Below are 115343 nucleotides of genomic sequence, written 5' to 3'. Positions count from 1 at the left end.
TGTGGGTAGAAAGAATGATGGTGGTTCCATTATTCTTAAGATCAATAATCTGGTCTTTAATTAGGTTGGCATTCACAGGATCGAAACCTGAGAAAGGTTCATCAAGGATTAAAAGATGGGGCCTGTGCAGTACGGTTACCACAAACTGGATCTTTTGTGCCATCCCCTTAGAAAGTTCAGAAAGCTTTTTCTTCCACCATTGGTCGATATTCAGCTTTTCAAACCATTTTTTCGCTTCATTCAGGGCGTCATTTTTACTCATCCCTTTCAGCTCTCCGAAATACAGGATCTGATCACCTACGCTCATATTCTTATACAGCCCTCTTTCTTCAGGCATATAACCAATATCTTTAATGTGGCTGGGGTTCAGCTTTTGTCCGTTGATTAAGATTTCTCCGGAGTCTGCCTGGGTAATTTGATTGATGATACGGATAAATGAGGTTTTTCCGGCTCCGTTGGGTCCTAAAAGTCCGTAAATACTTCCTTTGGGAACATGGATGCTGAAATCATCCAGTGCGACCTTTTTTCCGGCATTATAGGTCTTTTTAATATGTTCAGCTTTTAGCATTAAGTTATTTTTTTACAATTAGTAGAAAAAAGTGCTTAAAGTTACGGAAATATTAAAAGAGATTGTTATAAAAGAAAAAATCCTGATGATTATCAGGATATTAATTTATTGTTTCACGATTTGAGTAACTTTTTGTGTATTGTCGCTCAAAATATAACGGATCAGATATTTTCCGGGTTTTAATTTTTCAATATTAATCTCTCCGGAATTCATATTGACTGTATAATTGGCAACCTGCATACCCAAAATAGAATAAAAAGTCACACTTTTGATCCTTAAAGAAGAATCTTTTGCCTTAATAATAAGGAAATCCTTTGCAGGATTTGGATAGGCAAGCAAAACACCATCATCTGCTTTCTGAGTGATGGAACCCGGCTCTCTAAGCTGAGCTTGTAAATTGTTGGAAAAACCAACAAAAGTGCCTACAAATAGAAATAAAAGTAAAAGTTTTTTCATCAAATTTATAATTTCTCGAATATATATAACAAATATAACAAATCCTACAATTTCATACAATAGTTTTTTGTATAAGTTGTAGTAAATTTGTAAAAACTTATTCAAAAAGTATTCCAAAATGATACATTCAAGAAATAGAAGACTTAGAGTTAATGAATCTATCAGAAGTTTGGTAAGAGAAAATGTGCTTACAACTGATGATTTTGTAATGCCGATCTTCGTAATGGAGGGCGAAAACATGCAGGAACCGATCCCGTCGATGCCAGGGATTTTCAGGCGAAGCATAGATTTAACAGTGAAAGAATGTAAGGAATTATTTTCTTTAGGCGTAAAAGCTGTCAATTTATACATGAAGGTGTCTGAAAACCTGAAAGACAATACCGGAAAAGAAGCTTGGAACAAGAACGGATTAATGCAGAATACCATCAAAGCTATTAAAGACGCTGTTCCTGGAATGGTGGTCATGCCTGATGTTGCTTTAGACCCTTATTCAATCTACGGACATGACGGAATTATTGAAAACGGGAAAATATTAAATGATGCTACCAATGAGGCATTGGCAAAAATGTCAGTATCTCATGCGGAAGCAGGAGCAGATCTTGTAGCTCCAAGTGATATGATGGATGGCAGAGTGCAGGTAATCCGTGAAGCATTGGAAGAAAGCGGGTTTACAGATGTTGGTATCGTAAGTTATGCTGCAAAATACGCAAGTTCTTTCTATGGGCCTTTCAGAAGCGCTTTAGACAGTGCCCCGAAAGCAGATGTTGAAATTCCTAAAGATAAAAAGACTTACCAGATGGATTTCCACAATTCCCGCGAAGCTTTAAACGAAGTATTTAAAGATATTGATGAAGGGGCAGACGTTATTATGATTAAACCGGGACTTCCTTATCTGGATATTGTTTCTAAAGTACGTGAAGCAATTGATCTTCCGATTGCTGTTTATAATGTAAGTGGTGAATATGCGATGGTGAAAGCTGCGGTTCAGAACGGCTGGCTGGATAATGATAAGACGATCATTGAAAATCTTACCTGTTTCAAAAGAGCAGGGGCAGACATGATCTTCACTTATTTTGCCAAAGAAGCGGCAATGATTTTAAATAAATAAAAGAATTGTAAATAAAAAATAGACTGTTAGAAAGACAGTCTATTTTTTTATCAAAGCAAACAGAATCTTTTGGATTAATAGGGGATATTGCCTCCAGCATCAAAAAGGTAGCTATCGGCAAAATAAATATTGATTTACAGCCATGGCTTTCTTCCATAGACATAAGTATCATCAAACTGTCTGTCATCCATACAGAGATAGATGATGCCTTCAATAAAAGGGATAACAGAAGCAACGCCACAGGTAACAAGGTTTAGAACCAACTGGATAATTCCTTCTTTGGTATATCCGAGATAAAATTTGTTTAGAGCCAGCCATCCTACAAGAATACCCAATAAAGCTGCGGGAAGTTTTTTTTCTGAACGGTAAGGAATATTGTTCTGCTGTTGACTCCCGGTATTATCATTCTTTGTATAACCGTAATTTTCCATTTCTTAGTATTTGTAATTGATTGAATGTTTTTACAATAAGTAGTTTAAAATCAATAAAAGTTACATCAACTGAAAGTGGCCAGGGTTAGATTTTCATATAACAAATTTATATTGATGTAAAGAGAATTTATATTTTTGATATATTTGCCTTATGATTTTACGAGGAGAAAACTTAATCAAAGAATACGGTCCTAAAAAAGTTGTAAAAGGCGTTTCTGTACAGGTTCAGCAGGGAGAAATTGTAGGTTTGCTTGGTCCTAACGGAGCAGGAAAGACCACATCGTTTTATATGATCGTAGGGTTGGTTAAGCCTACTTCAGGAAAAATTTTCCTTGATAAACAGGAGATTACTACGGATGCCATGTACCGAAGAGCTCAAAAAGGAATCGGGTATCTGGCGCAGGAAGCCTCAGTTTTCAGAAAATTGTCTGTAGAGGAAAACATCATGGGAGTATTGCAGCTGACGAAACTTTCAAAACGGGAACAGCAGATCAAATGTGATGAACTGATTGAGGAATTTTCTTTACAGCACGTTCGTAAAAACAGAGGGGATCTTCTTTCCGGAGGAGAAAGACGTAGAACAGAAATTGCCCGTTGTCTGGCTACAAGCCCGAATTTTATCCTTCTGGATGAACCTTTTGCCGGGGTAGACCCTATTGCGGTGGAAGATATTCAAAAGATTGTAAGAAGTCTTGTAGATAAAAATATCGGAATTCTGATTACTGATCACAACGTACAGCAGACCCTCGCCATTACTAACAAAACTTATATTATGTTTGAAGGAAAGATCCTTAAAGAAGGTCTTCCGGAAGACTTAGCCAATGACCCGCAGGTAAGAGAAGCTTATCTTGGAGAAAACTTCGTATATCAGAGTATTTTAGACAAACCAAAGAAGAAAAAATATGCCTACAATATCTGGGCAGGTAATTTTGATTCAAAACCCCTGCTGCAGGGATTTGTAGATGAAAATTTTAAAGAATACGATGATCTGAGACTGATGTACGGTTTTGAAGATATCAGTTTTGCTTCATTGGCTAATTCTGAGATTGAACATATCTTTAACGAAGTAGTGGATAAGAATGCAAATAACTCATTTGTTTTCCAGAAAAAGGAGATCAATTCACAATATTCTCTGGAGCAGGCAGAGGCAGAATCTAAAAAAGTAAGCAAGCCTGAGCTTCATTATCTTACAACATATATGTATGAAGGATAAAAGTTAAAGAATTAATAGTTAAAAATAATAATAAAAACGTACCTTTTTCTTTTCGAAACGGTACGTTTTTTCAGTTTAAATAATTCCTATGGCAAAACCATTCAACAGAACAGTTACTTTATTTGGGATTTATAAACAGCTTGTTCCATTTATCAGACCTTACCGGTTAATGATCTACGGAACATTGTTTCTCACTTTTCTCGGAGCTCTGGCAGCGCAGGTTAACCCTATAGTTCTTAAATATACAGTAGATGAGGTTACAAAACTAACTCATCTTCCCCATCCGATGACAGAGGGAATTCATATCCTCATTATTATTTCCATTATTTTATTGGGAAAAGAGTTGCTGAATATTTTTATCAACTTCGGTCAGAAATTTTATGGGGAAAAAATAAGGATTAACGTAAGTTCCGTTCTGGCTCAATCTGCAATTGATAAAATCTTAACCTACCGTGTAGCTTACTTCAACGACGAAAACCATGAATCCGGAAAACTACAGATAAGGATTGACCGTGGAATTGAAAGCTTAACAAAACTTGTTCAGAATTTCTTTATTGATATTCTTCCGCTTTTTTCCAATGCCATCATTGCACTCATCATTATGTACATGCAGAATGTGTACGTGGGAATAGTTTCTACAATCATTGTTCCGATCTATTTTTATATAAGTTCACTACAGGCTAAAAAACTAAGCGGAGTGCGCCGGCAGCTCAGAAATCAGAGAGAAAAGAAAACTTCAGGTCTATTGAATCTTGTAAATTCCATTATGGTGATTAAAAGCTTTGTCCGTGAAAAATTTGAAGGCAAAAAACAATATGACCTCCAGATGGAGCTGATGGAAAGCCAGATGTTCACCAGAAGAACTAACTTTATCTATGACGGACTAAAAACTTTCATTGAACAGTTCGGGGTGGTACTGATTATTCTTCTCACAGTGTATCTGGTACTCGATCAGCAAATGACCATTGGGGCCATTATGCTTCATATTATGCTTTTCAATAACGTTTCAGCGCCCATCCGTCAATTGCACAGGATTTATGATGATATGAATGATGCCATGATCTATGCGGAAGGGTATTTTGATATTCTTAATGCCGATAATGAAACAGAACCGAGCGGAAGTTTTGTGGAGAAAAAAATCAAAGGAACTTTTGAACTTAAAAATGTAAACTTTACTTATCCTAACGGAACACAAGCATTGCATAATGTTTCTATGAAAATTGAAAATGGAAAAACAACAGCATTAGTAGGGTTAAGTGGAGCCGGGAAATCAACAATTATTAATCTTCTGTGTAAATTTTACCTGCCGGATTCAGGAGAAATTCTGCTGGATGGAGTGAATTTAAATGAATATGAGAATACATTTTTGAGAAGAGATCTTGGGCTGGTTCTTCAGAAAAATCATATTTTTCAGGGAAGTATTGAAGACAATATCCGCTATGGAGATATGAATGCAAGCTTTGATGAAATTCAGGAAGCCGCTAAAAAAGCATACCTTCATGATCAGATCTTGGATCTCCCTACCGGGTATCAGCATGATGCTACTCAGCTTTCAGGAGGACAGCAGCAGAGAATTGCCATTGCAAGGCTGTTTCTGAAGAATCCGCCAATTATATTTCTGGATGAGCCTACAGCAAGTTTGGATGCTATTGCTACGGAACAGATCAAAAACTCTCTGGATGCCATTAAGGAGGGGAGAACCGTTATCATTATTTCCCATTCCTTATCTCAGATTCTGGATTCTGATACCATTTATGTGATGAAGAAAGGAAGAGTAGTGGAAAATGGAACCCATGATGAGCTTTATAATAAAGAAGGTACCTACCGTGAAATTTTTGATGCTTCAGCACGAAGCTTAAATCTTGATAAACTGGTGAATACTCTTAAAGAAAATTAATAATTTTGTTGACTGATCTCTTCAGCAACTACAGCTAAAAATGAACGATCATTATCTTAAAAAACTTGACCGTGTAACAGCTATTCTCACCCAATTGCAGTCTAAACCTGTTGTAAGGGCTCAGGATCTGGCTGAGAAATTTGCTGTGAGTATAAGAACCATTTATCGGGATGTAAAAACGCTGGAAAATGCAGGGATACCAATCATAGGAGAAGCAGGAAACGGTTATTCCCTGATGGATGGTTATAAGCTTCCACCGGTGATGTTTACTAAAGAAGAGGTTCTGAGTTTTATTACAGCCGAAAAGCTGATGCAGAAGTTTTCCCATCAGAGTTTGGGGAACCATTATCAGACAGCTATGGAAAAAGTACGCTCTGTGTTGAGGTATTCGGATAAAAATCTGATCCAGAATATTGAAAAGCAGATTGATGTTTTTAATTTTCATACCCAGCAGAAAGAAGAAAGTACACTGAAGAATGTAATTCCCATAATTCTGGAAAGTATTGCTGAGAAAACACAGCTGAATATTGAATATCAAACGGTAGATTCAAGAGTCACCAACAGAACAATTGAAGCCGTTGGGATTTTCTTTGAATTCAATTTCTGGTATATTATGGCCTACTGTACACTGAGAAAAGATTTCAGGCAGTTTAGAGTAGACAGAATTCTGCAGATTTTCAAAACGCAGACTCCTTTTTTGCAGGAATACGGACAGATTAATGACTACAGAAAATCGAACGGAAATAAAGTCAAGGTCAAACTGCTGGTAGATAAAAAAATAATGGCACATCTCGTCAATTCTAAAAAATATTATGGCCTGGTTGAAGAAGTAGAAACCGATAAAGGAATGGAGCTTACTTTTGAAACAGAATGGATCAAGGATGGATTTCCTCGCTGGGTAATCACTTTTGCAGACTATGCTACCATTCTTGAGCCAGAGAGCCTTCGGGTAAGGATGAATGAAATTCTAGCCAAAATGATAGAAAGACATCAGTAAAAACCCCAGCAGAAAACTGCTGAGGTGAATGACTTTATTGGTAAATAGATGAAATGGTTTGTAAGGCAGTTTTATTAAAATCTTTCCCAGAAGAAAGGCGGCTCAATTCCTAAAGCTCTTAAATAAACATATCCCTGTGCGCGGTGGTGGATTTCATTATCAATGAAATAAAGGATATTTTCATATACCGGGAACTGATATTGTCCGAATAAATTAAATGTCTCCTGGAAGCGCTCTTCAGTAATCTGTCTGAAATAATGATTAATCACTTCAGTTTCTTCATCCCACTTTTTAAGGATTTCCTCTTTAGTTTTTGGATTCACTCCTTCCTCATTGTATGCTTCCATATTGTTTTCTATAATTCCCTTCAGGGCAACTCCGCCAATATTAAGAAGTTCTGTTGCCATTTTAGCGAAAGGTCTCATTCCGCCAATTGAAAATTCAAATAATTCTTTTTCAGGAAAAGCATCAATCACCCTTCTTGTCAGGTTTCTGTGGCCTTGCCAATCTTTTAATAATTGCTCGCTTGTCATGAATTGTTTTGTTGCAGTTGCTGTAGTTGTCATAATGTATCGTTTTTGTTTGTTATTGTTGATACAAAGGTAAGAGCAGGTTATGACAACAGTTTGTCAGTAGGATTTTTGATGATGAAAAATATTTTATTTCTTTGCTAAAATATTAAAGAGTACTTTTCCGTTTAAGGAAAGTATATTAATAAAAAGAAAAATGATTATTAGAATTATGAAGAAGTATATTTTGCCTGTAATGGCCACTCTTTTATTAGTATCATGCAATAAAATTGAAGAAAAAATAGATCAGACGGTTCAGGAAACCAAAGAAAAAGTGCAGCAGAAAGCCCAGCAGGCAGTAGAAGAAACTGTTAAGAAAACGGTGAACGAATCTATTAATTCATTCACTAATTCTGAGGATGTAAAGTTCAATACCGTTTTTCCAAATGCAGGAGCTGATATGATTTCAGAAGAAAAAGGGAAAAAAATAAAGCTTCCCACAGGTACAGAGGCATATATCTTTAAATACAAAGCAGATATCGCAGTAGTACTTCCTTTCTTAGAAAAACAGCCTACTCCCAATGAAGGAAAATCAGATAAAACAGCAAGAAAAATTGATGGACAGAGTATAATCAGTAAAATAAGCCTTCTTGCAAAATTTCTGCCAGATAATACCTTTGATACAAGCTTTTTAGAAGATATTAAAACAGACAAAAGTATCCAGTATTATAAACTGAAAAGATTCCCTAAAAGTAGTACTATTATCTACAACCCCAAAAATCAGACCATCATACAGTATGTAGAGGTAAATAAATAATTTGGATTGGCCGGCTTTTGCCGGCCGTTTTTGTACATAGCCATTGCGAGCCATATGAGAAGCCATCTCAATCTGTCAGAAAACTACTTGTCGGAAAAATGAAATTATGCTTATTCCTAATGTTGACTAATCATTTTTTTATATAGGAGTTTATTGCTGTATTTTTTTTTCAAATTATTAATAAAAACCTTTATATTTTAAATCAATCTTATTTTTTAAAGCAATAACGTTTATGTGATATTGAAGCGAATTTTTCATTATATATTTGATTTTTGTATTTAATATTTATTTTTTTACTAAATTTATTCAATTAATAACAATGGTATGAAAAAGGATTTATTAAATAAAAAAATCTATGCATTAGTATTAAGCGGAGCTGGTGCTATGGGATATGCTCAGGATAGCATAAAACAAAATAATATAGATGAAGTTGTGGTTACCACGGGTAGAACTAAGCCCAGAACCATCATTACCTCAGCAATTCCTATTGATAACATTTCTGCAGTACAATTGAAATCCACAGGGCAAATTACTTTTGATAAGGCTTTAACCTATGCTGTCCCATCTTTTAATTCATCACAACAAACTGTTTCTGATGCAACGGCTCATTTTGACCCGGCAGATTTAAGAGGATTGGGTCCATCCAGAACATTAGTTTTAGTAAATAATAAAAGAAAAAACCAAAGTGCCCTGATTTATGTAAATGATACACCGGGAAAAGGTGAAGTAGGTACAGATCTGAAAAGTATTCCGTCGGCCGCCTTACAGAATGTAGAGGTTTTGAGAGATGGCGCATCTGCACAATATGGCTCCGATGCTATTGCGGGAGTGATCAATATTATTCTTAAGAACAGTGTTGGAAAAAGCACGGTCAATCTTTTTTCAGGGATTACTTCAAAAGGAGACGGCTTTAATATCGGTGCAGATTTTAATACAGGAATCAGAGTTGCCAAAAATGGAAGTTTGAACCTTACATTGGGATATTCTTTGCAAAATAAAACTAACCGTGCAGGTTCTGCTACAAAAGATGAACTTTTTGGTGTGGATAATGCCTGGACGCAGGCTAATCCTGGTTTAGGAATGATCATAGGGCAACCGGAGACAAAAGTTGCTAATATGTTTGTCAATTTTGAGTTACCAACAGGTGAAACCGGTAAATTTTATGCTTTTGGCGGTACAACTTACAGAAACGGGACTAGTTATGCTTTGTATAGAACACCTTATTGGGTGCCTTCAGATTTTGGTTTGTTAACTCCAAAAGGACAGCCCTACAACGGGTTTCAGCCGGAATTTAAGACAGATGTTTATGATTATAATTTAACCTCCGGGTGGAAAGGTATGTTTGGAAAATGGAGTTTTGATGGGAGTGCCACCTTTGGCTCTAATGCAGTTGATTATGTTGTAGGAAATACCATTAATACCTCTTTAGGTGGAAATTCACCAACCCGCTTTAAAGCAGGAGGTCATCAGTTCAGTAATATTATAGGAAACATAGATATCAGCCGGGATTTTGGTGCGTTTGTCTTAGGTGCCGGAGCAGAAGTACGTAACGAAAACTATCAGGCGAAGGCAGGAGAAGAAGCATCTTATATAGGAAGTGGTGCAGAATCATTCCCGGGATTGCAGCCTCAAAATGAAGTTAATAAAAACCGACAGAATATCGGAGCTTATATGAATGCTGAATGGGATGTTACAAAAGACCTTTTACTTGGAGGAACTGTGAGATATGAAAACTTTAGTGATTTTGGAAATAATGTTTCCTGGAAAGGAAACGCAAGATATAAGTTGCTGGATGATAAATTAGTTTTCCGTGGTTCAGTTTCTACAGGATTTCGGGCACCTTCATTACACCAGATTTATTATTCCAATGTTCAAACCAAAATTACTGGGAATACTGTAGCTAATCAGGGTACTTTTAATAATGACTCTCAGATTGTAAGATCTGATCTTGGTGTACCAAAATTAAATGCTGAAAAAGCCTTTAATATTACCGGGGGACTGGCCGTAAAACCTTTTAAAAATCTGACTATTACGGCAGATTATTATAGAATAAAAATTAAGGACCGGGTACTTTTCTCAGGAGATATTGGTTATAAAACGGGTGCTCCGGGTAGTCCGGATACAACAAACCCTGTGGAAGTAATATTAAACAATAATAAAATAACCTCCTTGAAATTTTTCACCAATGCTGTAAATACAGTTACTGAGGGAGTAGATTTGGTAGCTAATTATTATACTTCCGCTATTGGCAAAGGAAGATTGGGAGTTATTGCTGCTTTCAATTATAACGAAACTAAAATAGTAGATAATATTGCCGTTCCGTCTATTTTAGCTAAAAATGGTTACTCAGAAAACTTTTTTGATAGAAAAGAACAATCCAGAATTACCTCTGCAAGACCAAAAACAAAAATGATTCTTAGTCTTTCCTATGACATTACAAAGTTTAATTTTAACTTAAATAATACTTACTTTGGTTCTGTTGCATGGCAACATGCAACTGATCCGGCTAAAGATCAGACATTTTCTGGTAAGGTAGTAACAGATATAGTTTTGACATATAAAATTACGAATGATCTTAAAGTTTCCGGAGTCGTAAATAATCTATTTAACATCTATCCGGATGTTATAGATAGCAAAGGAGATGTAGTAACTGATCTTGGAGGAAGGTTCAAATATCCTTGGGAAGTGAATCAGTTTGGATTTAACGGAACAACTTTTCAGTTAAATGTTAATTATACTTTTTAATCTATAAATAAAGGATTGGCACTTGTGTGATCATTCTTAATAGAAACAAAGTGGTCTCAAAAAATATAAAGCTGCGTATGCAAATATTAACTGGCATTATTTCTAATGTCAGTTAATTATTTTTTCACATAGGATAGGAAGTTATTGCTAAATTTTACTTTTCATATTGTCCAAAAAAAGGTATTTTAGTAGTATGAAAATTTATACAAAAACAGGAGATAAAGGCCAAACGGCACTATACGGCGGAACAAGAGTTTCCAAAGCCAGTGCAAGAGTGGACAGCTACGGAAATATAGATGAACTGAATTCTTTCATCGGGATTGTAAAAAGTCATATTGAAGATGAAGAAGTGTTGAGACAGCTGAAAAAAATTCAGTTTGATTTATTCACGGTAGGTTCAGAAGCCGCAACACCTGTAGATAAACTGATGCTGGCTAACGGAAAATCACGTCTTCCGATCATTATTTCGGAAACAGAAATTGAAGAACTGGAGCAATGGATGGATGCCTTTGATGAAAAGCTTGAACCTCTTCAGTATTTTATTCTTCCCGGCGGGGGAAAATCTGCAACATTCTTACATGCTGCAAGAACCATCTGCAGAAGAGCAGAACGTTCATTGGTATTTTTAAATGAATCTGAAGAAGTACGTCCGGAATTGATTAAATATTTAAACAGATTATCAGATTATCTTTTTGTATTGGCAAGATATATTTCAAAACTGAACAATGAACCGGAAGAATACTGGAACCCGAATGAGAGATAAAGTATTACTTTTCATCAACGGAGATGCTCCGAAATCTTTACCCAATCCTGAAACTTATGATTTGATTGCCTGCACAGACGGCGCTTTTCATTATTTAAAAAGAATGGGTTTTCCTTTAGATAAACTGGATTTTATTTCCGGTGATTTTGATTCCCATTCCGGATCAGATGAAAATATTTATCATGAAAAATTTATCCATACGCCAGACCAGAATCAGACAGATTTTTATAAAGCACTGGATATTATTATGGAGAAAGGAGGGAAAAATGTAGATGTTTTTGGCGGAAGCGGAGGTGAGCAGGATCACTTTTTAGGAAACCTGACGGTTGCGTATGCTTTTAAAAATAAATTGGAAGTGAAGTTTTATGATGAGTTTTCAGAATATTATTTCATTCCTAAACACTTTACGCTAAAAGGAATAAAAGATAAAATGGTTTCCCTGTATCCGTTTCCTACAGCTGAAAATATTACCACAAAGGGATTGAACTGGCCTTTGGATAGCGGAAGTTTGAATATTATTTCAAGAATCGGAACCCGTAATTTTGCGGTTGAAGATGAGGTTTCCATTACCTATGAAACAGGAGATCTGTTGATTTTTATCGGGAAAAATTATTTGTGATTGGGGCTTTAGTCTGTTCAATAAGTAACTAAACTCCATTGCTTTAGCCAAAACTTAAAATAAATCTTAAACCACAAAAGTTATAAAGGCTTATTTAGAAACACTGTAGTTCAGTTAAATAAGCTCAAAATATGCTTTAGAATAACACGTTAGTTTTTTTGAAAACCATAAATGTAGAATAGCTTTAAAAAAGAACTTAAGTGTTCAAAGACTTTTGTACCTTTTGTGGTTAAACAAAAAGCCATTGAGTAAATTAATCAAAATATCAGTTATTACGATTTCATTATGCTGTATGTTCTCATGCCAAACACAGCATTTTGAAGCCCCGGAATATGGTAAAAATGAAGTGGAAAAAGTGATTAGGATCAAAAAAGTTCATAATTTCCGGGCGGTAGGCAATATTAAAAATACAGAAGGACGAACTTTAAAAGAAGGAATGCTGTACAGAAGTGCCCATCTTCATCAATTTAAAAAGAAATCATTTGATGAATTGGGGAAACTGGGAATTTCTGAAATTATAGATTTAAGGAATTCAAAAGAGATTTCTGAAAAACCTGATCATCTTCCGAATGGGATCACCTATAAGAAATATTCAGCTTTTGAAGATGAAGGAGATCAGTTATCACAAGCCAGAAAACTGGTTCTGAAAGGAAAAGTAAATGCTTCTGATGCAGACCAAAGAATGATCGGTTTCTACCGTGAATATGTTACGGAAAATCCACAGACGATAAAAACAATCATTACAGAGATTCTTGATTCTGATAAACCTATTCTGTACCACTGTACTGCTGGAAAAGACAGGACCGGAATCGTTACGGCTTTAATCCTGACCATATTGAAGTTCGACAAAGAAACGATCTATAATGAATACCTTTTATCTAATAATTTCAGGAAACCTTTGGTAGAGAAAAGATTAAGGCTGGCAAACAATTTACATTTCTTATATCCAAACATGGATTTGCAGGTTTTGGAAAAGTTAAGTTGGGTAGAAAAAAGATATCTTGATGCGGCTTTTAGGGAGATCGATAAAAAATATGGTTCTACAGATGCCTATATTCAGCAGGTATTAGGCATTTCTGAGGCCCGGAGAACTCAATATATCCAAAAGTTTACCCATTGATTATCAGCTGTAAATTTTTATAAAACAGAATATTGGAGCATTATTTAAAATTATAATAATTTTAACATCTAAAAACCAAACTTTTTTAGCAATTTTGCATTTCTTAATTCACTTGTTTAGAAATGAAAATAAAGTACTCGGAACTTATTGATCAGACATTATATTTTCCTACAGAGGAATTTAATGTTTCTGAGAACAATTTGTTGTTTCACGACGTTCCATTGATGGAAGTAGTTGAACAATTTGGCACTCCGCTAAAGATTAGCTATCTGCCGAGAATTTCTCAAAATATCCAGAAAGCGAAAAGCTGGTTTAAAGAAGCTTTTGAAAAAACTGAATATAAAAAGAGTTATACTTACTGTTACTGTACAAAATCCAGTCATTTCAATTTCGTATTGGAAGAAGCATTGAAAAACGAAATTTCTATTGAAACTTCTTCTGCTTATGACATGGATATTGTAAAGTCTCTTTATGAAAAAGAGAAAGTAGATAAAAACATTGAAGTGATCTGTAATGGATTCAAAACAGATGATTATCTGACAAAAATTTCAGATATGATCAACAGTGGTTTTGAAAACATTACTCCGATTCTGGATAATTACCGTGAATTGGATAAACTTACAGAAAGTATAGATTCTACATTCAATATCGGGATCAGAATTGCTTCTGAAGAAGAACCGAAGTTCGAATTTTATACCTCAAGATTAGGAATCGGATATAAAGATATCATTCCATACTACAGCCAAAAGATTGCTGAACATCCGAATGCAAGATTGAAAATGCTTCATTTCTTCATTAATACAGGGATTAAGGATACATCATATTATTGGAACGAATTATACAAATGTCTTCGTGTATATGCCCGTCTGAAAAAAATTGCTCCTGAAGTAGATTCATTGAATATTGGTGGTGGATTCCCAATCAAAACTTCCCTGAATTTTGATTACGATTACCAGTATATGGTAGAAGAAATTGTTTCTCAGATCAAAAAATTCTGTGAAGAGGAAGGAGTAGAAGAGCCAAACATCTATACAGAATTCGGAAGTTTTACCGTTGGAGAAAGTGGAGCTAACCTTTATAAAATCATCTCTCAGAAACGTCAGAACGACAGAGAGAAGTGGAATATGATCGACTCTTCTTTCATGACCACTCTTCCTGATACATGGGCAATCTCAAGACACTTTATCATGCTTCCGCTAAACCGTTGGGAAGATACTTATGAGAGAGTATTCTTAGGTGGATTAACATGTGATTCAGATGACTACTACAACTCTGAGCAGCATACGAATGCTATTTATCTGCCGGTTTTCAGCGATACGAAACCTTTGTACATCGGATTCTTCCATACGGGTGCTTATCAGGAAACGATAGGTGGTTATGGTGGAGTACACCATTGCTTAATGCCTCAGCCAAGACACGTCTTGATCCAAAAAGATGAAAACGGCGAGTTACAGTACGAAATTTTCCGTGAAAAACAGGAACCGGAAGATGTATTGAGACTTCTTGGATACAAATAATTCGAACAGGCTTAGCTAAAACTTATACAAAACAAAAGCTCTCAGAATAGAATCTGAGAGCTTTTTTATTTAAAAGTATTTTGAAATTTTGTCAAGTTCAAGATCCTCATAATCGGAAACCACCGTGTCTGCCAATGTATAATCCTGGTTTTTTGAATGTGGGCTTCTGTAAGCAGCACAGAAGATCTTAGCTCTGTGGGCAGCCAGAATTCCATTTGTAGAATCTTCAATTACCATACAGTTTTCAACAGGTTCACCTGCCATTTCAGCAGCCAGAAGGAAAACTTCAGGATGAGGTTTGGATTCCTTCAAATCTGCGCCACTGATCTTTCCACTGAAATATTTTTCCAATGCGAACTTCTCAAATACCATATTGATGGTTGTCATGGTGGCTGAAGAAGCTAAAATAAGCTTGATTCCGTTTTCATGATAATGCTGAATAAGGTTTCTTACTCCGGGGATCAGATCAAATTTATCGTCATTATAAAAATAATCTTTAAAATGGGATCTTTTGATTCCTGCAATGGCCTCATGCGTCTGATTCAGATCAAACTGGCTGATTAATGTTTCACAAAACCTTTTGGTGGAGGCACCTGTAAAAGAAGTGTATAGATCTTCGGAAACTGCAATTTCCAATTCATCAAACGTTTTGAAATAGGCTTTTCTATGCAATGGCTCTGTGTCTACAATTACCCCATCCATATCGAAAAGAACAGCTTTTAAAGACATATTAAAAGTTTTGTACAAAAATAACTTTAAAATTTAAACATTGAAAGATTTAAGCATTTAAAAAATAGCAAGGAAGGTTAAAAATTCATAACAAACCGTTCATTATCTATAACTCAGGTACTATTTTGTATCTTTGCCGAATCTTTTAATTTTTCAATCATTTAATTTTTTAATTAATAATTATATATGAAAACATACGCAGGAATTCCCGAGGAAAACGCAACGTTAGAGAATTCGAAAGTAATGTTGGTAACAGTTCCTTACGATGGAACTTCAACATGGGGAAAAGGAGCTGATAAAGGTCCGGAATTATTCCTAGACGCTTCTGAAAATATGGAGCTTTATGACATTGAAACGCAAACTGAACCTTACCTTCAGGGAGTATATTTAGCTGGAGAAGTTTCTGAAAACTCTACTCCAGAAGCAATGACAGAAGCTGTTTATCAGAAAACAAAGGAGCTTTTGAACCATGAAGGAAAAGTATTCACGCTATTTGGGGGCGAGCACTCTGTTTCTATCGGTTCTATCCGTGCAGTAGGAGAGAAGTTTGAAAACCTTACTGTTCTTCAGCTGGATGCTCATACAGATTTACGTCCTGAGTTCCACGGTTCTACTTCTAACCACGCTTGTGCAGTGTTTGAAGCTAACCAGAAGCATAACCTGGTTCAGGTGGGAATCCGTTCTATGGATGCTGAAGAAGCTCAATATTTACCGGAAGGAAGAGTATTCTTTGCTCATGAAATCGCTAACAATGAGAACTGGGTGAATGATGTATTGGAAAAAGTTTCAGGGAATGTTTATATTACGATTGACCTTGATGCTTTTGATCCTGCAATTGCTCCATCTACGGGAACTCCTGAGCCAGGTGGATTACAATGGTATCCAACATTGGAACTATTAAGAAAAGTATTCGAAAAATGTAACGTAGTAGCATTTGATATTGTAGAATTGATGGATTCTCCAATGGCTAAGCCAACAGCTTTCCTTGCAGCTAAGTTATATTATAAAATGCTTGCTTATAACGATATTTATAATAACAACTAATATTCCGCAAGAATCGGATTTTTTCTGCCGGGTATTCTTTGGAAATTTGTGATATAAAAACATAGTTAGATGTCCACACAAAATCAAATAGATTACAACAGAATTGCCAAAGCGATAGAGTATATCCAGAGCAATTTCAGGCTTCAGCCAAGTTTGGAGGAAGTGGCAGAGAATATTCACTTGAGCCCGGCCCATTTTCAGAAGATTTTCACAGATTGGGCAGGAACAAGTCCGAAAAAATTTTTACAGTTCATAAGCCTTGAACATGCTAAAAATTTATTGAAGGAAGAAAAGGCAAGTATTTTTGATACCGCTTATGAAACGGGGCTTTCCAGTACAAGCAGGCTGCATGATATGTTTGTGAAAATAGAAGGAATGTCTCCTGCTGAATATAAAAACGGAGGAAAAAGCCTTGTCATTAATTATAGCTTTTCAGACAGCCCATTTGGGAATATCCTGGTAGCTTCCACAGAAAAAGGAATCTGCTATATGGCTTTTGAAAATGATAAAGTAACAGCATTAGGGAATTTACAGCATAAATTTCCTAATGCTTCTTTTTTCGAAAGACAGGATGCGCTTCAGAAAAATGCACTGTCTATATTTGATAAAGACTGGACCAAGCTCAGCACCATCAAACTTCATTTAAAAGGTACCGATTTTCAGTTAAAGGTTTGGGAAAGCTTACTGACTATTCCTATGGGAAAATTGTCTACTTATGGCAGCCTTGCCGAAAAAATAGGAAACCCTAAAGCCTCAAGGGCGGTAGGAACAGCCATAGGAAGTAATCCGGTGGCGTTTCTTATTCCTTGTCATCGTGTTATTCAATCTACCGGGCATCTTGGCGGTTACCGGTGGGGAAGTGACAGGAAGCAGATGATTGTGGGCTGGGAAAGTTCACAGCTTTACTCTTAAAGTGTTTTTAACCAAAAGGCACAAAAATTTTTGAGTACTTAGGTTCTTTTTAGTGGTTGCTAACTGTTTGAGAAGTACATTAAAGTTTTCCGAAAACATTACGTAATTTGTATTACCAAAATTAAAAACAATGCTCAGCCTGTTCGATGAAACACCGGATTATCCCTTAAACCTTCTTCCAAATAACGGAACCGTTCTGTATTATGGAAAGGTCTTCCCAAAAGAGGAGTCAGATACTTACTACGATTATCTTTTCAACCAGATTCCATGGCAGCATGATGAGGCTGTAGTCTTTGGAAAATTGATTCTTACCAAAAGAAAAGTAGCCTGGTTTGGGGAAAAAGCTTTTGAATATACTTACTCCAACAGAACAAAATATGCGAAACCCTGGACTCCCGAACTGCTGAAATTAAAAAAGAAATGTGAGGAAGTTTCAGGAGAAACCTATAATTCCTGTCTGCTTAATTTGTATCATGATGGTAGCGAAGGGATGGCTTATCACAGTGATGGTGAAACAGATCTGAAAAAACACGGTGCAATTGCTTCCCTAACTTTTGGAGCGGAAAGAAAGTTTTTATTCAAACATAAAACAACAAAAGAAAAAGTAGAAATATTTCTGGAAAACGGAAGCTTATTAATCATGAAAGGAACCACTCAGGATCATTGGCTCCACAGACTTCCACCCACAACAAAAGTGACTACTCCAAGAGTAAACCTTACCTTCAGAACTATTGAAGAATAAAAAACTTACAGGTTTTAGCATAATCATCTGTGTAAATCTAAAGGTAATCTGTGAGAAACAAACTTGCTCTTAGAGCAATGATCTGCAAAATCAGCTCAATCTGCGAGAGATAAAAAACGCTGTCCATCTGAACAGCGTTTTTTATTATTTTAAGATATCGGCCTCAATAGAACTGTCTCCGTATACTTTAATAAATGCTTTGGTATAATCTTCTTTGGATGCAAAGTTTGGATTATCCATAAACTTCTGTGGATTCACAGCAAAAAGCGGGAACCACGTACTGCTGATCTGGATCTGAATTTTATGGCCTTTTTTGAAGGTATGAACTACATCCTGAAGTCTGAAATTAACCGCTGTTTTCTGATCAGGAACCAAAGCTTCTCCCTTTTCTTTTGTATTTCTGAACCTTGCAGGCATAATTTCACTTCTTACCATCTGATGGTAGTTTCCGTAGATTACACCATCTTTCTTTTCTATTGGTTTGAAATCTTCAGGATAAACATCAATCAGTTTTACTGCAAAATCTGCATCTGTAGAAGATGAAGAAATATTCAGTTTAGCCATGATTTCTCCAGCGAAAGTAATATCTTCTGTCAGTTCGTCAGTTGTAAACGTCAGTACATCAGGTCTTCCGACTGCAAATCTCTGATCTTCGGACATATAATTTCTTGGTGTAAATCCGTTGAAATCTTTTAAATGATCAGAACTTAAAACAGGATTATTCGGATCACTGTAATATTCAGAATATCCTTGTCCTGAAGATTTTTTTAATGTTTTATCAGAAAGATAAAAATTTACTTTCTGTGCATTTTTAGGAGGATAAGATGCAAATTCTTTCCACTGTTTTGCACCAGTGTCATACATCAATGCTTCCGGCAGGCCGGCGTCTTCTTTTGTATTTCCTTTCAGGTAATGGCTGAAGAATTTTGTTTCTACATTTTTCTGATAGTAGGTAGCAATACTGTCCCCAAAATACGTTTCACTGTGGAAATGTTTACCCTGCTCCTGAGACCATCCGCCATGGGAGAAAGGCCCCATTACAATGGTATTTTTAGCTTTTGGACTTGTTTTCTCAATAGTTTTGTAGATATTTAAAGGTCCGGAAAGGTCTTCCGCATCAAACCAGCCGCCAACAGTCATTACAGCATGGCTGATATTCTTCAGATGAGGAAGCAGTCCTCTTTTCTGCCAGAATTCATCATAGTTGGTATGATTCATAATTTCCGTCATGAAGAAATTATCTTTATAATACTTCTCATAGCCGTCTTTCAGGGTTCCCATGTCTCTGTAGAACTTCAACCCATCCTCGGATGATTGTTTTACAAAAGAATCCATATACCACGCTTTCTGCTCAGGTTTTGTTTTTTGAACGCCAAAAACAGGAAGTGTTCTGAAATATCCAAGCATGAATCTTCCGTTGTGAAGAAAATCGTCATTCCAGAAATCAGAAATTGGTGCCTGCGGAGATGAGGCAACCAATGCCGGATGCTGTGCTAATGTTCCTACAGCTGTATAAAAACCAGGATAAGAAGTACCGAATTGTCCTACCTTACCGTTGTTATCTTTAATGTTTTTCAAAAGCCAGTCGATAGTGTCGTAGGTATCTGTACTTTCGTCAACATCTTTTTTAGTTTTTCGTTCTACCTGCGGAGTCATATTGGTAAAAGTTCCTTCACTCATATATCTTCCACGTACATCCTGATACACAAAAATATATTTGTCTTTCATCAGGTAAGAGTTAGGACCCACTTTGGTTTTATACTCATTTTCACCATAAGGAGCAATACTGTAACAGGTTCTTTGCATCAGAAACGGATATTTGTTCTTATTTGAAATATCCTTGGGAATATAAACAGCAGTGAAAAGCTTCACTCCATCACGCATCGGAATATAAAATTCCTTTTTGGTGAAATTGTCCTTAACGAAATTGTCTTTTTGTTCCGTATTCTGAGCCCTTCCAAGAATGAAAAGAAGAATGAATACAACTGAAATATGGGTCTTCATAAGTAAAATTTGTGGCTAATTTAGAAATAAAATTACTTTCAGCACATTTTCTCAGATGAATCTTCCTTTAAAAGTGGATTTTAAAACTTAAGTTTAAAAAAGCCGGAGAATTTCCGGCCATTGATTACAATATATAAAAGTATGGTGTTTATTTCTTTTTCGGTTTTTTACCGGCAAATTTATTCAGCTTCATACTAAGGGAAAACATAATGTATCGTTTCAGGATCAGATCTTCACGGTCTTCAAAATAAGAATCCGTAATCGTTCTTCTTACACTTTGGTTTTGATTCAGGACATCATAAACCTTTATTTTAGCAGTCAGCTGTTTATTGTAAAATGAATATCCCAGACTGGCATTCCAGAAGTAGAAATCTTTTTTAAATCCGGGAGCGATATTTGAATTGGTATTGTAAGAAAAATCATTTCCGATGAAAAAAGCTTTTTGGAACAGATAATTTGTCAGTTCAACCTTTAAAGACTGGTTGGAGGTATTTACTCTGTTGACGTTATAGTTCGTATAATCGGAAAAGCTGTACCCGAGGCTGTAAGATGGTTTTATGGTAAAAATATCTTTGATTTCATAATTCAGATTAAGCCCCGGATTGAAGTTGTAAGCTTTGCTTTTAAATGCTTCTCCATTGATAAATCCGTTATTGTAGGTATAGTTCATGCTGAATCTTGGTGAAATTCTTAGCTTATGGTCATTCCATTTAAATGTTTTGGTTAAACCCATATTGAAACTGAAGCTTTTATTTCCACTTATATTGCTGTAAGTGGTAATCTGCCTTCCTGAATTATCATATTTTGAATAATTGATAACATCATTATTTCTATAGGAAAACCCAGCTGTAACATGATAGTTTAAGTTCTTTACCATATTATAACTGTTGAAGGTAAGATTAGTTTCGTTGATCCAGGTATTTTTAAGTTCTGGATTTCCCGTATTGGTAATTAAAGGATTAGATTCATCCTTATAAGGAATCAGTTTTCCGGCATCAGGAATTGTGAAGCTGGAAGAGTTGGATAAGATCAAAGATTGGCGATCTGTAAAAGAATACCGGAAATTGGTTGAATATTTTGGAAGGACAAATTTTTTCTGAAGATGATAGAGCTGCCCATTAAAAACTGAATTGACATTCATATCCGAAATATCAGCATTCAAGGTAGCCCAAAGACCGAATTTCTTTTTATAAAGGTAATAAGACAGCTCAGGGGTAAACTGGTTGATCTTCTGATCCATACTATTTGAAAGACGGGTGTTGTATTGAGAATACTGTCCTGTAACGGGATCAAAATCATTGAAATCCCTTATATCTTTGGTTAATTTTGAGCTGTATTGCAGGCTGATACCAATGGTTGCAGAATCAGATACCGGTTCTGTATATCTCGCCATAAAGCTGTAATTGTTATCCTGCGAACGGGTTTTCTGCAACTGATTACGGTTATCGGTAGTTGTGCCGGAGTCTTTATAAAAAGTATTCAGTGACTGATTGATATTATCATTATTAGATTCTGTAATAGAAGTATTGGCCATAGCCATGAATGATCTGTTTTTCTTCTTAAAATTTCTGAAAAAATTAATATTGGGGCTGAAAGTATTGGTTTCCCCTTTAGTTTGAGAAATATTTTTACTATCATTTAAAAGCTTATCATCCCTTAATGTAGAAGATACGGACTGCCCTGAACCGAATGTTTCTGATTTCGAAAACGAAGGGGCAATGTAAATATTGGTCAATGAGTCCAATTTTATGCCTACTGAACTGTTGAAATTATATTGTCTTGATTCATTTTCATTACTGCTCTCCGAATCTGTTTTGAGGGTGAAATCCGGAAGAAGTGTTGTCTTTGAGGCTTTGGAACGGTTTTCATTGTTAGAATCTGTATACTGCAGGCTCAGATTGTCAAGATTGGCATTATTTCCAAGTTTGTCATTGTAATTCAGTCCAAAGCTGCTGAATTTTTGAATTCCACCCCCTTGTTGGCCGGCACTGCCGCGCCCCATTGTATCAAATATCTGATCTCCTGAACTGCTTTTTGAATTGATATTATTGGCAGATGCCAAAACACTGATCTTGGTATCTCCTTTAAAATAATTTAAGAATACATTCCCTTCATATCGTTTATCTGAACCATATCCGGCCAGTATTTTTGACATAAGCCCCTTGTTTTTCTTCTCATCAATATTGAAATTAATAGTAGTATTTTGGGATTTCGGAGGTCTTTTAGTTAATTCCTCTTCTTTGGTCTTTGTAGTGGTAAACTGGATATTTTTAATGATATCTGCGGGAAGATTTTGCAAAGCAGTCTTCCCTTCCTTATCAAAGAAAGGTTTTCCATTCACCATAATCTGATCTACAGATTTTCCGTTCACCGTAATTTTTCCGTCATTGCCTATTTCTACTCCGGGAATCTGTTTCAAAAGCTCATCAATCTGGCTGTCCGGTCTCACTTTAAGAGCCGAGGCATTGAATTCTATGGTGTCATTTTTTACTTTTACAGGAGAAACAGTGATCTTAACCTCATCAATGTCAATAACTTTTTTCTTTTCAAGCTCTACATCACCAAGGGATAATGATTGTAAAATTTTATCAAGTGCCTTTGAATACGATAGTTTTTCAGCATCAATTTTTAAAAAGGAAGGTTCTTTCACCTCATCAATCTGTAATGAGAACTTACCTTCTTTGTTAGTTGATGTATAATTGATAATGGTGGAGTCTTTTGCTTTCAGCAGATATATGGTCGCATTTTCTACAGGTTTTTTTTCCGGATCAGTTACTTTTCCATCAATATGAAGTCTTTGGGCATATGCAATCAGAAAATTGCATATCAAAAACACAAATAATAAGATTTTCTTCATTGAGCTTTCCAAAGCGTAAAAATAAAAAAACATCCCAATATTGGGACGTTTCTTATGAATATTTAATATTTCAAAAAATATTTTATGCTCTTAAATATCTTGAATAAGCATATCCTTCCTGGCCGTCAGCGGTTTTTACTTTCCACCAGTCATCAGAAGTCTGCTCAATTAAAGTTACAGCTGAACCTTTTGCCGCTTTTCCTACTACAGCAGCTTCTGTAGAAGGCTCCTGTCTGATATTCAGGTTAGATTCTTCTGTAGCCACAGTAAGAGAAGCACCTGAAGCAAGACCTGCAACCTGTACATCGATATTGATATCTGAAGCAGAATAAGTAGAATCAATGGCTCCTAAAGCATTCCATACTGCATCTTTTGCAGCCGTATTGGAAGCATCTCCGGAAACATATAGAATGCCGTCCTGCTCCTGAACCTGTAGGTTTGAAATCCCAGCAGACTGAGCTGCTGCAACTACGCTTGAATATTTATCTTGTAATGTACTCATCTTGATTTAATTATTTTACTGTGTAGTTAAATTTAACTTTCCCAACTTTTAAAGCGTCAACAGACTGCTTGATTTTCTTAGCTTGCTCCTGAGAAACATTTCCTGTAAGGGTAAGCTCGTCATTGATAACTTCTACTTTTACTGTAGGGAAATCTTTTACTGCATCCTGAACTTTTTTCTGAACAACAGGGTCTACAGCAGATTTAGTTTCAACAGGTGCAGGAGCCGGAGTAGCTTCTACTTTAGACATATCCATTACATCTTTTACTCCTTTAATTGCTTTTAACTGTGCAATCATAGCATCCTTAGACGCCTGGTCTGCGAAAGTTCCGCTTAGGTGAGCTACACCTTCTTTTACTTCAACAGAAGCATTGGGATTAGAAGTTACTATAGTTGTAGCCTGAGTCTGAAGATCTGCGTCAGAAACTTTTTTCTTACAAGAAACTGCCCCGAAAGATACAGCTACAGCTAATGCAGCCATTGCGATAGTTTTTTTCATATTGTATATTTATTAATGTTGTTACACAATCAAATGTAATAATAAAATTTGTACCAAAAGAATAAAAATTCAATAAATGTTTCTTAAATTTTTTACAATATTTTCTGAACCAGTGATTTAATTTTTATGTTTCAAAAACTTAATATGACTTTAAAGAGATTAGAATAAAATATTCTGCCAATTCAAAAACCATTATATTTGCGCAAATTGAACTATATATATGAAAGGACAGAATAAACTTTTTATAGCAATTATCATCGCACTTATCCTAGGAGTAGGAATAGGAGGTCTTGTACACGTGAAGTATCCGGAAAGTGCAGAACCCTTTTCAAAGAATATCAAATTATTGGGAACGGTTTTCATCAGACTGGTACAGATGATTATTGCACCTTTGGTTTTTACTACTCTTGTGGTGGGAATTGCCAAAATGAGTGATATCAAAATGATCGGAAGAGTAGGTACAAAAGCAATGCTTTGGTTTATTTCCGCTTCTTTGGTTTCTCTTTTTATCGGGTTAATGCTTGTGAACTGGCTGGAGCCGGGACATGTAACCAAGCTGCCTGTTCAGGACGTTGCTTCGGCAGAAGATCTTTTGAAAAGCAGTAAAAGCTTTTCTTTGGAGGATTTTGTAAAGCATATGATTCCTAAAAGTTTATTTGAAGCCTTTGCTACCAATGAGGTATTGCAGATTGTAGTATTTGCCATTATGTTTGGCGTTGCTTTAGCTAATTTAGGAGAAGAATATTCTAAACCGGTGGTGAAGCTTTTTGATATTATTGCTCATGGTATCCTTAAAATGGTAGGATATATTATGTGGTTTGCCCCTCTGGGTGTATTGGGAGCCATTGCAGCAGTGGTAGCAACCAACGGCTTTGAAATCTTTAAAGTATATGCCATCTATCTGAGAGACTTCTTCTTTGCATTGGGAGTACTTTGGCTGGTTCTTTTATTGGTAGGATATTTTATCTTAGGAAACAGACTGTTTGATTTATTAAAAAGGATTAAAGAGCCATTATTAATCGCATTCTCTACAACCAGTTCAGAAGCGGTATTCCCGAAACTGGTGGAAGAGCTTGAAAAATTCGGTTGTAACAGCAGAGTAGTATCTTTCATTCTTCCTTTGGGATATTCCTTTAACCTGGATGGAAGTATGATGTATATGACGTTTGCTTCTATTTTCATTGCTCAGATCTACGGAGTAGAAATGACAATCGGGCAGCAGATTACCATGCTTTTGGTATTGATGCTTACTTCAAAAGGGATTGCAGGAGTGCCGAGAGCTTCTTTGGTAATTATTGTAGCAACCTGTTCAATGTTTGGGATTCCACCGGAAGGAATTGCTTTAATCTTACCAATTGACCACTTCTGTGATATGGGAAGAAGTATGACAAACGTATTAGGAAATACGCTGGCTACTTCTGCAGTATCGAAGTGGGAAGGACAGTTAACCGAACCTTTAGACAAAATTTAAATAATGGGTTTAAAAAACTTATCATTATATAAAAGCCATATTGAAAAATATGGCTTTTCAGTTATTAATGAAGTGTTTTCTGACGAAGAAGTAGCTCAGATTACTCATGTTCTGGATAACATCGATACTTCAAAAGAAAATTTCAGGAAATCCCAAGATCTGTTTGCGATCAGACAGTTTTTAAAAGAAGTTCCGGAAATTAAAGATCTTATTTTTAATGACAATATCAGAACAATCATCAATGAAATCTTTGGAGACCAGTATTTTGTAGTAAAAAGTATCTATTTTGATAAACCGGAAACTTCCAATTGGTATGTAGCCTATCATCAGGATCTGACAATTTCCGTAGATAAAAAGCTGGAAATATCCGGTTTTGGGCCCTGGACAACAAAACAGAATCAGTTTGCTGTACAGCCACCATTGGATATTTTAGAGAATATTTATACCATAAGAATCCATCTGGATGAGACAGATGAGAATAACGGAGCATTAAAAGTTGTTCCGAAATCTCATGCCAAAGGAATTTACCGACCGGAAACCATTGACTGGATGGTAGAAACTGAAGAAATCTGTAAGGTTAAAAAGGGCGGAGTGATGCTTATGAAACCTCTTACTCTTCATGGATCAAACCGTACGACTAACGGAAAGAAAAGAAGAGTAATCCATATCGAATTTTCCGATAAGGAGCTTCCGGAAGCCCTGCAATGGGCAGAAAGGATGAATTAAAATATTTTTTGTCTGCAAGGGCGTTTCACTTAGCGATAACAATATTCATTGCTGAACGAAGTGCCTTTGCTCGCATTTTATAGTCCTGTTTTTAAAAATTCTCTGCGTCTTTAGCATTAAAATAATATAACAGTTGGCAATAATCAATGCTTACTCCGGGAATTAAAATATTTTACTGGCAAAACTATTTTTTATTTAACAGAAATTTCATCTACAAAGATAGAGGTTTCACCACCTGTTTTCTGATGCCATCCCGGAAGTTTTCCAAAATAATAAGCCTTTACTTTAAGGTATCTTGCTTCGGTAGGAAGAATTTCAGTGGTAAAATCCTTGGTTTGTACCTTTTCATCTTTAGGATCAATATCATTGTCTATTTTATCCAACAGAAAAAAATCTTTTCCATTCATAGAAGCATAGTATTCCACTTTTTTGGGCATCAGGATATAAGCTTTGCTGTCCTGAAGATAAGTGGTGGAGATCTGATGGATTTGAAGAGGAGATTGAAAATCGATCACAGCTTCAAAATTCTGTCCCAGATACCCCTGCCAGTCACCTTTTTTCCAATCTATATCACCTCTGATACCATCAATTAATGCAAATTTTCCGGTGGCTGTATATTGAGGGCTGACTTTTGAAAGGGTAGTGATCTCCCAATAATTAGGTCTTCTGTGAAAACTTGCTGTTACAACTGAGCTTTTTTCTCTTTTCCTCTCTGTATAGGCTTGAACCTGTGTAGTTCTGCTGATGGTAAACGGCTTTTTGTAAGCTGTGAATTTCTTTTTTTTGTTGGCATCACCGGCATCCAGCGTCATATAATAGATTTTATCACCTGGGTTCTGCGGAGTGATCTCAACTTTGGTAGAAAAATCAAAAATTCTGTCTGCTTTAATGAAAGGGGGATTAACAGTTTCCAGAACAGTAGCTGTATGATCTTTGATCCCTGCCAGGGAATCCACATATTGAGCATGGTTTTGAGCGTTAATAATCCGGATAATCAATAAAGACAATGCCAGCAGTCCTTTTTTCATGTTTGATAATATAATGCGATGATAAATCAAGTACAGTACCAAATATGAAGTAAAAGGGTATAAAATTGAGATGATGGGGTTGGTAGAGGAGGCTGGGAGGAGCTGTTCGGTTGTGGAGAAATTTAAGTTTACTGGTTACAATGAATTCATAAGTTGTGAAATTTGGCTAAAAAGTGTATTATTTGTTTACCAGCTGCAATAACTTCTGTCCTCCAATTTGTCTTTTCCCTTCACTTCAGATGTAATATCCTTCCTTTTTCAATTGTCTTATATAAAACTATGATTATCAAATTACATGAAGAAGATTTTACTTTCAGCAGTTATTCTGTTACCAGCAGCTCTTTTTTCTCAAACTATTACAGGAAAAATTATTCAGACAGGAAAGTATATTCCTTATGTTGAAGTAATAGCTGTTAAAGATCAGAAAAAACAGACAGCCATTTCTGATGAAAATGGAAATTACTCACTAAAACTTTCTGAAAATGGAAACTACAATATCAAACTGATACAGGATGGAACAGAAGTTTCTGATATGAATATTGCTGTACAGGGTAATGTGGAACATGATTTTTTTATTGAGGAGAAAAAGGAAAAACAAATTGAGGGAGTAACACTTACTGCCAGAAAAAAACTGATCGAAAGAAAAGCTGACAGGCTAGTTTTTAATGTTGCCAATTCTGTAGCTTCCCAGGGAATGGATGGGGTAGATGCTTTGGCTACAACACCGTTGGTAAAAGTGGATGAAAATACAGGAGTTTCTATTGCCGGAAAGAATAGTGTTTCTGTAATGATTAACGACAGAATACTCAACCTTTCTTCAACGGAGCTTGTGACTTATCTTAAGAGTCTGAGATCTGAAAATATTGAAAAAATTGAAGTGATTACTGCTCCGCCTTCAAAATATGAAGCTCAGGGAAATAGCGGACTCATTAATATTGTTTTGAAGAAAAATCAGAATCTCGGATGGAGTGGAAGCCTTACCACAAGTTTTCAGCAGCAGACTTATTCCGGGTTTTCCAATAGCGTTACCATCAATTATCAGAATGAAAAACTGCGTTCTTCTTTGAAGTTAAGACAAAGCAAATATGAAAAACATTCCTTTGAAAATTATAAAATTACAGGAATGGAAGGTCTTAAAAGTCATGATGACAGAAGAGACTTCGGAGATGGCCTTGGAGCCAATCTAAGTATTGATTATCAGTTAGGAAAGAAATCCAACATAGGGTTTATCTATGATTATGGATCCGGACATTCCAATATGGATATTGAAAATACTTCAGATTATTTTCAGAATGATAATTACACCAATACTTTGTCTACTTATGCAGCTCACAGAGGAAAATCTACACAGCAGACAATAAGTGCTTATTATGATGTTAAATTTGGAAAACAAGACAATAAGCTAAGTATTACAGGAAACTATTTTTCTAACCTACCTAAAACTACTATTGATTTTACGACTATAGAAAACTCAGGAGATCGGTTTATTGTAAAATCACCATCAGTAGTAGATTATAAAATTTATTCAGGGCAGGCAGATCTTACCTTACCTTATGAATTTGCTAAAACGGAAATGGGAGTGAAGTTTACCAATTTTGAGAATAATTCCAGTATTTTTTATCAAAATCTTGAAAATGGAAACTATATCACCGATGTTTTGAAGAGTAATGAGTTTAAATATGATGAGAAAAATTATGCAGCTTATTTCAGCCTTGAAAAATCATTTAATGAAAAATGGTCTGCAAAAGCTGGAATTCGTTATGAATATTCTACAGTTACCGGAAATTCTTTGACTGCCGGACAGCAGTCGGAAAGTTCTTATGGAAAATTTTTTCCAACTGCTTATGTGATGTATAAAAGTAATGAGAGCAATACCTTTAGTCTCAATTACTCCAAAAGAATCAACAGACCAGGCTTCCGGGCAATCAATCCGTACCGCTGGTACACCAATGTAAACTCTTATTTTACCGGCAATCCTTTTTTACAGCCGTCTGTCAACCATAATTTTGAATTCTCTCATGTCTATAAAGGGAAATTATCCACTTCTATTTATTTTCAGAGAACACTGGAAGGATTTGGTCAACTGGCAAGTTTATCAGGAGAGAGCAGAACAAGTACCTTTTTCAATTACTATAATCAAAACAGTATAGGAGCAACAATCAATTATTCGGATACTTTTTTTAAGCGTTGGGAAGCTAATTATTCTGCAGACATGTCTTATACGGATATGGATGTCTTTGCCACTGATGCTTCATCTAAAAAAGGATATGGTTATGATTTTGATCTTCAGAATAATATCTCGCTCAATACAAAGAAGACCATTCAGCTCATGGCCAATTACTGGTTTCGCCTGCCTTCCAATTCAGGAAATATACGCTGGAATTTTATAGGAAACTTCACAGCTGGTGTAAAGATGAGCCTTATGGATAAAAACTTACAGGTTAATGTTATTGTTTCGGATATTTTTAAGCAGTCAAGAAGCAAAGGAGAAAGATTTTATACCACAGGATCTCATTATTTTAATAACTATTATGATGCGAGAAGGCTTACTGTATCTGCAACTTATACTTTTGGGAATAAAAAAGTTAAAGGAGTGAATCGCAATATCAACTTTGATGAAAAAAACAGGGCAAATTAATGTGGGAAAGAAAGTGCTGCTAGGCCATAGATAGCTTCCGGCTTATTAATGATAATGAATTAAGAGTTCGGAAGGTTTTTAAAGGAATTTTTTTTGTAGCCGGACTTCAATAGCTCCCTCTTTCAGCTTCTTTACTTCTAAACCTCATCTTCAAACAAGTCATTAAGATATTCCACCTTATGGCTTACACGCCTTGCAGTTCCCAGGCACTTTTTCGATAGCTGTAACTCATGGTATACAATGCCCATTTCCCAGACGCAGTATATTGGGGAGATGGGTTTATCTCTATCCAAAGCTTTAAAATTTTCCGGTTCCGTCATAAAGAAAGTAATTTTCAATACATATTTTAGCATTTTCAATATCCTTTGAAGCTATTTCTTCAGGATCTTTGGCCAGATCTTACCACTTGAATCGGTTTTCCTACAACGAATATTTCTTTTAATAATGCATTTTTAGATGGGTAGGCCGTTGTTTCCATAGATTTTGTTTTGTTGGCGGGAGATACCTTATGATGAAAAAGAGAAGAAACAAAATTTTTAACGATCTGATTTATCACCTGATATTATAGATTTTATTGATTCTAAATTACCGAAAAAAAACGTAAATTTGTAAACAATTTATATTTATATGTTGACTAAAGAAAAGGTTCAGGAATTCCTTAAAGAAATAGAAGTAGATGACTTGGTGAATAATCTTCAGATTATGGGTAATGACGTTTATATTGACATGACCGCCCATTCACCTGCAATGCATGAAAAGAAAAAGCTGGAAGCGGCTATGAAGCAGGCTTTTGCCAGTGAGTTTGGAGAAGACATTCATTTAAAACTTAAAATTGTTTCTCCGGAACCTAGTGAAATTCAGCAAAGTCAGATCAAAGGAAAACAAATTCCCGGGATTCAAAATATTATTGCTATTGCTTCAGGTAAAGGAGGAGTAGGGAAATCTACAGTTTCTGCAAATATGGCAGTAACTTTAGCTAAAATGGGTTTTAAAGTAGGATTACTGGATGCAGATATCTACGGACCATCAGTTCCAACTATGTTCGATACAGAGGGGGCAAAACCAATTTCTGTAGAAGTGAACGGAAAGAGTATGATGAAACCTATTGAAAATTATGGAGTGAAAATGCTTTCTATCGGATATTTCTCAGGAGCTAACCAGGCGGTGGTATGGAGAGGCCCAATGGCTTCAAAAGCATTAAACCAAATGATCAGAGATGCTGCATGGGGAGAATTGGATTTCTTATTAATAGACCTTCCTCCGGGAACAGGTGACATTCACTTATCCATCATCCAGGAAGTACCTGTAACAGGAGCTGTGATTGTAAGTACACCTCAACATGTTGCTTTGGCAGACGTAAGAAAAGGGATTGCCATGTTCCAGATGGAAAGCATCAATATTCCGGTTCTTGGATTAATAGAAAACATGGCGTATTTTACACCGGAAGAACTTCCTGAGAATAAATATTATATCTTTGGAAACCAGGGAGCACAATATCTGGCTGAAGATCTTGGAATTCCGGTATTGGGAGAGATTCCACTGATTCAAAGCATCAGAGAAGCGGGAGACGTAGGAAGACCGGCTGCCCTTCAGGAAAATTCTAAAATTGCAGAAATTTATACTGAAACGGCAAGAAAAATGGTAGAAAGCTTGGTTGAAAGAAACAAAAATCTTCCACCAACTGAGGCTGTGAAGATCTCTACTATGGCAGGTTGTTCGCCAAAAGCAAAATAATAATAACTTTCAATCAAAATTTGAAAAAACCGAATTGAACTGAAAAAAATATGGAAACAAACATAACGCACGAAGATACAGTAACAAGAGTAATGGAAGCTCTGGAAAGCATCAGGCCGTTTTTGAATAAAGACGGTGGTGACATTGAGCTTATTGACGTGAAGGATAATCAGGTTTTTGTAAAACTTCTTGGTAACTGTTCCGGATGCTCGTTGAATTTTTCAACCTTGAAATTAGGGGTGGAAAACACAATCAAGCAACATGCACCGGAAATTGAGAAAGTAGTAAACGTAGAGTAAGACTATATCTGAGATATTAAAAAGACAGGCTTTTTGTATAAGGCCTGTCTTTTTATTTCATTTCTTTGGATTACATATTTTAAAGATAAAGCTCGATTAGTTTATTTATAAAAAAGCTAACAATTTGGCATGTGGTTATGTTCACTTAAAAAGAACCAATTTAAACCATTTAAAAAGACTCAAAAAATATTCTCTTGAGTCTTAATTGTTTGATTATAGTTAAGAATCTTTTATTGTTTTACCACCTTATTTCCCACTCCGGTAAGCGAAGCATTAGGCTTTCCTGATTTTGTTCCTGAAGCTCTGTAATATACTGTATTGCTGCCACCTTCTATAGCTACATTATCCACATTATCAATGTATACCTTGTTGCCAGTTCCGGAAACTGAAATCTTTTTTGCACTTCCTTTAACGGTTACTGTATTATCACCTCCGGCAACTTCTACATTTCCACCGTTAAGAGTATAATTAAGTTTATGTCCTACACCGTCTACCTGTATTGTTTTGCCATTTGTTTGTTCTACTCCTTTTGTAGATTCCGTTTTTCTGGATTGAGAAAATAGAGTTCCTGTGCCCAGTAGCAGAATAGCTATAATACCTACTTTTTTAATGCTTTTCATATTGAATTTGGTTTTTGTTGAGGATAAATATAAGTACAAAATAATTTTCTCATAGTTAATCAAAAGTTAAATGATTGCTTTTTTGAATCTCACGCGAGATCTATCTCAAAAAAGGTTGCAGAAACAGGCTCTTTTAAAGGTTGTATATTATTTCTGAATTCAATTAAATAAAATTCAAAATGAACTTTGGCAACTATTAATAGTTTGAAGAATATTAAAAAAAATAGGTGTGTTTCTTATAAAAGATAAAATTACGATTAACGCATGTATTTTTTAGATCCAGCTATTTTGAAGACTTGCCGGAAAAATTTAATATTGTTTTGGATTTAGCTCCTTCCATAGGATGTTTTTGCATATAAAAAAATCCTGAAACTGCAGTCAGCAGCAAGAGTACAAAAATAACCAGAACAATTCTTTTTAACATGTCTCTCATATTGCTAAATTTTTAATATCACGAATTTCTAAAGTTGAAGAAGGATACCCTTTTTTTACGGTATTGATCATAGCTTTTCCAACTTCATGTAAAGTTAATGATTTTGAAGGTAAAAAAGTAGGAAAAAACCAAATAAAAGGTTTGAAGAACCATTTTACATTGATCTGACCGTTAACAGGTTTCATAAATCCAGGTCTGAAATTGTAAATGCCTTTGAAGTTCACCTTCTTCAAAGTATTTTCAGTTCTGCCTTTTACCCTTGCCCACATTAGTTTTTCACTTTCTGTGCTGTCTGTACCTGCACCGGACACATAGCTGAATATTATTTCAGGATTTTGGTTTAAAACCGCTTTTGCAAAATGTAAAGTAGTGTCATGAGTGATTTTGGTATAATCTTCTTCATTCATGCCCACACTGCTTATTCCGGCACAAAAGAAACAGGCATCATAACCTTTCAGGTTTTCATCATTTATATCAAGGGATAAAAAGTCCGGAACAAGATATTCTTTAAGTTTTGGATGTTTTTTCCCTGAGGGTTTTCTGCTGATACTTAGTATTTCGGAAACATTAGGATTTTCAAGACATTCCATTAAAACGCCTTCACCTACCATCCCAGTAGCTCCGGTAAGGATTATTTTGATTGGATTCATTGTTTTGCTATTGATAGTTGCATGACGGATGAGAGGTAGAAATTACTTTATAAAAGATAAAAGATAAAAGATAAAAGATAAAAGATAAAAGATGTTGCTGTTAAACAACTATTATGCATGCAGATATCATTATCAATAGGGATGGGCTTAGCCTGGCCTGTTAAAATAAATTAAGATTCCATCGTCCCATGGATTTTGTGTGGAAAAAGAAAAACCGGACAAATTTTGTCCGGTTTTTGAATATAATTGTGCTTGAAACTATTTCTTGTGTTGTAACTGGCTGTAAATATTTTGGATCAAACCATCTGCTACAGAAATTTTCGGAACAAAAATTTTATTGATATCCGACCAGGCCATTACATTATTGAAAATACTTAAAGCATGAACCAATACATCGGCTCTGTCTTCTCTAAGGCTGTATTTTGTCATTCTTTCTTCCACAGAAAGCTCGCTGAACTCTTTGTGAGCCTTTTTCAGATGAGATAAAGACATTGGTTTCCCGTCTTTGGTTTTGCTCATAGAGAACACTTTGTTGATGTTTCCTCCCGATCCGATAGCCACAATTGGCTTTTTACTGACAATATTCTTTTTGATCTCTTCCTTCATTTCTTTCCAGTTATCCAAGGTAACAAGATTGTTGAGAAGACGGATTGTTCCGATATTGAAAGATCTTTCATACACCATTTTACCATTTTCGTAGAAGGTAAGCTCTGTAGAACCTCCGCCTACATCAATATACAAGTAGGCAAATTCTTTGTCAAGACCTTCAGCAACATGGTTTTCGTAAATTAAGGTAGCTTCTTCGTCTCCTGAAATAATTTCAATATTGATACCGGAAGCTTCCTGTACCTGCCTGATGATTTCATTACCATTGGCTGCATCACGCATGGCACTCGTTGCACAGGCTCTGTAATGATCCACTTTATAGATTTTCATCAGATCACTAAAGATCTTCATAGAATCTATGACCATTTTTTCTCTTTCAGGACCTATTTTTCCAACGGTAAATACATCCATACCCAATCTCAATGGGATCCTGAGAAGATTGAGCTTGATGAATTCCGGCTTTTTATTGTTTATCTTTACTTCATTGATGAGAAGTCTGGCTGCATTACTTCCTATGTCTATTGCTGCTATCTTCATTTTTCGCTTGTTTTAGCCTTTAAATACTTATAGGTTTCTATTTGTGATCTGCATTCTTTTTTATCATTCCTTATGTACTCATTGCTTAGTTTTTTATCTAAGATCCTTGCTTTTACATTATCTCTGAGTTGGATATCAAGAATGTCTTTTAATTCTTTTTTAAGGTTTTTGTCAGTTATTTTGGCTGCAGCTTCAATTCTGTAATCAAGGTTTCTGGTCATCCAGTCGGCAGAAGAAATATACATATCTTCTGAGCCTTTATTGTAGAAATACATTACTCTGGCATGTTCCAGATATTCGTCTACAATACTGATAGCCTTAATTTTCTCTTTAAATTCTTTTTGATTAACGGCACAGTAGATTCCTCTTACAATAAGCCTGATGGTTACACCCACTTTGGCAGCATCATACAGTTTTTCAATTAATGATCTGTCACTTAATGAATTAACTTTAACAATGATCTCGGCTTTTCTCCCGGCTTTAGCTTCTTCAATTTCCTTATCAATATGGTGAACAATCTTTTCACGCATAAATTGAGGGCAAACTAATAAATTTTTACAAGTTTTCAAAACCGGAAGGTAATCATCTTTTGGTTTTTTCAATACATTGAACACTTTATTGATGTCTGCCATAATACCCCGGTCAGAAGTGAGAAGCAAATGATCACCATAAATTCTTGCTGTTTTCTCATTGAAATTTCCTGTGCTTACAAATCCGTACTGAATGGTTTTGTTATGTGCTCTCTTTTTGATCACGCAAAGCTTGGCATGAACTTTTTTGCCCGGAAGGCCTACCAGAACAGTGATCCCTTCCGGCTCCAGCATATCTTTCCACTCCAGATTGGATTCTTCATCAAATCTTGCCTGAAGTTCGAGCATTACCGTTACTTCCTTACCGTTTCTGGCCGCATAGATCAGTGCATTGATGATCTTTGAGTTGCTGGCCAGCCTGTAAGCAGTAATCTGTATAGATTTTACATCCGGATCCATTGCTGCTTCACGCAGAAGATCAATCACCGGATTGTATTTATGATAAGGAAAAGTAAGCAGTACATCTTCCTTCATAATAACATCTGTCACCCGTTCTCCATGTTCAAAAGCCTGATGGGTAAAAGAAGTTCTTTCTACAGGTCTTTCATATTTTTCAAAAACATCAGGGAAGTCCATGAAATGTTTAAAGTTATGGATCTTTCCTCCCGGGATAATACTGTCTTTCTTGGTTAAGTTCAGTTTTCTGATAAGGAGTTCCAGCAAAGCCTTGTCCATATCTTTATCGAAAACAAACCGGGTGGGCTTCCCTTTTCTACGGTTTTTAAGTCCTTTTTCTATTTTTTCTGCAAAATTGGTACGGATGTCATTATCCAGATCCAGTTCTGCATCTTTAGTTACTTTAAATGCATTAGCCGCAAACTCATCATATCCGAAATATGAGAAAATATGTGGTAAATTGAAGGTAATTACATCTTCCAGAAGCATTACATTTTTTTCTTCCGGATCTTCAGTTGGAAGCAATACAAATCGTCCTACAAACCGGGACGGAATTTCAATGATGGCATAGTTGCTTGAATACTGCCAGTCTTTTTTCCTCATGGCTACTCCAAGATAAAGGCTTTTATCTCTCAGGTAGGGCATTGGAGTATTTTCGTGAAGAAGAATAGGGATCACATTAGATTCCACTACTTCGTCAAAGTATTTTCTGACAAAATCTTTTTGGGGAGCTGTCAGGTTTTTGGCATTCTTGATAAAAACTTTATGGTCAGCCATTTCAGACTGGATTTTTTTCCAGGTCTTATCAAAATTCAGCTGTTGTCTCATCACCACTTCATTAATTCGCTGAAGAATTTTGGAAGGTGGCTGATAAAAGGATTCGGCAATTACCTTTTCCTTAAAATCCATGGCGCGCTTTAATCCGGCAACACGTACCCGGAAGAACTCATCCAGATTGTTGGAGAAGATTCCCAGAAAACGTATTCTTAAATGCAGAGGAACTTTTTCATCCATGGCTTCCTGTAAAACCCTTTCATTAAAGGCTAACCATGTAATATCTCGTGGATTAAAGTGTAATGACATTCTAAATGTGTATATTTTATCAAAAATAATAATTCGTCCAGTTTCTGCCTCTATTTATTAGATTAAACTTTGATTAATTTTAATATCTCAGAACGGTGTTTTTTGCAATGCAGATCAAGCTTGTTTGATTATAGTACTATAATATTTTTTTTATTTCTTCAATTTTTTTATACATTTTGTTGAAAAAAATAAATCGAGCTTTATTATTGGCAGAAAGTAATTCCGAGTTTTTAAGAATCAATTCAAGGCTTTTTTCATAGTTTCTGCAAACCCTTTCGTCTAATGTGTAGTAATAACTCAGAATGTTATAAGGTAGAAAAAGCATTTTCTGATCTAGAAACTTTATAAAAACCGTATTATTCATAATCAGGAGATCATTCTGATACAGTTTAAAATATACTTGTTTTCCATCTTTTTTCTCATTTACGGCATCATTTTCTATCTGTTTCAGAACTTTCAGAACTTCATCACAAATTTTCATCACACTTTGTGTACTGATCATTTCTAACTGATGAAAATAGATAAGCTGTTCAAGCATGGCATAAATAGTAACATTACTCCATATTTCTGTAGAGCTTACATCATGGTATACTTGGGAGAGTAAAAGCCCTTTTTGTTTAATGTTTTCAGGCACTTCAAACTCTTCAAAACTTATCCTTTTTGAGAAAAAGTCAACGTCCATCAACTTCAGCCATGTATATATTTTGAACTTCTGCAAATTCTTAAACTTCATAAAATAAAAAAGAGGGATATCTTTTGCAGCATAGATAAGCTCAACATCGGGAGTTTCTTTTATTTTTTGTAAATTTTCAATAGAAGATTCAAAATATTTTTCCAAATCATCCATATTATAAATGTCATGCACTTTGCTAACCACAGCATTATTGACATCGGAATCATGGATTGAATCTAAGGAAATACCAAAATGTGAAGCTAAAGCAATACCCTCATTAAGGGTAATGTGGCTTTTTCCACTGATTCTCCTGTAGGCTGTATCGTTAGATAATGATAGTTTATCAATCATAATATCAACTAAGCCTTTTCTTCCTCCTGATTCTTTTAATAGTTTGTCAAAAAGATTTTTTTGATAATTCTTCATAGTCAATTGTGTTTTATTGGTAAATATATCTAAAATTCTCAAAAAAAATACGTCTTTTAGATAATTTGTCTATTAAATGCTATCCATTCAGACGCATTGTCCTTTCATACATTATTTGTTTTAGTGATTTTTGTTAATATATAAAAAAATCAATATTATGGGAAAAAAAGTACTTTTAGTTTTTCTCCTATTAGCATCAATAGGGGATTGAAATCACAGACGCTCATATTTGAGTATGAGACAGGAATAAAACCATATTTCTAATATCAAACAATAAATCCTTTTACATCATGGTAAGCAATAATACAATTAAGATGCTATTGGTACTTTCATTTATGATTTTTGGGAATGGTGCCATAAATGCACAAAAATTAAAAAATATTAAATATTTTAATAAATCAGAGCTAATAGCTTTTCCGTTTAATAGAACATTTATCTGTTCAACTATTTATGAAGCTAATAAAGACTTAAAAAAGATAAGACAGATAGAATTGAACTATGATATGTCCATCCTCTTCAAAGAGGATGGTTATATTGAAGCTACCAACTTTGGAACAAGTAATAAAGATGGACAAACAGGTATAATTTATTTAAAAAAAGGAAAAATAAAAGTGGATGTAATAACCCTGCTATCAGACAGAAGCCACGCAATTAGAACGTATAATTTAAAGATTATTGGTGGGAATATACATTTGATAGAAGATAGATGGATTGGAGGAGATAACCTTAGTTACTTAATTTTTAAAACTGATAAATAACTTCTGATAAATATGAACAAACAATTTTAAAATTAAATTATGAAAAAAACAATATTAATAGGCTTTCTGGCACTATCAACCTCAATCTCTGCCCAAATCAAATCTAAATATGGACTTTCTGCCGGATTGAACATCAGTGGTTTTTCTGGTTCAGATAAACCCGATGGATTTTCTTCTAAAGCCGGATTTCATATAGGAGGGTTTTTATGGAACTACCTGTCTGATAAAATCTCCATAGATGCCGAACTGTATTATTCTCAGATGGGAGCTAAGTTTGAAACTATTGTTCCAACTGTAGATAATACTACATTTACTCTTACAGGAAAAGTAAAATATGATTACATTAGACTTCCTGTTCTTTTTGATTACCATCCAACAGAAGAGTTTTCTATTGCATTAGGTCCTGAAATTGGAGTTTTATTAAAGAATAAAGTAGAATATAATAAGGTCATTAACGGATCCACTACAAGTAATCCTAAAAACGTACAGCAATTTGATGCAGGTTTGAAAGCAAAAATTCAATATATTTTTGCAAAACATTATCTGGCTTCTGTAGGTTATTATCTTGGAATGACAAGAGTGTATAAAAATACTGAGGTCTATCTGCAAAATTCAATCCTGATACAGGAAGCACCTAAGATTTATAACTCTAATTTTGGAATATCTATAGGTTATGTTTTCTAGTATTATATTTTGAATGGCATTCAGCCTGCCAATATTTGTTGTGAAAATATTTCCATATTGAATCATATGAAACCCCAGTTTTATCGGGGTTTTTATTTTTATTGTGTCATTTTGTCATAAAATAGGGTATGGTATAAATGTTGTGAAATAGTGAGTGTAAATTAAATATAAAAATTAGAAAAAAATAAAAATATTATGAGTAAAATAATTGGAATTGACTTAGGAACAACCAACTCTTGTGTTGCTGTAATGGAGGGTAAAGACCCTGTTGTTATTCCTAACGCAGAAGGAAAAAGAACTACTCCATCTATTGTGGCATTTACAGAAGACGGAGAAAGAAAAGTAGGAGATCCTGCAAAAAGACAGGCTGTAACGAATCCAACTAAAACAGTTTACTCTATCAAAAGATTCATCGGTACACACTTCAAAGAAGATGCTGCTGAGATCTCAAGAGTACCTTATAAAGTTGTTGCAGGTCCAAACGATACTGTAAAAGTAAAAATTGACGACAGAGAATATACACCACAGGAAATTTCTGCAATGACTCTTCAGAAAATGAAGAAAACTGCTGAAGATTACCTTGGCCAGGAAGTAACAAGAGCGGTAATTACTGTTCCTGCATACTTTAACGACGCACAAAGACAAGCTACTAAAGAGGCTGGAGAAATTGCTGGTCTTAAAGTAGAAAGAATTATCAACGAACCTACAGCTGCAGCGTTAGCTTACGGACTTGACAAGAACCACAAAGACCAAAAAATCGCAGTTTATGACCTTGGAGGTGGTACTTTTGATATTTCTATCCTTGATTTAGGTGATGGTGTATTTGAAGTGTTATCTACAAATGGTGATACCCACTTAGGAGGTGATGACTTTGATGATGTGATCATTAACTGGATGGCTGATGAGTTCAAAGCTGAAGAAGGTGTAGATTTAAAAGCTGACGCAATTGCTCTTCAAAGATTGAAAGAAGCTGCTGAAAAAGCAAAAATCGAGTTATCTTCTTCTCCACAAACTGAGATCAACTTACCTTATATCACAGCTACAGCTACAGGTCCTAAGCACTTAGTGAAGACTTTAACTAAAGCTAAATTCGAGCAACTATCTGCGGATCTGGTAAGAAGATCTATGGAACCGGTTGCTAAAGCATTAAAAGATGCTGGCTTATCAACTTCTGATATCGATGAGGTAATCTTGGTTGGAGGTTCTACAAGAATCCCGATTATCCAGGAGGAAGTAGAAAAATTCTTCGGTAAAAAACCATCTAAAGGAGTTAACCCGGATGAGGTTGTAGCTATTGGTGCAGCTATCCAGGGAGGTGTATTAACAGGAGACGTAAAAGACGTATTACTTCTTGACGTTACACCACTTTCTTTAGGTATTGAAACTATGGGGTCTGTATTCACTAAATTAATTGAAGCGAATACTACAATCCCAACTAAAAAATCTGAAGTATTCTCTACAGCTTCTGACAACCAGCCGGCTGTAAGCATCAGAGTAGGACAGGGTGAAAGACCAATGTTCAACGATAACAAGGAAATCGGTAGATTCGACCTTACAGATATTCCACCAGCACCAAGAGGAGTTCCTCAAATTGAAGTAACTTTCGATATTGATGCTAACGGTATCCTAAGTGTATCTGCTAAAGATAAAGGAACTGGTAAAGAACAATCTATCAAAATTCAGGCTTCTTCAGGTCTTTCTGACGAAGAAATCGAAAGAATGAAGAAAGAAGCTCAGGAAAACTCTGCAGCAGATGCTAAGAGAAAAGAAGAAGTTGAAATCTTCAACAAAGCTGACGGATTGATCTTCCAGACTGAAAAGCAATTAAAAGAATTCGGTGAGAAACTTTCTGCTGACAAAAAAGCAGCAATTGAAGCAGCTCATGCAGAATTAAAAACTGCTTTCGAAGCTAAAAATGCTGATGATGTTAAAGCTAAAACTGAAGCATTAGATGCAGCATGGATGGCCGCTTCTGAAGAATTATATGCAGCTGGTCAACAGCCGGGTGCAGATGCAGGTGCTCAAAACGCTGGCGCAAACAACGCCGGAGGTGATGATGTACAGGATGCAGACTTTGAAGAAGTCAAATAAGTAGCAATTATCATCGATTAAAATCGATTGAAATAAATTAGCAAATCGCTGTAAATATAATATTTACAGCGATTTTTTTTGTTTTTGTAATTTTTGGGAATAATTGATTTTAGTCATTTTTTATTGTATTTTTGTCTCTTATTTGTACCGCTCGTTATTTGGATAGTATGTGCGTCTTATGCGTCTTATTTTATTTTAGAAGCCAAAAAACAGAAAATGTGCAGGATGTTATTTCAGAATGGGATTTAGTAAATTAAAAATACCGAGGGTCTGTGAGCATTGCTCAAAACCTTTTGAAGCAAAGACAGTTACAAGTCGTTTTTGTTCTACTTCTTGTAACAATAAAGCATTAAAGGCAAAGAAGAAACTTGAAAAAGAAAAACTTGAAAAAGAAATTCTTTTACAAAAATATAAAAACAAGATTGCTGAGGTACAAACAAGGGAATTTATTTCTGTTGCTGAAGCTACAGTTATGTTTGGAATATCTAAAGATACCATTCACAGGTATATAAAAAGAGGAATAATTACTGGAACTAACTTAGGAACAAGACTGACTCGTGTGAAGCGATCAGATTTGGAAGCTTTGTTTTCAGCCGTTGAAATGCCAGAGAAAAAAGAAATAGTAGTTGAGAAACCCAATTTTGAAGTTGGTAATTGCTACACAATTTCCGAAATTAGTTCAAAATTCCATGCTGATCCAGGAACCGTAACAAACCTTATTAAAAGAAACAAAATTCCGACAAAAAAAGTTGGAAGTTTCGTATATGTGCCTAAAAATTTAATCGATAAAATTTTTGACGGAAAATGAAAGAATTATTGAAAACTAAAGTTACAGTAAGATTGCGAAAAGCCGAGTTCCGAAAAGAATGGTTCATTTATTTGGAAAGTTATCCTGTTATTGTGCCTGGTAAAGAGAAAGCACAACGAGTTCGGGAATATTTAAACCGAAGTGTCACAACTGTAGATTTTGACAAAAAAAGGCCTGCAAGAACTACGCAAGATTCAGTTTCATTTAAACCTAAAAGAGATGATAACGGTATCATCATTTGTAAAAGTGAAAATGACCGAGAAACAATGATCTACGCAGATTCTCTTCGCAAATTACGTCAAAGAGAATATGATAATATAGAACTATACAGTGAACTTGACGCAATTAAGGCTGAAGAAAAAGAAAAATCTCAGCAGGATTTTGTTAAATATTTTGATTTGTTAGTCACTAAGAGGCATAAAAACAGTTCAGAATCTATACAAATAAATTGGTATCGCTCCATCAAATTTCTAAAAGATTTTGGAGGTGAAAAAATTGCCTTTTCACAGATAAATACAAAATTCTGTGAAAAATTTAAATCATATCTTTTGACTGCAAAAAATGGAAATAATAAGGAGAATACTATTTCTCAGAATACCGCTTCAACATATTTTTCTGTTTTTAAAGCTGCGTTAAAAGAAGCTTTTATTGATGGTTACTTTACTTCTGATATTTCTGCTAAAGTAAAATCGATTCCACACGAGGAGTCAAGACGAGAATATCTAACTCTAGAAGAACTTAATACCTTGGTTGAAACACCTTGCGAACTTGATGTTCTTAAACGTGCAGCACTATTTTCAGCTTTAACCGGTCTACGGCATTCTGATATTCAAAAACTAACATGGGACGAAATAAGTATTGAAAATGAGCAAGCAAAAATCAATTTCACGCAGAAAAAAACAAAAGGTGTAGAATATATGCCGATTTCTAAACAAGCATTACAGCTTTGTGGTGAAGTAGGCCTTCCTACTGATTTGATTTTTAAAAATTTGACTAATCCAGCTTGGATTTCCCGACCACTTAAAAAGTGGATTGAAAGTGCAGGAATTACCAAAAAAATAACTTTTCATAATTTTAGACATACTTTTGCTACTCTTCAACTTTCAAGTGGAACAGATATTTACACAGTGAGTAAAATGCTTGGTCATACAAACGTAAAAACTACTCAAGTTTACGCAAAAGTTGTAGATGAAAAGAAAAATAAAGCTTCACAAGCCATTCATCTAAAGAATTTACAAAAATGAATTTGAAATATTTCGAATATATAGTTATTTATCTTTCGGTTCTGCTCGTATGTGTAGTTGCGGGGACATTGGCAAGACTTTCTTTTCTTCATAAAGGCGGAGATGAATATACTGCGAATATTGTTTTTTGGTCAATTACAGCTTTCAGTGTTTTGATTTATGGTATTATCATTTTATTTCTGGATGTAATTTTAATAGGTATCAAAAAATTTATACAGAAACGGAAGAATTCAAAAAACAACATGATAAAATCAGTTCCAGCTAATAATTTAGATGAAAAAATTGAGGAGCAAGAAACAATAATCAACGATAATTCATCAATTCTTTTCAACGAAGATTCACAGGAAAATAATTTAGCTCAAACTTCTGTATTGGTAAATTTGGAGTCTATAAGAAAAGTTCAACGTCAAGAAAAGCAACAGATTGAAAATCAAAAATTACAAATAGCTCTTGATTATACCCGCAATCAATTTGCTTTATATGTAACTGACGAAAGTCTTGATGAAATTTGTAAATCAATAAGCCTCTACTCAAAACAAGAAGAAATTCCACTTCACACTTCAGTCGTGACCAAAGAACTTTCAAATCTTGATCTCTATCATTTTGGCTGGAATATTTGGAATCATTTTAAGCCTATAAAACAAGAACAGGTTTCGAAATTATTAAAAACTGTGTTCGTTTCGCTTGATGACATTGATGTTGATACCATCAAATCACATTTAAAGGACGAGCCTAAAAAAGGCACAATCAAAATTCAAGAAAATTTGACATACTAATAAAACTTATAAAAAATTACAAAACATAGTGTTTGTAAAGTGATTCCTCTGTGATTGCGTGTTTACAGCTATCACAGAGGAATCACTTTTTTTCTTTGCACCATAACAATTAAAAACAATTAGTTATGGATAGTAACGAAATTTCATTTGAAAACCTGCCACGGGCAGTCGCACATTTAGTTAGCGAAATCGCAGAGATTAAGTTTCTTGTAGAAAGAAAAGAAGTTCCTATGATTTCTCAAAAGAGAGTTCCGATTGACATTGATGCAGCTTGCCAATTAATTGGCAAAGCAAAACCAACTGTCTACACATTGGTCAGAACCCGAAAAATTCCCTGTTATAAAAATGGGAAGAAACTTTATTTTTTTGAAGATGAACTTTTAGACTGGATTTCGAAAGGTAAAAAGAAAACTCTACAGGAAATTCAATCAGAAGCGGAAGCCAACTTTAGGAAAAATTCGCAAAAGCCAAATATAGGTTCTAATCAAAATCTATTAAGATGAGTAAGAAATCCCCTTATTTGAGAGTTGGAACCACTTACTATAAAAACATAGAAAAGCCTCTAATCTCTGGTGATACAACTTCAGTTTTGGTTCGTTGGAATCGGGAAACAATTATCAACGACCACGGAAAAAGTTTTGTTGGTGATATTCCGAAATATGATGGGTTTTGCTGTATTCCCGAACATTTAGATTATCAGCAAATCGTTAAAGGTTTTTATAATATTTATAATGAAATTCCTTTTGCTCCTTGTTGTGAAAAGGAAGATTTTAAAAACTTGATTCCTTTCTCGTTAAAGTTTGTCGACCATATTTTCGGCGAACAGCTGGAAATGGGTTTGGATTATTTGAAAATTCTTTTACAATTTCCAACTCAAATTCTACCAATTTTATGTTTGGTTTCTAAAGAAAGATCAACCGGAAAATCTACATTCATCAAATGGCTGAAAGAGATTTTCGGTTTGAACATGACCTACATTAAAGGTGATTCTTTTGGAAGTCAATTCAATTCCGATTGGGCAGCAATGTTAGTAGTGGCGATAGATGAAGTTTTCTTTGATAAAAAAGAAATTACCGAACGATTAAAGTATTTGTCGACAACCAATAAAGATAAATTAGAGGCAAAAGGAAAAGACAGAGAAGAAATCGACTTTTTCGCCAAGTTTATTTTGTGTTCCAATAACGAAGAAAATTTCATTCAGATTGATGAAAATGAAATCCGTTTCTGGATTCTAAAAATCAATCCTATTAAAACTGAAAATACCGAGTTTCTTAGCAATCTCATTTCAGAAATCCCCTATTTTCTTCGGTTTTAATTGATCGACCATTTTCAACTGAGAAGAAAACCAGAATGTGGTTTTCTGCCGATGAAATAAGAACTAAAGCACTTCAAAAGTTAGTTTTCAAAAATAATAATAAACTGGAATCTAAGATAATTGAGTTGCTGTATGAGTTTTTTGAAAGTAATAATGATGAGCAAATTAATGTTGTTCCACAGGATTTGCTGAATATGATGAATCGAATGTTCAGACCAACATATTGGACAAGAAATGATATTCGAAATCTACTCAAAGAAACTTGGAAATTAGTTCCACAAACTAATGGTTTGACTTATATCAGATACGATATTGATTTTGCTGGAACCTTTTACCAAAACAATTCAGTTGGTCGGTTTTTCACCATAAAAAAGGATTTTATCCTTGGTAAATATGTTGAACTGTTGAATTAACTGATAATGAAAATAAAATCAAATACTTAACAGTCAACAAAATCCTCAACAAACTTTAAGATCCAACTTTTTGTTGAATGTCTGTTGATTGCTGAAACTCTAGTTTGTTGAATCGTTGAGACTTTGTTGAATATCCAAATTGTATTTAATCAATAGGTTACAATGTTTACTCAACAATTCAACAAAAAATATCTCATTCACAATACGAAAATTTAATTCTATGAACTGCAAACAATTTAACAGCATATCGTTGGAAGAAGTCCTCCTTTCTCTCGGACACCTTCCCACGAAACAAAATGAAAAAGAAGCTTGGTATCTCAACCCCTTTGCCAGCGAATCCCAAGCCTCATTTAAATTAAATAAAAGACTTAATGCTTGGTATCTTCATTCAGAAGGAATAGGCGGTAATAACACCGATTTTATGAAGAAATATTTAAAGACCTCGGTAAATGAAGTTTTGGACTGGGCGAAAAAACAAAATTTTTCTTCTTTTCATCAGCAAGCACAGGTGAAAAAGTCAGAACCAAATTACAGAATTGATGAAATACTGGGTCTCCAAAATCCAAACCTAAAACAATATTTGCAGGGACGTGGATTAAGTCCTAAAATCTATGATTATATAAAAGAAGTACGATTTACAATCGGAGAAAAGAAACTCTACGCAATTGGCTTCGAGAATTTATCCGGAGGCTTTGAGCTTCGCAATTCTTTTTATAAAGGTTCATTGTTGAAAAAGGATATTTCAATATTTAATCTCAATAGTAATGTACAGAATATATTAAATTTTCAAGATAAAAATGTAAAAGGTGTAGCAGTTTTTGAAGGCTTTATGGATGCCTTATCTTTTATAGAAATGCAGAAATCTTTCTCAGGAGAAATTCTCGTAATGAATTCCATTGCTCTTTTAAACAAATCCATAGAACATTTGAAAAATTATTCTGATATCAATCTTTTTTTAGATAATGATAATGCAGGGATGAAATGTAAGTCTTTAATCATAAAATCTTTTCCAGAAGCAAAAGATCATTCGAGTGCCTATTCAAACCATAAAGATCTGAACGAATTTTTGATGCATCGGATAAACAATGATGTCTCGATTAACTTAGGTAAGAATTCTATAAAATTTTCTGAAGCTGATAAAACAGAAGAGAGAAAGCCGGAACCAGAAATTAGAAACTCAAATGGTTTTAAAATGAAACGTTGATAAATCGTGCTGTATGTTTTCACCAACTACCCGCAGAAGTTAGGAGCGCATTCGCAACTTTGAAGGTCGTTCCTCCCAACAAAGTTTCAAATACGCTCTGCGAGGCTTCTAACCTGAGTAAAATAGACTAAGATTGACTGGTAAAAACCTGTGTAAAAAGCACACAGGTCTTTATCAAAGGTGCGCAAAATATGCACAGGTAAATTGGAATTCTGCATAATATTTTACAGCAATTTTAATCAAAGAAATCTTTGATAAACTTTTAAAGATGAAAAATAATGAAGACTTCAATTAATTTTAAAGCTGTCAAATCGGATTCTGAAACTCATAATTTCAGAAAGAAGACTTTTGACTATATACGTAAAGATCTGACATCAAAGAATGAATATTGGATGGAGCAGAAAATAGCAAACCGAATCCAACAAATCGAGGCATACTGTAAAGAAAAGTCCGGAAGGAAATTGCAGAAGAATGCAATGCCAGTTCGGGAAGCTGTAGTTGTTATCAAAGAAAATACAACCATGCTGGAACTTCAAAACTTGGCGAAGAGACTAGAAGAAGAATTGAATATTCGTGTTTTTCAAATTGCTATTCATAAAGATGAAGGTCATACAGATAAAGACACGAAAGATTGGAAACCCAATTACCACGCTCATTTGGTGGCTGACTGGCAAGATTTGGAAACTGGTAAAACACTTAAACATCAATCTTACCACTATTCAAAAATGCAGGATCTGACCGCTGAATGCCTGAATATGGAAAGAGGAATTTCTGGATCGAAAGGAAGATTAGAGGCTATTCAATTTAAAATTCAGCAAAAAGAAGAAGATCTTAAAGTTTTGGAAGAAAGATTCAATACGATGAAATCTGAGATGAGTTCCAAAAAATCGGAAGAGCTGATAGTAAAGGAAAATGATTTTTTAGGTTTTAAAAAAATTAAGACTGACAAAACAATTGCGAATTATCAAAAAGCACTTCGAACTTATAAAAGCACAATTCTTAAAAATAAAACTGAGTTAGAGTCTAAGTCAAAACAAATTACTGAGCTCAATACAAGGGTTGATGATTTAAAAAAACAAGTATATCTATTCAAAAACACAAACGCCGTTCTATTGTCCAACCCGACCGTTTTTGCTTCTGAAAAGAAAAAATTTTTAGATTCTGTTACTAATATTCTTGAAAGAGAAATCAAATTTTCAAGATATAGAAGTCCAAACTTAGATAGAACAAATAATCAAAATTTGATATCGGAAATGGAAAAAATAGCACAGAAAATTTCGAAAGAAAATACGGTTCCATTTGCTGCCTTCAATGAGATTTTTAAAGATACTGAGATTACAAATCAGCTTTTCTCTTTGTTGCAATTCGGTAATAATAGTACAAATTATGAGATCGAGGATATTCCAATTCAAAATAAAAGAAAGATAAAAAGACTCTGATAACCGCAACTTATTGCAGAGTAATTTCTTTTGATTGATAGCAATCAAGGAAGCAAGAAGCCAGGAAGGCAAGAATGCAGGGAAGCAACCAATCAAGTAAACAATCTCGCTGGATTGATTGATGACACCTCTTGTGTTGTAGGATTCTCCTATTGCAATACTTTGCTTTTTGATAATGCTTTCTTCATTTTGAAAAAAAAGAAACCCACGCCGTTGTATACACCAGAAAAAGTATTTAGTTTCCAGTATTTAGTGAGTGTTCAAAACCTCACCCTATGGGTTTACAAGCACCCTCATTTTTTTAGCTATCCGATGATCAATTCGATACCGGCTTTTTCTGCTTTGTATTTTATTTTGGTCTGCAATTCATAATAGCTCCAGTTGCGAAGCACAAACTCCTGTTCTTTTGCAATCCCTATTTTGTTTTCCTGATCTTTAAGAATCAAGGTGCCTGCATGTTGCCGGATGCAGAAATCAATCAGCATCCTGCTGTAAAGATGAAGTCGATGACTGACAAAACGGTTTTCCAGATTCTCTGTTTTGTGCAGTGCCTTCTGTTTCCGTTTGGTTCCATGTCCTGAATGGGAGTAAGCGACTCCGGCTCGAATCCTTTTATTACTGGCTTGGATCGCCAGCCTGCGGTAGAGGAATTCTTCTTTCGAGCCTATATTCATTCGTACATTATTGGCTTTTACCACGATTGGATGTTCTAATGATAGAGTCGCTTCTGCAATGATTTCGGGTTTTAATCCGTGATTTTCCTTTTCAAATTCAAAGACCGCAAGCCAAAAGATCTTACCGTCTTTCAGCTGAACTTGTGAGTTGCACAGCTTGATTTCTTCTCTTAAAAGCCGTTCTAGGACTAAATGTTTATCCGAGAAATCTCTCCCTAAGTAAGTTTTGACAGGAATCGCAAACATATTAAAGCTAAACGCTTTCTTTTGAGTATCGTACTTTAGTTTACTGATGCATTTAACAGGAAGTGGAATGGGAATATCCTTTTTAAAGTTCCTCAGCGATTTTGATCCCTGCCAATAGTCGGCTTTGTTTTTAGAAAAGGTTGATTGGATCGTATTGTTCAGGCATCCCAGAATGTCTGTGGGAATTTCTCCTTTAAAACGATCAAAGACCATTCTTGCAGTAGTTCCTGTCTTTGAGCGGTTAAAGATGCCCATCTCATCCTTCTTTTCATCAGCTAACTTATATTGGATTTCTTCGGTGAGGTAAAAAAAATCCTTGATCATTTCCTGCACATAAAGATGGGAAACAATCAGATTAGCTGCACGGAAGCAGCGGTTCTGATAACGGTAAAGCTTTTCCCACATCTCGCTTTTATTATCAGATGGAACATCAATGACCAGCTGAATTTTTCGGGTCAGGGTTATAGTAGACTTTTCCATATTAAAGCGGTATTTTAGAACGGTTTTGATTTTGCAGGTGCTGATAGGCGTTCAGAAATTCCCGTTGGACTTCTTTTTCCGGCAGTTTGAGTTCTTTTGCAATCACTGCAAAAGAGGATTTCTGTTCAAACCGTTTTTTGATAATCTCGAGTTGCTGACTGCTGAGTTTTTCTGACTGCTCTTCTTCATTGAAAGTTTTTTCTTGTGGTGGCTCAAATGAAGTAACTTTAAGAATTTTACGAAGATCATTTATGGCTCTGCTCACCTCCGTGCTTATGCTTGTCACACTGCTTCCCATAGCTTCTGCGATAGGTTTGAACTGAAAACCATATTCTAGACAAAGTTCTATCAGGTGTTTTCTTTTAGGATTCAAAACGGGTAAGACCTTTATGATTTCATCGAATTTTTTTTGGTCGGATTCCTGGCTATATAAATATTCTTTATTCTTCAGAGGATCATAACCTGCAAGATAATCCTGATAATTCTCAAAACTGTCAAGAGAAGCCATTAAGCGCGTGAATTTATTTCTGGGAGCACTGAGATACGCTATACAATCCCTTTTCATCACAAAGCGTAAAAAGCCTGTAATATGATCAGGTGTTTCAATGCTGTCGCGGTGTAGCCACAATTTAAGGAACGTATCTTGAACAATAGTGTCCACTACAAAATCATCCTTAAGCACCTGAAATCCAACCCAGAAAAGAAGTCTCTTGTGGCGCAGATGGATGTGTTCGAGAGCGGTGGGATTGCCTTTTTTCATCAGTTCATATAACTGATGATCAGTCAACATTCGGGGCAGAAAGTGTTTTTTCTTCATAAGCGGTATATTTTCAGCTTAATTATTGCTAAAAGGAACTGCTTAGATTTCAGGACGAATTATCTGCACCATTTATACACTATCTCACTGCATCATGTCCGCAAATAAATGGCGTGAAACTCAACATATCCGAACTGGGGCACTGGTATACCTTATATGCAGATAAGTGAGCTCACGCCTAGGTCGTGAGCTACCTTACTTATCCTCTCGCATATTAAAAAGTACCAGTTTTCAGTTCGAGATTCTAAGCAATAGCTTCTATATTTCTTTGAAGTATCGCAAAGTTACATTTCAATAACTTATTTTACAAATATAAAGAAATTTTCTAAAATATGTACTATAGTACATAATATTTTTTGATGTTTTTTATTCACTTTGATTTATGAATGAATCATTAGACGAAATAGAAAGATATGTTATAAAACGTGTTAAAGAAATACGAGAATCAAAGAGCATTACCCAAGAGGAACTCTCTCTTTCTATTGGGAAGAATATTGGATTTATTTCACAGATAGAAGCTCCTTCTAAAAAAGCTAAGTATAATCTAATACATTTAAATTTAATTGCAATAGCTTTAGGATGCTCCATTAAGGATTTTCTTCCTGATGAACCGATCCGAGATAATAAATACGATATTAAAGCAATTAAAAGTAAAAAATCCTGACGATAGTTAGGATTTTCTTTTTTTAAAGATAAATCTTTGAAAATTCAGTGAAAATACTGAATTCTCATTTTGAAGTTATTTTTAAATTTGTGCATTTACGGATTTCATGCCAAGGCCGCCGAATCTTATCGTGTTAATTTATTTTTTGAATGCGATCAGATATTTCAAAGAATGAATTTTGGAGATAAAATGCCTGATAGTGTGAAAGAAGAAATTTTTAAAGCACTAGCTAACGATGAAAAGGTTTCTTTTGGTGATAAATTCTCTACCAAACATAGAGCAGAGAATATTTTTAAAGTACTACAGCAATATCTTAAAAAGTAGTGACTGAAAGATAGTAATTAATGATTTAATTTAAATCAGAAAAAAACAAAATAAAGTGATATAGATTTTAAGAAGAATAAATTCATGAAAAATATAATTTACCTTATTACGTCTTTCTTTAATGGGAAGCAGTGAAAAAGAAGAAATAACAAAATATCTATTGGATGTTCTTACTCGAATTAGATTCTTTTTCAGAATGTAAAATATTATATAACAACTTTAAATAAAAAAACTATTCTATGAAAACTAACGAAAAAATTGATCTCGCCGGAAATCTCTTAAATTTTATTAGTGATAATAATACATACTCTGATTTAGAAGATGTAAGGAGTATAACAATTGATAGTATTGCTCAATCAGTACAAAGTTTTCTTATTTCTATAATCTTATCGAAAGAACTTGAAAACATAGATTATGTCCAAGCTAAGATATATGATAAATATACAAGTGCCGATCTTGAAACCTTAGGTCATAATTTCGATGGTTTTATAAAAGATGCCGTATTTACAAAGCTCTTTATTTCTACAGAAATTAATTTCAGAACAATTGCCCGGCATCTGGAGGCTAATCCTGGCAGTATCAACAAGACTTCAATAAAAGCGACTTTTGAGAAATTACTTGATACAAACGTTACAAATTTGTTTTCTACCATTGATGCTTACGAGAAAGATATCATTATTTATTTTTTCTACTTAAGAAATACTATACATAATGTAGGCATACATACAAACCCAAATCATTCAATTGAAATAGAGGATAAGACGTCAGTTATTAATACTGCTAAAGTGAAATTGGAACTTATAGAAAACCAAACTAATAACATTAATTATAAAGATTCCTTATTGCTATTTGAACAAGTAATCAAAGTTTTAATAAAATTTAATTCTTTACTTCCTGTAGGACAACAGATAAAACATCCATTGGCGGACTTCGGATATAATTAATTTAATAAAATTAACGTTTATTAACATTTGTCATTCTTTTCGAATACACCTTTTGGTCAAAACGAGCCGAACAACGACATTAAAAGTTGTAAGCATTATTTAACAAATTAAGCATTACGAGTAACGCAAACAAAGACAGGCCAAGTAAAACTGGGAATCCCTCTGGAGGAAGCATAGGAAATAATCCTCCAAGAACTTCCAGTAGCGGGATTGATAAAGAAGATTTAGAAACAACAACGTAATTTATTTCATTACGGTCGAATCCTCTTCAAATAAATAATTTTGAGACAGTTAATTTCATGGTTTATGAGAAAGCATTGGAGTTTAAAACTTGGTTACTTCAAACGATTAAAGACTTAAATGAAAGAGATACAATTGAAATATCTGGTTATAATATTTCCTTTAAAAATATCTCCACAAGAGAAATTAAATTGCGCTCTAGTGATATTAAAATTGATATTTTTAAGTATTAGACGCTTAATTTTAAGCAAATAAAGTATAGAAAATATTTAGCAAAAATAGGATGAATTCTATCATTAAGAGAAAATAAAATAGCTGAAAGAGAGAGGTAATGAAGTAATTATTGATCTTTATAAACATAACGATGAAAATTCTTTATAGTATATTTAAGTTTGAAATATTACTTTATAATTATGGAAAGATATATCCAGATGGATTTTGGTTATGCTTATAATTTAGCAGGTCACCTAAAGAAAAAAATATTGGAAAATAATCAAGATGATTATATTCTTGATTTTATTGATTTAGACTTGGAAAAAGCAGTTAAGCCAAATACAAATACAATACTACATACATATATAAAAAACGAGTTGTTTTTTGAAATTGAATATATTGGACAAAAGGGTGATCCTGATACCTTAGCTCCTGAGTGGGAAAGTCTGCTTAAAGCTTATAAATGTAAAATTAAAAAGAAGAAAAAGAAAAGTTCTGAATATATACACTATTTGGAGCATGAAATAAAAAAATATTTAATTCCCAAAATAGCTAATGAAACATTTCAATTATTATTTGGCGATAGAATGTTTTGTCTTTCATTTAATAAGTTAATTGCAGATTATATTAAAGATCTTAAAACAGAAGATTTTCCAGCTTATTTAAAAAGTGATGGAAAAGTAAAACGTTGCAGTTATTTCCCAACTTGGGTGCAAAAAGCAGTTTTTTTAAGAGATCGAGGATGTTGTGCTATTTGTTTGAATGATTTGAGCGGACTCCTAAAAACTGATTTTAATAAAGAATTAGATCATATTGTTCCTTTAAATTTAGGTGGAGTTAATGATATATCTAATCTGCAATTGCTTTGTAAAAAATGCAATAATAAAAAGTTAGGTAATAAGATTATTACTTCAAAATTTTATCCGGTATATTTTCCTGTTGAGATTTAGAGCTACTAATGTTTGGATTATAAATGATTCTATTAAAGATTCTCACCTATTAACTAACCTACCGTCAATTGCTGACTTTGGAATATATAATATATCAGACTATAAATTCAAAGGAGAAATCGTGGCAGATCCTGATTTCTTTAAGTGGAATACTTGGAAAAATTCTTTTATTTAATTTGTAAGCAATTTTCAATACTTGTTTTTTTTAACATCTATACATTTTGAAAATGGAAGTCAATTGCGTGTTTTATACGGAGATAATTTTACTTCAAAATTTATAATTTAGTCTAGTAAATAATTAAAGTTAAATCTAAATATCATGAACTTAAATCAAACTATACAATGTCCTGTATGTATTGGACCTATAACTTTAATGTCCAGGAACTAATTGCTGGTGTTAGTTTCGAATGTCGAGACTGTAAAGCAGTAATTAAAATTTCCCCATCAAGTATGAACCAAGTAAAACAAGTCTATGAAAATTTTATCAATCTGAAAGATAAAAAGGCGAAAAAAGTTGATACATTCTCAAGTAGTGAATTTCTTGAAGTTGTTGATAAAATATAGTATCCGCAGTAAGCTCTGATGGATTCTTTATATTTATGAACGTTATATTTTAGCTCATCTTTTTTCTCGGTGATCCAATTTCATATCCTATGGGTATTGTTACCTAAACAATAATAGATAAATTAGTAAATTAACGGTTCACCTTTTAACTATTTTATTAAATGAGAATGTCAAAAAGAAATAAACAGAATATTCGTAAAACGGCTTCATCAAAGCAAACTAGTGGAGGAGGATTTGTTTTTGAAGATAAGGCTTCTGCTTGGTTTATATCACATTTTTTATCAAATAGGCCTATTTTTGATAGCGAGATCGGATATATTAATAAGATCAGTTATCAAGTGCGATCTGATGGATGGTTATTGGACGATTTCTTAATTAGTACTAATTATAAAGGTATTGGAAGAAAAATTGCAGTTTCGTGTAAAAGTAATGCTCAAATAAGTGGGGCAGGCCCAAACAAAGAGTTATTAGCTGATCTCTGGAATCAATATCTGAATATTGAAGAGAGAGTTTTTTGTGCTGATACCGACTACTTATGCATTATCAATGCGCGGCTATCTATAGAAAATTCATCCAATCTAAATAATTTATTGAGACTTGTAAAAGAATGTGATCCTCATGATTTACATGAAAGAATTAATTCTGATGACAGGTCGATTTCACAGAGTGTCAAAAGAATTTATCACGGATTTCATTGTCCTTTGGTAATTGGAAATAAACAAAATATTACTACAATTGATACGATAATGCTACTTAGCCGAATTTTGTTTATTGAATTTGACTTTGAAAATGATCATTCTAAAGACGAAAGTAATATTGTTGAAATCTGTAAGGGTTGTCTGGTTAGCTCTTCTCATATTGAAGCAGAGAGTCTATTTAAAGCCCTATGTGCTTTAAGAAGCGAGCAGGGGCCATTATCAGGCTTTCTTGATTATGATAAAGTAATATTAAAACTAAAAGACTATTTTAACCTCAAAGGCTTTCCTGATCATTACGATGATTGGGGGAAAATTATCAGGCAAAGTAAATCCAAAATGGATTTAATTCCAGATAAAATTGGAAATAAAATTTCTTTTGCTACTGAAAAAGAGATTCAAGAAATAGACGAATTGTTTGCAGATATAAATAATATTTTCATTTTAGGAAAATCCGGCTATGGGAAATCAGTTTTAGCAAAAAAATATATTCTTGAAAAGTTAAAAGAAAATGACAAACTCATTTGGATTGATTCTGAAGTTGTCCAAAACAAAAGTATAGAAGACTTTTTTGGACTAAAGCATAATATTGTTGATATTGTAAATAATATACAATCGAAAGGATATCTGATTATTGATGGTGTAGACAGGTTTTTTAAAGATACAGAATTTGATTTAATAGTCCCTATTTTATCGTCAATTAAAACGTCAGGTAAATGGAAAATATTTTTTACTTGCCAAATGGAGGACTATGAGAGTGTACTGGATAAAATTCGAAGAAAAAATCTGGTCATAACCGGAGCAGATTTAAAATTAAATATTGACGTACAAAAATATATTCCAGAGCTTATTAAATCTTTTCCGGAAATATCAGATTTATTTAGACATCAGCATCTAATACCTATTTTAAGCAACTTAAAATATTTGGATTTACTAGCCCATAATGTTTCGGGAAATTCAAACCTTACCGGATTAGAATTTATTGGAGAGTCAACAATAATCGATTGGATATGGAAGTATGAAATAGAGCCTAACGGGACGAAAGGTTCTAGGTTTATTCAGGATTTCTCTGAAAAGCAGGCGCAAAGACTAACCTCGGGTGTTCCTATTTCAGATTTCGGAGTTGCCGAAGTAGAACCTGTAGATGACTTCAAAAAATCGAAAATTCTATATGAATCTCAAGATAGATTATATCTTATCCATGACTTGTTCGGAGATTGGGCAAGGTATAAACTAATCAGAGCCAATAAAGATCAGATAAAACCTTTTCTTCTATCGAAAGATATTATCTCACCGTTATGGTGTAAAGCTATACGTCTATATGGAATCTTTTTACTTGAAGGCAATAATAATTCTTCTAAATGGGTCAATCTTTTTACTTTAATGGATTCTGCTGAACCTAAAGAAAAGATAATTCAGGATCTTCTTTTAGAATCTGTTATTTTTTCTGCAAACCCATACAAATATTTAGATTCCCTCTGGGATTTCTTTGGTGAGAACGATGGTGATGTGCTTCATAGGTTTCTGGATCGATTTCTTCTTAAAGCTACTGTTCCTAATAAGACTATTATGAATTATGTACAAGAAAATGGTAAATTTAGCATTGCAGAAGCATCTTCTTACTACAGAACGCCGAACCATCAGTACTGGTTTGATGTTCTTGAATTTATAATTTCTAAAAAAAATGATTTTATTACTCTCGCTAAAGAGAAAACTATAAAAATTGTAAAACTTTGGCTTGAGTACACTGCAAATAAAGTTCAATACAGAAAAGAGTGCTCTGAAATAGCTTTGGAAGTTGCCAATTGGATGTTTGAGTTTAAGCATAATGGAGGTTATGTTGGAAGACATGTAGATCAGGAAATTTACAAAGCATTTCTACTAGCCGTTGACGATTATCCTGATGAAGTAATAGAACTGGCGTTAAAACTTTGTAAAAGAATAAGGGTTGAGAGAGAAATAAAAAGTAAATCATCTTTGCAAGAGGAAAAAAATACTCGAAAATCCTTTTTCGAGTATGAAATTGTAAGGGATAAGCAGCACTGGCCTGACGGACCGTATGAAAGTGTTGATGATGCTTTTGAAAAAGTTTGCAAATATGACTCTGCTTTTTTTCCGATGATAGTCAAGTATCCCCACGTAGCTTCCGAAATTTTGCTAGCTCTTTTTATTGACGAACCTAAAAACTTGCGTTTTGGATACGAATCGAATTATAATCTCGATATTAATACTTCCGGACGGTGGTTTCCTCCTTTTTACGACCGCGGTCCTTTTTTAGAATTTTTAAAATACAGGCCTGAGGCAGGTCTTTCGTTTATTATTAAGCTTATTAATTTTGCTACAGTTCAATGGTCTAATAAGTTTAATAAAGAGGAGGTAGAAATACCGAAGATCAAATTAGATATCGAAGGTGAGATTAAGGAATTTATTGGAGATCATAACGTATATTATTGGTTTCGAAATAACACAAGCGCTCCCGATACTATTGTCAGTGCTCTAATGGCTTTAGAGAAATTTTTGTATGACAGTAGTGACAATGATACTAATGTTGAAAAATATGCCGAATTAATTTTAAAAGAAGGCAACTCTATAGCCTTACTGAGTATTTTGATAACGACTGGAAAATATAATCCACCACTATTTTCAACAGTATTACAACCATTACTTGAAGTATATGATTTTTACCGTTGGGAAAATAGTTACGGTGGTGCCTTGAATTCATCAGGTATGCAAATGATGGGATCTTTTGATCACGATACATTTGAAAAAGCAAAAGAATGGAATAATATGGTTCATAGAAAATATTCTCTTCTAGATGTCTCAGTATTTTTATTTTTAAATAACCATATTGTTAGGAAAGAGTTTGAGAATATAAAATTACAGTGGAAAGCGTTATTACAAGAGTTCTATTCGAAGGGGTATTGGGAAGTTTTTCTTGAAAGGCTCATTTCTTTTTTTAATATAGATAACTATATTTTAGTTGAGAGTCCTCAAGGTGACTACTACAACTATATTGAACCTGAAGAGGAAGTTCAAAGATATAAAGAGATTAGAGAAGAGTCGGATAATTCAAATGCTGATCGTGTATTTCCTTTTGTATGCTTTCAGGAGCTGGAAAAATCTGATGAATACTCCACTGAAGAATGTATGGAGCTATGGCATAAAGTCCAACAGTATGCATTGATAGATGATGAAACTCCTTACAGCTTTTCATCCGGAAAACATCAGATGGTTTTAGGTGGATGTGCATTGCTTTTGAGGCATAAAAAAGTTTGGGAGGAGAATTATCCTCAAGTCATGCAGTGGATTATCGATTATACTCAAGAAACAATTAATAATTATAAATTTGACTATAATCACATTAGTCATAATTATGGTGGGTATTCCTGGTCAGATTTTGCTGCAATCATTATATCAATGCTGTGGTTGTCTGAAACTTCAGAGGCAAAAATTCGCCTTATGACCGCAACTTTACTTTTGAATAGTCCTTATGAGGCTATTTCAGCATTTATTAAGGAGTTTGAAAAGAATTTTAAATGGTCTGATCCGAAGTTCGTACAAGTACAAAATCTCTTAATATCTTGGAGCGCTGTTCTATACAAAGATGCAAAAATATCAAAGCAAAATTTTTTATCGCAGACAAAGTCAAAAAGCAACTTAAAAGCCGAAAAAAATAATTTGATAAATGATTTTAAAAATAATAAAATGAACACTACTTTAATTGAGTGGTCAAATTTAAGAATAATTGAACTAAAGTCTAAAAATCGCTATTGGGATAATGATTATGATGTTTCAAACGGACATAATCCTGGAATCGATACTCAAATGTTATGGCATATTTTTCTAAAATTGCCTGACATTAATGAATGTAAGGGGAGAGAAAGAGATCACTTGTTAAAGATTTGGAAACAGCTGTTTGATCAAGTTATTTATGAATTGGGAGAAGTGCCCGAAGATCTAAAGCAATTTGACAATTATCCTTCTCAATTTCATCTGTGGGTTATTGAGAGTATTGCAATCATAATTTTGAAAACCAATGAAAAGGACGAGGTGCAAGCAGAATATTTTTCCGATGGCATCATGCAGTACGGTTTTCTTGCAGCAGATCTGGTAGAACACTTTTGCAGCTCTTTCTTTGTCCATCACTTGGCACATAGCGATTTGCATAGTAGCTTTTTAAAGCAATGGGAAGTAATGCTTGATTTTGCTACTAAGTCTCCCGCTTGGAAACTCAAACGTCATTATCGAAAAGATAATTTATGGGAAACTTTAATGGGAGTTTCTGCTCTGGTTTTGTCATATTGGAATGATGATAAATATTTCAGTTTCTTTAAAAAAATTGCGGCTCGGGATATAAAGATTATGCAAAAGAAAGCATTGAATCCTCATATTATTTTCAGATTAACTCAAATTTTAAAAACTAAGCCCGGATTAACTGTTTTAAATGAAGGTCTTGAGATTATTAATAAATATATAAATTTTTGCAATGAGGAAGAAAAGACAGAACTACCGGAAGGTTTGATTAGAGTTCCTTTTGAATATAAAAACGAACTTGCACAAATGGCGAGTCACTTATGGGAAAAGAATAAGCCCACGATTATTAATAACCCTGAAGCTCTTAACAATTTTAAAAAAATAGTTTTGTATTTAGTTGCTAAGCAAAATCCGATAGGATTAGAATTACAAAACAGAATTATTGAGTAAGATTTACTTTTTCATAAATTAGCTAAAACTAGTAGCTTTAAATATTATGAACATTAGTGTTAAGGCATATCCTGCAAAAGATGGAGATTGTCTGTTAGTATGCTTTGGTATCGATGATACGAACCAAACTTATCTCCTGATCGACAGTGGATATAATGATACTGTTACAAATCATCTAATTAAAGACTTGGAAAGAATTAATAGAGAAGGTCACGTATTAGAAAAGTTTATTATTACACATATCGACAAAGATCATATACAGGGAGCAGTTGAATTTCTCAAGTGTAATAATTCTTCTAAAATCATTGATATTAAACAAATTTGGCATAATACCTATCGACATCTCTTCAATGGGGAACCTGATCCTTCAGAGAAAAGTAATGATAAGATTCTTCAGCAAATTATCAGACGAGGATATCCAAAAGACAAGGTCAACAAAGAATCTAAAGTTATCAGTGCATCGCAAGGTACAACGGTTGGTGCTTTAATTTTAAAAGGAGGATATCATTGGAATACGGACTTTAATCAGCTTGCAGTATCTGTAAACAATGGAAAACGAATTAAAGTCAATGATGATGCATCAATCTATCTTCTATCACCGGATAATGATAAGTTGGACAAACTCAAAAAATTGTGGGCTGGCGAATTGAAAAAATTTGGTGTCAATTATATACAAGGAGGTTCATCATTTTATGATGATGCATTCGAGATGCTTTTATCTTGGGAAAAAGAACAGCCAAAGTTATTTCCGAAGCAGATTTCAAGAAAAAAACAGACAATTGAAGAACTGCTTGAGAAAAATTATCATGATGATAACACGGCTACCAATGGCAGTTCTATTGCCTTCGTACTCCAAATTAGAGAAAGAAAATTGTTGTTTTTAGCCGATGCTCATCCTGATATAGTTGTCAGGTCTTTGGAAGAGTTTCAGAGCGAAGGTATCATCATATTCGATTTAATTAAAGTTTCACATCATGGTAGTTTTAGAAATATTAGCAGTGAGTTGCTAAATAAAATAGACTCAGAATCATATTTAATATCTACGAACGGAGGACGACATAATCATCCTGATAAAGAAACACTTGCCCATATCGTTACACGAAAAACAAAATTTAAAAGACAATTATTTTTCAATTATAAAACTGAGAATTCGATTTTTTTCGAAAATGAAGATTGGATGCTTAAATATAATTATTCAATCCATTACCTTGAAAACACATTTTATACAATTACTTTATGATAGAAAGAATTTTACATCCTCAAGAAATAGAAGCAGCAACGGTTCAAATCAATTCTGAAAGTAGTTCAAGCTCTGCATTTTTTGTAAGAACAACTGGTGCAGAAAAAGTATTAATCACCTGTAATCACTCTCTCCCGGAAAACGAAAATATTAATGTTACAATTAATGAATCAGAAATTTCTGCGAGCATAATTGAAAGAATTCCGGAATGTGATGTCGCTTTAATAAAGCTTAATTCAGAAGTAACAAATATTAGTTTTATTCCAATAAAGAGTATTGATATACCTTATAATCAAAGCTGGCAGTCTTATGGGTTTCCAAAAATAAGAGTTAACACTGGAGGAAGTTATAACGGAATTGTTTCCAGAATTGATAATTCCAAACAAAATGCGTGGGATATTGATCTTCAATGTGACCAGTATAAAGATTTAGAAGATTTTGAAGGTCTATCAGGTTCTCCTCTGGTTATGGATGGCTACGTTACAGGAGTTATAGGTTACGACAATGTAGGAACGTTAGGTGCTACCAGTATTAAAAGAATTACCGAATGTTTAGAGAGAAATAATGTTTTATTTATTACTGTCAACGAAATATCAATACCTCAATCGTTAGAAAGTGATATTGCTAAAAGTAAACCTAACGTTAATGTAATTGATAGTATTAATGAAGTAATTCAAAATGGGCCAAAACAAAATTTTTATTTATTAACCGGAAGTCCTGGATCTGGAAAAACGACGATTGCAGCCCAATTGAATTTACAAGATGATAATTACATTATACTTGATCGATATTTTGTAAAGGTTCCTGAAAATGAAGAGTATCCTACACAGATAAGAGCAACGCCTGATTTTTTTATGAGATGGATTGAGGAAGTTTGCTATCGTTCCCTATATAATACTATTCCTCCAAAACCCTCAAACGATGATTCGCCAAGTAACAGAATATTTAATATTCATCAAGCTATAAAAAAACTATCTGATAATTTTCAGCAACAAGGAAAGACTGCATTCTTAATTATAGATGGCTTAGATGATGTAGGCTCAGATAAAATGGAAGAATATCTGTCTGTATTGCCTCAGCCGCTTCCTCTAAATTTTAAGATTATATTTTCTTGCGTATCAAGTAAGACTCTTCCAAATTCTTACCAAGCACTAATAAATACAAATAATGAAATAAAGATTACTCCACTGCCAATTGATGATACAGAAAAGTTCTTGTCGGAAGAATTAAAAGGCAAAAATTTATCAACAACTCAGATAAATGAACTTGCGGAAAAGTCAGAAGGTCATCCACTATACCTCAGATATTTGATTAATTATATTTTGCAGACAGATGACCTTACTGAGATTGATGATTGGATTAATAAAATTCCGGTAATTAGTGGTGAGATTGAAAATTACTACAGCAGGGTATGGCAGGATATCAATGACCAAACAGACGAAGTGTGGCTTGCAGCAACTTTGGCGAGGCTGAGGGTTTCTGTTGACAGACAATTGCTAAAGGAAATTGTACCTGATGCGACTAGACATCATTTTTTGAAGAGTTTCCAAAAAATTCAACATTTACTGCGGAATGAAGAGTCAATAAGTATTTACCATACTTCTTTTTCAGATTACGTCAATGAAAGAACTAAAGATATTGAAGTAAAAATACATGAAAATATAGGAAATTTTATACTTAAAAATCCTCATACTCACTTTGGAATTTCTGAAAGAGTATATCACTTAGCCAATGCAGGCGATGACAGTAAAATAGATGCGATTGAACAATGTAGCCAAGATTGGATTGATGAATGTGCTGTAAACAGCATCAATCCGGATGTAGTGTTATCTGATGTTAAAAAAATCGTTGGAATTGCTGCCGATTTTGGGCTAACACATAAAGTTATTTCCTTATTGCTATTGTCACAGAGGTTAAACTTCAGATACAATACATTATTTCGTGAGAATGCTATATTTCTTGTAAACGCTTTATTGGCTCTCGGTAAACCGGAAGAAGCTATTCGCTATGTTGTCAGAAATAAAACCTTAACTGTATCAGATGGTGACGGTCTTTATTTACTGCAAAAATTTTTTGAATACGACGCATATGACGAAGGAGAAATTTTGCTGAATACAATCAAGCGGACTTGTGATAATATTATTGCAAAAGAATTTGATACTGAATCATTTAATCGCTACTTAAGATTGAGATTTCCTGCCACTACTTTATCTTCCAACTTAGATATGGAGGAGGCATTTCATGAATTTGGACATATTCAGAAAGCTGCTATTAATTTAATCGAAGAATCAGGGAATTCAAAAGAATTGATCCACTCGTTTAAAGACGAAGTCGGCTCTTACAATACAGGATATTTTATTTGGAGATTTAATATGGAGCCTTATTCGAAAAAGTTGGAAGCGAACGGGTTTAATTTTAATGATAAAGTCAGTGGCTTTTTAGCACTTAGTATTTTTCATGCTTTGGAGTTTCAGGAAAAAAGCCCTGATAGAATAGAAATGGAGAATCTTCCACTATGGATAGAAGATTTGGAATATGTAACAGAAAAATATGGTTTTCACTCTGATTATCATTTTTATTTATTATATACTTTGGTAGGAAGATCTAATAAGTTAGAACTTATCGAAAGAATTCACACTGAATTATTTTCAAGTTCATATTTTTTAAATATAAGAGAAGAAAATGGAGTAGATCTAGCTCCTCGAAATATCCATCACTTTATGATTTACCAAGAAAGTCTTGGTTTTTTAGATAATGACAATAAATTTCCTAAGTTATCGGCGTATGGATTTTATCGTGACTGGGAAGAAAGCTTGAAATCAGTATTTGGATATTTATGCTTTCTATCAGGTAAAGTTAAACGCTCTTTGATAGAAAAGAAAAAAGATGAAATTAAATCACTGGAAGAAAAGCTGAATGAGCTAATATATAGCTTAATTCCGGACTTACGAAATAGAGTTTTTTGGCAGAGGAGCTACTCTTTGCCTGAAAAACTTTTTCCTACAATATTTAAAAAATTTACAAATCTATTAATCGACGCATTTCCTCATAAAATCGAAGAATTTGTTGAGAAAATATTGCAAAAAAAACATTATCAGTTAGGTTTATACACCGAAGGGTACATTGAAAGTTTATTTGTTATTTCTCGTGAGTTAGCAAGAGATGGGAATCATAATGTATCCTCATTTAAAGTAGCAAAAATACTTGAAAAACATATTTTAACGACGGTTGAAAATCGATGGGAACGAAATGAATATCTGTTAAGACTTATTGAATTATACGCTATTTTAGAAAATGAGGATAGGGCAAAATCTGTTTTTAAAGAAATGATAAATACATCAATGGGACCTACTTGGTATAAAGAAGATCAATTGGGCATCATTAATACTGCGGTATCCAATATTATTCCTCAGAATGGAGATCTGTCATATTTGAAAAATTTTGCCGCGCACCTTGATTATGCATCGGGGGAGATGACTTTTCAAAGATATATTAAGCAGCAACAGGAGCAATTTGTAGGTGATTTGACTAAAATTGGACTTTTAAAACAAGCTGTAGAATACCTTCAATATCTAATATTACCAGATTATGGTACTGTTATCAATAATGCCGAATCATTTAATGTAGATATGCCGGAAAAAGGGGAAGGTTATGTATTAGGTGCAAACGCAATCGAGGAACAGAGTGCGGTATTAGCATTAATAAAAAATTCAAATCCTGAAAATTCCTTAGTTGTTTGGGCACTTAGTGAGTTATGTATTTTAGGAGCAGACTATCATTTGACGGATTATGCAAAAGAGCATGCGAAGATTATAAACAATTTTGAGAACTCTGACCCTTCCAAATTGGAAACTATTTTTAGAAGATGGTCTAAATTCATTGTGTCTGAGTTTAATGATGAATATCGTAGAGAATATCTATTAGAATTTTTTGACAATATAAATTCATCGAACCATGTGCTCGCTGAAAAATATTTGGAGGAAGTAGGGATGACGAACCTAGAGTTAAATGTAGGAGGTCTTGAGCCAGATGTACACCGAAAGGAAAAAACTGACGATCCTCTGAACGCTTTAGTTGTTGCTAAAAAAAATGCACAACAAAAACTTGATACAGAAAATAAAAGTGAGGCTAGAAAATTAATCACTAATGCATTAGAGGAAATTCAAAACAAAAAATATGGTGTTTGGGCATATAATTATTCTCATAAAATAACCGATCTAAGAAATCTTTACACACAGAGTTATAACAGTTCTTCTGAACTGATTAAAAGTTTGAAAAACCTTATTCTTAACGAACCTTACTATGACGAATGGATTATTGTTGACCATATAATAAAATTTCTTCAAAACAGTAATGATGAAAATGAGAAAACCTTAGTACTTCAGGCAGTTGATGAACACCTTAGTTTGATGATAAAAACTCCGCAACAGTACTATGATAAATATAATTGGATAACTAAATTATCTCAAGACGACTCCGATCTACGGGAGGGAAAAATATTATTAGGCTTATTAATTTGGTTTTTAAATCATCCATCATTAACTGTGAAAAATCGAGTGATTGAGATTTTAACTTGGCTGGGAACTGTTATTCCTAAAAATGTGGTTGAAGGGTTGATTGAAGAAATACTATCTAACGGGTATAAAGTTTCGAGAGAACTTTCAGCTTCTATAATTCATCAACTGTCAAATTTAAATCCAATCGGATTTTCTCAAGAATTTAAATTATTGATAGAGAGTAACTTAAATAAACTCTTGCAACAGGAGCATTTTATGATAAAAAATTCACTGTTGGATGCTATGATTGAACAACAAAATTTGGGCATTTCGGACTTTGATAATATGATTAAGTTGTTTGAGGACTCTTTTGTCAAGGGTCCTGCCAACAGTGGAGAAATATTTTTTGATGAAACTTATTTGCACCCTATAGATGAATTTTTATACGCTCTTAATGATTTAGGAATATTGAATAAAGAGTTTGCTAAGAAACTTATTTCAAATATTGAAAATCTTTTACCTTTATCTATAGAAGATTGCCAAAAAGCCAGTGAATATATTGATAGAAGCTTTAATGACCATAATAATATTCCATTAGTATCTGACCTTGAAACATTATTAAAGTATGCCCTGAATACCGCGTTAGGCTCTTGTACAAGTTTGGAATCAAGAAAAGAGGTTGCAAATATCTTAAGATTCTATCAACCTACATTTCCAGAGAATCGATTAAGTGCAGATTTCAGAAATTATAATGAGTCTTTTGAAAATGAGATAAAGCATTTATTTGAAACAGGTAAACTTAATTTTGGAAAATTAAAAATCAATGGGGAAATCCCTTTAAGTTACTTTAGTGTAATCAACGATGAAATAAAAAGAAATAAGCAAGAAATAATTGATATCGTAGGGTATCTGGTGCCTTTGTCAGATACTAATAGAAGAAGCTCATCATATCCTTGGCCCTCTTTTTTTGAGAACGAATATCCGATAGATATGCCGGAAAGTGAAAATGGACAAATAGTCCCATTGTTCATTAAATGCGATAATGTAGTCGATGTTACGGGAAGTGACTTAGTTCCGGCAGTTTTAAATAAAAAGGTGATGGATATCTTACCAGACCTGCAGAATGATATAAATTCGAAATTTTGGAGAGTTGGAAGAAATTGGGGAAATAATAACAGAGGAACTTCTTCTAATATCGGGTATTTCTCAACTATACCACTCAATAAAATTGATAGTGTAAAATCAGAATATAAACTTGTACTGAGAATATTTTATGGATATAATTCCTATATCGTCGATATATTCGATCAAAAAATATCAAATTTATGATTACACCAGATAATAGAAAACAATTTGAGAGACATATTCACATTTTAGCTGAATCCATTGAAAAGGGAACATTTAAATCAATTCCAGATCATAGAATAATAATGAGTTTGCTGAAGACTAAAAAACTTCCTAATAAAAGAGTAAATTTTATAACTGTAGATGAGCGGTCAAGATTATTGGCAAACTCCTTAGCTAATTTTGACAGACCTGAATTTAAAAATAATAAAGATGCCGGATAATAGAAGAGAATTGGAAAGAAACTTAAGCTTGCTTTTAGAAAAGAACATGAATGTAACTAATTTTAAGATGTTAAATGCAGCTGAAAAAGCAAGGTATTCTCCTAACGGAAGAATGAACCTTCGAACAATTACACAAACTATAGCATTGACAGCAAACACAGCAGCAAAAATATTAGAAGATAAGAAGCATAGTAGAGAAGAGTTATAATGTAATGTCAATTATGATCTTCCATCACTATTAATTATCCACTTTGACGGATAATTTCTTGCATTTTCCTTTACAGGTTTAAATTGGGTTTTACAATTTTTTTAAAACTGCAGGCAACTGTAAATAAGAGATTTAAGTTTTTGTTATATTTGTTAGAACAGTAATATTTTAATTTTACTGTTTTCATATATTATTAATAACCATTATAGTTTATGCCCTTCAACCTTATAGATACAGATTGTTCCCCGTTAGTCATCGATTACGAATATGAGATAGATAATAAAGATTTATTGGCGGAATACGTAGGGGAACTGCTACTAGGACACCACCTCCATATTAACCGCATTATAAATTCATTGAGTACTGTTTTACCTGTGCATCCGAATGACTCTATTGATAAGGTGATTAACAAAATTACATCAGCCACTATTGAAAAACGAGATGGATGGATTTTTCAGATGATATCCTGGATCGTTTTAGCAAAGAGGTATACTGGTGAAAAATTTTTTTCTAATTATCCACATTTTGCACCAGCCCAACATGGAATTGATGGTTTAGCTCTGATTCTAAATGAAAATGATGGTTTGAGAAATATAATTATAACCGAAGATAAGTGTACTACTGGACCAAGAGGTAAAATTACTCAGCAGGTTTTTCCTGAATTTAGAGAGTTTGAAAATGGGGAGAAAAATAATGCTTTGGTATCAATAATTTCTATTTTAATTGGTCAACTTGATGCAGGAAATATATTACAAAATGTTCAGAACGATATTTTTGATAATAAGTATCGAATTTATCGTATAGGGATAACCAGAGAAGGGAGGCATAATGATAATGAAGGTAGAAAAGCTTTATTCAATAATTACGATGATTGTGTTTCTGGGAATACTTCTGAACGTAGAAGTGGAGCAACTATTTATCTTGATGATATGAGAAATTGGATGCAGGACTTTTCAGATAAAGTTATTAATTATTTACAGTCTAAAAAGTCTTGATATGTATAATAGTACTACTGAAAGAAAGATAAAAGATATACCTGATATTGCAGATATTGACATTAATAGGCTACCGCAGGAATTAACAAAGATATATGCTCAGATTGTCAGCTTGAAACGTCAAGTAGCAGATGGAACGCTTAATTTTCAAAGTGAAATTTTGATTTCTGGACTAAAACTATTGAGAAAGTTAGCAAATAATCTTGAAACTATTTTGTTAACGATTCCTGATCATGAGCAAAAAGAATCTATAGCTTTTGTTGCTGCTACGGCAAATAATCTTATCCATAAGATGGGGTTAGACGATGAAGAGCATGAAAACTTGTTAGAGACCGATTCTATATCTGCTTATATAGCATCGATAATTCTTTTTTTAATTGGTAATAGCCAGGCAGACGCTGCAGAAACAGCTTTGTCATTAAGAAGAAGTGACGCGGAAGGCCCAACGCACAGGAAATTGATTTCATGTATCATCTGTTTAGCTACCGGGGAAGTAGCCGAAATAGCTGAAAATACTCTCATTGAAGAAGAGATATTTAATGCTGATGATTTGGAAGAAACTGCTCTAAACTATTTATGGAGAGAAATAGGGCTTGGTATGGTACAAATCGGCCAACGATTAGCACTTCAATCTACAGGAGAACGGCAAAATCATTTTGACAAGGTAATAGAGCTTTCAATATCAGACATTGGCCGTTTTGAGCAAAGAAGTACTTTTTCAGGACCTTATCGTCTTGCAAAATTATTAAAGCTATTAGAAGAAGATATATTAACGAGAGCGGTCATTAACATTCCGCCTCCATTTGGTGTCAATCCAGTACTTTGGACTAATTTTTTGGAAAACCTGGCAAAAGAGCGTCCATATTTGTGGGAGAATCATAAAGATGTAATAAGTACTGATTTTCTAGATCCTGGCCAATCTGCTGTATTAACATTACCTACCGGAGCTGGAAAGTCAACTCTATCGGAATTAAAAATAGCATCGTGTTTATATTCTGGAAGAAAGGTAATCTATTTAGTTCCTACCCATGCTTTAGAAGATCAGGTAAATAAGAATTTAAGACCATTATTTAGTGAATTTGAATCAGTTAATATTGAATTTGGAAGTGAGTTTACTGATTTTGAGGAGGTAGTCGGCTTTCCAATTGTCGTTATGACACCTGAAAGATGTCTAACTTTTCTCAACATCAATCCTGATTTTTTTAGTAGAGTAGGATTGGTGGTTTTTGATGAATTTCATTTAATACATGGCACAAATATAAATAAGGATAGAAGATCTGTTGATGCAATGTACTGTCTTTTGTCTATATTCAATCTAGCTCCTCAAGCTGATTATTTATTAATATCAGCTATGGTTGAAAATGGTAGTGAAATTGCTTCATGGATTTCGGAAGTTACGTTAAGAAAATGCCATGTTTTTAGTTCTACATGGAAACCTACTCGTCAACTTCATGGATGCCTGATATTTGAGGAACGAAAAATAAAGGAGCTGAATGGCATTATTAATGAACATAGAAAAACTGCTACAACCAAAGCTCCTCCTGCTAAACTAAAAAATAGGATGATTATTGATCCTTTTTGTTTTTTTAGTCTAAAAAATATTTGGGAAACAGAAGATGATAATGATTATCTAAAATCTCAAATTCTTTCTCATAGTACATTGTTGGGTATTGGTGATAGATGGCAACTCACAAGTAATAGAAATTTCATTGCAGCCGACCTAGCAGTACATTTTTCTAGTTTAGGGCTCAAAACACTTGTATTCGTAGATGATCCGAGAATAACCAACTCCACATCACGTAAAATTGCTGAAGCTCTAACTGACAGGCATAATTCATATCATGATTATATTAAAATCAATCAACAGTTGGTGGATAGTATTACCCTTGAGCTAGGTGATTTTAGACATTCGTATTTTTACGATTGTAAAAATGTTGGAGTGCATCATGGTTTGCTGTTACCTACCGAGAGATCTTTAATCGAAGGATATTTTAAATCCACTGAAGGTTCTGTAGTTCTTGTAGCAACAGCTACTCTTGCCCAGGGAATTAATTTACCTGCAGAAATAGTTATAATTGCTGGCGATGACCGATACGATGAAGATGGTGAAAATAGACAGCAGGTCGATCCTCACGAATTGTTAAATGCAGCAGGGAGAGCGGGAAGAGCAGGACTTTCCTCACAAGGCGCTGTTATTTTGATTCCAGGTAAGATTGTTACAATTCAGGATTCCACTATTTCTGAAAGATGGTGGCAGTTAAAGGATGATGTGTTTTCAAAAGGAGATCAATGCCTTACGATAGAAGATCCTTTGGAATACTTTTTAGATACAATCCAAGAGAATAAAGATGATTTAAGTGTTGATCAAAAGAATATATTGTATAGGTTTGTACCAGAAAATGTATCCCATACTGCCAGTAAAGATTTGTTAGAAAAATCATTGTATGCTTATAAGGCGACTATACAAGGAAATAAAGCGCAGTTTGATGAACAGGTTAGAAAATTACTAGATAGGCGAAATGAACTGGATAGTTTAACAGATGAGTATTTATGGCAAAAAGAGATAGCAATTAAGACGGGAGTTGAGCCATTGATTATTCACGAGTTGGGAAATGCCATTGATCGGGGAGGTCTCGAAAGTCTATTATCTAGATCAGTAATAGAATTAATAGAGTGGTTTTTTACATGGATAAAGGATAATCCATCTTTCTTGTTAAAGATATTTAGCAAACATACTACATTAGAACAAATTAAGAAAGTTCTTGGATTAAAACCGGAAGCAGAAATCTCTGATATAACAAATCGGATTGATTTAATGAAAGATATTCTTCAGCATTACGTACTAGGAATTCCTTTAAATGAGTTGGATGCCAAAATTCCAAATGTGAATAGACCTGATAGAAGCGCTTATTTAGGTAAGGCCCGCAAGTTTGTTAATCGACTGGTTCCTGAACTAAGTTTTGGATTGGGATTATTATCAATGGTATTACTGGAAAAAGCAAAACAAAATAGCATTGAAAATGCAAACATTTCGTGGGATGTAAGAATCTTAGCGAGTTGCGTTAGGGAAGGATTTGACTCTGCTTCTAAATTATTTTATAAGAAAGACAATAATTTGTTAATGAGAGTAGAAACACATTTAGCTTTTAGTCAATCATTAAGATTGTAGCTTTATGATATTAGCCATGTTAAAACTAGATGACATTTTTGCATTTTGAGAGAATTCTACTGTGAACAGCAATAAAAAAATAACTAATACCAGAATAAGAAACACATAAACGTAATGAATCAATTTCAAATTACCTCTCAACCAAGACATCTTCGATATATGTTTTTTGTCGATATCGATTATCCCTATGAAAAACTTATTAAGCTAATACATCATAACCAAAAGCAGTGGGGCGGAAGATATAACCCTATCATACCTGTTAAAGAAGGGGCCATAGTTCAAAACTATTTGGATATGATAAAGCACTACGATCCAGATTATATTTTTTATTCGAATAGTGTAGATCCCGATGTCGTACGGAAGCTTGGATATTTTAATCCAACAGGATACTTTAATTTGGAAAAAGAGCCAAGAGAATTAGATACTTTAGGAGTGGATGCATTATATCTGGTGTCTCAGTTCGAGCATGGCTACAGTATTCTTTTATCGGAGGGAATTGACAAAACCGAAAGTCCTCTTCTAGACTTTTTTCATACAAACTTTGGTTTACATTCTAATGCTTCAATAGGAGAAGAAAAAATAACAAAAAGACTTAACCAAATAAGGATTACTAAAGATAATTTTGATGAGCTTAATCAGATTATTTATTTGCACAAACCAATTATCCAATCATTTTTATCGAGACGACATCTAAACACAAAAATACTCCGGAGCTTTGGACATACATCATATGAGTCTTCTGAGATTGTAATAACCAAAGATAAATCGAGTACTATAGATCTACTATATTATTGGAACCGACAGCTTTTTCAATGTTATAATGTATTTTACTTTACAATTGAAGAGTTACAGTTAGTGACTCAAGACCAATATTTTGGTGACGTTTTAAGTAATTTGACGAGTAGTAACACCATTGAGGTTATTTCTTTTACACTAAAAAAGGAAGAAGTAGAAGATTTAATGCAAAAACATTTAAGACCACTTGTCCCACATAAAACCATCAGGTATAAGGAAGTGCAAAATTTTCCATTTACAGTGTCGGATAGTAAGGGATTACATGAATATCAATACGAAGAGCGGCAAAGTATTCAAACTTTGGTGTCTGAAGAAAATCTCCTTTTTATTCCACCGTTGAGTTTTGCAGATAAAATTGGTTTCTACCCGCAAAAATGGGCAATTGACATTGAAATTTATCAAATCAATAAGCCTAATCGAAATTTACTTAGATTTCCATTAACTACCAATACCCAATACATTGTTAAAGCAATGGATGGCAGAATTAGTAAAAACAGGAATATATCTTATTATGTTCAAAATTCTGCTGCTGATTCGGGATCTGTTAAAATAGATATCCCAGAGTTTTCGGTACTTTTACAACAGCTAATACTAAGTCCTGTCTTTCAAGGCACTACCTTCAATACTAAGTATGTAGCTATAGGGCCACATGATAGCAGTAATAGATTGCTTTCTTTTATCCGGACATTTAAAGATGATTTTCATGTGATCGACGATTTTTTTAAAGATAAATTTTGGGTAGATGTTTTTGTAGAACTATGTACTAGTGAAAAGCCAGCAGGAGATGCCATTTCTTTTCTAGATATTTTTAGGAAATGTACTAAGGTATATGAAGATCATGTTGGATTACTTGGAACTAGAGAACAGACTTTTGCTAATTCGGAAAATTTGAGTTTAGGTTTAAAGCAATTGTTAAAAACACTTTGTGAACTTTCTATTTTCCTTCAGGGATTTAAATTGAAATGTACTAAATGTTCTTCAATTTTTTGGTATCATTTGAGGGATACGAGCAATACGGTAAATTGTAAAGGATGTTTAAAAGATTTTAATATACCTATTGAAGCTGAATTTTCTTATAAATTAAATGACCTAATAAAAAATAATATCTTTCAATCTAAGACACAAAGAGACGGAAATCTAACTGTTATCAGAACACTTGTTAATTTTGCAATCAGAAAAAGCAACAGGTCTTTTTCATATAGCCCTCAGTTGAACCTTTATGCCGATGTTCACTCGAGAAAGCCAGCAAATGAAATAGATGTTGTTGCTTTAGTAGATGGTAAATTTATCATTGGCGAGGCGAAACACAGCAGTAAAGAATTTAGTGCTAATAGTAATAAATCGTTAGATTCACTTATTGAAATAGCGAAAGATATACGGCCTGATAAGATTGTACTTTCATGCTATAAAAATGAATATGGAAAACTCGAGAAAGCTAGAAAGTACTTACAACATAGTTTTAGCAAAGAGGACTACATTCCAGATATTGAAGAATTATTGCTACATGAACCTGATTATTTTGATCTGCGTGGATCAAAATATTTTTATTATTAAAAATTATTATAAAGATATTAATGATAATATTTGAATGATTTATCATTAATAAACTGCGGTACTATTTTATCTGAAAAAACTTTATTAGATTTTAAGAAATTAGTTTAATTTGTATCATATTTGTACCATTGAAATTTAAATAATTGATTTTCAATGTATTTTATTTTTGAAGAAGTAAAATAATTATTGATTACCAATAATAAAATAATTAAAAACCGCTTTAAACGAACGTTTAAAGCGGTTTTTTCATGTTTACACTTTCCAATTTCTTTTTTATTACTATTTTTTAATAAGATATTAATATTACATCATCAATTGATGAGAATAAGCCTTATTATAATTAGTCTTAACTAGTTTCAACATTAAATAATACTCTTAAAAATAGTCGCTATAGTTTTATTAAATTGAAGATAAACATCCCGGCGATAGGAAAAAATGAACTGATGGATAAAAAATTAATTCTTACACCGGGATGAGCAACACTAATATGAAAATTTTAAACTGGTCCTGTTCTGCAATGAATTTTTTGGATTTACTTTACGGCCAGTACGCGTTTTGTACCCACAGATATATTGATTCTGTTGGAACGCCTTTCTTACTGTCCCAGATAAATAAATGTGTTAACCACCAGATAGGCCTGCATATTGTTCATTGCATCACTGTTTCCTCCGGTAGACACCGTTGTAGTTCCGCTAAACGTATGCGAGTGGGCACCGTCAGTTCCGGTAGTTCCACTAAAGGTATGGTTATGATTTCCTGCGTTCGCTGTTGTTCCCCCAAGACCAACTCCACCCCAGGAACTCTGCAAACCATTTCCCTGATAGTTTCCTGTACCATTATTTCCTATGGTAGTTCCTCCCAATAAAAATCCTGTTCCTGCTATTGGCCCATGTGCATGTATTCCCCCCGCAGAAGTTGTACCGCTGAATGCATGTGTATGACTACCTCCGCTTGCTGTAGTACCTGATACTGCTCCGGATAAACTGATGTTAGGCAGGTTGGTCTGTGCAATGGTAAGGGTATTGCTTCCGCCCGTTGAGCCAAGGGCTTCAGAAGATGTTTTTGTTTTCAGTACCCTGTTTGATGCATCGGGGATATTGGCTGTAAATCCCAGGTTGATTGCTGCTGATGAGGCATTGGCAGGAAGCGTAGAAACTGAACGCCCATTCAAAAGGTACCATCCGTCATGATCTGCTGTTTTTACAGAATGCTTGATATCTCCCAGGATATTGGAAGAGGTACTCAACCCTTTCCAGACATTGCCATCAAAATAATAGTAACCGTTACTGTTGATGTTTTTCCTTTGGCCCGAGGTATCACCGCCGGAAATATCGGTTATGCACACCAATGCTCCTATCTGATCTGTACCATACAATAGGTCTCCTTTAGCAGTAAGTTCGGCACGTGTCAGCCTGGGAGCCTGTAAACCTGTCTTGTCCGTTACCAGTAGATTTCCGGAAGCATCTGTTTTACCGCTTACATCTAATGTGGTTTTGGGATCAGGGGTATTGATTCCTATTCTGCCATCCTGTGCGGAGAGGGTAGCTGTTATAAAAAATATTGCTGCAGAGATATTTAATGTAAATTTATTTTTCATTTATGTTGTATATAATGAACTATTTTAATAAAGTGAGGGTAAAACTATTTTCGGCAAAAGTATTTCTTGTTAGGTTGGAAGTGCATGCCCCCCATGTTCTTACAAGCATATAATAGGTTCCGGGGTTAAGATAGGCGATATTGGAAGTGTAAATAAAATCAAAGCCTCCCGGACCGGCAGGCATATGAACATCCTGTACAGGAAAGGCTGGGTTAAGGTTGGACGTAGTACTTTGGCTTAAATTGTAAGCAATAAACTGGCTGCATCCGTTTGAGCTTTTATCTGTAATAAGCCGGGGAGAAATAATATAATATCCCGGAGTAGTCACAACTGCACTTGCTCCTATATATCTTAGGCTGCTTATGAGCTGAGTATTAACTCCGGTTGTTGAATTGATAATAGTTGCAGAACCTGTTGTATTTCTCCATGTACCAACCCCATTGATATCTGAAACCAAAATCCTGCCTTCTGCCTGTGTTCCGTCAACAATCTTAATCGCTCCCGGTGTATTTCCGTTATTGATATCCAGTTTAGTCCCGGGAGTTGCAGTTCCTACTCCAATTCTGCTATTATCGGCATCTATGCTTAGAGTATTGTTTGCAATATTTACAGCATTTACTCCGGTTCCTGTTATGCTCAATTTATTGATAGCAGTGAGCCCGGAGATGGTAGTAGGCTCAATTAATGCACCACCAAGTTTTATGGAATTACTGTTTGAATTAAGCCCGTTGATTGCCGTATATGCTCCGCTGCCAGACTTTTGCCAATAGCTGCCATCAAAAAAATAGTATCCTGTATTGGTAATATTTATTCTCTGATCTGCAGTATCTCCTCCTGAAACATCAGTGATATAAACCAATGCCCCTTTCTGATCAGTACCATACAGGGTATTTCCTTTAGCAGTAAGTTCAGCACGTGTCAGCCGTGGAGCCTGCAAACCGGTCTTATCCGTTATCAATAGATTTCCGGAAGCATCTGTTTTACCACTTACATCTAATGTGGTTTTAGGATCAGGGGTGTTAATTCCCATTCTTCCATCCTGTGCGGAGAGGGTAACTGTTGTAAAAGACATTGCTGCTGCAATATTAACTGTAAATTTGTTTTTCATTTGTATGTATTTTAATAAACTGAGGGTTGTGAAATGTTATCCGTTGATTGATACATTTTTATTAACAGATAATTAACAGATCAATGAAGCCCTATCACTGCTTTGTTACAAATAATGACATTATTTTAACCTTCAGGTCTGTTTAAAAAGGCTTATATCTGTTCTCGAATTTATTTTAATTCTATAAGAAGACTTTTATTGAGTTCCTTTTCACTGCTGTAAATTTCACCACACACTTTTCCTTTGATTAAGTACTTTCCTTTCTTTAAAGTAATGAAGTTCTCTTCTCCCTCTTTAACAGCTAGGTTATACAATGTGGCCTTATCTTCTGTTTTTGACTGTATCCGCAAGATGATGTTACACTTTGTCCTGTTTTGAAAAAGAAAAGTAGCTGTTTCACCTTCCATATTGGGAGTAAATAATGCGTTGAGCAATTGAACGGTTTTTTCTTTGTGCTCTTCTGAAGTCTCTGACATCAGATGGTCAAACTCTTCTTTTTCTTCATCAGTATAATATTCGGTGGTATTAGGGGCAATTGCCCGGACTGGCATTGATGAGCCAATTCCTGGCTTTGTCCATGATGAATTTTTAAGAGCTATAAGTTTCTTTTTTAAAACAATCCTCCTGGGATCATCAGGGTGGGCTGTCTTAAGAAAAGTTTCTATTTCATTGATATTATCACTTTTTAGTATACTATTAAAACTCTTTTGTCCATAAAGGAAGCTGAAAAATACCAGCAGTAGAAGCTGAGTCATTGATTTCATTAATATGTGTTTTTTACTGTATAATTGTTAAAGTTTACCTTAAGACTGGAGCTGTATCATTCATCTCTTTCACTGTCTATTCATAATGTCAGATATCTTTTATTGGTTTGTGATACAGCCTGTTTGCCTTAACCGGAATTACTCTGCTTACATACATAAGCCGCAAATAGAAAAGTCTAAATATGAGGGAAATATCCTGACATATTGAATTATGAAATTTTTCATTTTGTATGAATGCTATTCGCTTTTTGAATTTTAGTTTTTTGGTTATCAAGATGATCAGAGTAAAAGTACAGGGAAGTTTTATCTAAAAAAAGAGGATGTATTACCATTTTAATGAAAATGGTAATACATCCTCTTTTGAGCCTGAAAACTCTTTCCTATTCTTGTAACAGATAAAAGTAAAGTAGGATTAATTTAAATAATGAAGATGGATACTGGTGATAAGAATATAGGGCATAAGTTTTCAGTAACCACGTTTGAAAAATTAAAGATAAGAAACAATTGATAGCTTTATAATTATTGTATTTTTAGCATAAGCTTTGTACCGCAAACAAAGGAGGTTATAGAGATTTAATTTATTGAAACAGGACATATTAAATACATAAAAACTACAGGAATTGGTTTTCATCCATGGTTCTTTTCATCCCGGTAGTGATATTGGAAGGTTTGACCTACCGGGATTTTTAATGAATGATTCTATTTTTATGCAAGCATTTTGTAATTAAACAATAACCATAATATAGTGATGTAATTGTCTTTACTACTGATATAGCATTTTTGACAATAGGCTCAACGTTTATGTACAAAATGATTTAAGCTGCTTTATAGGGTTCTCATGATTTTACTCTTGATTGCAAAGTGCTGGTTTTGCCTGCCTTTGCAATCTTTATAGACAAGTTCCAATATATTTTTAGTTTTTGCTGAAAAGTGCCATATGATTAATATAAAATAGTTGGATATTTAACAGCTTTCACAGGGTATCTGGGCGCCGGCATCTACATAAATTGATCAAAGATTTTCGGTGGAAATGAAGCCTATAAATGTATCATATTCCTGAAAATGATACTCCTTCTGTTTTTCTGATTTTAGTTTTTCATGTACTTTTACTTTAGTTAAAACTGATATATGAGAGATAAATTTATTACTTTGAGTTTCACTATTATTCCTTTATTTATGCTATCTCAGGTTGGGATAAATACTCCTAACCCTCAAAATGCTTTCCATGTGGACGGAGCTAAAGATAATGCTATAATTGGAGTTCCCACCTCAATACAACAGGCTAATGATGTTATCATTACATCTGACGGAAATGTAGGAATAGGTACTGTTATACCAGCTAATAAACTTGAAATAAATAATGGAACTACAGCCGGTGCTATTAAGATTATCGATGGGACACAAGGAGCTAATAAAGTTCTTATGAGTGATGCTTCTGGAGTTGGAACCTGGAATACTTTGGCAGGGTCCTGGTTTGGGCTGCTGAGAGGAGGAAGTACTTCCACACAACCAAGCAGGATTGATTTTACAGCAGGAACTGTGGTTGGGCAGGGAGGAACTATTGATATAACAGCAGATGCTATAACGGTGCCGGTTGCAGGACTTTATGAAATTACAGTAAGCGGATGGACACAAGGTACAGCTAGTCCTTATTTAACAACCTGGTCAATTCGAAATAATGGATTGGATATTGCTACACCGCATTATGGTTCACCTTCTGTTTCAATGGGAACTGAGGTTTCCACTACTAATTTTTTTCCCTTGAACGCAGGAGATACTCTAACTCTTTTTTTGAGTAATCCTTATGCTTCTGCCAGTCCAGCGGCTATTGCCCAAAGAGTTTCAATGGCAGTAAAGTTAATAAGATAGGAAAGATCTGCTGCTGAAATCTTCTGTCTGAAGAGGAGAGAGTACGTTATAAAAGTCTTATTAAGTTTTATTAACAGATTCTGGATTATATGTATTTTATTGACTCCGAAATAATGAGCGCATTATGGCAATTTTTATTTAAGCAAACTTTTCCTGTTGGGCTGTCTTTACAAAGAATATAGAGATAATTGCTATATTCATTTTATTCTGATATTTATTTTCAATTCATTGTAAATCAGATTTGTACTATGGGTGTATTGTTGTGTTAACATAAAAAAATTAAATTTTTCTAAAGAGTTCTATAAATCAGGTGTAACGAATGTTTTATATATTGTTTTCCTGAAAATGGTAAATCAATTGTTTTTTTCGTAGATAAATTAGATGTACTTTTATCCCAACAAAGTGATATGATTCTGAAAACTTAAAGGTATTAACCTTAGTGATTGAAAAAAAATCATTTTAAATGCAATCAGGCTGAATTCCCTCATTTCCTCAGCCTTTTTGCTTTATTATTAAAAAACATTTAGCATAAGCAAATGAAAAATCTTCTAACATTTGTAGTATTAAATCTGTTCCTTTCCATAAAAGCCCAGATTGGGGTAAATACATCAAATCCGCAGGCTGCATTGCATATTGATGGAATGAGAGATAATAATCTAAGTGGCATCCCCACAGTAACACAGCAGACTAATGATATTGTAGTTACACAGCAGGGCCGTCTGGGGATTGGTACAACCTTTCCATCTGTGAATCTGGAGGTAAACAGTGGTATCAGCAATTCTTCAGGTGTTAGGCTTACCAGGTTGCCATCTTCATCTGTATTGGCTACCGATGCCAATGGAACTGTAATTTCAGGGAATACCGAATTTACGGGAGTTTCTGTCACAAAACAACGTATGGTTAATGCAAACTCTGAACTTGTTCTTAATAGTGGTTCCGGAGCATATTCTTTTCGCTATACCGGAACAACCGTTGGAGGACAATGGCAGATTAAAGTGAATAATGGAGTAACGAGAACTTTTAATATCTGGGATATTGAATACCGTGGAGAAAACGGAGTCGGGGCCTATAATAATGTATACCAGCTGAGAACTGTAAAAGATATTAATCCTAATGAATGGACTAATTTAGATAATAATATTGCAGGAGGAGCTGATGAATATAATGTATATCACGTTTATGATCTCGGTACAGGAATTATCTTACGTTTTACCTGTACGCTTTCTAATGTTTCAGGAATAAAGGAATCAATGATTCTTGAGGAATTTTAATGTTACAGGGATATACCGGTTTAGATATGAAATTACGTTTCAATAAATACCAATACATTTAAGGTGCAGCTGATAGCTTCTTTTTAATTTATATTCAGTTTTATTATTATTCCAGGAAAATCGTCTCTAATATATGAGACGATTTTTTTAAATTAATATAATGCATTGATATGATTCACCATTCCGTAATGGAAGTGTTTCTGTAAGCTGTTAGAGTAAAAAACGGCTCGCAAAGCTGATGTTTGTATCATTTTCAGGAAAATGGTAATATGACTGTTTTTTTTACAGAAAAATTGAATGTAAGTTTATCTCAACAAAATGATGTGATTCTAAAAACTAAAAGGTAGCCCCTTAGTTATTAAAAAAAGTTATTTTAAATACAATCAGACTTAGCTCTTTATTTTTCAAGCTTTTTTGTTTTCATCAGCAAAGAATATTGGAAAATTTTTGAGCAGCTTTGAAAAATAGATTGGATGTGTGTTCTGATAAGATCATACCAACAAATCACTAAAGTAACTAATTAAATAAATTGATAAATGGAATTATTCTTAAGGAAAAATACAGCAGTTTTACTTGTATTTTCAGGATCATTTTTTTTTGCGCAGGTGGGAGTTAACAGTTCAGATCCGAAGGCTACTTTTGATATAGCCGCTAAAACAACTAACGGCAGTAAAGCCGAAGGCCTTATCGCTCCACGTCTTACAGGAGATCAGATAAAACTGGCAGATATACAATATAACAGTGACCAAGCTGGAACAATTGTTTATGCTTCTTCAGGTGTAACTATTCCCTCTGCAAAAACAGCTAATATTACCGGTCCTGGTTATTATTATTTTGATGGAAATACGTGGCTGAAATTCACTGTAGTAGAACATACGGGATCATCTTCAATTGCTCTTAACGGGGTTTCATTTCAGAGAGCTGCTCTTAACGGAGATATTGCGGCTGCCACCAACAGTAATACAGCAACAGTAGTCGGTCTTCAGGGCAGCCTTGTTTCTGATACTGTTCCTACAGCTCAGGATCTTCTTGCTTTTAACGGTTCAAGTTGGACGCCTTTACCAACTTCCAGTCTTGGTATTCCCAAGCAGGTAATAAGTGTTTCTGTACCTGGAAATCAAAATATATTAGGCAGCATCAATACTACTACTCTTGTACAGTTTACTGTAGAAAATTATGATCCCCATAACTCTTGGGTAAATAATATTTTTACCGTACCCGCCGGCATGGGAGGAACTTATACCCTGAACTTTCAGATCGCAAATGCCCATACAGCCAGTACCACAACAACTGCAGATTTCTGGACAATGATGCATGTTGAGAAAAGTACTGACGGAGGAATAGGGTGGACAAGGGTTATGACAGATATTAGCGTTGCTCACTACAATGATGTGGATAATGGAAACCGTCTGTTCTGGACCGGAAATTTGAATGCAGGAGAGAAGCTTAGAATAAAATCTCAGTATAACGGTGATACAAATAATATTATTTTCTTAGGTAATTTGGCGATTACGAAGTTATGATAAGAAAACTTATCTGACTGATCCATTTATAGTTGATGAGATCCATATAAGAGTTTGGTATTAAGTATTTGTGCTAAGTAACAGATTCTAAATAAATTAACAGAATGCTTTTCGGCCATAGTAGCGAAAATAAGAGCAGGAGGCCTTTTCGGCCTCCTTTTCCGTAAATGTAATGCCTGTAAAACTGTTTGCTGTTTACTAAAGTTACTTGCTTTTTAAATTTTGATACTCAATTAATTTTTTTTCTATCAAATAATTATGTTGAGCCTGTGAAAACTTTTATATTGATTATTTTTACCCACAAAAGGTTTAACTATTTACGTTTTTAATTCCAGACTTACATAATTTTTTATTTTACCGCTGAAAGTTTTAACACTTTAGAATTTATAAGCGATCATTTCACTGTACGGAAGAACACTTTAGTCTTCAGAAAATCTTTGATTTTCTATCTTAGATAAACTTTTCCCCGCAGCCATTGTAAACTTGCTTAAGTAGACTCAAGTGTTTTAAAATAAAAGATTTTGTAGGGCTGTAAAGTTTAAACAACTTCGTTCTATGAAAAATGCGATGTATCAAATTTTTTCTTAGGGAAAATGGGGCTACTTCTGTTTTTTATCAGAGCATATCAAAATATCTTTTATTTCCCGTGTTTATTATGTGATGTTCATATATCGTCGCATACTTCTTGCCTCATTAAAGATTCAGTATGCTTGTCTGCCAAATGTTTTACAAAAAGTGAAGGTGAAATTGAAGTGTGTTTTTTAAAAACCATTGCAAACTTATTTGGAGACGAAAAACCAGCTTCTGCGGCTAATGTAGCCATTTTATAATTTCTGTATTGCGGATATTTTCCAAGCTTTTCCAAAATGTAATTTATTCTCAGTTCATTAATGTAATTATTAAAATCTTTACCCCTGTATTTTTTTATTATATGAGAAAGATATTTACTATTGGTTTCGCAATGTACTACCAAGGATGATAAAGAAAAACAGTTTTGCAGATAAAGTCCGGATTTTTCAAATTCCTGAAGTTTAACAAGAAGCTTTTGTTCTGTACTATTGGTCATCATACGGTATCAGTTTTTATATTTAATGCAAGTACTGCATTTAGTGGGTTACAGTATGTCTCTCTTTTTTTTTTGATGACCAGAATAATGTTGAATGGTGACAAATAAGTCTATACAACGCTGAATGAATTTTTAAAATATCTGATCCTGCTTTGCCGTTTTTTTGAATAGTGTTCAGCTATATAAAAAGTTGGACATGATCTTACAATTTCAAAAATTTATAGCATGATTAAATATTTTGAGTTAGCTATATAGATATAGAAATTCATTTGGTAGAAACAGTAGTAAGATCTATTAAAGTTTACAATGAAATTGAGATTTTATTTTCCATTCATTATCTTCCTTATTCGGGATACCAAGTAAGTCTCAATATAACGAAGGCCTATCAGACAAAAAGCCAAAGCAAAAAATCTTCTGCTTTGGCTTAATGGCATCCATTGACCTGAAATAGGTATAGATGGCAGATATGTCAATAACCTTTCTTAATGAGCCAGTAAAATTCCAAGTACATCACCCACTAGCGGGGTGTATAGATAGGTCGTTTGTTGAAAAGTTGCATTGGAAAGCGTAGTTACTCCCAACTCGTAAGTTCCGGATGGGATATACTGAAAAGCATAGGATGAAAATCTGAATCCATAGTTCCCGTAAGGCCAGCCTGGCGGAATATTGACCACTCCTATATGTATAGTAGCAAGAGTTGCGGTATTACGTAAGTAAAGACCACCAACATAGCCGTTTGAATCCCGTGCTGTTCCGGCATCTGTTACATGGGGATTTATACTTAAACTGTAATATCCTGAAATGGGAAAAGCAATTCTTAAATTAGACATATAAGAAATAGTCCCCTGTATACCTGAAGTTGTTACTGCTGATGCGGTTGTAGCTGTTACAAAGGCCTTAGTAGCAGCAGGAGCGGTAGACCAGGTTCCAGCACCATTAGCATCAGAAATAAGCATTTTTCCGGCCCCTTCGGAACTGTCAATAATTCTGATCGCCCCCGAGGGAACAGAGCTGATAACTTCTAGCTTTGCAGATGGGGTTACTGTTCCGATTCCCACATTGCCAGACGGGCTTACGGTGACATCATTTGACTGCTGTCCTGGAGTAGGAGCCCCGGTTATCGCATTGTCTTTAGCTCCGTCAATATGAAATATTCCTTGAGGGTTAGAAGTGTTAACCCCTATCTGCGCATTGAATTTGGCATATCCTAATAAATAAACAAACAAAATAAATAGTATCTTTTTATTCATATCTTTTAAATGAGTTATATATTATTAAAATTCCTTTGATATAATCTTGCATTTCTGCTTTATAGGTGAGAATGTTAACTATTGTACATATTTAGATGAATATCACGAAAAAAATAATGTTGACTAGAAACAGAATGAAATATGAAGTTTTCTCATTTTGTTTTTTAACTTAAACATTGTCTTTACAAGAAACTCTTACATCTATCGTAATCTTTTATGTAAAGATATACATTATTCCTAGGGGGGGGTTGTTATTCATGTACCGTTTTCCGGAAAACGGTACATGATATTTGAGATGCTTGTAAGATATCTTTAAACTTCTCATAAGCCAGGTATATGATATCATCCTTCTGCCTTTTGTAGCCAAAGGAACCCTGTAAGGCTTGTATATTATTTTTTTTCATCACCAAAAAAAAAAATGTAGACATCTTTTCCTGGTGGTGTTTGTAGATTTGCGCACTGTATAATCAACAAAATCAGTAGGGTATGAAACATATTGTCTATTTAAAATCCCCTCCATAGCCATTCAAACTATAATGACTGTGAACTGACTCAGGTTAACGTGAATGCTCATACAACCAGGAAGAAAAAAATAAATACAAGGATGATTTTAAAAAATATGGTCTTAAGATTTAAGATCAGGAAAAAAACATTATTATTTAGCTGCGCTTTTACTTTAGGGGCGGTTGGTCTGCAGGGACAGGTGGGAATAGGTACCAGTTCCCCTAATTCTATACTTGACGTGAATGGGAAGACTACTCTTAGAAAAGAGCTTAGAGTGGGAGGAACTTCTGCTCAGGTGGGAGATCCCGGACTAAATGGCCAGGTATTGGTTTCCCAGGGAGAGGGATTACCTCCTGTGTGGAAATCGTTAAATGTTTCCTTTATGGGAGAGGGACAGTACAAATTAATCAATTCATATTTATCATCAGATCAGTCAGGAATTACTGCACTTTCTGACGGAGTGGCCGGTGATAATGTCTATAAGAATACTGTTGGAGATTATATTACCGATATCAGTAAAGGAAAATGGAATAAAATAACCGGGCTTGAAAATAACCTTATCATTAAAAACGGAAAGAACCGACTTACTTATCAGTTTCAGACCGGTGTAGAGATGAAAGCTTCTACTGCTGCTGCTTCTCAGAATGTAAGTTTTACCTGTGGGGTTTTCAGGAACGGCCAACTGGTGGCAGTACGCCAGGACAAGATTTCCTCTAACAACAATTCCGAAAAGCAGGGAATCCAGGACTATATCTTTACGCTCAATTATACGGAGCAGAATATTCCGGTAGGTGTACAGAAAGTTGAGGTTGCATGCAGAAAGATGGGAACCTCCAATACCAATAACCAGTTTGCTATAGGGCGCAATGTCTCCGATACCAATACGGCTTCCAACGCCTTCACTCTGGAATCTATCCTCAAAATAGATGTTATTGAATATGTAACCTATAAAACCAACTAGATTTAGTATGAAAAGAATAATATTGACTTTGCTGATCACAGCAGGGCTTCCATTGTCTGCTCAAATAGGAATAAATACCCCGGAACCTAAGGCTGGGCTTGATGTGAACGGAGATCTTGACCTGAGGGGAAAAATTGCTGTATTTAATGTTATGGATAATAAACTGTCAGAAGGTACCCATGACCAGGTTTTGGTTTCACAGGGAGAGGGCTATCCTCCGGCATGGAAGACATTACGGATTCCGGAATACGAACCCAATAAATTTTATTTAATTTACAATAACTCTTTTTCTGACAGGATGGGGGTTAAATTTACCAGTGCTGAGGAACCTAATATTGTCTCAAGATCTGCAGCGTTTACAAAAAACAGCAGCTACAGCAGCTTTAACGGTTTTAAAAAAATATCAGGGCTTTCTCAGACCTTCAATGTATACAGTACAGAAAGCAAGACCTATTTTCAGTTTGAAACAGTGGTTCAGGCTAATTTTCCCGCCAACGGCAGTACAGATATCTCAATTGATTACGGATGTGCAATTTTTGTAGATGATAAACTGGTGAATCTGAGACAGAGGAATATAAAAGCAAGCAGCGCATCAAGCACTTTCATTACGCACAATCAGATAGGAATGGCGCAAAATCTTTCTAAAGGTACCCATACGGTAAGTGTAGCATGTTCAAGACTGAAATCCTATAATACCACCAGTGGAATTACACTGGCCATTGGAATTAATGCAGATACCAATATCAATGATTTCATTTCGCAATCATCACTGAAAGTAGATGTTTACGAGGTGCCACAAGTTTTTAACCCAATAATCAATTAATTTCTATGAAGAAAATATTGTATATAACTTCGCTTTTTTCTGTTTTCCTGTGCCATTCTCAGGTTGGAATCAATACCACTGCTCCTGTAAATATGCTGGATGTTAACAGCGATCTTAATGTGAGAAAGGAAATAAGAGTAGGAGGAACAGATGTATTGAAAGGAACTACCGGAGCTGCCGGAACTATTTTTCATAATAATGCTGATCTGAATGTTAATGACTGGAAAAATATAAAAATTGCGGACGGGCAGGGAAGTATGTCCCTTTATTCCATCAATACAGTTTCAGACCAGGCTGGAGTGATCTTTAGCGGAGGTAACGGATCTACATTACCTTATGCTGAAAATGCTGCTATAACCAGTGCATGGACTGTTCTTCAGGGAACAGGAGATACATTTTCCATTACCAGCCTAACCAATAAAGTGGTGTTCACGTTTCAGACTACCGCTCAAAAGACAGGAAATGGGGATGCTTCCTCAGGTTTTGCCTGTGGAATCTTTGTGGATGACAGGCTTAAAGCTGTAAGAACAGATGTTTTGCTGGGAACGGACGGTACGAATAAGATCTTTAATCTGAACACTACCCTTACCAATCTTCCTCCTAAAAACAATTATAATGTGAAGGTGGCATGCACAAAAAGAAACCTGAACTCCGGTACGCTGGGAATAGGAACAGCAGTAAATGTATCCTACCTGAATACCGAGATGTCCCAATCTGTTTTGACGACATCCGTTCTGCAGCCTTATTGATCTGTGCCTATTTTAGAGCTGCCATTTCAAAGGTGATAACTGTTTACCCAATGATATGAAGCGGGGAAACCTGCTTCTGTCATTTTCCTGTATTTAATAGAATACACAAAAAAATAATTATTCAAACTGACTTTATTATAATGAATTAGCAAATAAAAAAAATAAAAATTTACATGGAAACAATAAATAACAATACTACATATAAGTTCAAAGATATTCATATAGGAAAAATGATTGAAGAAAGATGGAGTGAGAAAAATATTAATATAGTCAGAACATGCAATTTCCTGAAAGTTACCGAGCTTGAAATAAAGGAAATGTTTTTATTACCGGATATGAACAGCCAGATGCTTCTGCGCTGGAGTAAGCTGTTAGAATATGATTTTTTTCGGATATATAGTCAGCATCTGATCCTTTATGCCCCACCATCATCAACCGAAAAAAATACAGAAGCAAAGAACGGCGCACTACCTGTTTTCCGTAAAAACATATATACTAAGGAAATTATTGACTTTATCATGGAGAGATTAAATAATAAGGAAAAAACAAAATTCGAAATTATGAAGGAATATGGAATTCCTAAAAGCACTTTGTATAAATGGATACACAAATACAATGATAAGCCTTAGTACATATTTATTCTAAACAGCTATGAGATATATCGCAATATTATACCAAATAATTAGTAGAAAATAACAGAATATGAATACAACCAAACCTGATTATAAAAAAATATACAAAGATATATTAGACCTTAAATATCCTGAAAAGGAAGCAGGTTGCAGGAAAATATTGAACAAAAAAGAGCTGATGCCTATTGATATTATCAAACTGAACCAGATTATTTTCGGAATAGGAAATAAGGAAATAAAGTCTTTTAATCAGCAGCATAAATCATATGATAAAAAATCCATCAATGCCATACTTGATCATCAGAAAAAGTATGAGCTTAATAATATACAGCTAGCGAAACAGTTCAACCTAAGCAGAAATACAGTCTCGCGATGGAAGAAACTATTTTCAGATTCTTCTTCTCACGATCATAAAGTACGGTAATTACCAGGATGGTTTCCGGTTATTCGGATAAACTGTTTATAAAAAGTGCTTCGGGAATTAAATCCGCATCTGTAAGCTATATCTTCAATAGGAAGGTCTGTGGTGGAAAGAAGATTAATAGCATAGGTAATTCTGTAGGAGTTTACAAAAGTAGCAAAGGTATGTTTTTTGTAGGCAAGCAATTCCGCCAGCTTTGTAACTGGTATATTGCTGACCTTTGACAAATCACCCATAGTGAGCTTAGGAATGAGAAATGGTTTTTCAGATTCCATTATATTCAGTAAGATCTGATATTGTTCATCGGCTGGCTCTGTGTCAGCCGGTTCTTCAATTTCTGATAGCTCTTCACTCGTGAGCGTTTTCTTTTTATAGTTATAAAACCGTATCACTGCAATAATGCATAGAAGAAAAGCGGCGTATATCAGAGTTCTTTTAAAATCGTTTGTATTTTTTCTTACAGTCAGCAAATAAGAAATGAAAACACAAGCTGTAAAGGTTAATATATAGGTTATTGTTGAAAGTATAGTTTTTGATTTTATACTGTAATCAGATTTGTTTAGAAAGATATATAATTTAATGGTATAAAACAGCCATGATAGTACCATAAATAAGTAAAGGCAGCCATTGTATATTTTTCTGATTCCTACATTTTTATAGATTCCGGTAATAAAGAAAATGATATACAGTAAGAACCAAAATAATATGGGAATTAAATGAACTTTTACATTAATGTTCATTTTGTTGTTTATTTTTAGTGCACCGTAATAAAGAAACAGCCCATATGCAGTTCCAAAAGGTGCTCCAATTTCAATAAAGAAAAAGTCTTCAGTAGGATAATAAAGATAATAGGCTATAAAAGTGTAAAGATTATGGAATAATGAATAGTAAAAAAAATTAAAAATAATATTGAGTTGAGGTAATTTTCCGTCTTTTTTATTCTTTATGAGAAAGATTATACAGCTAAGAATAACTATAATTTGAAAGTAAAACGAAAATTTCATAAGGTATGGTTGTTGTTTTTCTGCGCAAGACGAAGCTCTCTGATAAATTCATTGGGAAGGCAGTTTTTAAATAGCTTGAACCATTTATTGAAGGTGGTTGTGGAATTATATCCACATTCAAAGGCTATGGTTTCGATTTTCATATTGATGAGAGAATGATTATTTGCCATCATTTCTATTGCATATTCTATTCTGTGCTTGGCAAGATATTCATTGAAATTCTGCTCAAGATAATGATTGAAAAAAGAACTTAAATGATGTTTGGGTATACCTGTCCTTTCAGAAAGGATTGTTATTGAGAAATTCGGTTTTATATATTCCTGGCTGGAGGAAAAGAAGCCGTCAATTATTTTTTCATATTGCAGAAACGCTTCCTGCGTTACATTAGGGTTGCTTTTTTTATGAGATAGAGTATCATGTGGTACAATAATGCTTTCCTTATTTCTTATGGTCAGAAAATAAATAGTCATGAAGACAATTGTAAAAATATTAATAGCACACTGAAGGGCATCAAGATTAAAATTGATAATAGTGAAGTGAAATAATTTCAATAATTTACCAATTGACAGGATCGTAATAAAGATAATCTGGTTTCTGATATGAAAAATAACATTTCTCTCTTCCACATCTTTTTCAGATAAATATAATTTGGCAAGATATAGATAGAAGAATGCGTAAAAAATATATACAGAACTAAGAATACCATCAAAAAAAAGCCACGGTTCTATAAAATGGTTATTTTTAAACGGTATAATGCATATAATCAACCATAAAATCAAAAAAGAAAGAAAAGGAATAAAATGAAGAAAATATAATCTCTTGACAATTTTGTATTCTTTTAGAGAAAAAACTAATATAATTCCGTAAAGTAAGGAAATAGGTAATTTCAGTTGCAGAATAATATTAATAATATCTAAAAAAACCGCTAAGGAAAAGACTTTTATAAACCATGGAAAAGACTTTTCAATAATTCCATATTTAGCTGCTAACATTGTGCTGCATTATTTTATTAAAGTAGGTACGGTTATTAATAAATTTAGACAAAGATAATTTATTTTAACCAAATTTTATTTATTGTATGGGTCATAATTTTGCAAATTTAATAGTTGTATATGCATTAAACAGTTGCTCCATAACCATTATGTTAGATTGTAAGATTTTTTCAATGATAGTGACATATTTAATTTGATGTATTATTGTTGGAGACTATACAATTTACATCATTATCATTAACTATTTCGAATCTTCGATTTCTAACCAAGGAAGAATCCCATAATATGGCTTATATTCTTTATTTTACTTCAATGACAGAGTTAATTAATACCAAATTATATATAACTGTCTAACCCGTTTTTTTCGAAGTATTTCTACCAATAAATGGGGAATTGCTGTATACAAACACATGGATCACCATCTGAAACAGTTTGGTGTATAAATATTGTACCCGTTGAATGAATTACAGTTTCCATTTTAAAGACAGGTTAACCACTCTTCCGTCTATAGGAGCCCATAAAGGATTGAATGTAGGATTGCTGATACTGCCGGTATACAATGATTCTTTGCGGCTTTGTCTGTAATCTAAAAGGTTCTCACAGTTAAGGACAAGGGTAATGTGTTTTCCTATCTCTTTAGAAACCATGGCTGCCATAAACAGGTAAGAAGGAGTTTGGGTATAATCCATTCTGTATTGTTGGCCTGTAAAAGAAGCCTCTACTCCAATTTTCCACCCATCTTCAAGTTCCTTTATGGTCGTCATGGCAAATCTGTGTTTCGGAGTCAATGGGATAAACTGGTTATCCTGAAGAAATGTATATTTTGCTATAGTAAAAGTATACCCTAAGTAAAATTCCCAGTCATCAATATCTCCTTTGATGTAGGTGTCAAAACCTTTTGATACAACGGGAGAGGTCTCATTAATAAAGGAAACCTGATTGTTCTGATCTGTACGTCCGATCACAGGGTGATTGATATAGGTCAAAAAGAAAGCCTGATTGATAAATAATGCGCCTCCATTATTCAACTTCTTTTTATAATTGAATTCCAGATTGTATCCTACAGATTTTTCAGCCCGTGTAGTCTTCATATCAACAGGCTGAATATTTTCCAGGGAATAATCTACCATTTGTGGTGCCAGAGCATTCGGTACTTTATATCCTAATCCAATTCCGCCCCTTGCTGCCCAGTGTTCATCGAAGTGATAAATAGCTGCAATACTTGGAAGAAAGAAACTGCCGTAATTATTGGTGAAATCATTACGAATACCTGTTTCTACAGTCATTTTATTAAGTTTCAGCGTGTTCTGGATAAATAATCCAAAACTGTTATTCTCAAATTCCGGAACCTGGAAATGCATAAAGTTTTGAGGAGTAAATTTGCTTCCCTGAAAATCTGCACCCAGCACCCAGCTCATATTCTTCATAGGCCTGATATAAGTAAGCTCTGAAAAATAACTGTTCTGCTTGGCATTCAGGAAATTATCATTACTGCTGAACTTTCTGTTGAAGTTGCTTAGGCTGTTTTTAAACTCAATTTTAGAATTATCACTCAGTTTTTGCTGATATATGATTTCATAGGTATTGCGCTGTAGTTTATTTTGCTCAAAGTATTGGTGAATATTGTCAGTATTACTTTTAATAACCTGCATATCCCCTCCCAGGTTTTTATCAAAACTTCCGCTCCAACCCAGGCTGATAGTAGAATTTTCAGAGGGATAAAAGAATAATTTAGGATGAATAACCAAGGAGCGGATTTGTGGGATATCCGAAAAACCATCTTTATCTACATCCTGTGCATTTTGGTGGGTAACTCCCCCAAAGAAAGTATAACCTATCCAACTGTATTTTTTTGAAGCAAAAAAGTTCAGATTTTTCTCATCCAGAGTAGAATAATTAGCAAGAGCTGTCAGTTCCTGTTTGCCTGTGGGTTTTCTTGAAATCATATTAACCAATCCGCCAATGGCTCCGCCGCCATAGAGTGTAGAGGCAGACCCTTTAATTAATTCAACCTGCTGTAAATCAAGAGGAGGAATGCTAAGTAAGCCTAATCCGCCACTGAAGCCGTCAAACAGAGGCATTCCGTTCCGCAGTACCTGGGTATAACGCCCGTCAAGTCCCTGAATTCTGACATTTGTGTTTCCTGATACAGGACTGCTCTGCTGGATCTGAACCCCGCTGATATCCCCGATAAGGCTTCCGATACCCGCCGGTTTAATCCCGCTTTCCTCAGCCATTTCCTCCTTTCCCAGTATTTCCACTTTTTGTGGAGAGTTTTCTGCCTTTTCCGTAGTACGGGTAGAAGCAACAATAGTAACTTCTTCAATAGTGTTTTCTCTGGTTCTTACAGTATCAGTTTTCTGTTGGGCAAATGCCGGTACAGCGCTTGCCAGGGCAATTGGCAAGATGAGCTTTTTCATCGGATAATTTTGTGTAAAATTAAAATTATTAGATGCATATTCTGTAAAAAGGACTTAAAATTTTCTTAAAATTGAATTTTGGCTTTTATTGGTTTTCTACAGGGATCCTTTCAGTGAAATTTTAATCTGTTGTACTTCTTTTCAACAATAAATAAAGGTCTGAATAGTCGTGATTGTGTCATATTGCTGTATATTTAGCCATTCAATTACAGAGTATATGAAAAAGATTATTGGCATAATAGGCCTTCTGATGGTATTGACAGGTTGTAACAATTCTGAACATAAAGCGCAGAAAAAAGATGAACCCCAAAAAGAACAGTCTTTGTCCCGGAAAAATGAACTAAGCTCAAAAGAATCGGAAACTTCCCAAAACAGCATTTCTAAAGATGAAGCTGTGGAACTTGCTGTAAAACAATTTGAAGCCTATTTACCTAATATCCTTAAAACCTATGATGACGGGGTAATTGATCTTCAAGATCCTCATGTTGGAGATTTTACCGGTGATGGAATAGAAGATGTAGCCATTTATTGGAATATTGCCCCTAAAGGTGGAAATGCCCTGATAGGACAGGGGCTGTCTTTGTACAAAAATGACGGACATACCGTAAAAGTGATTGCAGGGTATGAACCTGATTACCTTTTTGCTTTTGATACCATTAAAAATGGAAAGATCATTGTAGAAAAACTGGAATATACAGAAGAAGATGGCAGATGCTGTCCTTCCATAAAAACTAAGCATGCGCTTACTATCAAAGGAAGTAAAGTATATTAAACTGGGTTAGCATCTTAAAAAAATGAAAGAATAAGTCAGATTTTTTTAAGATGTTATTTTATTTTTCAGGATATTTTTACCCCATTCATTGATATTATCCAGCAGGGGAATAAATGAGTTTCCTAAATCTGATAAGCTGTAAACAACTTTTACAGGAGGCTTTGTTCCGAAAACAGTTCTCGTGATTAATCCGTCTCTTTCCAGCTGCCTCAATTGAAGGCTTAGGGTGGTCTCCGTAATAAAAGAAAGCTCTTTTTTGAGTTCTCCGAACCGTTTATCATCATTTTTTAAGTGACATAGAATGACTCCTTTCCATCTCCCGCCAATAAGGTCCATCACAAAACTTACGGCACAGGGATAAGACTTTTCACCAATATTGACATAAGAAGTTTCACATTGTTTTTCCATCTTTTTTATAGTATCTAAATTGATAGTTATTTTATGCTAATGCTGCAGCACCTATTTTTACACAATAATAGACATAAAATAATAAATAATAAAATGTATCAGTTAGCACAGATTAATGTAGCCAGGATGATTGGTGTGAATATTGAAGATCCGGTAATGAAGGAATTTGTAGAACATGTTGACTCCGTAAATGAGCTGGCAGAAGAAAGTAATGGTTTTGTCTGGAGATTAAAAGATGAAGACAATAACGCTACCGGCTTTAACCCGTTTAATGATGAGCAGGTTATCATTAATCTCTCAGTATGGGAGGATAAAGAATCATTAGAACACTTTACTTATAATACCTTTCATGTGGATTTTGTACGGAGAAGAAGAGAGTGGTTTCAAAAATATGGAAAAGCATACTATGTACTGTGGTGGATTAAAGATGGCCAATATCCAAGTATAGAAGAAGCTTTGGAAAGATTAGAATATCTTCAGAAGAACGGACCATCAGATTATGCCTTCAATTTTCAGACTGCATTTGAGAAGCCGGGAGTAAATACTGAATACTAAGATTGTAAATTTTCTATTTTATCTGTTTAAAACAGGTCATAAACGGTGCTGATGAGGCCAGGGTTTGCCTTTTCCTGTTTCGCAGAGTAATTTCAGGCTTCTCAGAAACTGTCCCCAGGTATAATTACATTCTGCAAACATAGGTGAGTAGGTATCCCAGCCTTTATGATGAAAGATCAATAAAGTACCGCTGTCGTATACCAATTGCTCAATCTGGCCTTCCATTTCCGGATGCATTCTGCGCAGCGTTTCCTTGTCTCCGGATACAAGATGAAAAGAGATATCAGTTCCTATCCATTCGTGGGCACCAGCAATACAATGCCATTGAATTTCTTCAAAAGGAGTAAGCTTTACTATTTTCATTTCCTTAAAGTAATCAGGGCCAAAGGAGAATCTGGCAATACTATTTACTTCAGCACTGGTTTTGGTATGCGGCGTCCACCATGCAGATAATCCGGACTGGCTGCTGATAGCGTGATATACTTTTTCCCTTGAAGCTCCAATCAGTAAAGAATGATAAATATTCAGCATATTCAATGATAGGTTATAATGGTTTGGTTTTTAATTGAATACTAAAAATACAAAATAAAAATAAATCATAAAGCGAAAGAAAATGAAATTACAGCTAATAGTATCCTAATAAACAGTTTTTTGTACATTAGCTCTGATAAAATCATTTTGGTAAAAAAGCGTGCATATAGCTTTTGAGCCGGATATTTGTACACGATGTAAGCAAAATTAATGTATGAGGTATTTTTCTATTGTATTCATTATCATTTTACTGCAGTCCTGCAATAAGGAAAAAGAGGAGAAACAGATTGTATCCGCTACAACCGAAATGAAGGAAAGTAAAAAGGAAACAGATTCAGCGGTACATCATTCAAAACAGATTTCAGAGGATGTAAAAGACGGGCAGGATGATGTTATGCTGGCAGAAGATATACGTTTCAACGGAAAGACAGAAAGGATCTTTGACCTTAAAGATTTTGAAAAGGTTTTCGGAAAGCCGGACAGTATCAGGCTGATGGCTGATGAGGAGCCTTGTGCCTATATTTTTGAAGAAGGAACTCCGGAAGATAGATATTTGTATAAAAACGGGTCTTCTTTTGAAAACAGTAAAGAGAAAGTAGGTGTTAATGAATTCAGGTTTATGAACGGGAATTATATCCTGTATAAAGGAAAGAGAATAGATGCCAAAACTACATTGGATGATGTCAGGAAGATCTTTCCTAATTCGGTAAAGAATATAGATCAACTGGAACGTCCGGGGGAAGGAAAACTTCCGGTTATCAGGTTAAGAGAAGATAAAGAGGGTATTTCTGACGGCCACATTAATATATACTTTAAAAACAACCTGATCCATTCAATCTGGTGGTGGTTTCCCTGCTAAACAACAGTATTATCATTAACCTGAAAATTAAGAACAACCAATCAATCAATATTAAAAATGAAATTAACCCAATATCTGTCATTACTATTAATAGGTTTTTGCCTGACAAGCTACGGGCAGAAAAAAGATAGCAAAGAACTGCAGCCTGAAGCAGAACAGTTTACCCATAAAGTGATTCAACTGATTACTGAGAAAGATTATGTCACCCTGAATCAGTTAACCACCCCAAAAGTCTATTGTTCCCTCTGCTTTGATGATGCACCGGGAAAAAATTATTTTGTGGGGAAAGATATTTTTTACAAGAAACATATCAACACCATTTTCAACCAGGAATTACTTAACAGATTAGGCCGCAATGAAACAAAATTTTCGTGGGATGGCTCAGATTCAGGATTCAAAGACAGAGATTATATCGTATTGTATACTACTCATCGCCCAAATGAAGTTGGAGACGGTCATGAAGGTGCCCAATTTATCTTCTGGTTAAAGGATGAAAAAGGAAGCTTTAAGCTTTCGGGAATAGAAAGTGTGCCTTAGAATCACCAAATAAGATTAATCATATTCATTGCGATTATTCTGAAACTTTAGGTCTTATAAGATAATAAAGCTGGCGCTCTTCATCAACGAGCAGCATATAATCTCCTTTTTTGGGCTGGTATACAAAAAAGGAAAAGGGATCTCTTACATAGTTGTCCGGATATTCTATGAAAACATCCTGTTTGTAATGAAGTGTCTTTTTCGGCATTTTGATGGAAAAATAGGATGTTCCTGTCCATCCACGGTTACCGGAGCCATTTCCTGTTCCCCAGCTAAAGTTTTTTAAGCTCCAGAATGTATGGGCATTCCACTCTTTTTTCCGCACATGATCTCTTTGAATCAGTCCTGACGATTTATTTACCTCATAGCCTGAATTACTGAAGTCAATAGCCTTTTTGTTGGGAGTATTGTCAGGGTAGCCGTGCCAGTCTTTTTCAGCATAAAAATAATTCCAGACATTATCTTTAAATACTGTTAGTTTATACCTGTATTCATTCTCTTGTGATCCGGAATGAATAATATCGTCATACATATAGTCCCTGTCTGCAGTAATAGCTTCTGTTTCTGCCACAGAAAATATTTTGGTATCATCTATATTTTTATACGGATAATGAGTGGTATCACCGTCTTTCAGCCAATTACTGTAAGTGTTCTGATCTACATCCACAATATAATCATTAAAGGTCTGATAATTGTGAACCCCGTTTTCAGTGTTATATCGATATTGAAGACTGTCTATTATCTGTCCTCTGAGGTTTATTTTATACCATGTATAAATATTATCAGAACCCTTTTTTTCAGAATCATGATCTCTTTTGGTAATGATGACAATCGTACTGTCATTTTCCTGAATAACCGGTTCATGAATACCTGTGGATAGTTTAATGACTTCATACTCATTATCTGTGAGGCTGTCCAATGTTGTGTAGGATTTATACTGTTCCGGAAGTTTTTCAGTTCTCAACCTGTATCGCTGATAATACATTTCGGAATCCGGTAAGATAATTACAGCAATAATGGCGATGCTCCAGAGTATAACAGATTTCTTTTTGATATTTATTTTCATCGTATGGGTTTTTAGTTTTTATATCAGACAAAGCAGCAGGTTTTAAACGGAAAGATTAAAAGAATGCCGGAGGATTTTATCCTGATTCCAATATTTTTTGAGGAAAGGCAAAATACAATAAAATAAAGGATATTGAAAATAAAATATAGCCTAAAAATTTTTTGAAGGTTTGAACACAATGCATAAACTGCCGTTATGATTGTTTTTATAAAAACATAAGTAAAAAGATCAGCAAGAGATATCCCTTAATGAAATGAGTAAATACGTTCTGTTTCGGATAAAGATAAGCTCCCAGTACATTCAGAAGTAAAACTAAGAAATAGAAGAATAAAAACGTAAAGTGAGTGAAAATTCCTGGTCTCACTACAGAGTAGTAGAGATCAATTAATTTTTCTTTTTGATGGAATGCAAAATAAAAAACAGCCTCATTACTGTTCAGCAGAGATCTGTCCTCGGATTGTATCATCAGAGAAACCGATTGTTCACCTTGTTTAGGGGGAGTTTTCAACAGGCTTAAAGTTCCGTTGCCTTTATTATAAAAGCTGCATGGGTATTCTTCTAAAGAAAAAGTATGATAAGGGATTCTATTGGAAGAGGCATGAACGTCCCTTACTGTTCCTTGTATTTTTTCCAGTGCATATGATTTTATCACCATTCGAAGCGGGATATACAAAATTCCTAGTATGGAAATGATGGTGATAAGACGTTTAAACATAGCTTAAAAAATAGGATTGAACCCTTTTTAATAATTAGCCTGATAACAAAATTGGAGATGATCTGCTTTCCTGAAATTTATTATTCAGCAATATCATCACTTCTTTAGATGAATATGGATTTAAAATAGAAACCGGGAACTGTTTTATTTCAAGAGCTTCATAAGTTCTGCATTTTTATTGGCTTTAGCCATTTGTAATGCTGTTTTTCCGGAAACCATACCGTTGTCGGTTTCAAAAGTAATTCTAGACTTTTTATCAGCACCCTGAGACAGAAGATATTTTGCAATTTCAGTATCATTTTTTTCAACAGCAAGCAATAAAGCGTTATATCCATCATAATCAAAGAAATCCAATGGTGGGTTTTTTCCTTTTAGCGGAAGTTTTTTGATGAATTCCAGATCCTTATTCTTCACTGCCAATAACAGAAGTTTTCCAGGATCTTCCTGGTTAAGGATCTGTGGCTGATGGTTCAGATATAATTCTTTTGCGATCGCAAAATTTTCATAAAAGATTGCTGTGTACAAAGCATTTTTGGCATAGGCTCCTTTTTTGATAAGATAGAACGTAATTTCCCCGCTTCCATATTCAATCGCAGCATCTACAAGGTTTTTGTTGGTCGTGATGTCGGCTCCTTTATCCACCATATATTCTACCATAGGCATATTCTTTTTCCAGATGGCAGCCAGTACGGGTGCTGTTTCACCCGGAAGTATGGTTTTAATAGGAAATCCCTGGTCAACTATTTTTTTAACTAAAGGGAAATTATTTTCGCGGATCGCGGTATAAAAAGCATCAATCTGCTGCTTGTTTTGGGCACTTAATAATGAAGATAAACATATGATAACGGATATTCCGAACTTTTTCATTCCAGATCAAATTTAAAGGTGTAAAATTAATTAATTTCACCGATTACAGAGAAAAAGATGGCTGATAATGACTTTATTTTTTATTTCTGAATCAATGTTTCCGCATAATTTACAATTGGAGAGCACAACCTCTTGAAAATTATTTTTTTTCTTTAAATGATCTTTTTTACAGATTATTTTCAACTTCTAAACTGAACGGTTTTAATAAAAGCTCCTGTGCCTGCTGTGGTGGAAATGCAAGCTATTGAGACATAAAAGGCTGAACCTGTGATGAAAAAGTCCACCACAGGTTGTTTGATTGTAAATGAATTATCCGGTTAAAGAATTTCCACTTCTTCCGGAACGATAAACAGAATAATACAGCCATTTTCTGAGGTAACAGAATGTTTGAAGCTGGGCGGTGTATACAAATAATCTCCCTTCTTCAGGTTTCCACCTGCAATAACTGCATCACCTTCCAGGATGAAAAGTTCTTCACCGGCAGGATGATTGTGATAAGGATAGCTGGCTCCCGGCTCAAATTTCAGAAGAATAGTGGTAGACCTGTTTTGTTCCGGATCAAATTTTAAGGATTTTACAAAAATACCTTCATAGTGTATTCCTTTCTCAATGAGAGGTTGCCATTCTTTTTGTTCTGTTTTTACGATGTAGTTGTTGATGCTAGTGCTCATGATATTAAATTTTAAATGATGATTAATGTAACAATTGTTCTAAAGACCATGGATAATGAGGACAAGTACTCAGTAAAAATGCTCCCGCACTGAATACCAAAACAGAATAATCCAGAGGTTCTTTACACCCGAAAGAAATGCTCATAGCTATAGCAAAGAGTAAGGTGAGAACAGATGCGGATACAGCTGTTTTACGAATCTGAAATCCTACCAGAAGTAAAATGCCAATGATTAATTCAGCAGTTGTAGATAGTACAGCAATTACCGGGGCCCAGGAAGCAGGTAAAAATGAATTGACGTCAGCAGTATACTGAACAAAATTTTTCCATCCGGAAGATTGTGCTCCCCAGAGATTCAGCCGGCTTGCTACTGCTGATAAAAAACCTGCTGCCAGGGTTATTCTCAATAAAAATCCGGCGATGTCCTGTCTTGTTTTCATAAGAGTAATTTTAAGGTCTCAATGACAGGTACAAAGTTCAGCGAAAGTGATGCCTTAAAAAATAGACAATTCCGGGAAAAGCATATAATATTTGGATGAGGTTCGGAATACGGGGCTTAATTTCATATTCAGAGTTATCTCTAATTCTTCACAGACTTTTGATAGTCTTTGGGGGAAAGCGAAGTATGTTTTTTAAAGAAGTTTGAGAAGTAAAAAGGATCATTAAAACCAAGCTGGTAAGCAATTTCCTTGACACTCATTTTTTCATAAAGCAATAATCTTTTCGCCTCAGAAACAATAAGGCTGTAGATAACATTTTGAGCTGTTTTATTGGTATGAAGCTTAGAAACTTCATTCAGTTTAGCTTCAGTGGTTGCCAAAGAATCTGCATGATAAGATACAGGATGATTCTCAGAAAAATGATTTCGGACACTTTCCAGGAACTTTAAAAATAAAGCATCAGGCTTCCAAATTTCATCACCATTGGCAATTTTACTGCGGTTAATTTCTACCAGTAATAATTCCACGAGAGAATGGGTAGAAATCAGATACTGATAGGGTTTTTCCCGAATTTCCTTTTCAATAAGGTTGAGGGTTTCGGTAAAAAAATCAGGATGCTGAACGGTAATCATTTCATTCATTCCAAAGTGGCAGAATAATCCGTTGTGAAAAATCAGTTCAATATCACTGTCACTTTTACAGAAAAAATCCAGGGTAAATTCAAGGGCTGTAAGCTCACCTTCCACAGAGATCAGCTGATGAAACTGCCCCGAAGTAATGGTAACGGTTTGTCCGCTTTTCAGGAGGAAAATATTTTCGTCAATCAGAATTTCAGCGGTTCCGGTATTACACCAGAATAATGTATATTTTATCACACGCCTTGGCTTGGGATGCCCAGCCTGATTAATATATTTCTTTATTTCAATCATTTTCCACTTATTTATAATTGCTGATATCTGATTGGCTAAACTTTCAGACTAAATTACAAAAAAGTAGACGATAAGGATATATAAAAAAACGTAGAAAACTGATATAATTGCAGTTTTCTACGTTTTAAAAATTATTTACCAAAATACAGCTGATCCTGCTTTTGCTGCTCATTATAAATGATCTGGAAACTTACCGGCATATACTGATAAAGAAGTTTCCAATGGGCAATCTTAGCATGTTTTTTAAAGCTTTCAAAAGATCTTACAAAGATGTTTTCAATCATTGTTCTTACATAGGAGTTTCCGTTTCTGTAAAGCCCGTCCATCAGTTTGATATGATGGGCAATGATGTTAATCTTCGATTCCTTCAGCAGACCTTTAAGATAATTAACGGTTGCCTGCATAATGCCTGCAAAATTATCCTGGATAGATAATTGTGTGATCTCTTTGCGAAGTGGCGGATAGAAAAATTTTAAGTATTCAACAGCTATTTTTTGATTAATAGTTTGCATTTTTACTTTCATCATAATTAAGAATTTTTCAAACACTTTACATTGCAGCGAAATGTATACCAAAATTTAAAGGCAGGCTGCAAAAATAAATACACCTACAATTACAGCGATGTGGGTAAGCAGTATCTCTGTATTCTGTCTGTTAGTCGTGTTTTTCCAGGTTTTCCAGTCGGAAATTCTTCTTATTTTATTTTTCATAATCTATTGATTGTGAGTTATTTTTAATTTTGTTTAATTTAAACACTTTGTAATGAAACCGTTGAAAAATGTAATAAACGCTTCATATACCATGGCTGTAAATTTGTCTCGAATAGCTGTTTTTCAGGTCAGAAGAAATATGGCTGAAGATCATTTGACGGTATTCTTTGCTGCAAAATGCAGTAAAATTGTCCAGAGAGTAAATAAAAGTATTTTCTATGGCATTTTTTAACAGCGTATCCCCCTGAAGGTATATTTTGTCTATCTTCTGTAAGCATGTGAACAGCAGATTAATGTCATTCTGGCGGATCATATTTTTAATACGGTCCGTGAAAGTCCGGATCACACTGTATGAATTGGGACTTTGGGTTTCATTCAATTCCGTTTCAAAGTCAGGAAACAGTTCTTTGATTTCCTGTACAGCCTGTAAATAGTTCATAGTATATATTGTGTTAAATGTGGTTTTGCTCCAGCAGTTTGATAAAAGCTCCAAACATGAGAATGATGAAAAAAGCGATAAAAAGAAGATGATAAGGTTTCAGCCATTTAGGTGTTTGTGGCCCTCTGCTTTTTAATCTTCTTAATTTGTCTATTCTGTTCAATGTTTTCAAGTCCATTTTTTTATGTTTTGAAAATGAAGATGCCAATGGTATACCTTTGAAACCGGAATTTATTTAATGTGTTGAAAATAAGTATTTTGTGTAATTATTTTTAATGGATTAAATAATAAAAAGCATTTCAAAATGATAAGGAATTTATCAAATTGGAAAATTTGGGCCTTTGTGGGTTAAGTTATTGAGAGTACACTTAAGTTTTGAAAATCTAAGATTTTCATCTTAAATCCCTTTTTTGCAGTATTATTTTAAACTTCTAAAGTGAACTAAAGCGTTTAAGAATAAAAGCTTTTAGGTCTTTTCATTTTGTTGAATCTTCGATTTGCGGTATAAAAAAATCAAAGTATTTCAAAACAGAATCAATGCTAATTTTCAGTTTCATAGAAAGGATAGAATGAATATCTTTGCAGTCCAAATATTCAGAAGATGTTTTCAAAAATCATAGTACACAGAGTCGGAAATAAGATCAACGGAGATACTCTAACGCTTTCCCAGGAGGAATTGAAGCTGGAGGAAGGAATGGCAGAGATGCTTGAAGATTACTTTTTAGGATCATTCAAGTCAGAAGAAACTTTTCATTTTTACAGTGACACGTATCTGGTGAACAACCCGGTTTACAGTGCCGTATCTGAAATCTTTGAAGATAAGTCTAAGTTTATCTGGGAGTCTGAGAATATTGCAAAACACCTTTTTGAAGCCGCAGAAAACCCTAGGGTTCAGAGTGGAGAGCTATTCATTGTTCTTTTTGAGGACGAAAGTGACCGTCCGGATAAAGTGGATAAGATCGGGATTTTTAAAACAGAGAAAAGAGAATCATTCCTGAAAATCAACCCTGCGGAAGAAACTTTTGATATTGAAAAAGATCAGGGGATCGGTTTATCTAAAATTGATAAGGCAGCTTTAATTTACAACAACAATAAAGATACAGGATATGTACTTTCCGTGGTTGACAACAATAAGAACGGAGATATGTACTATTGGTTCGAAGATTTCTTAAAAGTAAAACAACGCGATGATGAGTATTTCCACACGCAGGAAGCTTTGATGGTGTACAAAGATTACATCACGAAACAACTTCCACAGGAATTCGAGGTTTCCAAAGCTGACCAGGCAGATTTCCTTAATAAATCCATCAACTTCTTCAAAGAAAAAGAAGAGTTCAAATTAGATGAATTTGCCAATGAAGTATTGGGAGACGAGCATGTAATTGAAAGTTTTGTGAACTTTAAAACCGATTACGAACAGGACATGCAGGTGAATATTGCAGAAGAATTCCCAATAAGTGAAGCAGCGGTGAAAAAAACACAGAGACATTTTAAAAGTATTATCAAATTAGATAAAAACTTCCATATCTACATTCACGGAGACCGTCAGAAAATTGAAATGGGTGAAGATGATAAAGGAAAATACTACAGACTTTATTTCGAAAAAGAAGTGTAAAAAGAAATCTCAGGTTCCATAATAATATCATAACTTTATTGCTGGTTACAAAATAGCAGCTATGAAATTTCTGATTATTTTCTGGGGAGCTTTTTTCTTTTTTTTCTGTGCTCCTTTTCCGATTTTATTGTATATGTTGAATGAGGAACTGTTATCAGAACCGAGAAATTCATTAGCGGTGAGCTATGGGTATCTCGGTTTTTCTTTATTAATATGGGGATATGTGATCATTTTCTTTATTAATACGCTTTTCATTACAACTTTTAAAGAGAAGAGTATTATTCAATCCATTTTACATAACGGAATTCCAAGGGAAGCCAAAGTCATTGACTATAAACTCCTCAAGTATATTCCTAAAAAGAACATGAATCTTATTCAGGTTATGCTTTCATTTCCCAATCTCAGCAATACGGTGATAGAACATAAAATGATGTTTCATGATTCCAAACCACAGGAAAAAAGATTTGATGTGGGAAATAAAATCAAAGTATTGCTTAATCCTCAGGTTTCAAAGGAGCCTTACTTTATTTTAAGTGATCAGAAAGTAGGATTCAACACATCAGGAATGATGTTGAGAATTATTTTTATGGGATTACTGATTGCTTATGTTATTGGCTTATACTACTATTTTTATATGCGGGAATCCTTTGATTTTGGCTGGAGGTTTCTGACATTCATGCACCCGATTATTTTCAGCGGTGTTATGACAATTATCTATGTATTGGTTTTTCAGTTGATTTTCGGCAGGTTTTTTAAAAATACAAAAGAAGAACGTATTCTTTTTTCAGGAAGAAATGCTGAAGCTAATATCATCAGTGTAAATGAGACGGGGCTTACAGTAAATGATCAGCCCCAGATTATGTTTCAGCTAAGCTTTAAAGATTTCAGAGGAACTGAGCATATTGCTGTATATAAGAAACTTGTCAGCCGTCTGAATCTGTCTTCCGTCCCTAAAAAAGGAACCATAGAAATTATATATGATGAGAATGATCCGAAGAAGATTATGATTCCCCGAGGATTTTAAAGGTAAAATTACAAAAGTGAAAATTTTCTGATAGGAGAATAAGACTTTTTGATTAAGAAAATAAACATTGAGGCAAAGCATTTAGCTTTTTTCCTTTTTCTCCTTTTGCTCATTACCCTATTCATTATCTTTGTCTTATAAGCTAAATCATATGAAAACAACAATCGTTGACCTTACAAAACCTATTCAATACAATGCAGGAGATCCCTGGTTTATGAAGGTTAAGATCAGGCATAAAGCCCACCGCAAATCACATTGGCTGATACGTCTGGCGTTGAGACTTCCATCAAGACTTTTCCCTAAAAACTGGACGGGATGGGCCGATGATACAATTAAAAATATGGGGCTTCATGCTACTACTCATATTGATGCACCGTGGCATTACGGCCCTGTGGTAGAAGGAAAACCTGCTAAAACAATTGACCAGATTCCTTTAGAATGGTGTTATGGAGATGGTGTTGTGATAGATTGCAGTCATAAAGAAGATTTTGTAGCCATTACAGTTGATGATCTGAAAAAAGATCTTAACAAGAATGGGATCACCATTCAGGAAGGAAATATTGTTTTGATCAGAACTGATAGGGATCAATTGATGGGAACCCCTGATTTTGTAGAAAAAGGAACCGGAATGAGCCGTGAAGCTACCGAATGGCTGATCGATCAGGGAGTAAAAGTAATGGGAATAGATCAATGGGGTTGGGACCTTCCTCTTAAGTTTATGGCTAAAAAAGCAAAAGAACTGAATGATCCCGAATATTTCTGGGAAGGCCACCGCGTAGGAATAGAAAAAGAATATCTGCATATAGAACAGCTTACCAATCTTAAGGCTTTGCCACCTGCAGGGTTTAAAATCTGTGTATTTCCATTGAAGATTGTGGGCGGGTCTGCAGCTCCGGCAAGGGTAGTTGCCATGATGAATGAATAGAAGTTCATCTAAAAAAACAGAAAGGGCAAATCTGCATTTGCAGATTCGCCCTTTCACATAGTATCATTTTTAGCGTTCTTCGTTTATTTACCTTTTTTATTAAAAAATAAGGCTCTGTTGTATTCAAAATTCATTCTGGCAATATTCAGGACGGAGATTCCCTGTGGGCATTCCACTTCACAGGCTTCTGTATTGGAGCAGTGCCCGAATAGTTCAGTATCCATCCGGGAAACCATATCCAGAACACGTTTACTTCTTTCTTCTTTACCCTGAGGCAACAATGCCATATGGGATATTTTGGCAGAAGTAAATAAAGCTGCACTTCCGTTTTTACAGGTGGCCACACATGCACCACATCCAATGCATGCAGCAGAATCAAAAGCTTCCTCGGCAACCTGATGGGTAACCGGAATAGCTGTAGCATCAGGAGCCTGACCTGTATTCACTGATACAAAGCCGCCGGAAGAAATAATTCTGTCGAAAGCAGAACGGTCTACCTTTAAATCTTTCTTCACAGGGAATGCTTCTGCACGGAAAGGTTCTATCAGAATGGTTTCCCCGTCTTTGAATGAGCGCAGGTGAAGCTGGCAGGTTGTGGTATTTTTTAAAGGACCGTGAGCGATACCATTAATCATCATGCCACACTGGCCACATATCCCTTCACGACAGTCGTGATCGAATTCTACCGGTTCATCCCCCTCAATAATCAGCTTTTCATTTAAAGTATCCAGCATTTCAAGGAAAGACATGTGGGAATTTAATCCTTTAAGGTCATAGCTGACCAGTTTTCCCTCACTTTTTCTGTCCTTCTGTCTCCATATCTTAAGGTGTAAATCCATAATTTTTGTTTTTTATTTGTAACTTCTTACCGTTGGCTGTATTTCTTCAAAGATGAGTGGTTCTTTGATGAGCTCAGGCTCGCCATTTTCACCTGTCCAGGCCCACGCAGAGATAAACTGATATTCTGCATCATTTCTCATTGCTTCTCCATCCTGAGTCTGATATTCTTCTCTGAAATGAGCACCACAGGATTCATTACGGGTTAAAGCATCATAGCACATCAGTTCTCCGATTTCAAAATAATCGGCAACACGGCCTGCTTTTTCCAGTTCAGCGTTCATTGTATTGCCCTGTCCTGAAACTCTTACATCCTTATAAAATTCCTGTTTTAATTTTCTGATTTCCTGGATCGCATATTTCAGTCCTTCTTCATTTCTTGCTAATCCACAATAATCGTACAGGAGCTTTCCTAATGTTTTATGGAAATAGTCAACAGTTTTGGTTCCTTTTATATTTATTAAATCCTGGATCTGTTTTTTAACGGCATTTTCAGCCTGTTCAAACTCAGGAGCATCCGGTGAGATTTTTCCGGTGTGAATTTCATCTGCCAAATAATTGGCAATGGTATACGGAGCAATAAAATATCCGTCAACAGAAGCCTGTAGAAGAGAGTTTGCCCCCAATCTGTTGGCTCCATGATCTGCAAAATTTGCTTCTCCCAAGGCAAATAATCCCGGAACAGTGGTCATCAGTTCATAATCAACCCAAAGTCCTCCCATGGAAAAGTGGGCAGAAGGAGAGATCATCATTGGTTCTTTGTAAGCGTCATAACCGGTGATCTTAAGATACATATCAAATAAATTTCCATATTTTTCCTTGATCTTATCTTTCCCCTGTTCTTTAATGGCTTTAGAGAAATCAAGATACACTGCATTTTTCAAAGGACCAATTCCAAATCCGGCATCAATTCTTTCTTTTGCAGCGCGGGATGAAATATCTCTTGGAGCTAAATTTCCGAAAGCAGGATACCTTCTTTCCAGATAGTAGTCTCTCTCGTTTTCCGGGATATCATTAGGAGCTCTCTTTTCATCCTGTTTTAAAGGAACCCAGATTCTTCCGTCATTACGCAATGATTCGGACATCAATGTTAATTTGGATTGATAATCTCCGGATTGCGGAAGGGAAGTAGGGTGTACCTGAATCCAACTTGGGGAAGCCATTAAAGCTCCTTTTTTATGGGCTCTCCAGATAGCGGAACCATTACACCCCATAGCCAATGTAGACAGATAATAAATTTTTCCGTAGCCTCCGGTCGCTAATATTACAGTATGGGCGGCATGTCTTTCAATTTCTCCGGTATCTAAATTTCTTACGATAATTCCTTTCGCCTTTCCGTCAATGGTAACTAAGTCAAGCATTTCATGTCTTGAAAATAACTGTACGGAGCCTTTACCCACCTGTCTCATTAAGGCCTGATAGGCTCCCAGAAGCAATTGTTGCCCGGTCTGTCCCCTCGCATAGAAGGTACGGCTCACCTGAACGCCGCCAAAAGATCGGTTATTAAGGTAGCCACCATATTCACGCCCGAAAGGAACACCTTGTGCTACGGCCTGATCGATGAGGTTTAAAGAGCATTCTGCCATTCGGTAAACGTTGGCTTCACGGGCTCTGAAATCTCCTCCTTTCAAGGTATCTACAAACATTCTGTAAACACTGTCACCGTCATTTTTATAATTTTTGGCAGCATTTACTCCACCTTGAGCTGCTACGGAGTGTGCTCTTCTCGGGCTGTCCTGAAAACAGAATGCTTTTACATTATAGCCCATTTCTCCTAAAGAAGCGGCAACGGAACTTCCTGCAAGACCTGTTCCTACAACAATCACATCAAGCTTTTTGCGGTTGGCCGGGTTCACAAGCTTGGCTTTCTTTTTATAATAGGCCCATTTCTGTTCCAACGGACCTTGTGGTATTTTTGAATCTAAAATCATGATGAGGTCTTTTTAATGATAGGTAAAGAATACATAAACAGGCATCAGGGCAAAACCTAAACTGATAATGACAGAGTAAGCCGTTCCGGCAATTTTAACCCATTTCACAAACTTTGGATGGTATAATCCAAGTGTTCTCACAGAGCTGTACAATCCGTGGATCAGGTGATAGCATAAAGCGATCATAGAAAGAACATAAACTACTACATACCACCATTCTTTAAATACGGTTACCACCAAAATATACAAGTCTTTATTTCCATTTTCATCCAAAGGTGGATTTCCGAATTTATAAACATACCAGAAGTTCTGAAAATGAATTACCAGAAATATCAGGATGATAGTTCCAAGGATACCCATATTTCTGGATGCCCATTTGCTGGCTCTTCCACGTCTGTCCGACTGGTAACTGCCGCCGGATTTTTTATTTTTCAGGGTGATTACCAGCCCATCTACAGCATGAAGAATGATACTTGCATACAAAATGTAAGAAACTATTTTGATAATGATATTTCCTGATAAAAAATGCGAATAGGCATTGAATTGAAGGTGAGCCTGCTCCTGAGGGAGAAAAAGCTGAAGATTTCCAAGGAAATGAATCAACAGGAAGAATCCCAAAAAGAGTCCTGTAAGGCACATCAGCATTTTTCTTGACAATGTTGATAACATAGAGTTGATTTAATAATTAATAATATCCTAAAACTTTCATCCATAGACCTCCTACAACCATATAGATGATTAAAAGCACAATTCCTATTTCAAGGCCTCGAAGCCACCAGACTTTCAGATCTACATAGCCGCTGCCGAAGAATACCGGTGCCGGACCGTGTCCATAGTGAGTAAGCACCCCATAAATTGACCCCATGAAACCAAGCATCATGGCTAAAAGCATAGGTGGAATTCCTAAAGAAACACCAACTCCCAAAAGAGCTGCATACATAGCCGCTACGTGAGCAGTGGCACTGGCGAAAATATAATGACTGAAGAAATAGACTATGATAATAACCGGAAAAGCTACCTGCCAGCTCAATCCACCGATCTGAACTTTGATAAGGTTACTGAACCATCCAATGAAGCCTAGTTCATTTAATGAACTTGCCATCATTACTAAAACAGCGAACCAGACGATAGTGTCCCAGGCTCCTTTTTCACCTTTTACATCTTCCCAGGTTAATACTGAGGTTAATAACAATAAAGTTAATCCGATGAATGCCGTAGTAGTGGCATCAATAGAAAGTGCTCCTCCGAAGATCCAGAGGAATAAAAGGATAAAGAAAGCTAAAAGCATTAACCATTCATTTCTGGAAATAGGTCCCATTTCTTTTAGCTTCTGGGTAGCCATTTTCGGTGCATCTCCGGTTTTTTTCAGCTCAGGCGGATATAATTTATATAGAACCAAAGGAACTACAAAGAATGCTACTAATCCGGGAACGAAACCTGCTGCGGCCCATGACATCCATGTGATATCAATTCCAAGGTTGGCTGCAAACTTCTGACACATCGGGTTGCTTGCCGTTCCGGTTAAGAACATAGAAGAAGCGATGAGGTTCATATAGTAACTGTTCAATGTTAAGAATGAACCCAGTTTTCTATGGGTTTCCGGTTTCTCAGGAACGGAATCAAAACTTATGGCCATAGATTTCATGATGGGGTAGATAATTCCTCCGCCTCTTGCGGTATTACTTGGAATAGCAGGAGCCAGGCATACGTCTGCCAGCCCTAATCCGTAAGCTAACCCCAATGAACTTTTACCGAAAACCCTGATAAATAAAAAAGCAATACGGTTTCCAAGTCCTGTTTTTATAAATCCTCTGGCAATAAAGAATGAAATCCCGATCAGCCAGATCACTTTATCTCCAAACCCGGAAAGTGCTTTGGTAATTGATTTTCCTGCATCTCCGGGAGCTACAACTTGTGTAAGGGCTGTAAATCCGATCGCCATCATACACATCGTTCCCATAGGTGCGGCTTTTAGAATAATTCCTAAAATAGTTGCTGCAAAAATGGCAAACAAGTGCCATGCATTCTGGGTAACCCCTTCGGGTGCCGGGATGAACCAGATGATTAACGCAACGACAAATGTGATCGCAACGTTTTTGATATTAATTTCTTTCATGATATTCTATTTAATCCTTAAAATCTGCTCTGTACCTGCACAATGAACAGGTTATTATTGTATTGATTGGTGTTTTCTACCTGATATTTGTAGCGGTCAAACTGCACACCCAGCTGAATTCTTGCCCCATAGTTTTTAAGGAACTCAAGCCCAACCATTGGGGTAATGGTCTGTCTTGGATTGGATGCCATTCTGAAGTTGGTATCCAGATATTCATACCGGCAGGACAGCTCGAAAGCACTGAGGTTTTTGTGGTTGATCTCATATCTCAGATTCGGAAGGAAATAAACCCCGCGAATCAGATACTGATCCGGATTATCAGGTCTTATTTCAGGAGCGATAGAGTTGTACAGGACATGGTTGGTTGCCTGTTTAGCCTCCAGTTGCATATCGAGGCTCCATTTAGGATCAAACTGAATCAGTGAACTCAGGTCTACTCCCAGTGCATATACTTTTTTACTGAAAACTTCCCCGATACCCCCATTCAGGCCTACATTGAAATTGTATTTTTTAGATAATCCGAAGACAAGACGGGTAGAATACTGTTTTCCGTTATCATTATCATTGATCTGATTCTTTCCGTTTCCGTTGACCACTGAAACTGCATATTGGAAAGGAATTTCTCCCAGCTGAAGCTGTCCTGTAGCAGACATTCCGATCTGAAAGCTTGTCCAGCCTAGTTTTCCGAATTCCGTATACTGATTAGACCAGTCTAAAGATTTAATAATATCAATAGGATAAGTCTCTTCAATGCCGAACCATGGCCTGAACTGCCCAACCGTGATCGCTAATTTTGGATTGAAAGTATATTTAAGGTAAGCATTTTCAAGCACTCTGCTTTTAGGATCATTTTTAAAATCAGCAAGGTTCGCCAGTACTACAACTTCTGTACGTTTACTGATCTGTGCTCTTACCTGAACCCTCATGTATTTCAGCATGAAATTATTATCGGTTCCTGATCCGTCAGAATGATGAAGGCCATTTACATCAACATCCTTGCTCATCCCTACCAGATAACGCGCCTGGAAAAGGCCTTTGATCTGAAGCTGGGGATATTTTACATCTTCTTCCTGTGGTTTTGGTGTGGTCTGTAGAGAATCCTGTATCTGTGCATTCGCTGAAAACCAGCCCATAAGTACGCACAGGATCAAGCTTCTCTTTTTTAATGAAAAAAAGGCCATATCTATTTGTTTAATTTTTGCTTTTTTGAATTTTTATGTAAGCATAAAAGTCTCTGTCTCTATCCTTGAAAAGCTGAGAGTATGTACTGTACGTACCTCATATAATGATAAAAACTTTTTGCTTAAATCTTTCCGTTAAATCTCCGGTTTCTATCTTTCAGAGGGAGGAATGATCTTTATCTCATTCTGAATGTAATGATCCAGAATTTACAAAACCTTAAGTGTTTCCCGGTATTTCTTCACAAAGAAACACTTAAGACTAAATCTTTATTCTAAACCTAAGAATTTGAAAGATGGAGTTTCTTTGAAACTGGCATTTGCTTTACCGTTATAGGTTTGGTAATTACTTAAATCCAGTTTCATTACTTTGCCTTTTGTACTCAGGTCAAAATCTTTAAGATCTACCCAGAATGTATTGGGAGTAAAAACAGTTTCAAAATAATATACCAGATTCTTCTGATCCGAAACAGAACGCCATCTGGTTGAAGATATATTAGGTTCAGTAGGGGAAGAAATTCCGTATGGAACAGAGCAGTTTCTGATGACACTGAATACGCTGGCTACAGCAGTACGGGTGTCAGCCGTTTTCGGAATGGCATCAATATAGTAAGAAGCTCTTACGAAACGATCAGCAGCACGGTTGGTTCCCGGAAGCATCACTGTTCCCGGAATGCCTTTCCAGTAATTGTTAAGAGCAAGCTGTTCATCGAAAATAGGAGAATTGGTCATTACTGTGTAAGACGGATCATGATGAATCACAAGCTTTCCGTTAATGTACTCAAAGACCGCGTTGTCTCCTGAAGCATCGGAAATGGAAAGGTGAATCGTTGTAAATCTTTCTGTACCCGGGATATAATCACTTACAATCACGAATGGTTCTTTTCTTGAAAATTCTACGGCTTCTTTTACAGTGGAGAAGTTATCAAGGTAATATTGTGCCCATAAAGAGATGGCAATGCCTTTTTTTCCTCCTTTAGGATCAAATTTAGGATATTGAGACTCTCCTAACCATAGCATATTCGCTACCAGTCCTTTTTCATTCATTCCGTCAGCAGAAGCTATATCCCAACTGGAACTGATGATGCTTCCGTATTTAGAAGTCCATTTTACAGATTTAGGACCTGTTTGGCCATTGCGGTCTATTCCTTTTGGAAAAACCCAAAGATTGGCAGGAATCTCATCACGCCAGTCCATAGATCGGGCTGTAAGAATCGTATTTTGCGGGCCTTTGTAGACAACACGGGTACACGCTTCTGACGGATTCCATAATCCTATGGAAAGAACAAGAGAAAATAAAATTAATGGGAACTTTTTCATAATAGTATTATTTGAATTTAAAATTTATATTGAAATTATTGTGAATAATTCAATTGTTTTATAGCTGTATTCATTATTCGGTGATATAAAATTAGTTAAATTTGTTTAAATAACATAATTATTTTAGGTGATTAACTGCATTTCATGTTATGAATCATAGTTTAATGGTTAAAAACACTATTGTTGAGAAAATTTTCGTATATTTTAGAAATTTCATAGGAAAAACGGTTGAAAATGGATAATTTTTCAATGAAAAAAAACGTCAGTTTTTGCTATATACTGCCCCACAAAGAGCCTGAAAATTAAATACCACACTATTGAAGACAGTTCAAAAAAAGAACTATCTTTGATAGATAGACTGAAAGAGATATGAATTTTGTAGAATGTCACGAAGAACCTATCCATATTCCAGGCTCTATTCAAAGTTTTGGTTATCTGATTGGCATTGATGCAGTATCTCATTCCATTACTTTTTTCAGCAGGAATATATCGGATATTTTTGAAATCGGAAACCTGGAAGGGGTATTTGGTAGTAAGCTTACGGATTTCCCGGAAAGTTTTCAGAATATTATTGATTCGGATATTTATACTTCCCTGGAACGTTACACCAGACGGGAGAATGAAACGTATTTTGATAAGATTTTTATTGATAAAAAAGAATATCATTTTTCTGTTTTCAGAAGCAGCGGATCTATTTTTCTGGAGTTTGAGGAAGTTTTAATTAATCCTGATAAGCGGATTTCCAATAAATATGATAACTTTTATGTGATTGATGATGAACAGGAACTTTGGAATCATCTTCTGGAAACGCTTTCTAAGGTCGTAAATTATGACCGCACCATGGTTTACAAGTTTATGATGGATGGCTCCGGAAAGGTGATTGCCGAGAAGAAGAATGAAGAAATGGAAAGTTTTCTCGGGCTTCATTATCCTGAATCTGATATTCCGAAGCAGGCAAGAGAACTTTATCTGAAAAAAAGAAAAAGAATCTTCAGTAATGTTTACGAAGAAACCGTCCCAATTATCAGTAAAACCATTAAAAATATTGACCTGAGCCTTGCGGCATCACGGGCTATGTCTCCCGTTCATGGTCAGTATCTTAAAAATTCAGGAGTCTCTTCCAGCTTCAGTGTGTCAATTATTATTGATAACCATCTTTGGGGCTTAGTGACCTGTCAGAATGTGGCACCTAAACATATTGACCTTGAAGACAGGGTACAGGCAGGGATTTTTACAGCATTGGCTGCCAATGCCTATTCCTCTTTTAAATCCAAAAATGAACTGAATTATCGTCTTGAGCTGAATGAAAGAATTTCTCAGCTTAAAACGAAATTTTTAAAACATAATAACCTGTTTGATTCTCTCCTGGAAAGTAAAAAAGAGATCATGAGTTTGCCGGAAGCAGACGGTCTTGCCATTGTTTCTGATGAAAATATAATTATTGAAGGTGAAGCTCCAACAGCCGGTTGCATCAGCAGGATTGTAAACTGGACACTGGAAAATACTAGTGACAGAATTTATGTGAATAGAAGTTTCCTTAAAAACCACGGTGAGGAACTGGAACTGTCTGAAAATGCAGCCGGAATTATCATTTATTTCATTGAAAGGGATAAAAATGAGATGCTGATCTGGTTCCGTAAAGAATTTGATGAGCATATTGACTGGGCTGGAAATCCGGAAAAGAAAATAGGTGTATTTTCCCAAAACGGAAAAG

The 115343-nt window shown here is 34.8% G+C and carries 98 protein-coding genes and 2 pseudogenes (2 of these 100 cut by a window edge); 56 read left to right on the top strand and 44 right to left on the bottom strand.

The annotated features are described in order from the left end of the window. A protein-coding gene (locus tag EG339_RS23885) for an ABC transporter ATP-binding protein (protein WP_123872554.1) crosses the window boundary here: on the bottom strand, positions 1-568 show its 5' portion. 344 nt of this gene lie to the left of the window's left edge; only the first 568 of its 912 coding nucleotides appear in the window; it begins with the start codon at positions 566-568; its stop codon lies off the left edge, out of view. Between the two features lie 105 nt (positions 569-673). Beyond that, on the bottom strand, positions 674-1024 hold the full coding sequence (locus tag EG339_RS23880) for a T9SS type A sorting domain-containing protein (protein WP_123872553.1): 351 nt from the start codon (positions 1022-1024) through the stop codon (positions 674-676). A gap of 118 nt (positions 1025-1142) precedes the next feature. Here EG339_RS23880 and hemB point away from each other — a divergent pair, with 118 nt between their 5' ends. Then, positions 1143-2132 (top strand): porphobilinogen synthase, encoded by a 990-nt coding sequence (gene hemB, locus EG339_RS23875; protein ID WP_123872552.1) that lies wholly within the window; start codon positions 1143-1145, stop codon positions 2130-2132. Positions 2133-2266: 134 nt separating this feature from the next. On the opposite strand, the gene EG339_RS23870 is transcribed toward hemB, so the two are convergent. Further along, complete coding sequence (locus tag EG339_RS23870; protein WP_123872551.1) at positions 2267-2563, bottom strand: TM2 domain-containing protein; 297 nt, start codon at positions 2561-2563, stop codon at positions 2267-2269. Positions 2564-2714: 151 nt separating this feature from the next. Between EG339_RS23870 and lptB the strand changes: the two are divergent. The 3 genes and pseudogenes from lptB to EG339_RS23855 form a co-directional block, all read left to right on the top strand. Next, a pseudogene (gene lptB, locus EG339_RS23865) lies at positions 2715-3440 on the top strand (LPS export ABC transporter ATP-binding protein); the annotation flags it as partial. A 505-nt stretch (positions 3441-3945) separates the two neighbouring features. Next, positions 3946-5673: an ABC transporter ATP-binding protein gene (locus tag EG339_RS23860; RefSeq protein WP_123872760.1), complete on the top strand. Its 1728-nt coding sequence runs from the start codon at positions 3946-3948 to the stop codon at positions 5671-5673. A 40-nt stretch (positions 5674-5713) separates the two neighbouring features. Continuing rightward, positions 5714-6670 carry a helix-turn-helix transcriptional regulator gene (locus EG339_RS23855; RefSeq protein ID WP_123872549.1) on the top strand — a complete coding sequence of 319 codons (957 nt, stop codon included), beginning with the start codon at positions 5714-5716 and terminating at the stop codon, positions 6668-6670. Between the two features lie 74 nt (positions 6671-6744). Here EG339_RS23855 and EG339_RS23850 read toward each other — a convergent pair whose 3' ends face one another. After that, the gene (locus tag EG339_RS23850) at positions 6745-7236 is read right to left on the bottom strand and encodes a DinB family protein (RefSeq protein WP_123872548.1); all 492 of its coding nucleotides are present in this window, start codon (positions 7234-7236) and stop codon (positions 6745-6747) included. 175 nt (positions 7237-7411) lie between these two features. Here EG339_RS23850 and EG339_RS23845 point away from each other — a divergent pair, with 175 nt between their 5' ends. From EG339_RS23845 to EG339_RS23820, 6 genes are all read left to right on the top strand, one after another. Further along, a complete protein-coding gene (locus EG339_RS23845) occupies positions 7412-7996 on the top strand; it encodes a hypothetical protein (RefSeq protein WP_123872547.1) in 585 nt (194 codons plus the stop codon). A gap of 324 nt (positions 7997-8320) precedes the next feature. Then, positions 8321-10741 (top strand): TonB-dependent receptor plug domain-containing protein, encoded by a 2421-nt coding sequence (locus EG339_RS23840; RefSeq protein ID WP_123872546.1) that lies wholly within the window; start codon positions 8321-8323, stop codon positions 10739-10741. A 193-nt stretch (positions 10742-10934) separates the two neighbouring features. Continuing rightward, positions 10935-11504, top strand: a complete 570-nt coding sequence (locus EG339_RS23835) for a cob(I)yrinic acid a,c-diamide adenosyltransferase (RefSeq protein WP_123872545.1) — start codon at positions 10935-10937, stop codon at positions 11502-11504. Next, complete coding sequence (locus EG339_RS23830) at positions 11467-12123, top strand: thiamine diphosphokinase (RefSeq protein WP_378113826.1); 657 nt, start codon at positions 11467-11469, stop codon at positions 12121-12123. Before EG339_RS23835 ends, EG339_RS23830 begins: the two co-directional genes overlap by 38 nt. Positions 12124-12367: 244 nt before the next feature. Next, positions 12368-13243 carry a tyrosine-protein phosphatase gene (locus EG339_RS23825; RefSeq protein WP_123872544.1) on the top strand — a complete coding sequence of 292 codons (876 nt, stop codon included), beginning with the start codon at positions 12368-12370 and terminating at the stop codon, positions 13241-13243. Between the two features lie 122 nt (positions 13244-13365). Beyond that, on the top strand, positions 13366-14760 hold the full coding sequence (locus EG339_RS23820; protein ID WP_123872543.1) for a type III PLP-dependent enzyme domain-containing protein: 1395 nt from the start codon (positions 13366-13368) through the stop codon (positions 14758-14760). A gap of 69 nt (positions 14761-14829) precedes the next feature. Here EG339_RS23820 and EG339_RS23815 read toward each other — a convergent pair whose 3' ends face one another. Further along, a complete protein-coding gene (locus tag EG339_RS23815; protein ID WP_123872542.1) occupies positions 14830-15489 on the bottom strand; it encodes an HAD family hydrolase in 660 nt (219 codons plus the stop codon). Between the two features lie 186 nt (positions 15490-15675). On the opposite strand from EG339_RS23815, the gene speB reads away from it, so the two are divergent. From speB to EG339_RS23800, 3 genes are all read left to right on the top strand, one after another. Then, the gene (gene speB / locus EG339_RS23810) at positions 15676-16533 is read left to right on the top strand and encodes an agmatinase (protein ID WP_123872541.1); all 858 of its coding nucleotides are present in this window, start codon (positions 15676-15678) and stop codon (positions 16531-16533) included. Between the two features lie 69 nt (positions 16534-16602). Continuing rightward, positions 16603-17445 carry a bifunctional helix-turn-helix domain-containing protein/methylated-DNA--[protein]-cysteine S-methyltransferase gene (locus EG339_RS23805; protein WP_123872540.1) on the top strand — a complete coding sequence of 281 codons (843 nt, stop codon included), beginning with the start codon at positions 16603-16605 and terminating at the stop codon, positions 17443-17445. 130 nt (positions 17446-17575) lie between these two features. Next, positions 17576-18187, top strand: coding sequence for an alpha-ketoglutarate-dependent dioxygenase AlkB family protein (locus tag EG339_RS23800; protein ID WP_123872539.1), 612 nt, complete (start codon positions 17576-17578; stop codon positions 18185-18187). 144 nt (positions 18188-18331) lie between these two features. Here the strand turns inward: EG339_RS23800 and EG339_RS23795 are convergent, their stop codons facing one another. From EG339_RS23795 to EG339_RS23780, 4 genes are all read right to left on the bottom strand, one after another. Further along, positions 18332-20191 (bottom strand): CocE/NonD family hydrolase, encoded by a 1860-nt coding sequence (locus EG339_RS23795; protein WP_123872538.1) that lies wholly within the window; start codon positions 20189-20191, stop codon positions 18332-18334. 148 nt (positions 20192-20339) lie between these two features. After that, the gene (locus EG339_RS23790; protein ID WP_123872537.1) at positions 20340-23048 is read right to left on the bottom strand and encodes a TonB-dependent receptor; all 2709 of its coding nucleotides are present in this window, start codon (positions 23046-23048) and stop codon (positions 20340-20342) included. An 82-nt stretch (positions 23049-23130) separates the two neighbouring features. Then, positions 23131-23550, bottom strand: a complete 420-nt coding sequence (locus EG339_RS23785; protein WP_123872536.1) for an SH3 domain-containing protein — start codon at positions 23548-23550, stop codon at positions 23131-23133. A gap of 10 nt (positions 23551-23560) precedes the next feature. Then, the gene (locus EG339_RS23780) at positions 23561-24049 is read right to left on the bottom strand and encodes a BON domain-containing protein (RefSeq protein WP_123872535.1); all 489 of its coding nucleotides are present in this window, start codon (positions 24047-24049) and stop codon (positions 23561-23563) included. Between the two features lie 220 nt (positions 24050-24269). On the opposite strand from EG339_RS23780, the gene EG339_RS23775 reads away from it, so the two are divergent. Together EG339_RS23775 and EG339_RS23770 are read left to right on the top strand one after the other, a co-directional pair. Next, positions 24270-25520: a dicarboxylate/amino acid:cation symporter gene (locus EG339_RS23775; protein ID WP_123872534.1), complete on the top strand. Its 1251-nt coding sequence runs from the start codon at positions 24270-24272 to the stop codon at positions 25518-25520. Between the two features lie 3 nt (positions 25521-25523). Next, positions 25524-26246 carry a phytanoyl-CoA dioxygenase family protein gene (locus tag EG339_RS23770; protein WP_123872533.1) on the top strand — a complete coding sequence of 241 codons (723 nt, stop codon included), beginning with the start codon at positions 25524-25526 and terminating at the stop codon, positions 26244-26246. Between the two features lie 191 nt (positions 26247-26437). Here EG339_RS23770 and EG339_RS23765 read toward each other — a convergent pair whose 3' ends face one another. Then, positions 26438-27274 (bottom strand): discoidin domain-containing protein, encoded by an 837-nt coding sequence (locus EG339_RS23765; protein WP_123872532.1) that lies wholly within the window; start codon positions 27272-27274, stop codon positions 26438-26440. 295 nt (positions 27275-27569) lie between these two features. Here EG339_RS23765 and EG339_RS23760 point away from each other — a divergent pair, with 295 nt between their 5' ends. Continuing rightward, on the top strand, positions 27570-29912 hold the full coding sequence (locus EG339_RS23760; protein WP_123872531.1) for an outer membrane beta-barrel family protein: 2343 nt from the start codon (positions 27570-27572) through the stop codon (positions 29910-29912). Positions 29913-30049: 137 nt separating this feature from the next. Here the strand turns inward: EG339_RS23760 and EG339_RS24605 are convergent, their stop codons facing one another. Next, positions 30050-30232 (bottom strand): hypothetical protein, encoded by a 183-nt coding sequence (locus EG339_RS24605; protein WP_228459674.1) that lies wholly within the window; start codon positions 30230-30232, stop codon positions 30050-30052. 307 nt (positions 30233-30539) lie between these two features. Between EG339_RS24605 and EG339_RS23750 the strand changes: the two genes are divergently transcribed. Further along, positions 30540-31646 (top strand): Mrp/NBP35 family ATP-binding protein, encoded by a 1107-nt coding sequence (locus EG339_RS23750; RefSeq protein ID WP_123872530.1) that lies wholly within the window; start codon positions 30540-30542, stop codon positions 31644-31646. Positions 31647-31696: 50 nt separating this feature from the next. Beyond that, a complete protein-coding gene (locus EG339_RS23745) occupies positions 31697-31945 on the top strand; it encodes a NifU family protein (protein ID WP_045500144.1) in 249 nt (82 codons plus the stop codon). Between the two features lie 230 nt (positions 31946-32175). Here EG339_RS23745 and EG339_RS23740 read toward each other — a convergent pair whose 3' ends face one another. From EG339_RS23740 to EG339_RS23720, 5 genes are all read right to left on the bottom strand, one after another. Further along, positions 32176-32565, bottom strand: a complete 390-nt coding sequence (locus EG339_RS23740) for a DUF3060 domain-containing protein (protein WP_123872529.1) — start codon at positions 32563-32565, stop codon at positions 32176-32178. A 429-nt stretch (positions 32566-32994) separates the two neighbouring features. Next, positions 32995-33648: an NAD-dependent epimerase/dehydratase family protein gene (locus EG339_RS23735; RefSeq protein WP_123872528.1), complete on the bottom strand. Its 654-nt coding sequence runs from the start codon at positions 33646-33648 to the stop codon at positions 32995-32997. A gap of 258 nt (positions 33649-33906) precedes the next feature. Beyond that, on the bottom strand, positions 33907-34791 hold the full coding sequence (locus EG339_RS23730; protein WP_123872527.1) for a Ppx/GppA phosphatase family protein: 885 nt from the start codon (positions 34789-34791) through the stop codon (positions 33907-33909). Then, on the bottom strand, positions 34788-36860 hold the full coding sequence (ppk1, locus tag EG339_RS23725; RefSeq protein WP_123872526.1) for a polyphosphate kinase 1: 2073 nt from the start codon (positions 36858-36860) through the stop codon (positions 34788-34790). The genes EG339_RS23730 and ppk1 overlap by 4 nt, the downstream gene beginning before the upstream one ends. 136 nt (positions 36861-36996) lie before the next feature. Beyond that, positions 36997-37959: a hypothetical protein gene (locus tag EG339_RS23720; protein ID WP_123872525.1), complete on the bottom strand. Its 963-nt coding sequence runs from the start codon at positions 37957-37959 to the stop codon at positions 36997-36999. Positions 37960-38249: 290 nt separating this feature from the next. Here EG339_RS23720 and EG339_RS23715 point away from each other — a divergent pair, with 290 nt between their 5' ends. The 10 genes and pseudogenes from EG339_RS23715 to EG339_RS23670 all read left to right on the top strand — a co-directional run bounded on the left by EG339_RS23715 (position 38250) and on the right by EG339_RS23670 (position 48691). Then, positions 38250-38717, top strand: coding sequence for a hypothetical protein (locus EG339_RS23715; RefSeq protein ID WP_123872524.1), 468 nt, complete (start codon positions 38250-38252; stop codon positions 38715-38717). A 39-nt stretch (positions 38718-38756) separates the two neighbouring features. Further along, positions 38757-39401 carry a porin family protein gene (locus EG339_RS23710; RefSeq protein WP_123872523.1) on the top strand — a complete coding sequence of 215 codons (645 nt, stop codon included), beginning with the start codon at positions 38757-38759 and terminating at the stop codon, positions 39399-39401. A 195-nt stretch (positions 39402-39596) separates the two neighbouring features. Continuing rightward, a complete protein-coding gene (dnaK, locus tag EG339_RS23705; RefSeq protein ID WP_123872522.1) occupies positions 39597-41492 on the top strand; it encodes a molecular chaperone DnaK in 1896 nt (631 codons plus the stop codon). A gap of 238 nt (positions 41493-41730) precedes the next feature. Further along, positions 41731-42300 (top strand): helix-turn-helix domain-containing protein, encoded by a 570-nt coding sequence (locus tag EG339_RS23700; protein WP_123872521.1) that lies wholly within the window; start codon positions 41731-41733, stop codon positions 42298-42300. Beyond that, positions 42297-43544 carry a site-specific integrase gene (locus EG339_RS23695; protein WP_123872520.1) on the top strand — a complete coding sequence of 416 codons (1248 nt, stop codon included), beginning with the start codon at positions 42297-42299 and terminating at the stop codon, positions 43542-43544. The genes EG339_RS23700 and EG339_RS23695 overlap by 4 nt, the downstream gene beginning before the upstream one ends. 2 nt (positions 43545-43546) lie before the next feature. Then, positions 43547-44320, top strand: a complete 774-nt coding sequence (locus EG339_RS23690; protein WP_123872519.1) for a hypothetical protein — start codon at positions 43547-43549, stop codon at positions 44318-44320. Positions 44321-44445: 125 nt separating this feature from the next. Next, positions 44446-44823 (top strand): helix-turn-helix domain-containing protein, encoded by a 378-nt coding sequence (locus tag EG339_RS23685; protein WP_123872518.1) that lies wholly within the window; start codon positions 44446-44448, stop codon positions 44821-44823. Further along, positions 44820-46048 (top strand): annotated as a pseudogene (locus EG339_RS23680) (primase-helicase family protein). Before EG339_RS23685 ends, EG339_RS23680 begins: the two are co-directional and overlap by 4 nt. A gap of 220 nt (positions 46049-46268) precedes the next feature. Beyond that, positions 46269-47252 carry a toprim domain-containing protein gene (locus tag EG339_RS23675; protein ID WP_123872517.1) on the top strand — a complete coding sequence of 328 codons (984 nt, stop codon included), beginning with the start codon at positions 46269-46271 and terminating at the stop codon, positions 47250-47252. Positions 47253-47530: 278 nt separating this feature from the next. Next, entirely contained in the window at positions 47531-48691 is a 1161-nt protein-coding gene (locus EG339_RS23670; RefSeq protein WP_123872516.1) for a hypothetical protein, read from the top strand. A gap of 305 nt (positions 48692-48996) precedes the next feature. Here the strand turns inward: EG339_RS23670 and EG339_RS23665 are convergent, their stop codons facing one another. Further along, entirely contained in the window at positions 48997-50091 is a 1095-nt protein-coding gene (locus EG339_RS23665; RefSeq protein ID WP_123872515.1) for a hypothetical protein, read from the bottom strand. A gap of 1 nt (position 50092) precedes the next feature. Then, the gene (locus EG339_RS23660; RefSeq protein ID WP_123872514.1) at positions 50093-50908 is read right to left on the bottom strand and encodes an RNA polymerase sigma factor; all 816 of its coding nucleotides are present in this window, start codon (positions 50906-50908) and stop codon (positions 50093-50095) included. Between the two features lie 382 nt (positions 50909-51290). Here EG339_RS23660 and EG339_RS23655 point away from each other — a divergent pair, with 382 nt between their 5' ends. The 12 genes from EG339_RS23655 to EG339_RS23605 all read left to right on the top strand — a co-directional run bounded on the left by EG339_RS23655 (position 51291) and on the right by EG339_RS23605 (position 74231). Next, the gene (locus EG339_RS23655) at positions 51291-51572 is read left to right on the top strand and encodes a helix-turn-helix domain-containing protein (RefSeq protein ID WP_080780217.1); all 282 of its coding nucleotides are present in this window, start codon (positions 51291-51293) and stop codon (positions 51570-51572) included. 171 nt (positions 51573-51743) lie between these two features. Then, entirely contained in the window at positions 51744-51896 is a 153-nt protein-coding gene (locus tag EG339_RS24425) for a hypothetical protein (protein ID WP_164466483.1), read from the top strand. Between the two features lie 239 nt (positions 51897-52135). Then, positions 52136-52840 (top strand): hypothetical protein, encoded by a 705-nt coding sequence (locus tag EG339_RS23650; protein WP_123872513.1) that lies wholly within the window; start codon positions 52136-52138, stop codon positions 52838-52840. A gap of 653 nt (positions 52841-53493) precedes the next feature. Continuing rightward, positions 53494-54243: an HNH endonuclease gene (locus EG339_RS23645; RefSeq protein ID WP_080780215.1), complete on the top strand. Its 750-nt coding sequence runs from the start codon at positions 53494-53496 to the stop codon at positions 54241-54243. A gap of 731 nt (positions 54244-54974) precedes the next feature. Next, positions 54975-60206 (top strand): hypothetical protein, encoded by a 5232-nt coding sequence (locus EG339_RS23640; protein ID WP_123872512.1) that lies wholly within the window; start codon positions 54975-54977, stop codon positions 60204-60206. A 46-nt stretch (positions 60207-60252) separates the two neighbouring features. Continuing rightward, on the top strand, positions 60253-61446 hold the full coding sequence (gene avs1a / locus EG339_RS23635; RefSeq protein ID WP_080780212.1) for an AVAST type 1 anti-phage system MBL fold metallo-hydrolase Avs1a: 1194 nt from the start codon (positions 60253-60255) through the stop codon (positions 61444-61446). Further along, positions 61443-67271 carry a serine protease gene (locus EG339_RS23630; RefSeq protein WP_123872511.1) on the top strand — a complete coding sequence of 1943 codons (5829 nt, stop codon included), beginning with the start codon at positions 61443-61445 and terminating at the stop codon, positions 67269-67271. The genes avs1a and EG339_RS23630 overlap by 4 nt, the downstream gene beginning before the upstream one ends. Next, the gene (gene avs1c, locus EG339_RS23625; RefSeq protein ID WP_080780210.1) at positions 67268-67510 is read left to right on the top strand and encodes an AVAST type 1 anti-phage system protein Avs1c; all 243 of its coding nucleotides are present in this window, start codon (positions 67268-67270) and stop codon (positions 67508-67510) included. The genes EG339_RS23630 and avs1c overlap by 4 nt, the downstream gene beginning before the upstream one ends. Then, positions 67500-67718, top strand: coding sequence for a hypothetical protein (locus EG339_RS23620; protein WP_080780209.1), 219 nt, complete (start codon positions 67500-67502; stop codon positions 67716-67718). The genes avs1c and EG339_RS23620 overlap by 11 nt, the downstream gene beginning before the upstream one ends. Before the next feature lie 212 nt (positions 67719-67930). Next, positions 67931-68713, top strand: a complete 783-nt coding sequence (locus EG339_RS23615) for a hypothetical protein (RefSeq protein WP_080780208.1) — start codon at positions 67931-67933, stop codon at positions 68711-68713. Position 68714: 1 nt separating this feature from the next. Continuing rightward, positions 68715-71882: a DEAD/DEAH box helicase gene (locus EG339_RS23610; RefSeq protein ID WP_123872510.1), complete on the top strand. Its 3168-nt coding sequence runs from the start codon at positions 68715-68717 to the stop codon at positions 71880-71882. A 114-nt stretch (positions 71883-71996) separates the two neighbouring features. Next, positions 71997-74231 carry a hypothetical protein gene (locus EG339_RS23605; RefSeq protein WP_123872509.1) on the top strand — a complete coding sequence of 745 codons (2235 nt, stop codon included), beginning with the start codon at positions 71997-71999 and terminating at the stop codon, positions 74229-74231. 595 nt (positions 74232-74826) lie between these two features. Here the strand turns inward: EG339_RS23605 and EG339_RS23600 are convergent. From EG339_RS23600 to EG339_RS23590, 3 genes are all read right to left on the bottom strand, one after another. Then, complete coding sequence (locus tag EG339_RS23600; protein ID WP_123872508.1) at positions 74827-75828, bottom strand: hypothetical protein; 1002 nt, start codon at positions 75826-75828, stop codon at positions 74827-74829. Between the two features lie 19 nt (positions 75829-75847). Further along, a complete protein-coding gene (locus tag EG339_RS23595; RefSeq protein ID WP_123872507.1) occupies positions 75848-76936 on the bottom strand; it encodes a hypothetical protein in 1089 nt (362 codons plus the stop codon). Positions 76937-77106: 170 nt separating this feature from the next. Beyond that, positions 77107-77700, bottom strand: a complete 594-nt coding sequence (locus EG339_RS23590; protein ID WP_123872506.1) for a DUF6759 domain-containing protein — start codon at positions 77698-77700, stop codon at positions 77107-77109. 1128 nt (positions 77701-78828) lie between these two features. On the opposite strand from EG339_RS23590, the gene EG339_RS23585 reads away from it, so the two are divergent. From EG339_RS23585 to EG339_RS23575, 3 genes are all read left to right on the top strand, one after another. Next, positions 78829-79569: a hypothetical protein gene (locus EG339_RS23585; RefSeq protein ID WP_123872505.1), complete on the top strand. Its 741-nt coding sequence runs from the start codon at positions 78829-78831 to the stop codon at positions 79567-79569. A gap of 536 nt (positions 79570-80105) precedes the next feature. Then, a complete protein-coding gene (locus tag EG339_RS23580) occupies positions 80106-80840 on the top strand; it encodes a hypothetical protein (RefSeq protein ID WP_123872504.1) in 735 nt (244 codons plus the stop codon). A 536-nt stretch (positions 80841-81376) separates the two neighbouring features. Then, positions 81377-82363: a hypothetical protein gene (locus tag EG339_RS23575; protein WP_123872503.1), complete on the top strand. Its 987-nt coding sequence runs from the start codon at positions 81377-81379 to the stop codon at positions 82361-82363. Between the two features lie 664 nt (positions 82364-83027). Here the strand turns inward: EG339_RS23575 and EG339_RS23570 are convergent. Further along, positions 83028-83432, bottom strand: a complete 405-nt coding sequence (locus tag EG339_RS23570) for a helix-turn-helix domain-containing protein (RefSeq protein WP_123872502.1) — start codon at positions 83430-83432, stop codon at positions 83028-83030. 479 nt (positions 83433-83911) lie between these two features. After that, complete coding sequence (locus EG339_RS23565) at positions 83912-84679, bottom strand: hypothetical protein (RefSeq protein ID WP_123872501.1); 768 nt, start codon at positions 84677-84679, stop codon at positions 83912-83914. Positions 84680-85283: 604 nt separating this feature from the next. Here EG339_RS23565 and EG339_RS23560 point away from each other — a divergent pair. The 5 genes from EG339_RS23560 to EG339_RS23540 all read left to right on the top strand — a co-directional run bounded on the left by EG339_RS23560 (position 85284) and on the right by EG339_RS23540 (position 88772). Next, positions 85284-86144 carry a hypothetical protein gene (locus EG339_RS23560; protein ID WP_228459673.1) on the top strand — a complete coding sequence of 287 codons (861 nt, stop codon included), beginning with the start codon at positions 85284-85286 and terminating at the stop codon, positions 86142-86144. Positions 86145-86151: 7 nt separating this feature from the next. Next, positions 86152-86967: a hypothetical protein gene (locus EG339_RS23555; RefSeq protein ID WP_123872500.1), complete on the top strand. Its 816-nt coding sequence runs from the start codon at positions 86152-86154 to the stop codon at positions 86965-86967. Positions 86968-86972: 5 nt separating this feature from the next. Beyond that, entirely contained in the window at positions 86973-87716 is a 744-nt protein-coding gene (locus EG339_RS23550) for a hypothetical protein (protein ID WP_123872499.1), read from the top strand. Positions 87717-87889: 173 nt separating this feature from the next. Beyond that, complete coding sequence (locus tag EG339_RS23545; RefSeq protein ID WP_123872498.1) at positions 87890-88345, top strand: helix-turn-helix domain-containing protein; 456 nt, start codon at positions 87890-87892, stop codon at positions 88343-88345. Positions 88346-88418: 73 nt separating this feature from the next. After that, positions 88419-88772 (top strand): helix-turn-helix domain-containing protein, encoded by a 354-nt coding sequence (locus tag EG339_RS23540; protein ID WP_123872497.1) that lies wholly within the window; start codon positions 88419-88421, stop codon positions 88770-88772. On the opposite strand, the gene EG339_RS23535 is transcribed toward EG339_RS23540, so the two are convergent. From EG339_RS23535 to EG339_RS23525, 3 genes are all read right to left on the bottom strand, one after another. Beyond that, positions 88757-89509 carry a helix-turn-helix domain-containing protein gene (locus EG339_RS23535; RefSeq protein WP_164466482.1) on the bottom strand — a complete coding sequence of 251 codons (753 nt, stop codon included), beginning with the start codon at positions 89507-89509 and terminating at the stop codon, positions 88757-88759. The genes EG339_RS23540 and EG339_RS23535 overlap by 16 nt on opposite strands. 260 nt (positions 89510-89769) lie before the next feature. Beyond that, a complete protein-coding gene (locus tag EG339_RS24420; RefSeq protein ID WP_164466481.1) occupies positions 89770-90399 on the bottom strand; it encodes a helix-turn-helix domain-containing protein in 630 nt (209 codons plus the stop codon). 830 nt (positions 90400-91229) lie between these two features. Beyond that, positions 91230-93185: a TonB-dependent receptor plug domain-containing protein gene (locus EG339_RS23525; protein WP_123872494.1), complete on the bottom strand. Its 1956-nt coding sequence runs from the start codon at positions 93183-93185 to the stop codon at positions 91230-91232. A gap of 217 nt (positions 93186-93402) precedes the next feature. On the opposite strand from EG339_RS23525, the gene EG339_RS23520 reads away from it, so the two are divergent. Beyond that, a complete protein-coding gene (locus EG339_RS23520) occupies positions 93403-93957 on the top strand; it encodes a membrane lipoprotein lipid attachment site-containing protein (RefSeq protein ID WP_123872493.1) in 555 nt (184 codons plus the stop codon). Between the two features lie 45 nt (positions 93958-94002). Here the strand turns inward: EG339_RS23520 and EG339_RS23515 are convergent, their stop codons facing one another. After that, positions 94003-94365, bottom strand: a complete 363-nt coding sequence (locus EG339_RS23515) for a winged helix-turn-helix transcriptional regulator (RefSeq protein WP_123872492.1) — start codon at positions 94363-94365, stop codon at positions 94003-94005. Positions 94366-94458: 93 nt separating this feature from the next. Here EG339_RS23515 and EG339_RS23510 point away from each other — a divergent pair, with 93 nt between their 5' ends. Continuing rightward, positions 94459-94920 carry a DUF3291 domain-containing protein gene (locus EG339_RS23510; RefSeq protein WP_123872491.1) on the top strand — a complete coding sequence of 154 codons (462 nt, stop codon included), beginning with the start codon at positions 94459-94461 and terminating at the stop codon, positions 94918-94920. Between the two features lie 36 nt (positions 94921-94956). Here the strand turns inward: EG339_RS23510 and EG339_RS23505 are convergent, their stop codons facing one another. Beyond that, on the bottom strand, positions 94957-95451 hold the full coding sequence (locus EG339_RS23505) for an SRPBCC family protein (RefSeq protein ID WP_228459672.1): 495 nt from the start codon (positions 95449-95451) through the stop codon (positions 94957-94959). Between the two features lie 214 nt (positions 95452-95665). On the opposite strand from EG339_RS23505, the gene EG339_RS23500 reads away from it, so the two are divergent. Both EG339_RS23500 and EG339_RS23495 read left to right on the top strand, forming a co-directional pair. Further along, positions 95666-96310, top strand: a complete 645-nt coding sequence (locus EG339_RS23500; protein WP_123872489.1) for a hypothetical protein — start codon at positions 95666-95668, stop codon at positions 96308-96310. Between the two features lie 57 nt (positions 96311-96367). Beyond that, positions 96368-96847 carry a hypothetical protein gene (locus tag EG339_RS23495; protein ID WP_123872488.1) on the top strand — a complete coding sequence of 160 codons (480 nt, stop codon included), beginning with the start codon at positions 96368-96370 and terminating at the stop codon, positions 96845-96847. Between the two features lie 34 nt (positions 96848-96881). Here EG339_RS23495 and EG339_RS23490 read toward each other — a convergent pair whose 3' ends face one another. From EG339_RS23490 to EG339_RS24415, 10 genes are all read right to left on the bottom strand, one after another. Continuing rightward, positions 96882-97913 carry a hypothetical protein gene (locus tag EG339_RS23490; RefSeq protein ID WP_123872487.1) on the bottom strand — a complete coding sequence of 344 codons (1032 nt, stop codon included), beginning with the start codon at positions 97911-97913 and terminating at the stop codon, positions 96882-96884. 205 nt (positions 97914-98118) lie between these two features. Beyond that, a complete protein-coding gene (locus tag EG339_RS23485) occupies positions 98119-98628 on the bottom strand; it encodes a hypothetical protein (RefSeq protein ID WP_123872486.1) in 510 nt (169 codons plus the stop codon). A 144-nt stretch (positions 98629-98772) separates the two neighbouring features. Next, complete coding sequence (locus EG339_RS23480) at positions 98773-99495, bottom strand: ankyrin repeat domain-containing protein (RefSeq protein WP_123872485.1); 723 nt, start codon at positions 99493-99495, stop codon at positions 98773-98775. A 317-nt stretch (positions 99496-99812) separates the two neighbouring features. After that, a complete protein-coding gene (locus EG339_RS23475) occupies positions 99813-100166 on the bottom strand; it encodes a cupin domain-containing protein (protein WP_123872484.1) in 354 nt (117 codons plus the stop codon). Positions 100167-100188: 22 nt separating this feature from the next. Beyond that, entirely contained in the window at positions 100189-100605 is a 417-nt protein-coding gene (locus EG339_RS23470; RefSeq protein ID WP_123872483.1) for a DoxX family membrane protein, read from the bottom strand. 140 nt (positions 100606-100745) lie between these two features. Further along, the gene (locus tag EG339_RS23465; protein ID WP_123872482.1) at positions 100746-101534 is read right to left on the bottom strand and encodes an AraC family transcriptional regulator; all 789 of its coding nucleotides are present in this window, start codon (positions 101532-101534) and stop codon (positions 100746-100748) included. A 131-nt stretch (positions 101535-101665) separates the two neighbouring features. Further along, on the bottom strand, positions 101666-102061 hold the full coding sequence (locus EG339_RS23460; protein WP_123872481.1) for a DUF7674 family protein: 396 nt from the start codon (positions 102059-102061) through the stop codon (positions 101666-101668). A gap of 51 nt (positions 102062-102112) precedes the next feature. Continuing rightward, positions 102113-102244 (bottom strand): hypothetical protein, encoded by a 132-nt coding sequence (locus tag EG339_RS24685; RefSeq protein ID WP_262706887.1) that lies wholly within the window; start codon positions 102242-102244, stop codon positions 102113-102115. An 82-nt stretch (positions 102245-102326) separates the two neighbouring features. Continuing rightward, positions 102327-102683: a DUF7674 family protein gene (locus tag EG339_RS23455; protein WP_123872480.1), complete on the bottom strand. Its 357-nt coding sequence runs from the start codon at positions 102681-102683 to the stop codon at positions 102327-102329. A 13-nt stretch (positions 102684-102696) separates the two neighbouring features. Beyond that, entirely contained in the window at positions 102697-102861 is a 165-nt protein-coding gene (locus EG339_RS24415) for a hypothetical protein (protein WP_164465385.1), read from the bottom strand. Between the two features lie 423 nt (positions 102862-103284). On the opposite strand from EG339_RS24415, the gene EG339_RS23450 reads away from it, so the two are divergent. From EG339_RS23450 to EG339_RS23440, 3 genes are all read left to right on the top strand, one after another. Beyond that, the gene (locus tag EG339_RS23450) at positions 103285-104298 is read left to right on the top strand and encodes a nucleoid-associated protein (RefSeq protein ID WP_123872479.1); all 1014 of its coding nucleotides are present in this window, start codon (positions 103285-103287) and stop codon (positions 104296-104298) included. A 61-nt stretch (positions 104299-104359) separates the two neighbouring features. Continuing rightward, entirely contained in the window at positions 104360-105322 is a 963-nt protein-coding gene (locus EG339_RS23445) for a hypothetical protein (protein ID WP_123872478.1), read from the top strand. A gap of 151 nt (positions 105323-105473) precedes the next feature. Then, positions 105474-106247 carry a cyclase family protein gene (locus tag EG339_RS23440; protein ID WP_123872477.1) on the top strand — a complete coding sequence of 258 codons (774 nt, stop codon included), beginning with the start codon at positions 105474-105476 and terminating at the stop codon, positions 106245-106247. Between the two features lie 83 nt (positions 106248-106330). Here EG339_RS23440 and EG339_RS23435 read toward each other — a convergent pair whose 3' ends face one another. The 6 genes from EG339_RS23435 to EG339_RS23410 all read right to left on the bottom strand — a co-directional run bounded on the left by EG339_RS23435 (position 106331) and on the right by EG339_RS23410 (position 113629). Beyond that, on the bottom strand, positions 106331-107086 hold the full coding sequence (locus EG339_RS23435; RefSeq protein ID WP_123872476.1) for a succinate dehydrogenase/fumarate reductase iron-sulfur subunit: 756 nt from the start codon (positions 107084-107086) through the stop codon (positions 106331-106333). Positions 107087-107098: 12 nt separating this feature from the next. After that, a complete protein-coding gene (locus EG339_RS23430) occupies positions 107099-109015 on the bottom strand; it encodes a fumarate reductase/succinate dehydrogenase flavoprotein subunit (protein ID WP_123872475.1) in 1917 nt (638 codons plus the stop codon). Positions 109016-109027: 12 nt separating this feature from the next. Further along, the gene (locus EG339_RS23425; RefSeq protein ID WP_123872474.1) at positions 109028-109684 is read right to left on the bottom strand and encodes a succinate dehydrogenase cytochrome b subunit; all 657 of its coding nucleotides are present in this window, start codon (positions 109682-109684) and stop codon (positions 109028-109030) included. 16 nt (positions 109685-109700) lie between these two features. Beyond that, the gene (locus EG339_RS23420; RefSeq protein WP_123872473.1) at positions 109701-111131 is read right to left on the bottom strand and encodes an anion permease; all 1431 of its coding nucleotides are present in this window, start codon (positions 111129-111131) and stop codon (positions 109701-109703) included. 17 nt (positions 111132-111148) lie between these two features. After that, positions 111149-112312, bottom strand: a complete 1164-nt coding sequence (locus EG339_RS23415) for a porin (protein WP_123872472.1) — start codon at positions 112310-112312, stop codon at positions 111149-111151. A gap of 267 nt (positions 112313-112579) precedes the next feature. Next, a complete protein-coding gene (locus EG339_RS23410) occupies positions 112580-113629 on the bottom strand; it encodes a linear amide C-N hydrolase (RefSeq protein ID WP_123872471.1) in 1050 nt (349 codons plus the stop codon). 369 nt (positions 113630-113998) lie between these two features. On the opposite strand from EG339_RS23410, the gene EG339_RS23405 reads away from it, so the two are divergent. Next, positions 113999-115343, top strand: the 5' portion of a protein-coding gene (locus EG339_RS23405; protein WP_123872470.1) for an ATP-binding protein. 854 nt of this gene lie beyond the right edge of the window; only the first 1345 of its 2199 coding nucleotides appear in the window; the start codon lies at positions 113999-114001; its stop codon lies beyond the right edge, outside the window.

Origin of the sequence: Chryseobacterium bernardetii, assembly GCF_003815975.1 — a bacterium.
GTDB lineage: Bacteria > Bacteroidota > Bacteroidia > Flavobacteriales > Weeksellaceae > Chryseobacterium > Chryseobacterium bernardetii.
Note: the sequence above shows the minus strand (reverse complement) of the source record. Positions and strands in the feature narration are given on the sequence as shown.

Bases quoted from the DNA above. Each gene is read 5' to 3' on its own strand.
- EG339_RS23880 (WP_123872553.1), bottom strand. From the start codon at position 1,024: ATGAAAAAACTTTTACTTTTATTTCTATTTGTAGGCACTTTTGTTGGT.
- hemB (WP_123872552.1), top strand. From the start codon at position 1,143: ATGATACATTCAAGAAATAGAAGACTTAGAGTTAATGAATCTATCAGA.
- EG339_RS23870 (WP_123872551.1), bottom strand. From the start codon at position 2,563: ATGGAAAATTACGGTTATACAAAGAATGATAATACCGGGAGTCAACAG.
- EG339_RS23860 (WP_123872760.1), top strand. From the start codon at position 3,946: ATGATCTACGGAACATTGTTTCTCACTTTTCTCGGAGCTCTGGCAGCG.
- EG339_RS23855 (WP_123872549.1), top strand. From the start codon at position 5,714: ATGAACGATCATTATCTTAAAAAACTTGACCGTGTAACAGCTATTCTC.
- EG339_RS23850 (WP_123872548.1), bottom strand. From the start codon at position 7,236: ATGACAACTACAGCAACTGCAACAAAACAATTCATGACAAGCGAGCAA.
- EG339_RS23845 (WP_123872547.1), top strand. From the start codon at position 7,412: ATGAAGAAGTATATTTTGCCTGTAATGGCCACTCTTTTATTAGTATCA.
- EG339_RS23840 (WP_123872546.1), top strand. From the start codon at position 8,321: ATGAAAAAGGATTTATTAAATAAAAAAATCTATGCATTAGTATTAAGC.
- EG339_RS23835 (WP_123872545.1), top strand. From the start codon at position 10,935: ATGAAAATTTATACAAAAACAGGAGATAAAGGCCAAACGGCACTATAC.
- EG339_RS23830 (WP_378113826.1), top strand. From the start codon at position 11,467: ATGAACCGGAAGAATACTGGAACCCGAATGAGAGATAAAGTATTACTT.
- EG339_RS23820 (WP_123872543.1), top strand. From the start codon at position 13,366: ATGAAAATAAAGTACTCGGAACTTATTGATCAGACATTATATTTTCCT.
- EG339_RS23815 (WP_123872542.1), bottom strand. From the start codon at position 15,489: ATGTCTTTAAAAGCTGTTCTTTTCGATATGGATGGGGTAATTGTAGAC.
- speB (WP_123872541.1), top strand. From the start codon at position 15,676: ATGAAAACATACGCAGGAATTCCCGAGGAAAACGCAACGTTAGAGAAT.
- EG339_RS23805 (WP_123872540.1), top strand. From the start codon at position 16,603: ATGTCCACACAAAATCAAATAGATTACAACAGAATTGCCAAAGCGATA.
- EG339_RS23800 (WP_123872539.1), top strand. From the start codon at position 17,576: ATGCTCAGCCTGTTCGATGAAACACCGGATTATCCCTTAAACCTTCTT.
- EG339_RS23795 (WP_123872538.1), bottom strand. From the start codon at position 20,191: ATGAAGACCCATATTTCAGTTGTATTCATTCTTCTTTTCATTCTTGGA.
- EG339_RS23790 (WP_123872537.1), bottom strand. From the start codon at position 23,048: ATGAAGAAAATCTTATTATTTGTGTTTTTGATATGCAATTTTCTGATT.
- EG339_RS23785 (WP_123872536.1), bottom strand. From the start codon at position 23,550: ATGAGTACATTACAAGATAAATATTCAAGCGTAGTTGCAGCAGCTCAG.
- EG339_RS23780 (WP_123872535.1), bottom strand. From the start codon at position 24,049: ATGAAAAAAACTATCGCAATGGCTGCATTAGCTGTAGCTGTATCTTTC.
- EG339_RS23775 (WP_123872534.1), top strand. From the start codon at position 24,270: ATGAAAGGACAGAATAAACTTTTTATAGCAATTATCATCGCACTTATC.
- EG339_RS23770 (WP_123872533.1), top strand. From the start codon at position 25,524: ATGGGTTTAAAAAACTTATCATTATATAAAAGCCATATTGAAAAATAT.
- EG339_RS23765 (WP_123872532.1), bottom strand. From the start codon at position 27,274: ATGAAAAAAGGACTGCTGGCATTGTCTTTATTGATTATCCGGATTATT.
- EG339_RS23760 (WP_123872531.1), top strand. From the start codon at position 27,570: ATGAAGAAGATTTTACTTTCAGCAGTTATTCTGTTACCAGCAGCTCTT.
- EG339_RS24605 (WP_228459674.1), bottom strand. From the start codon at position 30,232: ATGACGGAACCGGAAAATTTTAAAGCTTTGGATAGAGATAAACCCATC.
- EG339_RS23750 (WP_123872530.1), top strand. From the start codon at position 30,540: ATGTTGACTAAAGAAAAGGTTCAGGAATTCCTTAAAGAAATAGAAGTA.
- EG339_RS23745 (WP_045500144.1), top strand. From the start codon at position 31,697: ATGGAAACAAACATAACGCACGAAGATACAGTAACAAGAGTAATGGAA.
- EG339_RS23740 (WP_123872529.1), bottom strand. From the start codon at position 32,565: ATGAAAAGCATTAAAAAAGTAGGTATTATAGCTATTCTGCTACTGGGC.
- EG339_RS23735 (WP_123872528.1), bottom strand. From the start codon at position 33,648: ATGAATCCAATCAAAATAATCCTTACCGGAGCTACTGGGATGGTAGGT.
- EG339_RS23730 (WP_123872527.1), bottom strand. From the start codon at position 34,791: ATGAAGATAGCAGCAATAGACATAGGAAGTAATGCAGCCAGACTTCTC.
- ppk1 (WP_123872526.1), bottom strand. From the start codon at position 36,860: ATGTCATTACACTTTAATCCACGAGATATTACATGGTTAGCCTTTAAT.
- EG339_RS23720 (WP_123872525.1), bottom strand. From the start codon at position 37,959: ATGAAGAATTATCAAAAAAATCTTTTTGACAAACTATTAAAAGAATCA.
- EG339_RS23715 (WP_123872524.1), top strand. From the start codon at position 38,250: ATGGTAAGCAATAATACAATTAAGATGCTATTGGTACTTTCATTTATG.
- EG339_RS23710 (WP_123872523.1), top strand. From the start codon at position 38,757: ATGAAAAAAACAATATTAATAGGCTTTCTGGCACTATCAACCTCAATC.
- dnaK (WP_123872522.1), top strand. From the start codon at position 39,597: ATGAGTAAAATAATTGGAATTGACTTAGGAACAACCAACTCTTGTGTT.
- EG339_RS23700 (WP_123872521.1), top strand. From the start codon at position 41,731: ATGGGATTTAGTAAATTAAAAATACCGAGGGTCTGTGAGCATTGCTCA.
- EG339_RS23695 (WP_123872520.1), top strand. From the start codon at position 42,297: ATGAAAGAATTATTGAAAACTAAAGTTACAGTAAGATTGCGAAAAGCC.
- EG339_RS23685 (WP_123872518.1), top strand. From the start codon at position 44,446: ATGGATAGTAACGAAATTTCATTTGAAAACCTGCCACGGGCAGTCGCA.
- EG339_RS23675 (WP_123872517.1), top strand. From the start codon at position 46,269: ATGAACTGCAAACAATTTAACAGCATATCGTTGGAAGAAGTCCTCCTT.
- EG339_RS23670 (WP_123872516.1), top strand. From the start codon at position 47,531: ATGAAGACTTCAATTAATTTTAAAGCTGTCAAATCGGATTCTGAAACT.
- EG339_RS23665 (WP_123872515.1), bottom strand. From the start codon at position 50,091: ATGGAAAAGTCTACTATAACCCTGACCCGAAAAATTCAGCTGGTCATT.
- EG339_RS23660 (WP_123872514.1), bottom strand. From the start codon at position 50,908: ATGAAGAAAAAACACTTTCTGCCCCGAATGTTGACTGATCATCAGTTA.
- EG339_RS23655 (WP_080780217.1), top strand. From the start codon at position 51,291: ATGAATGAATCATTAGACGAAATAGAAAGATATGTTATAAAACGTGTT.
- EG339_RS24425 (WP_164466483.1), top strand. From the start codon at position 51,744: ATGAATTTTGGAGATAAAATGCCTGATAGTGTGAAAGAAGAAATTTTT.
- EG339_RS23650 (WP_123872513.1), top strand. From the start codon at position 52,136: ATGAAAACTAACGAAAAAATTGATCTCGCCGGAAATCTCTTAAATTTT.
- EG339_RS23645 (WP_080780215.1), top strand. From the start codon at position 53,494: ATGGAAAGATATATCCAGATGGATTTTGGTTATGCTTATAATTTAGCA.
- EG339_RS23640 (WP_123872512.1), top strand. From the start codon at position 54,975: ATGTCAAAAAGAAATAAACAGAATATTCGTAAAACGGCTTCATCAAAG.
- avs1a (WP_080780212.1), top strand. From the start codon at position 60,253: ATGAACATTAGTGTTAAGGCATATCCTGCAAAAGATGGAGATTGTCTG.
- EG339_RS23630 (WP_123872511.1), top strand. From the start codon at position 61,443: ATGATAGAAAGAATTTTACATCCTCAAGAAATAGAAGCAGCAACGGTT.
- avs1c (WP_080780210.1), top strand. From the start codon at position 67,268: ATGATTACACCAGATAATAGAAAACAATTTGAGAGACATATTCACATT.
- EG339_RS23620 (WP_080780209.1), top strand. From the start codon at position 67,500: ATGCCGGATAATAGAAGAGAATTGGAAAGAAACTTAAGCTTGCTTTTA.
- EG339_RS23615 (WP_080780208.1), top strand. From the start codon at position 67,931: ATGCCCTTCAACCTTATAGATACAGATTGTTCCCCGTTAGTCATCGAT.
- EG339_RS23610 (WP_123872510.1), top strand. From the start codon at position 68,715: ATGTATAATAGTACTACTGAAAGAAAGATAAAAGATATACCTGATATT.
- EG339_RS23605 (WP_123872509.1), top strand. From the start codon at position 71,997: ATGAATCAATTTCAAATTACCTCTCAACCAAGACATCTTCGATATATG.
- EG339_RS23600 (WP_123872508.1), bottom strand. From the start codon at position 75,828: ATGAAAAATAAATTTACATTAAATATCTCTGCAGCAATATTTTTTATA.
- EG339_RS23595 (WP_123872507.1), bottom strand. From the start codon at position 76,936: ATGAAAAACAAATTTACAGTTAATATTGCAGCAGCAATGTCTTTTACA.
- EG339_RS23590 (WP_123872506.1), bottom strand. From the start codon at position 77,700: ATGAAATCAATGACTCAGCTTCTACTGCTGGTATTTTTCAGCTTCCTT.
- EG339_RS23585 (WP_123872505.1), top strand. From the start codon at position 78,829: ATGAGAGATAAATTTATTACTTTGAGTTTCACTATTATTCCTTTATTT.
- EG339_RS23580 (WP_123872504.1), top strand. From the start codon at position 80,106: ATGAAAAATCTTCTAACATTTGTAGTATTAAATCTGTTCCTTTCCATA.
- EG339_RS23575 (WP_123872503.1), top strand. From the start codon at position 81,377: ATGGAATTATTCTTAAGGAAAAATACAGCAGTTTTACTTGTATTTTCA.
- EG339_RS23570 (WP_123872502.1), bottom strand. From the start codon at position 83,432: ATGATGACCAATAGTACAGAACAAAAGCTTCTTGTTAAACTTCAGGAA.
- EG339_RS23565 (WP_123872501.1), bottom strand. From the start codon at position 84,679: ATGAATAAAAAGATACTATTTATTTTGTTTGTTTATTTATTAGGATAT.
- EG339_RS23560 (WP_228459673.1), top strand. From the start codon at position 85,284: ATGATTTTAAAAAATATGGTCTTAAGATTTAAGATCAGGAAAAAAACA.
- EG339_RS23555 (WP_123872500.1), top strand. From the start codon at position 86,152: ATGAAAAGAATAATATTGACTTTGCTGATCACAGCAGGGCTTCCATTG.
- EG339_RS23550 (WP_123872499.1), top strand. From the start codon at position 86,973: ATGAAGAAAATATTGTATATAACTTCGCTTTTTTCTGTTTTCCTGTGC.
- EG339_RS23545 (WP_123872498.1), top strand. From the start codon at position 87,890: ATGGAAACAATAAATAACAATACTACATATAAGTTCAAAGATATTCAT.
- EG339_RS23540 (WP_123872497.1), top strand. From the start codon at position 88,419: ATGAATACAACCAAACCTGATTATAAAAAAATATACAAAGATATATTA.
- EG339_RS23535 (WP_164466482.1), bottom strand. From the start codon at position 89,509: ATGAACATTAATGTAAAAGTTCATTTAATTCCCATATTATTTTGGTTC.
- EG339_RS23525 (WP_123872494.1), bottom strand. From the start codon at position 93,185: ATGAAAAAGCTCATCTTGCCAATTGCCCTGGCAAGCGCTGTACCGGCA.
- EG339_RS23520 (WP_123872493.1), top strand. From the start codon at position 93,403: ATGAAAAAGATTATTGGCATAATAGGCCTTCTGATGGTATTGACAGGT.
- EG339_RS23515 (WP_123872492.1), bottom strand. From the start codon at position 94,365: ATGGAAAAACAATGTGAAACTTCTTATGTCAATATTGGTGAAAAGTCT.
- EG339_RS23510 (WP_123872491.1), top strand. From the start codon at position 94,459: ATGTATCAGTTAGCACAGATTAATGTAGCCAGGATGATTGGTGTGAAT.
- EG339_RS23505 (WP_228459672.1), bottom strand. From the start codon at position 95,451: ATGCTGAATATTTATCATTCTTTACTGATTGGAGCTTCAAGGGAAAAA.
- EG339_RS23500 (WP_123872489.1), top strand. From the start codon at position 95,666: ATGAGGTATTTTTCTATTGTATTCATTATCATTTTACTGCAGTCCTGC.
- EG339_RS23495 (WP_123872488.1), top strand. From the start codon at position 96,368: ATGAAATTAACCCAATATCTGTCATTACTATTAATAGGTTTTTGCCTG.
- EG339_RS23490 (WP_123872487.1), bottom strand. From the start codon at position 97,913: ATGAAAATAAATATCAAAAAGAAATCTGTTATACTCTGGAGCATCGCC.
- EG339_RS23485 (WP_123872486.1), bottom strand. From the start codon at position 98,628: ATGTTTAAACGTCTTATCACCATCATTTCCATACTAGGAATTTTGTAT.
- EG339_RS23480 (WP_123872485.1), bottom strand. From the start codon at position 99,495: ATGAAAAAGTTCGGAATATCCGTTATCATATGTTTATCTTCATTATTA.
- EG339_RS23475 (WP_123872484.1), bottom strand. From the start codon at position 100,166: ATGAGCACTAGCATCAACAACTACATCGTAAAAACAGAACAAAAAGAA.
- EG339_RS23470 (WP_123872483.1), bottom strand. From the start codon at position 100,605: ATGAAAACAAGACAGGACATCGCCGGATTTTTATTGAGAATAACCCTG.
- EG339_RS23465 (WP_123872482.1), bottom strand. From the start codon at position 101,534: ATGATTGAAATAAAGAAATATATTAATCAGGCTGGGCATCCCAAGCCA.
- EG339_RS23460 (WP_123872481.1), bottom strand. From the start codon at position 102,061: ATGATGAAAGTAAAAATGCAAACTATTAATCAAAAAATAGCTGTTGAA.
- EG339_RS24685 (WP_262706887.1), bottom strand. From the start codon at position 102,244: ATGAAAAATAAAATAAGAAGAATTTCCGACTGGAAAACCTGGAAAAAC.
- EG339_RS23455 (WP_123872480.1), bottom strand. From the start codon at position 102,683: ATGAACTATTTACAGGCTGTACAGGAAATCAAAGAACTGTTTCCTGAC.
- EG339_RS24415 (WP_164465385.1), bottom strand. From the start codon at position 102,861: ATGGACTTGAAAACATTGAACAGAATAGACAAATTAAGAAGATTAAAA.
- EG339_RS23450 (WP_123872479.1), top strand. From the start codon at position 103,285: ATGTTTTCAAAAATCATAGTACACAGAGTCGGAAATAAGATCAACGGA.
- EG339_RS23445 (WP_123872478.1), top strand. From the start codon at position 104,360: ATGAAATTTCTGATTATTTTCTGGGGAGCTTTTTTCTTTTTTTTCTGT.
- EG339_RS23440 (WP_123872477.1), top strand. From the start codon at position 105,474: ATGAAAACAACAATCGTTGACCTTACAAAACCTATTCAATACAATGCA.
- EG339_RS23435 (WP_123872476.1), bottom strand. From the start codon at position 107,086: ATGGATTTACACCTTAAGATATGGAGACAGAAGGACAGAAAAAGTGAG.
- EG339_RS23430 (WP_123872475.1), bottom strand. From the start codon at position 109,015: ATGATTTTAGATTCAAAAATACCACAAGGTCCGTTGGAACAGAAATGG.
- EG339_RS23425 (WP_123872474.1), bottom strand. From the start codon at position 109,684: ATGTTATCAACATTGTCAAGAAAAATGCTGATGTGCCTTACAGGACTC.
- EG339_RS23420 (WP_123872473.1), bottom strand. From the start codon at position 111,131: ATGAAAGAAATTAATATCAAAAACGTTGCGATCACATTTGTCGTTGCG.
- EG339_RS23415 (WP_123872472.1), bottom strand. From the start codon at position 112,312: ATGGCCTTTTTTTCATTAAAAAAGAGAAGCTTGATCCTGTGCGTACTT.
- EG339_RS23410 (WP_123872471.1), bottom strand. From the start codon at position 113,629: ATGAAAAAGTTCCCATTAATTTTATTTTCTCTTGTTCTTTCCATAGGA.